The 115,343-nt window shown below is 54.2% G+C and carries 99 protein-coding genes, 2 tRNA genes and 1 pseudogene (2 of these 102 cut by a window edge); 43 read left to right on the top strand and 59 right to left on the bottom strand.

The genetic code is table 11. The annotated features are described in order from the left end of the window. Positions 1-1,364: the 3' portion of a putative transporter gene (locus tag DTL42_RS06170; protein WP_158545254.1), read on the top strand. 313 nt of this gene lie to the left of the window's left edge; 1,364 of the gene's 1,677 nt are visible here — the last part of the coding sequence; its start codon lies off the left edge, out of view; it ends in the stop codon at positions 1,362-1,364. A 66-nt stretch (positions 1,365-1,430) separates the two neighbouring features. Here the strand turns inward: DTL42_RS06170 and DTL42_RS06165 are convergent. Continuing rightward, positions 1,431-1,503: transfer RNA gene (locus tag DTL42_RS06165), tRNA-Ala, on the bottom strand. Between the two features lie 235 nt (positions 1,504-1,738). On the opposite strand from DTL42_RS06165, the gene DTL42_RS06160 reads away from it, so the two are divergent. Then, positions 1,739-2,821: a lysylphosphatidylglycerol synthase transmembrane domain-containing protein gene (locus DTL42_RS06160; RefSeq protein ID WP_158545253.1), complete on the top strand. Its 1,083-nt coding sequence runs from the start codon at positions 1,739-1,741 to the stop codon at positions 2,819-2,821. Here DTL42_RS06160 and DTL42_RS06155 read toward each other — a convergent pair. Further along, positions 2,736-3,707: a right-handed parallel beta-helix repeat-containing protein gene (locus DTL42_RS06155; protein ID WP_114367769.1), complete on the bottom strand. Its 972-nt coding sequence runs from the start codon at positions 3,705-3,707 to the stop codon at positions 2,736-2,738. The two genes, DTL42_RS06160 and DTL42_RS06155, sit on opposite strands and share 86 nt — an antisense overlap. A 104-nt stretch (positions 3,708-3,811) precedes the next feature. After that, the gene (locus tag DTL42_RS06150; protein WP_114367768.1) at positions 3,812-4,711 is read right to left on the bottom strand and encodes a hypothetical protein; all 900 of its coding nucleotides are present in this window, start codon (positions 4,709-4,711) and stop codon (positions 3,812-3,814) included. Between the two features lie 215 nt (positions 4,712-4,926). Here DTL42_RS06150 and DTL42_RS06145 point away from each other — a divergent pair, with 215 nt between their 5' ends. Next, complete coding sequence (locus DTL42_RS06145; protein WP_114368027.1) at positions 4,927-5,556, top strand: phosphopantothenoylcysteine decarboxylase; 630 nt, start codon at positions 4,927-4,929, stop codon at positions 5,554-5,556. On the opposite strand, the gene DTL42_RS06140 is transcribed toward DTL42_RS06145, so the two are convergent. Next, complete coding sequence (locus tag DTL42_RS06140; protein WP_114367767.1) at positions 5,542-5,928, bottom strand: acyl-CoA thioesterase; 387 nt, start codon at positions 5,926-5,928, stop codon at positions 5,542-5,544. The genes DTL42_RS06145 and DTL42_RS06140 overlap by 15 nt on opposite strands. A gap of 139 nt (positions 5,929-6,067) precedes the next feature. Here DTL42_RS06140 and DTL42_RS06135 point away from each other — a divergent pair, with 139 nt between their 5' ends. The 3 genes from DTL42_RS06135 to DTL42_RS06125 all read left to right on the top strand — a co-directional run bounded on the left by DTL42_RS06135 (position 6,068) and on the right by DTL42_RS06125 (position 9,831). Next, positions 6,068-6,559: an acetolactate synthase gene (locus tag DTL42_RS06135; RefSeq protein WP_114367766.1), complete on the top strand. Its 492-nt coding sequence runs from the start codon at positions 6,068-6,070 to the stop codon at positions 6,557-6,559. A 173-nt stretch (positions 6,560-6,732) separates the two neighbouring features. Further along, complete coding sequence (locus tag DTL42_RS06130) at positions 6,733-7,482, top strand: ABC transporter ATP-binding protein (RefSeq protein ID WP_114367765.1); 750 nt, start codon at positions 6,733-6,735, stop codon at positions 7,480-7,482. 27 nt (positions 7,483-7,509) lie between these two features. Beyond that, on the top strand, positions 7,510-9,831 hold the full coding sequence (locus DTL42_RS06125) for an ABC transporter permease subunit/CPBP intramembrane protease (protein ID WP_114367764.1): 2,322 nt from the start codon (positions 7,510-7,512) through the stop codon (positions 9,829-9,831). Between the two features lie 166 nt (positions 9,832-9,997). On the opposite strand, the gene DTL42_RS06120 is transcribed toward DTL42_RS06125, so the two are convergent. The 4 genes from DTL42_RS06120 to DTL42_RS06105 form a co-directional block, all read right to left on the bottom strand. Further along, on the bottom strand, positions 9,998-11,848 hold the full coding sequence (locus DTL42_RS06120; RefSeq protein ID WP_114367763.1) for a pseudouridine synthase: 1,851 nt from the start codon (positions 11,846-11,848) through the stop codon (positions 9,998-10,000). A gap of 49 nt (positions 11,849-11,897) precedes the next feature. Continuing rightward, the gene (locus tag DTL42_RS06115; protein ID WP_114367762.1) at positions 11,898-12,212 is read right to left on the bottom strand and encodes an ATP-dependent Clp protease adaptor ClpS; all 315 of its coding nucleotides are present in this window, start codon (positions 12,210-12,212) and stop codon (positions 11,898-11,900) included. 371 nt (positions 12,213-12,583) lie between these two features. Further along, on the bottom strand, positions 12,584-13,213 hold the full coding sequence (locus tag DTL42_RS06110) for a toxin-antitoxin system HicB family antitoxin (protein WP_114367761.1): 630 nt from the start codon (positions 13,211-13,213) through the stop codon (positions 12,584-12,586). Between the two features lie 389 nt (positions 13,214-13,602). Continuing rightward, positions 13,603-14,526 (bottom strand): sugar phosphate isomerase/epimerase family protein, encoded by a 924-nt coding sequence (locus tag DTL42_RS06105; protein ID WP_199590031.1) that lies wholly within the window; start codon positions 14,524-14,526, stop codon positions 13,603-13,605. A gap of 307 nt (positions 14,527-14,833) precedes the next feature. On the opposite strand from DTL42_RS06105, the gene hflX reads away from it, so the two are divergent. From hflX to DTL42_RS06080, 5 genes are all read left to right on the top strand, one after another. After that, entirely contained in the window at positions 14,834-16,159 is a 1,326-nt protein-coding gene (hflX, locus tag DTL42_RS06100) for a GTPase HflX (protein WP_114367759.1), read from the top strand. Then, positions 16,159-16,941 carry an SDR family NAD(P)-dependent oxidoreductase gene (locus tag DTL42_RS06095; protein WP_114367758.1) on the top strand — a complete coding sequence of 261 codons (783 nt, stop codon included), beginning with the start codon at positions 16,159-16,161 and terminating at the stop codon, positions 16,939-16,941. The genes hflX and DTL42_RS06095 overlap by 1 nt, the downstream gene beginning before the upstream one ends. A 348-nt stretch (positions 16,942-17,289) precedes the next feature. Further along, the gene (locus tag DTL42_RS06090; protein ID WP_114367757.1) at positions 17,290-18,783 is read left to right on the top strand and encodes a Gfo/Idh/MocA family protein; all 1,494 of its coding nucleotides are present in this window, start codon (positions 17,290-17,292) and stop codon (positions 18,781-18,783) included. Positions 18,784-18,909: 126 nt separating this feature from the next. Further along, positions 18,910-19,659 carry an RluA family pseudouridine synthase gene (locus DTL42_RS06085; RefSeq protein ID WP_158545252.1) on the top strand — a complete coding sequence of 250 codons (750 nt, stop codon included), beginning with the start codon at positions 18,910-18,912 and terminating at the stop codon, positions 19,657-19,659. Further along, positions 19,656-20,891 (top strand): amidohydrolase family protein, encoded by a 1,236-nt coding sequence (locus tag DTL42_RS06080; protein WP_114367755.1) that lies wholly within the window; start codon positions 19,656-19,658, stop codon positions 20,889-20,891. Before DTL42_RS06085 ends, DTL42_RS06080 begins: the two co-directional genes overlap by 4 nt. Here the strand turns inward: DTL42_RS06080 and purM are convergent. Continuing rightward, complete coding sequence (gene purM, locus DTL42_RS06075) at positions 20,862-21,923, bottom strand: phosphoribosylformylglycinamidine cyclo-ligase (RefSeq protein WP_114367754.1); 1,062 nt, start codon at positions 21,921-21,923, stop codon at positions 20,862-20,864. The two genes, DTL42_RS06080 and purM, sit on opposite strands and share 30 nt — an antisense overlap. Before the next feature lie 668 nt (positions 21,924-22,591). Between purM and glgX the strand changes: the two genes are divergently transcribed. The 3 genes from glgX (at position 22,592) to DTL42_RS06060 (ending at position 26,535) form a co-directional block, all read left to right on the top strand. Further along, positions 22,592-24,679 carry a glycogen debranching protein GlgX gene (glgX, locus tag DTL42_RS06070; protein WP_114367753.1) on the top strand — a complete coding sequence of 696 codons (2,088 nt, stop codon included), beginning with the start codon at positions 22,592-22,594 and terminating at the stop codon, positions 24,677-24,679. Between the two features lie 80 nt (positions 24,680-24,759). Next, entirely contained in the window at positions 24,760-25,383 is a 624-nt protein-coding gene (locus DTL42_RS06065) for a hypothetical protein (RefSeq protein ID WP_114367752.1), read from the top strand. Positions 25,384-25,425: 42 nt separating this feature from the next. Further along, positions 25,426-26,535, top strand: a complete 1,110-nt coding sequence (locus tag DTL42_RS06060; RefSeq protein WP_234824087.1) for a cellulase family glycosylhydrolase — start codon at positions 25,426-25,428, stop codon at positions 26,533-26,535. On the opposite strand, the gene DTL42_RS06055 is transcribed toward DTL42_RS06060, so the two are convergent. After that, positions 26,532-27,314, bottom strand: a complete 783-nt coding sequence (locus DTL42_RS06055) for a dienelactone hydrolase family protein (RefSeq protein WP_114367751.1) — start codon at positions 27,312-27,314, stop codon at positions 26,532-26,534. The two genes, DTL42_RS06060 and DTL42_RS06055, sit on opposite strands and share 4 nt — an antisense overlap. Before the next feature lie 149 nt (positions 27,315-27,463). Beyond that, complete coding sequence (gene aspS / locus DTL42_RS06050) at positions 27,464-29,248, bottom strand: aspartate--tRNA ligase (RefSeq protein ID WP_114367750.1); 1,785 nt, start codon at positions 29,246-29,248, stop codon at positions 27,464-27,466. Positions 29,249-29,561: 313 nt separating this feature from the next. Here aspS and DTL42_RS06045 point away from each other — a divergent pair, with 313 nt between their 5' ends. Beyond that, the gene (locus DTL42_RS06045) at positions 29,562-30,905 is read left to right on the top strand and encodes an HD domain-containing protein (RefSeq protein WP_114368025.1); all 1,344 of its coding nucleotides are present in this window, start codon (positions 29,562-29,564) and stop codon (positions 30,903-30,905) included. A 15-nt stretch (positions 30,906-30,920) separates the two neighbouring features. On the opposite strand, the gene DTL42_RS06040 is transcribed toward DTL42_RS06045, so the two are convergent. The 5 genes from DTL42_RS06040 to DTL42_RS06020 all read right to left on the bottom strand — a co-directional run bounded on the left by DTL42_RS06040 (position 30,921) and on the right by DTL42_RS06020 (position 37,885). Then, the gene (locus tag DTL42_RS06040) at positions 30,921-31,340 is read right to left on the bottom strand and encodes a hypothetical protein (RefSeq protein ID WP_114367749.1); all 420 of its coding nucleotides are present in this window, start codon (positions 31,338-31,340) and stop codon (positions 30,921-30,923) included. An 89-nt stretch (positions 31,341-31,429) separates the two neighbouring features. Then, positions 31,430-32,365 (bottom strand): DUF1559 domain-containing protein, encoded by a 936-nt coding sequence (locus DTL42_RS06035; RefSeq protein ID WP_114367748.1) that lies wholly within the window; start codon positions 32,363-32,365, stop codon positions 31,430-31,432. Positions 32,366-32,598: 233 nt separating this feature from the next. After that, positions 32,599-33,456, bottom strand: coding sequence for a hypothetical protein (locus tag DTL42_RS06030; RefSeq protein WP_147274174.1), 858 nt, complete (start codon positions 33,454-33,456; stop codon positions 32,599-32,601). A 66-nt stretch (positions 33,457-33,522) separates the two neighbouring features. Continuing rightward, positions 33,523-34,620, bottom strand: a complete 1,098-nt coding sequence (locus DTL42_RS06025) for a prenyltransferase/squalene oxidase repeat-containing protein (RefSeq protein WP_199590064.1) — start codon at positions 34,618-34,620, stop codon at positions 33,523-33,525. 256 nt (positions 34,621-34,876) lie between these two features. Further along, the gene (locus DTL42_RS06020) at positions 34,877-37,885 is read right to left on the bottom strand and encodes a VWA domain-containing protein (RefSeq protein ID WP_158545251.1); all 3,009 of its coding nucleotides are present in this window, start codon (positions 37,883-37,885) and stop codon (positions 34,877-34,879) included. A 201-nt stretch (positions 37,886-38,086) separates the two neighbouring features. Here DTL42_RS06020 and DTL42_RS06015 point away from each other — a divergent pair, with 201 nt between their 5' ends. After that, positions 38,087-38,518 carry a VOC family protein gene (locus DTL42_RS06015; protein ID WP_114367745.1) on the top strand — a complete coding sequence of 144 codons (432 nt, stop codon included), beginning with the start codon at positions 38,087-38,089 and terminating at the stop codon, positions 38,516-38,518. Positions 38,519-38,556: 38 nt separating this feature from the next. Here the strand turns inward: DTL42_RS06015 and DTL42_RS06010 are convergent, their stop codons facing one another. Beyond that, entirely contained in the window at positions 38,557-40,491 is a 1,935-nt protein-coding gene (locus tag DTL42_RS06010) for an SLC13 family permease (RefSeq protein ID WP_114367744.1), read from the bottom strand. Positions 40,492-40,823: 332 nt separating this feature from the next. Here DTL42_RS06010 and DTL42_RS06005 point away from each other — a divergent pair, with 332 nt between their 5' ends. Together DTL42_RS06005 and DTL42_RS26520 are read left to right on the top strand one after the other, a co-directional pair. After that, a complete protein-coding gene (locus DTL42_RS06005; protein WP_114367743.1) occupies positions 40,824-41,729 on the top strand; it encodes a hypothetical protein in 906 nt (301 codons plus the stop codon). A gap of 373 nt (positions 41,730-42,102) precedes the next feature. Next, positions 42,103-46,086, top strand: coding sequence for a hypothetical protein (locus tag DTL42_RS26520; protein ID WP_114367741.1), 3,984 nt, complete (start codon positions 42,103-42,105; stop codon positions 46,084-46,086). 100 nt (positions 46,087-46,186) lie between these two features. Here DTL42_RS26520 and tsaD read toward each other — a convergent pair whose 3' ends face one another. The 3 genes from tsaD to DTL42_RS05980 form a co-directional block, all read right to left on the bottom strand. After that, a complete protein-coding gene (tsaD, locus tag DTL42_RS05990) occupies positions 46,187-47,209 on the bottom strand; it encodes a tRNA (adenosine(37)-N6)-threonylcarbamoyltransferase complex transferase subunit TsaD (RefSeq protein ID WP_114367740.1) in 1,023 nt (340 codons plus the stop codon). Positions 47,210-47,228: 19 nt separating this feature from the next. Next, entirely contained in the window at positions 47,229-48,569 is a 1,341-nt protein-coding gene (locus DTL42_RS05985) for a S41 family peptidase (RefSeq protein ID WP_114367739.1), read from the bottom strand. Between the two features lie 154 nt (positions 48,570-48,723). After that, positions 48,724-49,845: a DUF1207 domain-containing protein gene (locus DTL42_RS05980; protein WP_234824085.1), complete on the bottom strand. Its 1,122-nt coding sequence runs from the start codon at positions 49,843-49,845 to the stop codon at positions 48,724-48,726. A 200-nt stretch (positions 49,846-50,045) separates the two neighbouring features. Between DTL42_RS05980 and DTL42_RS05975 the strand changes: the two genes are divergently transcribed. From DTL42_RS05975 to DTL42_RS05960, 4 genes are all read left to right on the top strand, one after another. Continuing rightward, entirely contained in the window at positions 50,046-50,390 is a 345-nt protein-coding gene (locus tag DTL42_RS05975; RefSeq protein WP_114367738.1) for an MTH1187 family thiamine-binding protein, read from the top strand. Positions 50,391-50,405: 15 nt separating this feature from the next. After that, positions 50,406-51,614, top strand: coding sequence for an L-2-hydroxyglutarate oxidase (gene lhgO, locus DTL42_RS05970; RefSeq protein WP_114367737.1), 1,209 nt, complete (start codon positions 50,406-50,408; stop codon positions 51,612-51,614). 73 nt (positions 51,615-51,687) lie between these two features. After that, a complete protein-coding gene (locus tag DTL42_RS05965) occupies positions 51,688-53,088 on the top strand; it encodes an RtcB family protein (protein WP_114367736.1) in 1,401 nt (466 codons plus the stop codon). A 304-nt stretch (positions 53,089-53,392) separates the two neighbouring features. Beyond that, positions 53,393-54,520 carry a hypothetical protein gene (locus DTL42_RS05960; RefSeq protein ID WP_114367735.1) on the top strand — a complete coding sequence of 376 codons (1,128 nt, stop codon included), beginning with the start codon at positions 53,393-53,395 and terminating at the stop codon, positions 54,518-54,520. A gap of 32 nt (positions 54,521-54,552) precedes the next feature. On the opposite strand, the gene DTL42_RS05955 is transcribed toward DTL42_RS05960, so the two are convergent. Next, positions 54,553-56,028: a sulfatase gene (locus DTL42_RS05955; RefSeq protein WP_114367734.1), complete on the bottom strand. Its 1,476-nt coding sequence runs from the start codon at positions 56,026-56,028 to the stop codon at positions 54,553-54,555. Between the two features lie 249 nt (positions 56,029-56,277). Between DTL42_RS05955 and DTL42_RS05950 the strand changes: the two genes are divergently transcribed. From DTL42_RS05950 to DTL42_RS05915, 8 genes are all read left to right on the top strand, one after another. Then, complete coding sequence (locus DTL42_RS05950; protein WP_114367733.1) at positions 56,278-58,176, top strand: M20/M25/M40 family metallo-hydrolase; 1,899 nt, start codon at positions 56,278-56,280, stop codon at positions 58,174-58,176. 107 nt (positions 58,177-58,283) lie between these two features. Further along, the gene (locus tag DTL42_RS05945; RefSeq protein ID WP_114367732.1) at positions 58,284-59,165 is read left to right on the top strand and encodes an alpha/beta hydrolase; all 882 of its coding nucleotides are present in this window, start codon (positions 58,284-58,286) and stop codon (positions 59,163-59,165) included. 55 nt (positions 59,166-59,220) lie between these two features. Next, complete coding sequence (locus tag DTL42_RS05940) at positions 59,221-60,108, top strand: SMP-30/gluconolactonase/LRE family protein (protein ID WP_114367731.1); 888 nt, start codon at positions 59,221-59,223, stop codon at positions 60,106-60,108. Positions 60,109-60,146: 38 nt separating this feature from the next. Then, entirely contained in the window at positions 60,147-61,757 is a 1,611-nt protein-coding gene (locus DTL42_RS05935) for a DUF6798 domain-containing protein (RefSeq protein WP_114367730.1), read from the top strand. Then, the gene (locus DTL42_RS05930; protein WP_158545250.1) at positions 61,741-62,391 is read left to right on the top strand and encodes an NUDIX hydrolase; all 651 of its coding nucleotides are present in this window, start codon (positions 61,741-61,743) and stop codon (positions 62,389-62,391) included. The genes DTL42_RS05935 and DTL42_RS05930 overlap by 17 nt, the downstream gene beginning before the upstream one ends. A 192-nt stretch (positions 62,392-62,583) precedes the next feature. Beyond that, positions 62,584-63,597 (top strand): N-acetyl-gamma-glutamyl-phosphate reductase, encoded by a 1,014-nt coding sequence (argC, locus tag DTL42_RS05925; protein ID WP_114367728.1) that lies wholly within the window; start codon positions 62,584-62,586, stop codon positions 63,595-63,597. A gap of 25 nt (positions 63,598-63,622) precedes the next feature. Then, positions 63,623-64,816 (top strand): bifunctional glutamate N-acetyltransferase/amino-acid acetyltransferase ArgJ, encoded by a 1,194-nt coding sequence (gene argJ / locus DTL42_RS05920; protein WP_114367727.1) that lies wholly within the window; start codon positions 63,623-63,625, stop codon positions 64,814-64,816. Between the two features lie 414 nt (positions 64,817-65,230). Continuing rightward, the gene (locus DTL42_RS05915; protein WP_158545249.1) at positions 65,231-66,688 is read left to right on the top strand and encodes a tetratricopeptide repeat-containing glycosyltransferase; all 1,458 of its coding nucleotides are present in this window, start codon (positions 65,231-65,233) and stop codon (positions 66,686-66,688) included. An 82-nt stretch (positions 66,689-66,770) separates the two neighbouring features. Here DTL42_RS05915 and DTL42_RS05910 read toward each other — a convergent pair whose 3' ends face one another. From DTL42_RS05910 to DTL42_RS26210, 15 genes are all read right to left on the bottom strand, one after another. Beyond that, complete coding sequence (locus DTL42_RS05910) at positions 66,771-67,712, bottom strand: lactate/malate dehydrogenase family protein (protein ID WP_105353549.1); 942 nt, start codon at positions 67,710-67,712, stop codon at positions 66,771-66,773. Between the two features lie 78 nt (positions 67,713-67,790). After that, positions 67,791-68,663, bottom strand: a complete 873-nt coding sequence (locus DTL42_RS05905) for a class II aldolase/adducin family protein (RefSeq protein ID WP_114367725.1) — start codon at positions 68,661-68,663, stop codon at positions 67,791-67,793. A gap of 85 nt (positions 68,664-68,748) precedes the next feature. Then, positions 68,749-69,045 carry a EutN/CcmL family microcompartment protein gene (locus DTL42_RS05900; protein WP_114367724.1) on the bottom strand — a complete coding sequence of 99 codons (297 nt, stop codon included), beginning with the start codon at positions 69,043-69,045 and terminating at the stop codon, positions 68,749-68,751. Between the two features lie 12 nt (positions 69,046-69,057). Further along, a complete protein-coding gene (locus tag DTL42_RS05895; protein ID WP_114367723.1) occupies positions 69,058-69,723 on the bottom strand; it encodes a hypothetical protein in 666 nt (221 codons plus the stop codon). 3 nt (positions 69,724-69,726) lie between these two features. Then, complete coding sequence (locus DTL42_RS05890; protein ID WP_114367722.1) at positions 69,727-69,987, bottom strand: EutN/CcmL family microcompartment protein; 261 nt, start codon at positions 69,985-69,987, stop codon at positions 69,727-69,729. 7 nt (positions 69,988-69,994) lie between these two features. Beyond that, a complete protein-coding gene (locus DTL42_RS05885; RefSeq protein ID WP_114367721.1) occupies positions 69,995-71,434 on the bottom strand; it encodes an aldehyde dehydrogenase family protein in 1,440 nt (479 codons plus the stop codon). Between the two features lie 42 nt (positions 71,435-71,476). Beyond that, the gene (locus DTL42_RS27000) at positions 71,477-71,917 is read right to left on the bottom strand and encodes a EutN/CcmL family microcompartment protein (RefSeq protein WP_114367720.1); all 441 of its coding nucleotides are present in this window, start codon (positions 71,915-71,917) and stop codon (positions 71,477-71,479) included. 1 nt (position 71,918) lies between these two features. Beyond that, complete coding sequence (locus DTL42_RS05875) at positions 71,919-73,109, bottom strand: acetate/propionate family kinase (protein WP_114367719.1); 1,191 nt, start codon at positions 73,107-73,109, stop codon at positions 71,919-71,921. Between the two features lie 60 nt (positions 73,110-73,169). Beyond that, positions 73,170-73,439: a BMC domain-containing protein gene (locus tag DTL42_RS05870; protein ID WP_114367718.1), complete on the bottom strand. Its 270-nt coding sequence runs from the start codon at positions 73,437-73,439 to the stop codon at positions 73,170-73,172. 42 nt (positions 73,440-73,481) lie between these two features. Next, positions 73,482-73,790 (bottom strand): BMC domain-containing protein, encoded by a 309-nt coding sequence (locus DTL42_RS05865; RefSeq protein WP_114367717.1) that lies wholly within the window; start codon positions 73,788-73,790, stop codon positions 73,482-73,484. Between the two features lie 229 nt (positions 73,791-74,019). Further along, entirely contained in the window at positions 74,020-74,739 is a 720-nt protein-coding gene (gene pduL / locus DTL42_RS05860; RefSeq protein ID WP_114367716.1) for a phosphate propanoyltransferase, read from the bottom strand. Positions 74,740-74,763: 24 nt separating this feature from the next. Next, a complete protein-coding gene (locus DTL42_RS05855; RefSeq protein WP_114367715.1) occupies positions 74,764-75,567 on the bottom strand; it encodes a DeoR/GlpR family DNA-binding transcription regulator in 804 nt (267 codons plus the stop codon). 381 nt (positions 75,568-75,948) lie between these two features. Continuing rightward, entirely contained in the window at positions 75,949-76,611 is a 663-nt protein-coding gene (gene purN, locus DTL42_RS05850) for a phosphoribosylglycinamide formyltransferase (protein ID WP_114367714.1), read from the bottom strand. After that, entirely contained in the window at positions 76,608-79,967 is a 3,360-nt protein-coding gene (gene ileS, locus DTL42_RS05845) for an isoleucine--tRNA ligase (RefSeq protein WP_114367713.1), read from the bottom strand. The genes purN and ileS overlap by 4 nt, the downstream gene beginning before the upstream one ends. A gap of 148 nt (positions 79,968-80,115) precedes the next feature. Next, positions 80,116-80,430: a hypothetical protein gene (locus DTL42_RS26210; RefSeq protein ID WP_158545248.1), complete on the bottom strand. Its 315-nt coding sequence runs from the start codon at positions 80,428-80,430 to the stop codon at positions 80,116-80,118. 161 nt (positions 80,431-80,591) lie between these two features. On the opposite strand from DTL42_RS26210, the gene DTL42_RS05835 reads away from it, so the two are divergent. Continuing rightward, positions 80,592-81,056: an MOSC domain-containing protein gene (locus DTL42_RS05835; protein WP_114367712.1), complete on the top strand. Its 465-nt coding sequence runs from the start codon at positions 80,592-80,594 to the stop codon at positions 81,054-81,056. 98 nt (positions 81,057-81,154) lie between these two features. On the opposite strand, the gene DTL42_RS05830 is transcribed toward DTL42_RS05835, so the two are convergent. Both DTL42_RS05830 and DTL42_RS26205 read right to left on the bottom strand, forming a co-directional pair. Then, complete coding sequence (locus DTL42_RS05830; protein WP_114367711.1) at positions 81,155-81,748, bottom strand: HNH endonuclease; 594 nt, start codon at positions 81,746-81,748, stop codon at positions 81,155-81,157. A 27-nt stretch (positions 81,749-81,775) separates the two neighbouring features. Next, a tRNA-OTHER gene (locus DTL42_RS26205) sits at positions 81,776-81,850 on the bottom strand. 518 nt (positions 81,851-82,368) lie between these two features. On the opposite strand from DTL42_RS26205, the gene DTL42_RS05825 reads away from it, so the two are divergent. The 3 genes from DTL42_RS05825 (at position 82,369) to DTL42_RS05815 (ending at position 84,401) form a co-directional block, all read left to right on the top strand. After that, positions 82,369-83,607 (top strand): acetylxylan esterase, encoded by a 1,239-nt coding sequence (locus tag DTL42_RS05825; RefSeq protein ID WP_114368022.1) that lies wholly within the window; start codon positions 82,369-82,371, stop codon positions 83,605-83,607. Positions 83,608-83,685: 78 nt separating this feature from the next. Further along, entirely contained in the window at positions 83,686-84,033 is a 348-nt protein-coding gene (locus tag DTL42_RS05820; RefSeq protein ID WP_114367710.1) for a P-II family nitrogen regulator, read from the top strand. Between the two features lie 20 nt (positions 84,034-84,053). Next, positions 84,054-84,401, top strand: coding sequence for a hypothetical protein (locus DTL42_RS05815; protein ID WP_114367709.1), 348 nt, complete (start codon positions 84,054-84,056; stop codon positions 84,399-84,401). Positions 84,402-84,442: 41 nt separating this feature from the next. Here DTL42_RS05815 and DTL42_RS05810 read toward each other — a convergent pair whose 3' ends face one another. The 9 genes from DTL42_RS05810 to DTL42_RS05770 all read right to left on the bottom strand — a co-directional run bounded on the left by DTL42_RS05810 (position 84,443) and on the right by DTL42_RS05770 (position 93,439). Continuing rightward, positions 84,443-85,612, bottom strand: coding sequence for a hypothetical protein (locus DTL42_RS05810; RefSeq protein WP_114367708.1), 1,170 nt, complete (start codon positions 85,610-85,612; stop codon positions 84,443-84,445). A 74-nt stretch (positions 85,613-85,686) separates the two neighbouring features. Then, positions 85,687-85,899 carry a DNA gyrase inhibitor YacG gene (locus DTL42_RS05805; RefSeq protein WP_234824084.1) on the bottom strand — a complete coding sequence of 71 codons (213 nt, stop codon included), beginning with the start codon at positions 85,897-85,899 and terminating at the stop codon, positions 85,687-85,689. A 16-nt stretch (positions 85,900-85,915) separates the two neighbouring features. After that, positions 85,916-86,206, bottom strand: a complete 291-nt coding sequence (locus DTL42_RS05800; RefSeq protein WP_114367707.1) for an FmdB family zinc ribbon protein — start codon at positions 86,204-86,206, stop codon at positions 85,916-85,918. A gap of 125 nt (positions 86,207-86,331) precedes the next feature. Then, the gene (grpE, locus tag DTL42_RS05795; RefSeq protein WP_114367706.1) at positions 86,332-86,901 is read right to left on the bottom strand and encodes a nucleotide exchange factor GrpE; all 570 of its coding nucleotides are present in this window, start codon (positions 86,899-86,901) and stop codon (positions 86,332-86,334) included. 16 nt (positions 86,902-86,917) lie between these two features. Next, complete coding sequence (gene dnaJ, locus DTL42_RS05790; protein WP_114367705.1) at positions 86,918-88,081, bottom strand: molecular chaperone DnaJ; 1,164 nt, start codon at positions 88,079-88,081, stop codon at positions 86,918-86,920. A gap of 131 nt (positions 88,082-88,212) precedes the next feature. Further along, a complete protein-coding gene (gene groL, locus DTL42_RS05785) occupies positions 88,213-89,829 on the bottom strand; it encodes a chaperonin GroEL (protein ID WP_114367704.1) in 1,617 nt (538 codons plus the stop codon). 67 nt (positions 89,830-89,896) lie between these two features. Continuing rightward, positions 89,897-90,202, bottom strand: coding sequence for a co-chaperone GroES (locus tag DTL42_RS05780; protein ID WP_114367703.1), 306 nt, complete (start codon positions 90,200-90,202; stop codon positions 89,897-89,899). Between the two features lie 88 nt (positions 90,203-90,290). Further along, positions 90,291-91,982 (bottom strand): chaperonin GroEL, encoded by a 1,692-nt coding sequence (gene groL, locus DTL42_RS05775; RefSeq protein ID WP_114367702.1) that lies wholly within the window; start codon positions 91,980-91,982, stop codon positions 90,291-90,293. A 389-nt stretch (positions 91,983-92,371) separates the two neighbouring features. After that, the gene (locus DTL42_RS05770; RefSeq protein WP_114367701.1) at positions 92,372-93,439 is read right to left on the bottom strand and encodes a M42 family metallopeptidase; all 1,068 of its coding nucleotides are present in this window, start codon (positions 93,437-93,439) and stop codon (positions 92,372-92,374) included. Between the two features lie 142 nt (positions 93,440-93,581). Between DTL42_RS05770 and DTL42_RS05765 the strand changes: the two genes are divergently transcribed. Next, a complete protein-coding gene (locus tag DTL42_RS05765; protein ID WP_114367700.1) occupies positions 93,582-95,141 on the top strand; it encodes a bifunctional GNAT family N-acetyltransferase/carbon-nitrogen hydrolase family protein in 1,560 nt (519 codons plus the stop codon). A gap of 18 nt (positions 95,142-95,159) precedes the next feature. Here DTL42_RS05765 and DTL42_RS05760 read toward each other — a convergent pair whose 3' ends face one another. Both DTL42_RS05760 and DTL42_RS05755 read right to left on the bottom strand, forming a co-directional pair. Beyond that, positions 95,160-97,139 (bottom strand): prolyl oligopeptidase family serine peptidase, encoded by a 1,980-nt coding sequence (locus DTL42_RS05760; protein WP_114367699.1) that lies wholly within the window; start codon positions 97,137-97,139, stop codon positions 95,160-95,162. A 154-nt stretch (positions 97,140-97,293) separates the two neighbouring features. After that, positions 97,294-98,025, bottom strand: a complete 732-nt coding sequence (locus DTL42_RS05755) for a platelet-activating factor acetylhydrolase IB subunit (protein WP_114367698.1) — start codon at positions 98,023-98,025, stop codon at positions 97,294-97,296. A gap of 301 nt (positions 98,026-98,326) precedes the next feature. On the opposite strand from DTL42_RS05755, the gene DTL42_RS05750 reads away from it, so the two are divergent. Next, positions 98,327-98,515 (top strand): DUF6800 family protein, encoded by a 189-nt coding sequence (locus DTL42_RS05750; protein WP_105332795.1) that lies wholly within the window; start codon positions 98,327-98,329, stop codon positions 98,513-98,515. Between the two features lie 100 nt (positions 98,516-98,615). Here DTL42_RS05750 and DTL42_RS05745 read toward each other — a convergent pair whose 3' ends face one another. Next, on the bottom strand, positions 98,616-99,344 hold the full coding sequence (locus DTL42_RS05745; protein ID WP_199590030.1) for a DJ-1/PfpI family protein: 729 nt from the start codon (positions 99,342-99,344) through the stop codon (positions 98,616-98,618). On the opposite strand from DTL42_RS05745, the gene DTL42_RS05740 reads away from it, so the two are divergent. Next, positions 99,343-99,561, top strand: coding sequence for a hypothetical protein (locus tag DTL42_RS05740; RefSeq protein ID WP_114367697.1), 219 nt, complete (start codon positions 99,343-99,345; stop codon positions 99,559-99,561). The genes DTL42_RS05745 and DTL42_RS05740 overlap by 2 nt on opposite strands. 117 nt (positions 99,562-99,678) lie before the next feature. Here the strand turns inward: DTL42_RS05740 and DTL42_RS05735 are convergent, their stop codons facing one another. The 7 genes from DTL42_RS05735 to pheA form a co-directional block, all read right to left on the bottom strand. Further along, the gene (locus tag DTL42_RS05735; RefSeq protein WP_114367696.1) at positions 99,679-100,221 is read right to left on the bottom strand and encodes a flavoprotein; all 543 of its coding nucleotides are present in this window, start codon (positions 100,219-100,221) and stop codon (positions 99,679-99,681) included. Continuing rightward, positions 100,218-100,484, bottom strand: coding sequence for a DNA-directed RNA polymerase subunit omega (locus DTL42_RS05730; protein WP_114367695.1), 267 nt, complete (start codon positions 100,482-100,484; stop codon positions 100,218-100,220). Before DTL42_RS05730 ends, DTL42_RS05735 begins: the two co-directional genes overlap by 4 nt. Beyond that, complete coding sequence (gmk, locus tag DTL42_RS05725) at positions 100,469-101,071, bottom strand: guanylate kinase (RefSeq protein ID WP_114367694.1); 603 nt, start codon at positions 101,069-101,071, stop codon at positions 100,469-100,471. The genes DTL42_RS05730 and gmk overlap by 16 nt, the downstream gene beginning before the upstream one ends. A 40-nt stretch (positions 101,072-101,111) precedes the next feature. After that, positions 101,112-101,996, bottom strand: a complete 885-nt coding sequence (locus DTL42_RS05720; RefSeq protein ID WP_234824083.1) for a YicC/YloC family endoribonuclease — start codon at positions 101,994-101,996, stop codon at positions 101,112-101,114. Between the two features lie 119 nt (positions 101,997-102,115). After that, positions 102,116-102,652, bottom strand: a complete 537-nt coding sequence (gene secG / locus DTL42_RS05715; protein ID WP_114367693.1) for a preprotein translocase subunit SecG — start codon at positions 102,650-102,652, stop codon at positions 102,116-102,118. A gap of 84 nt (positions 102,653-102,736) precedes the next feature. Then, on the bottom strand, positions 102,737-103,492 hold the full coding sequence (gene tpiA / locus DTL42_RS05710) for a triose-phosphate isomerase (protein WP_114367692.1): 756 nt from the start codon (positions 103,490-103,492) through the stop codon (positions 102,737-102,739). A gap of 277 nt (positions 103,493-103,769) precedes the next feature. Then, positions 103,770-104,858 carry a prephenate dehydratase gene (gene pheA / locus DTL42_RS05705; protein ID WP_114367691.1) on the bottom strand — a complete coding sequence of 363 codons (1,089 nt, stop codon included), beginning with the start codon at positions 104,856-104,858 and terminating at the stop codon, positions 103,770-103,772. 448 nt (positions 104,859-105,306) lie between these two features. Here pheA and dnaK point away from each other — a divergent pair, with 448 nt between their 5' ends. The 6 genes and pseudogenes from dnaK to DTL42_RS26200 all read left to right on the top strand — a co-directional run bounded on the left by dnaK (position 105,307) and on the right by DTL42_RS26200 (position 112,608). Next, on the top strand, positions 105,307-107,259 hold the full coding sequence (gene dnaK, locus DTL42_RS05700) for a molecular chaperone DnaK (RefSeq protein WP_114367690.1): 1,953 nt from the start codon (positions 105,307-105,309) through the stop codon (positions 107,257-107,259). A gap of 368 nt (positions 107,260-107,627) precedes the next feature. Continuing rightward, a pseudogene (tnpA, locus tag DTL42_RS26695) lies at positions 107,628-108,098 on the top strand (IS200/IS605 family transposase). Between the two features lie 281 nt (positions 108,099-108,379). Further along, positions 108,380-111,058, top strand: coding sequence for an ATP-dependent chaperone ClpB (gene clpB, locus DTL42_RS05690; protein WP_114367689.1), 2,679 nt, complete (start codon positions 108,380-108,382; stop codon positions 111,056-111,058). Between the two features lie 138 nt (positions 111,059-111,196). Continuing rightward, a complete protein-coding gene (locus tag DTL42_RS05685) occupies positions 111,197-111,661 on the top strand; it encodes a DsrE family protein (protein ID WP_114367688.1) in 465 nt (154 codons plus the stop codon). Positions 111,662-112,186: 525 nt separating this feature from the next. Further along, positions 112,187-112,402, top strand: a complete 216-nt coding sequence (locus tag DTL42_RS05675) for a hypothetical protein (protein WP_114367687.1) — start codon at positions 112,187-112,189, stop codon at positions 112,400-112,402. 32 nt (positions 112,403-112,434) lie between these two features. Beyond that, positions 112,435-112,608 carry a hypothetical protein gene (locus DTL42_RS26200; protein ID WP_158545247.1) on the top strand — a complete coding sequence of 58 codons (174 nt, stop codon included), beginning with the start codon at positions 112,435-112,437 and terminating at the stop codon, positions 112,606-112,608. Positions 112,609-112,690: 82 nt separating this feature from the next. On the opposite strand, the gene DTL42_RS05670 is transcribed toward DTL42_RS26200, so the two are convergent. Together DTL42_RS05670 and DTL42_RS05665 are read right to left on the bottom strand one after the other, a co-directional pair. Beyond that, complete coding sequence (locus tag DTL42_RS05670; RefSeq protein ID WP_158545246.1) at positions 112,691-113,599, bottom strand: serine/threonine-protein kinase; 909 nt, start codon at positions 113,597-113,599, stop codon at positions 112,691-112,693. A gap of 495 nt (positions 113,600-114,094) precedes the next feature. After that, positions 114,095-115,343, bottom strand: partial view of an arylsulfatase gene (locus DTL42_RS05665; protein WP_199590027.1) — the end only. The gene runs 1,271 nt beyond the window's last position; the window shows 1,249 of its 2,520 coding nt (coding positions 1,272-2,520); its start codon lies off the right edge, out of view; the stop codon is at positions 114,095-114,097.

The raw sequence follows: 115,343 nt of genomic DNA, 5'->3' as shown, positions 1-115,343 counted from the left end.
TTGTCAGCCTCGGGGCTCTCGTGGCGGTGGGCATGGGGTGGATCATGGGCTTGGATGAAGCTGCCGTGCTGGGTTTGTTCTCAGGAGCAACGACCAATACCCCATCCCTCGGTGCCGCACAGCAGACCTTGTCAGGCATGGAGAATGTCCCGCCAGAACAGATGGTGCTTCCTGCGATGGCGTATGCCGTGGCTTATCCATTCGCGGTCGTCGGAATCATTGGTACGTTGCTAGTGCTAAAAAGCATGTTCCGAATCGATCCTCAGGCAGAGGCGAAAGAGTTTGAGACCGCCAACGCGAATAAAGTGGAGCCACTCTCGCGGCGGACGTTTATCATCGATAACCCAAACTTGGAAGGCGTAGCAATCGGATCGGTACCGGGGCGAATCGAAAGCCCGGTAACGGTCTCGCGCATCCGTCGCTCTCAGCAATCGGAAGTCGAGATCGCCACCAGCAGTACCACGCTTAGCCAAGGAGATACGATCTTGGCGGTGGGAACGCAAGAACACCTAGATCAATACCAACGAGTGGTCGGCCATGCGATTAACGAAGACCTAACCAGACTGCCCGGGAAGGTTGAATATCGTAAGGTTATCGTTACCAATTCCGAAGTACTCGGTAGAACGATCGAACAACTGGGGCTCGAGCAAAAGCATGGTGTTGTCGTTACGCGAATCGTGCGTGGTGATCTTGAGCTAATCCCGGTGCATGACTTGCGTTTGAAGTTTGGTGATGTTGTACGTCTGGTGGGACGCAAGGAAGACATCAAGCGGGCCAGTGCGTTGTTGGGCAACTCGGTGAATGCCCTGAATGCGACTCACTTCGTGCCGTTTTTTGCGGGGATCGCCGCCGGGATCGCGTTGGGAACGATGCCGATCAGCGTTCCCGGGTTGCCTGAACCACTTCGGCTAGGCTTGGCTGGCGGCCCACTTCTGGTGGCCATCCTGGTCGGTCGCCTAGGGCAAATTGGGCCCCTGGTTTGGCACATGCCACGCAACGCAAATTTGGCGATCCGTGAGTTCGGTATTGCTTTATTTTTCGCCAGCGTTGGGCTTATGGCAGGGCCGAAGTTCTTTGGCGTCGTCTTCAGTTCAATCGGCCTTCAATGGTTGTTGGCAGGGGCCTTGGTGACGCTGATTCCGTTGTTTGCGGTTGGCTTGTTTGCTCGTTGTGTGCTGAGAATGAACTTCGTCGCGATCTCTGGTTTGTTTGCCGGAAGCATGACGGACCCGCCAGCTTTGACCTTCGCGACCAATATTTGCCAGGCAGAATCCCCGGCAGTGACTTATGCGGCCGTCTATCCATTGACCATGGTCCTGCGAATCATGGCCGTCCAAATCTTGGCCGTGCTGTTCTTTGGATAGCCCCAGAGCAAATCAATCCGCGCATTAAAAAAGCCTGAGGCAATCACCTCAGGCTTTTTTCGTAAGTGGAGGATAACGGGATCGAACCGATGACCTCTTGCATGCCATGCAAGCGCTCTCCCAGCTGAGCTAATCCCCCGTATTTGGGTCACTAATCGTTTAGCACAAAGGCCCTACGATCAATGCATTCTACCTTATCGGCAATAAGTGCCGTCAAGTGAAGGGTTAAAATTACCAATCCAGGCGAGAGGTGTCAATAACCGGTAACGTCAGATTGGTGGTAAGTTACACTAACGATACGATTTCCATCAATTTCTTAGCGGGTAAGTGCCCTTCGTTGGGGGATCGTAATCGTTGGAATGGAACTTCTCTGCGTGAAAAAATACCTTCTCACAATACTTCGTTTTCTGGTCCCTGGCGGCATTCTCGCATATTTGTTGTGGACGATCGCCAGCAACCCAGAGAACCTTGATGCGGTTCGTCAGATCTTCAGTAGTAAGACCGACTGGGCCAGCATTGGGTTCGCGTTTGGTAGTGCCTTAACAGCACTTTCTCTGACGTTTATTCGTTGGTACTTGCTGGTGATTTCGGTCGGCATTCCCTTTCAATTGAAAGACGCGTTCCGGCTTGGTTTTCTGGGGTACATGTTGAATTTCGTCGGTCTCGGCGGAGTGGGTGGCGACTTGTTTAAAGGGTTTATGCTGGCCAAGGCCAACCCAGAGAAACGCCCGGAGGCGGTTTCGACCATCTTCATGGATCGCTTGATTGGGCTTTATGCGTTGTTCGTCGTGACTTCGTTGGCAGCGCTTAGTTTGGACTTGGAAACAGCCAAGCCGGCGGTGCGAACGGTGGTTTACTTTGTCCACGGAGCATCGTTTGCCGGGCTGATCGGGATTACTGTCGCGCTGATGCCGGGGTTTTGGCGCGGCCCTTTGCGCACGTTCCTGGAATCGATTCCTAGGCTCGGCCGCTTATTCAAACGGCTTTTTTCGGCGATTGGCATGTATCGCCAGCACCCCAAGTATCTAGCGATTATTGCGGTTTTAAGTTTAGGAGTTCATTCCTTCTTTTCGCTGGCAGCCTATTTCCTGGCGGCGGGGTTATTTGAGGTGCATCCCAGCTTGTTGGAAATGTTGATCATCACACCTTTGGCGATGGTGTTTGCTGCGATTCCGATTTCGCCTGGTGGGATGGGAACGCTCGAGTTGGCGATCACGGAACTTTATACCAGCGTGCCGGCAGAGCAGATGACTCGGGCTAGCGCAATCACAGTGGCCCTAGGCTTCCGTGTATTGACCATTGGGTTGGCGTTTATCGGGGCGATCTTCTATTGGATGAACCGAGCCACAGTCGACGAGACAATGGCCGAGGTTAGCGCTGAAGAGCAGACGCTGGAGCATCTGGCCGAGGAATCCGACGAAGAGTTTGAGCAGTCTGCGCGGCTTGAGCATCGGTAACTTCTTGGCGATCAATTTCGATACGGGCATCTTGGTGGAAAGTTGCCGGTGCCGTGTTCTCTAGCAGCGTACAATCGAGCACGGTAGTCTTGGAAAAACCTTCCCCTCGCAGTTGAACCGTGGCGTTGTCGCCCAGCAGCGAGCGAGCGATCGTTACTTTCGAGGCCCCTCCCACTGAGACGCCACTGCGCCCGTTGCCGCGTGAGGTGATCGAAACAAGTTGCGTGTTGTAGCAGTTGCTATGGGCGTTGATGCCGTCTAGTTGAAAGCCTTGCACGGTCAGATCGAGAATCTGGACATGCCGCACTTCGTACAGCGTGATGCCGGTACGCTGGGCCGTATAGCTCAGGCGATAGTTGCCTGGATCGACGTCCTGTTCCGAGCGAAAGAAGATGATGCCATCGACCAAGTCCCAGGTCATTGGCTCCAGCTTGTCGAGCTCGTCGCGACTTTCTAACACGACCCGTTTAGCTGGTTTGCCATTCAGGTATAGCTGTTGATACTGTTTATAGGTTGGCGCAAAACAATAAATATCATTTCGCACAAACTTCCAGGCTTCAATGGGAATGACTGCAGTTCCGTCTAACACAGCACCGTTGCCTTGCAGCACGAAGGGAGCAAAGTCCCAGCCGCTGTTGTCGCCACCTTGAAGCGAGATCGATTCTTTGTAGGGGACGCCTGTGTTGGCCAGAATAATTCGATCCCCCTTCCGCGCGATTCGCAAAGCTTTGGCAATGGTGGAGGTGGGCCCGTCCGATCCCTTGGCAGCGGAGTCACTCAGGCCAGTATTGCGGTCATCGCCACTCACATTGTTTACGAAGATATCACCGCCACGCGCTGACGAAGCAGAGAAGACCAGCAATAAGACAAGAGCGAAGCGTCGCATGGAATTCCACTTAATTGATGTAATCGTCAAAGTCGATATAAAATTCACCACCATCATGGCGTGCTAGCAACTGCTTTACCAGGGTGTTGGGCAACATAAATTGGTTAAAACCAAACTCGGAGGCCTGAAACAAAGCCGTTGAGCTCGGCCCCCTCGATATTGGTGTACTGGAACCCCGTGTAGGCTTCGATGTGTTTCCAGTTCACACCAACGGTGGTACGAAAGCGAAACAAGCCGGCAGAGCCCACTTTTCCTACGTCGAATTCCGACGACCAGATCCAGGGCTTGCCGAGATACGCGTCGTAGCCACCGGTGAAGTTGATCCCTGCTTCGGTGCCTTGCTCGTCGGCCAGGATGTTGGCACCCAAGCCGAAGCGTAGCTGGCCGTGATAGGCCTGGAAGTAACGCAGCGTCACGTTGATATCGCCCAGCGTTAGTTGGTCAGTGCCTCCGCCAGGAACGTTCTCGAAGTATTCGTCCCACTGGGTATCGAGCCCCCAGCGACGATTGCCTTCAACGAGCACCTTCGTGCCAATCCGTGATAGACCGGAGAAGTCGCTCCCATATTCGACCGAGGCACGAACCGAATTGAATTTGCCGATCCCGTACCATTCGTCCCCCACCAGCATGTAACCAAAGTCGTGTTGGTAGGGGTAATCCGAAAAATACTCAGAATGGCCAAGCAGACTAATCGTCTCTTCTTCCCCATTGTTGTGGGTGTAAATGATCGTTCGTCGCTGGGGAATCACCGAGTTTGCCGTCGCATACAGACTAAGAAGCATAGCGCCGCTAACCGCTTCTATGCCAAGCGATCCTAGGCTGTCGCTGCCGTTGTCGTGGTAGGATTCTTTCTTCGAGCTACTGGGCGTGTAAGTCGAAGGGGGATCGGTCGTGCGGCTTTCTTTGGCGGCAGAAGAAAGGAGCCAGCCGGACATGGCAGGTTCTTCACAAGCCGTGACGCACACAATCGTTGCGATCAAGCTGGTTAATAGCTTCCTTGCCATTGGTGGGTTTCCTTGTGCTTCGGGCGCGTACACGCAGCCATCTTGTACGGATTTACAAGCGCGGCAACGGTACGGCGATGCGAAACCTGGGTCAAGATGTCTTCGGTGGAACGCTAGTGGGGAAGGGGGGCGACCGTAGCCCGGTAGCGTTGGCAGGCGTTCTCAGTACGATTAAGGAGCGATCATTTTCCTTCGATACCCCTCCACAGCAGATCATGGCACGCATCCTTATTACCTCGGGCCCGACTCGGCAATACATCGATCCTGTTCGCTACCTTACTAACGCATCGAGTGGGCGAATGGGATGCAGTTTGGCGGAAGCGGCGTTGGCGGCCGGGCATGATGTCGTTCTAGTTTCTGGCCCGGTGACGGTAACCTATCCGGCCAAAGCCGCCGTGAAATGGGTAACCACTACGGAAGAGATGCTCGAAGCCGCGCGCGAAGAGTTTGCGAGTTGCGATGGGCTGATTGGCGTTGCGGCCCCGTGTGACTATCGACCAGAGTTTGTCCAAGGCCAGAAAATCAGCAAGACCGGGCAGCCACTAGTCTTGGAATTGATCGAAACACCCGACATCGTGGCGACACTCGGGGCCGAGAAGGGGGACCGCTGGGTGGTTGGCTTCGCCTTGGAAACCGAGGACCGCCGATTCCGGGCTTTGGTGAAGCTGGAAAAGAAAAGCTGCAACTTGATGGTGCTAAACGGGCCTGAGGCCATGAACAGCGACGATAACCAAGTCGAGGTTCTGGCCAAAGATGGCTCCGTCGTGGCGAGTATCTCGGGCAGTAAACCGGAAGTCGCCACCCAAATTGTGGGGATCATCGACCAGCAGCTAATCCATGCGTAGCACTGCTGGAATCCGTGTTGGCTTGCCTTCGCGGGTTATACAAGCCAGTAAGGTACTGCCTTCCACGATCATTTCGTCATCGCGGCGGATTTCGTAGTTGAGCTCGATCCGGGCTCCTTTTGCTTTTACCGCTTTCACCGTAACAAGCAGCAAATCGTCGAATTCGGCGGGCAAGTGATAGCGGCACTGGACATCGCGGACAACCAGCAGAAGTCCTTCTTCTTCCATCCGTTTGTAGTTGAATCCGCCAGCTCGCAACATTTCTGTCCGGGCGAGCTCGAAATAGGTGATATAGTTCGCGTGATGGACGCGTCCTTGGGCGTCCGTTTCCTGATAACGGACACGGACTTCGATGGTATGTTCTGTCAGCATCAGACGCTTCTAATTCTCCGTTCTGGTCGCTGGTATTGGCGGCCCCGACCGGTGGGGGCAACGATTGACCGAAATCTAAGCCTTTTTTATAGTTGCGAGTAATTACCCACCAATTTGGTTTTAGCATGATTGGGGCGACATGAGTACGGGAGCCGGCTCCGGTACCAACTACAGCACGATGCGAGGTCGCGATTACCCCTCGCTCCGCCAGTTCACCGTATTCCTCGAGAACCGTGTCGGGCAGTTGTTGGAAATTGTACGTAGGTTCGAGGGAAGCAACGTTCGGATTGTGGCGCTTTCTATTAACGACGCCACCGAGTGTTGTTTTGTTCGCTTTTTGCTGAGCGATCCCGAAGGGGGAAGAGAGATCTTAGAGCGAGCCGGGCTTGCTCTGATTGAATCCGACCTGATCGGAGTCGAGCTGCCTAATGAAAAGCAGCCCTTGTTGCGGGTTTGCACGGCCCTCTTGCAGTCGGAAGTGAACATCGTTCAGGCCTATCCGCTGCTTTATACACCTAGCAATCGGGCAGCGGTTGCGTTGATGGTCGACAACGCTGAGATAGCGATGGATACCTTACTTTCGCGTAATTTCCATGTGTTGACCGAAGATGATCTGAAATTCGACGAATAGCCGTTGGCCGCGAAAAATCGCTAAAACCGCGCTATGCCGATCGAAAGGCAATCTTCTGGGCCACGTTCCGCTGATCGCTGGCCTTTAGTGAGGGTGTCGTCAGATAGAATTCAGAGCACGATGAATGGTCACGGACCGTTCCCTTTTCCTCGCCATTGGACACTGGCAGCCGCATGATTCACGTTCGTGATCTCGTCAAGTCGTACGACGATTTGCAACTCGGTAAATTCACCGCCGTGGATCAAATTAGTTTCTATGCGATGCCGGGCGAGATCTTTGGGCTGTTGGGCCCCAATGGGGCAGGCAAGACAACCGCTTTGCGGATTCTCAGTACGGTTCTCGAGCCAACCTCAGGGACCGTCAAAATTGCCGGTTACGACGTTACCACTGAACCATCAATGGTCCGGCATCAAATCGGGTTCATGTCGGCCAACACGGCCGTTTACGATCGGATGACTGCCTGGGAGATGGTGGAATACTTCGGCCAGCTTTACGGCATGCCCAAAGATCAGCTGCGCGAGCGGATGGAAGATTTGTTTCATCGGCTCGGAATGCGCGAGATTCGTGATGTGCTAGGGGCGAAGATGTCGACCGGCATGAAGCAAAAGGTTTCGATTGCCAGGGCGTTAGTTCATGATCCGCCGGTGCTCATCTTCGACGAACCGACGCTGGGGCTTGATGTTTTCGTTGCGCGGGCTTTGGTGCAACTGATCGCCGAGCTGCGAGACCAGGGGAAGTGCATCATCTTCTCGTCGCACATCATGCGCGAAGTCGAGAAGTTGTGCGACAAGGTCGCGATTATGAACCGTGGCAAGATCTTGGCCGAGGGGACAATCGAAGAGCTGCGCACGCAGTACGACCAGCCAGACTTGGAGGAGTTGTTCTTCCATTTGATCGGCGAACCAGAAGGTATCGAGAACTAAGTCAGGCTCGTACGGCGAGATAATGGAATGAATTGGAACAACGTCCAACTGATCCTCAAGCGAGAATTGCGTGACCAGGCACGCGATCGCCGGACGCTTTTTTCGGTGATCGGTTTGCCGGTACTGCTCTACCCGCTGATGGGCTTGATGGTGTTGCAAGTCATGCAATTTCGTCAGGCCAATCCTGCGAGAATTCAAGTAATCGGCTTGGCGGAATTGCCTGATGCCCCGGAGTTGATTGTGCCCATCGAGCCGGCCAAGGAGGGCGAAACCTCGCAGGGGACTCGCTACGAGTTCTCGTCAAAGCTCTTGGATGATGCCGGTATTAACGGCAAGTTCACCATTGAAGCAACCGAAGCGTCGATCGATTCTCAGGTTGTTGAGAAGACAGCCAAAGAATCGCTGCACTCGGAAGGCTTCGATGCGATCATCTACTTTCCGCCTGGTTTTAAAGAGAGGATGGAGAGCTTCCAAGATCAAATGGCCAACGGGGCAGGGGATGTCGAGAGCAAGTTTCCTTCGCCACAGTTGATCACTAATTCGTCCGAGGAACGATCGACGTTGGCCAATAACCGGCTGCGTCAGATTTTGCATGCCTGGCGAGAAAGGGTTATTCAGAAGAATCTGGAAGCCAACAACGTACCGACGGTTATTACCGACCCATTTCGGATTGATCCGCTTGATCTTTCCGAGAAGCCACGCGATCAGGCCACGTACATGTGGGCCAAGATCTTTCCGTTCATTGTTGTCATCTGGGCGTTGACCGGTGCGTTCTACCCGGCCATCGATTTGTGTGCGGGTGAAAAGGAACGGGGAACGCTTGAAACGTTGCTTTCTAGCCCGGCCCTTCGTTCCGAGATTGTCGCCGGCAAGCTGTTGGCCATTATGACCTTCAGCATGGCCACAAGTGTATTGAATTTATTGAGCATGGGTTTCACGGCCAGCTTTGTAATGGGACAGTTCGGCAACGGACAGTTGAACTTTGGCCCACCGCCGATCTGGTCGCTAGGGTGGTTGTTTCTCGCTTTGATTCCAATGGCTGCTTTGTTTAGCGCCTTGGCCTTGGCAATCGCCACGATGGCTCGCAGCAGTAAAGAGGGGCAGTATTATTTGCTTCCCTTGTTGATGTTGAACTTGCCGCTGGTCGTTCTGCCGGTGCTGCCGGACACGCAGCTGACTTTCGGGACGTCGTTGATACCGGTGAGCGGGATGTCTTTCCTGTTAAAGTCGCTGATGGAAGGAGACTACCGCACCGCCGCGTTGTATGCCTTGCCGGTACTTGGTGTGACGGCTTTTTGTATTTGGGTTGCCATTCGCTGGGCGATCGATCAGTTCAATAACGAGTCGGTCCTGTTCAGCGAGAGCGAACGGTTCAATCTGCAAGCTTGGTTGAAGAAAGTGTGGCGCGATCGTCAAGCCACGCCGACGGCGGCTGGGGCATTTGTGATGGGCATCGTGCTTCTCGCACTGCCGCACATGCTGGGCAAGTACATCGCCCCAGAGGTTGGCCCCGACGGGAAGCTGGGAACTTCGGCGCTGATTCAACAAATGCTGACGATCCAAATTGGTTTGATTTTGTTGCCGGTGCTGATCGCGGCGGCCATTTTCACACGAAGTATGGCCAAAACATTTTTGCTGCGGATGCCTGATCGCCAGATGATGCTGGGGGTGCTATTGGCACCTCTGCTGGCCATATGTTTACACCCGTTTGCCCTTTACTTGCGGGGGATTATTCAAAGTACGATCCCTATGTCGCAAGATCTGCAAGATCGATTGCAGGACACATTAGGCGGTATCGAGAACTTGCCGATCTGGGCCATCTTTGTGATGTTTGGAGTCTTACCGGCTATTTGCGAAGAGTTCGCTTGCCGTGGTTTTATTCTTTCAGGCATGCGGCACATTGGCCATAAATGGGCGGCAATCAGCATCTCGGCAATTTTCTTCGGCCTGTTGCACGGCATTTTGCAGCAATCGATTCCCGCCACGATTTTTGGGTTGCTGATCGGTTTTGTGGCGGTGCAAACGCGGAGCCTATTGCCGGCGATCTTATTCCATGCGACGCATAATTGTTTGGTGTTTGCTCAGGGGATGATCGTTAACGACACCCTGAAAGACTTCTGGCCTCTGCGTTTCCTCGTGGCCAGCGTGACAGACACCCCCGGCGATGCTGAGTATCATCCGATCTTGGTCGGTCTGTGTGCGTTGGGCGCGTTTTTGATTGTTGGTGTCTTTGCTCGCATGCCAGCCGAACTGTCCGTGGAAGAACGGCGGCAAGCGGCCCTCGACCATCAAGGACGTTTCCCGAACTCTGCTTCGAAGTCGAAAGACGCAGGTTCCACGGTTTCGTGATTCACGCTCGGTTGGGCTTTGCTTGTTTGTCTGGTGGACGGACAATCGATCTGAGCTACGCGCAAGAAAAAGCAGCAGACAAATTGCCTGCTGCGGAAAATTGCGTTACTGCGAAGGTGACAACCTGGGCAAGGAATCGTAAATAAGGTGATCTGCCGAGCAGGCCTTAATCGCCCAAGTTTTCAGCCCAAGCGGGCGGCGGGGCTTGGAAGGTGACCATCTCAGCGGTTTGTGGATGTCGGAAAGTGACTTCCCAGGCATGCAGACACATGGGCGGTTCGTCGATGCCAAGTGTTTGCTTTTCTTGCATCACGCCTCCTTGCTGATACATCGGATCGCCCACAATTGGGAAACCGAGATGCCAGAGGTGAAGACGAATCTGGTTGGTACGACCGGTTTTGGGAGAGACTTCCAAGAGAGCCGTGCCATCGGCAAGCCGCTTGCGAACGACAAAATCGGTTCGCGCCGCCTGGCCTCCTTCTTCCACGCGACGACCGCCACCTTTTACCCGTGATGTGCCGATCGGTTCTTCGCAAACAAAGGTGTCTTCGCTAGGGTGACCATAGACACGAGCCAAGTAACGTTTCTCGACGCGGCCTTGCTCGAACTGGGGCTGAACCTGACGAGCGACGGCGCTGGTGCGTGAAAGAACGGCGACCCCGGTTGTGTTGGCATCTAAACGGTGGGCAATACGCAGCTTTTGAGGATGGTAAACTTGCTCCAGAAAGCTGATCAACGAATTCTTGTTGAATCGCCCACACGGGTGCATCGGGAGCGGAGCTGGTTTGCTCACGACAATCAGAGCATTGTCTTCGTACAAAACTTGTAGGTCCGCACTGACGTCGGGTTCGGTCGTGCCGGGATAGCGTTGTTCGAAGTGTTGTCCTGGCTTTAGCGGGACATGGGGATCGACCGCGCGGTACTCGACCAGGCGTTCGTCTTGATGCTCGATAATTTCGACCATCAATCGCTGAGCAACCATTTGTTCCCAGAAACCTTGGGAAGCAGCCGGTACTTTATCGGCGAGTACTTCGTAAAGTGTTTTCCCTTTTTGTTCCGACGAGATGTAAAGCCGGCGCGTATTGGTATAGGGAATACTGCCTGGCAGCGGAGAGGTAACCTTTTTGAGTTTCTCTTGACGCCGAGCAAGCACAGCGGCCATCGCTTCCTGAGTCGACTTGAAGCAGTGCGGACACGACTGCCCGGGGACGTAGAGCGGCGAATTCTGTTCCTCGGTGGTCAGGGGAGCTTGGCAGGCAAAGCACTGGGCAATGGGCGACTCTTGCAGGCTAGGGTCGACGGCCACACGTTGGTCGAAGACGAAGCAATCCCCCTGGTAGTGATCGCCACCAACCAGTTCAAAGTATTTCAGGATGCCCCCTTCCAACTGGTAGACCTCTTGGAAGCCAGCTTGCTGCATGAAGGGGCCAGCTTTCTCGCAACGAATTCCGCCGGTGCAAAACATCACGACCGGGGTCGACTTCGCATCTTCGGGCAGGTTCGACACGGCCTGGGGAAAATCGCGAAAGGTGTCAATGCCGGCAGGGACCGCGCCGGCGAAGGTGCCGACTTTCACTTCGTAGTCGTTGCGCACGTCGTACAGCATCAGCGGCTTCCCCTCGTCTAGCCACTGCTTGAGTTGTTGTGGTGGAAGCTTAGGGGCGGTGCGCTGGGCGGGTTCGATCCCGTCGATGCCGAATGCGATGATCTCTTTCTTGATCTTTACGAGCATCCGCCGAAACGGCTGGTAGCTGGTAAAGCTCTCTTTGGCTTCCAATTTTTCCAAGCCGGGGATTTGGCGGAGCTTGTCGAGTAGCTTGTGGACGTTTTCATCTGGGCCGGCGACAAACAGGTTGATCCCTTCCGTGCTGAGCAAAATCGTTCCGCGCAGGTCGAGTCGCCGGCAAATGCGACGAAGCGAATCGCGCATCGGCTTGAGGTCTCGCAAGGGTGCGAAAAGGTAGGAAGAGATATTCAGCACAGGCCCAGTGTCGGGCAAGACAGTCGTCGTGTTCATGCCACAAATTATCGGAGGTCACTCCGTTTTCGCAAACGGGGGGATCCGCTTATTGAGGTAATTCTTCTAACGTGACGCTTAGGGGAAGCGCCCCCTTCCTTCGCATGACCGGATCTGGGCCGCACGAGAGGAGAAGTTCCTGTTTCAGTTCTGCTCCTTCTAGGGGGCCGGACCAAAGTAAGCTCCGGCCAGTCTCGTGCGCTTCGAGTGTCAGCTGATAGCATTTTTCCAGTTCGTAATGAAAGACATTCCGAATGGAATCGATGACGTAATCAAAGGAATTCAGATCGTCATTGTGCAAGATAACGCCATAGGGAGGTTGACGTTTGGGCCTCGATTGGAGGCTAAGCTCTTCGCTGTTCATGGTGATGGATTCATAGCGACCAAAAAGTGTTTAATTAGTTTCTCCCCCTATTAATTGTTTTACTTTGGAGTTGATTCGCTGCCAAAGGATTTTTTTCGCGGGTCTCCGTGAAATGCAATGAAAAAAAGGGCCGGCAAGATCGCTTAGCGAATATACCAGGCCCTTTTCGTCCTCAGCCGCAATCGAATTCAATACCGCAGTCTTTCATTGCGTCGACAAGGCGACGTTGAAAAGACGCGTTGGAAGCGCAAGTTGTGCCGAAAGCGAGTGGCGGTTGTGGGAAACCGTGAACGCCGGCTGGTTGTCTTGGTAAAGCTTCCGGGGCGTGTTCGGTGAATGGCCGGCACGACCCTTGGGCGGCATCCGGAGCCTTAGTCGTTGGGGATCATCGAGTCGTCGATGACTTGCAACAATTTCGAGATGCACAGCTTGTTCATGCTGGTACGACGCGAATGGGCTTCGACACGCAGCGATTCGTGCAGGCTCTTGGGCAGACGCACGGTGATCACGCGGGTTGGCTCTTTCGATTCGTTTTGAACGTTGGTGCGTTCACGCAGCTTAACGATCATGAGCTGGATTTCACCGTACTCGTCCGATTGCTCGAACTTGGTGAATTCTTCCGGCTGGGTGAACAGACGTTGGATCACGCCTTCGACGCCGAGGATCTCGCGGAAGAAAGTAACCCAGTCTGGCACGCCACGGAAAAACTCGCGAGCGATGCGGACGACTTCGGCCTTCTTCTCGTCAAAGGTGGCGGTTGGGGCGACGTTCATCGCGGGGCCAGCTGGGGCGGCCGGTTGAACCGGGGCCTGAGGCGAGCCGGTGAACGTAGGCCGAGGCGAAGCATAGCTGCTTTCGGTCGTATGTTGCTGCGGCTGCGGCGTGTGGTATGGCTGCTGATTGGTTTGCTGTGGGGGAAACGTGGTGCTTGGAAAAACGGGCCGAGCCGCGGGCTGAGACGTCTGCGGATACGGGTTCGTGCCTTGGTTGAACTGCGACATGGGGGAGGCTCCTTCCTGGAAACGACTGAGGACAAAGTCACCGTCACGGCTTGATTGGCCATGCGATGTGTAACGGTATGCCAGAATCTTGGGAGTCGCGTCAAGAGCAGCGTAGAAGTGACTGCAGTGCAAGCACTTAGAGCTACTAGCAATGCCTGCGTGTTTTGCATGCAGTGACGCGACTTTTTTGGGCACCGGGGTCTCTGCTTAAAAGTTGAGCAGCCCCGAAAGTCGCACGGGCCTAGTTGTCCTCTCGGCGACGCCGGATTTTTCCCGAAATAGTTCCAAAAACTTCCCCGATGTTGGTTTGGGTAAGGTGTGCTAGCGAAAAAAAAGCCCCCGGCGGAATTTTCCGCCGGGGGCTCGTTGGTTGATGTTTGTTGGCTCGATTAGGCCGAGAGCTTTTCGGCACAGCGTTCTAGGAGTTTGCGGGTTGCGATGATTCCTTCGATTTCACCGATTCCGCCTCCTTCCCACTCGATGCCAACAAAGCCGTGGTAGTTATGTTTGTTGACGACGATATCCATCATCTTGAAGTAGTCGGTGTTGGTTTCGTTACCTTCTACGTCGAATGCGTGCGTCTTGGCGCTAACAGCTTTGGCGTACGGCATTAGTTCGTCGACCCCTTTGTAGCGGTCGTACATTTCGTTGCTGCTAACACGGAAGTTGCCGAAATCGGGCAGGGTGCCGCAGTTTTCCATGTTGACGGTCTTCATGACGCCAGCCAGCCAGGCCCCGTCCGAGGAAAGGCCACCGTGGTTTTCGACGATCACGTTCATGTCGTAACCCTTGGCGAATTCGCTAAGCTGAGCCAAACCGTCGGCGGCGAGCTTCATTTGTTCGGCGTAGCTCAGCTTGTGATCGCTGGCAGCATTGACGCGAATCGAATGACAGCCCAGTGTTTTGGCGGCTTCCACCCACTTGTGGTGGTTTTCAACGGCTTGCTTGCGGGCCGCTTCGTCGGGGGCGCCTAGTGCACCCTCGCCGTCGCACATGATCAGCACTTGAGTCACGCCATTGTCAGCGGCACGCTTGTTTAGTTCGGCCAAGTACTTTTCGTCTTTGGCTTTGTCTTTGAAGAACTGATTGACGTATTCAATGGCCTCAACGCCGCAGGTTTCTTTCGCGGTCTTAGCGAAATCGAGGTTGTCGAGCTTTCCTTCGCGTATGGTCCGGTGCAGCGACCATTCAGCTAGCGAGATTTTGAATGGGGCAGCCTTTTCTGCGGCTACTAGTTGTGAGCTAAGAGCTAGTCCGGCACCGGTGGCAGCCATGGATTGCAGGAATAGACGTCGACCGAGATGCATAGGCATGGATGTTGTCCTCGGATGGGATGATTGGTGTTTCGTGAACATTTAGCGGTGATTTACCTCTAGTCTAGTTTAGAAGACGGATTATCTCGCCGCTATTCCCGAGTGTCGGTCAGGGCGAAAATAGCCGATCTGCTCCCTAAAATCTTGCTGACAGGGGGTGTGAATGCACCTTCGCTGCCGTGGCCAGGGTAGTTAGAATGGAAATAGATGCCGCCCAATTACTTTTCGGTGGCGATAATGGTTCCCGTGTCCCAGCGAATAACCTATCGGGGCATTGGTCTAAAGAAAGGAAAAGCAGGCACCGCTTGTGACAGAACGAGATCGTAAACAAAGCGTCGCGCAGGAAAACGCCATTCTTGTGAAGCTGTTAGATCCCCAGGTGGAATACTCGGCCGAACCATTGGACGAACTGGAAGGCCTGGCCACCACTGCCGGGACAACGGTCGTCGGAAAGTTGACGCAACGACGCGAAAAACCGGATCCGGGAACCTATCTGGGTAAAGGGAAGATCGAGGAATTGAAGCTGTGCGCGGATGCTTCGGAAGCAGACGTTATCATCTTCGACAACGAACTGTCCCCTGGGCAAACGCGAAATCTGGAGCGAGAAACCGAACGCAAGGTGATCGACCGGACCGAGCTGATTCTCGATATCTTTGCGACGCATGCCCAGACGCTGGAATCGCGCCTGGCGGTCGAGCTTGCTCAGCTAGAGTACTCGCTACCGCGGCTCAAACGGATGTGGTCTCACTTGGACCGTATCAAGATGGGCGTCGGCATGCGTGGCCCGGGTGAAAAACAGTTGGAAGTCGACCGTCGTTTGGTCGAGAAACGGATTAAAGATCTGAAGGATGATCTGGAGAAAGTGTCGAAGCGGCGCGAGCGGCAAGTTGCGGCTCGGCGCGAGTCGATGACGATCAGCTTGGTTGGCTATACGAATGCCGGCAAAAGCACGCTGATGAACCAGCTGACCGATGCCCAGGTGCTATCTGCGGACATGCTATTTGCCACGCTAGATACGCGAACTCGGCGGTGGCGTTTGCCACACTGGGGGCCGGTCCTTTTGAGTGATACGGTCGGTTTTATTCGCGATCTGCCTCACCGGTTGATTGCCAGCTTTAAGGCCACGCTGGAAGAGGCCAATCAAGCGGATCTTTTGTTGCACGTGGCCGACGCCAGTAACCCGGAAGCGGAGCAGCAAATTGCGGCCGTGTACGATGTGCTGTCCGAAATTGGCATCGAGCAGAAAGATACGCTGTTGGTGCTTAATAAGATCGATCGGATCCAGGATTCTCGGCGTTTAGAGCAATTGCAGAGTCGGTATCCCGGGGCGGTTCCGGTAAGTGCTTTTACGGGCGAAGGAAGCGATCGGTTGGCGATCGCGGTAAGCGATGCACTGAGCAAATCGTTCTCGGATGTCGAGATTGAAGCCTCGGTAGGGAACGGCAAATTGGTGGCTTATTTGGCGACCAACGGTGAGATTGTTTCGAAGCGATATGGCGATGAGCGGCTCTTTGTTCATTGCCGAATTCCGACGGCCCATCTGGGGCGAATTCAGAACCAGAATCCGGACGTTATTATTCGTCCCTACGGCGAGTCCAGTTCGACTTCGGATGCCGTGGGGGATGTGGCCTAATGCGTCGGAAATTGAATGGTTTAAGGATGCTCATCACCGGAGCGTCCTCGGGGATCGGCCGCGCGATGGCTATTCTCGCCGCAGAGCAGGGGGCTCGTCTGCTGCTGACGGCACGGCGGGAAGATCGGTTGGAGGAACTGCTGGGCGTGGTTCATGCCAAGGGGGGAGATGCCGCTTATTTGGTCGGAGACATTGCCGATCCCGATCATCGTCAGAAGCTATTTCAGCGGGCTCAGCATGACCTAAAGGGGCTCGATGTGCTGGTCAATAATGCCGGCATAGGGGCCATTGGCAACTTCCAGGAGGCGACGCCTGAGAGGTTGCGGCAGTTGATGGAAGTGAACTTTTTTGCCCCCGTTGAATTGACGCGGCTCTTTCTGCCGATGCTGGAAAAGGGGAATACACCAGCGATCTGTAACATCTCGTCGATCTTGGGGCATCGAGCTGTGCCGGGCAAGAGCGAGTACTGTGCGAGCAAGTTCGCTTTGCATGGATTTAGCGATGCCCTGCGGGCTGAATTGGTTGGCAAAGGGATCGATGTGATTTTGGTTAGCCCCAGCACCACCAGTAGTGAGTTTGGCGCATCGGTAATCGATAAGAAGGGGAAGCTGCCTGCTGAAGGAAAGTTCGTGCTTACGCCCCATGATGTGGCCTTGGCGGCGCTGCGGGCAATTCGCTCTGGCAAGCACGAGATCATCCCGAGCAAGCCGGGTTACATGATGGTTCTCTTAGATCGCTTGTGTCCTTCTTGGGCGGACTGGGCTGTGGCGAAATTTGGGTGATTTTTGACCGGTCAAAAAGATGGCCTGTTTTTGGTTGCCCAAAAAGTCGTTCTGGGCCTGTAATTCTCGGTCAATTCGCAAAGTCTCGGCCTTTCGACAATGAGTCCATTGGGATGCCATAAGCAGGCTCTCGTGTCCCATGTGGCGATAGGTGAATAGATAGGGATGGAGTTCACCGAAATAGTTGTCAGGATGACTAAGAACAGTTATCCTTAGTTCAGCTCAAGTACACCCTAAAAGGGGCTCTTATGTCGGTCATCTTTTGATCGCATCGTTACTTTTGGTTGAACATGAGCGGTCCCGCCTGCTATTCCGCCTGACACCTCAAATATTCAAGAAGGCATTTCTATGACGAATCGCAAGTCTCGACGCGAGTTCTTGGAAAGCTCGATGTTCGCCACCGCAGCGGCTGCGGCCTTTGTCGCACCGACTTCTTTGCTGGCTGCTGAAGAGAAGCAAAGCAAAAGCCCCAACGAAAAGCTGCATGTGGCCGTGGTCGGTTTGAATGGCCGTGGTAACGCTCATATCGGTGGCTTCACGCATCGAGACGATGTGCTGATCACGCACTTGTGCGATTGCGACTCGAAGTTTGGTGAGAGCAAGGCCGAAGGGGTCGCTAAGCGACAAGATGGCCACAAGCCGAAGTTCATTCAAGACGTCCGCAAATTGCTGGAAGAACCGGGTATCGATATTGTCAGTATCGCGACCCCGAATCATACGCACTCGTTGTTGGCCATCTGGGCTCTGCAAGCTGGCAAGGACGTTTACGTCGAAAAACCGGTTAGCCACAACGTAAGCGAAGGGGCCCGCGTCGTTGAAGCCGCTGAGAAGTACAATCGTATTTGCCAGGCCGGTACGCAAAGCCGCTCGAACCCAGGCATGCGTGAAGCGATGGAATTCGTCCATAGTGGCAAGCTGGGTGATATCAAAGTCGCTCGTGGTCTGTGCTATAAGCCTCGTAAGAGCATCGGCCCGAAGGGTGTCTACCAGCCGCCCAAGACGGTTGATTACAGCTTGTGGCTCGGCCCAGCCCAGATGCAGGACGTTACCCGTCCTCAGTTCCATTACGATTGGCACTGGCAAATGCCGTTCGGCAACGGTGACCTTGGCAACCAGGGCATCCACCAAATGGACCTGGCACGCTGGGGGCTGGGTGTCAACGAGCTGAGCAATAACGTGATCAGCTACGGCGGACGTTTCGGTTATGAAGACGCCGGCACGACCCCCAACACACAAGTGGTGGTACACGACTACGGCGACAAGTCACTTGTCTTCGAAGTGCGTGGTTTGGTGTACGACAAGAAGCTAAAGGAAAGCAGCGTCAGCTACAAAGGTTCGCGCATCGGCGTGATCTTTGAAGGTACCGATGGCTATCTTGTGATGACGAGCTATCACTCGGGTTCGGCCTTCGATAAGGAAGGAAACAAGATCCGTGATTTCAGTGGTGGCAACGATCAGTATCACTACGACAACTTCATTTCCGCTGTCCGTAGCCGCAAGCCGGAAGACCTGAATGGTCACATTCAAGAAGGTCACCTTTCTAGCGTCTTGTGCCACACCGGTCTTATTTCGTACCAACTGGGCGAAAAGGTCTCGAAGCAAGAGTGCCTGGATCGGATGAAGGACATCAAGACAACCGAGGACGTCAGCGCGACGATGGCTCGTGTTCAGGACCACTTGATGGACAACGGCGTCAACCTAGACAAGGAAGGCGTCCAACTCGGCCCAATGCTGTCGTTCAATCCGAAGACCGAAACGTTCATCGACAACGAAGCGGCCAATGCTTTGCTGACTCGCGATTATCGTAAGGGCTTCGAGGTTCCAGCCAAAGGCCAGGTCTAATTGGCCATTGGCTGCTTTTGATTAAACATGAAAAAGGCCGAGTGAGAATTGCTCGGCCTTTTCTCTTTCTTGCGATCGGCCTTGCTTGCCCACAGCACTTGGTTAGCGGTCGCTATAATGGGCCGCATGAATGAAAGCTCAATCACGCCCCCGTTTGACATCTTGTACGAAAAAGGCCCTTGCATCTGCGTGCAGAAAAAGGCAGGTTTGTTGACTCAGGCACCCCCAGGGATCGATAACCTGGAAACTCAGCTGCGCGAGTTCTACAAGCAGCGGGAAGGGAAAACCGGCAACATCTATCTGGCGATCATTCACCGGCTTGATCGTCCTGTTTCTGGAGCAATCGTGTTTTGTCGCAATGTCCGCGCCGCCCAGCGGCTGGCGGCACAGTTTCGCGAGCGAACCGTTCGCAAGAAATATTGGGCGATCGTCGAAGGAAGCCCAGCCGAGGATCAGGGTGAGTGGCACGATTTTGTTCGCAAGATCCCCGATGTCGCTCAAGGGGAAGTGGTGGACGAATCGGCGCAAGGTGCTAAGCGGGCCGAACTGGCCTACCGAGTGCTTGCCCGATTCGAGCGGTACACGCTGCTTGAGGTGGAACTGCTGACCGGGCGATATCACCAAATTCGTTTGCAATGCGCGGCTCGTGGTTGCCCGGTTTGGGGGGATCAGCTGTACGGGGCAACCGAGTCGTTTGGACCAGCGGTGGAAGATCTGCGTCATCAGCACATTGCGTTGCATGCCCGGCAGTTGCAATTTCGGCATCCGATGGTCGATGAAATGGTGGATATCACCGCTCCGTTGACCGATGCTTGGAACGATTCCCCTGTTTGGCAGCAACTACGGACGCAACTCAATCGCGAGGTCGCATCATGATCTGGAAATATCGCCTGGGCTGGGTGTACACGATCTCAGGCCTGCCGCTGCAAGATGCCACGCTGTTCGTGGAAGATGGTCAAATTGTGGCGATCGAAGAGGGAGGGCAGTCTTCGGAGGCGATCGACCTGCGCGAATGGGCGGTCATGCCAGCGTTGGTTAATGCCCACACCCACCTCGAGTTCAGCAATCTCGAGGGACCGCTAGGAACCCAGGGAATTTCATTTCCGAAGTGGATTACCGAGGTCATCCGCTACCGGCAAGGTTTTGGTGAAAACATCGCGGTCGAAAAAGCGGAAGCAGTTCGCAGCGGCTTACGGCAATCGGCCCAACATGGGGTAGGCGTGGTCGGAGAGATCGCAACGTTACCACTCATCGAAACTGCGTACGAGAACCCGCAGGTTTATGTTGTCTCTCTGCTGGAGGTGTTGGGGCTCGATCCGAAAATTTCTGTCGAGCGTTTGGCCCAGGCCGAAGAGCATGCCATTTATCCTTGGTCGCTGAAGAATATTTCGCCAGGGATTAGTCCACATGCCCCATATTCTATAAGGATGGATATGGTCGAGCATTGCGTTTCTCTGTCGGCTGCCCAGCAGTTGCCGCTGGCGATGCACTTGGCTGAAACCTTAGAGGAACTGCAATTATTAGAGGAGGGGGCCGGACCGTTTCGGACCATGCTCGAGAACATGGGCTTATTCAACCAGACAGATTTTCCGGGGGGAAAGCGGGTATTGGCTTACCTCAAGCAGCTTTCCCAAGCTTATCGAGCCATGGTGGTGCATGGGAACTACCTGCACGAAACCGAAATCGCGTTTTTGGCCGAGCATGCTGAGACGATGTCGGTTTGTTATTGCCCACGGACACATGCCTATTTTCATCACGATCGACACCTCATTGAAGATCTGCTGGCCCAAGGCGTTTCTGTCGTGCTGGGGACTGATTCGCGGGCTTCCAATCCCGATTTGAATTTATGGCGGGAAGTTCAATTCGTGCAGCGAGAATTTCCAGACATTCCCGAGGAGCAGTTACTGGGTATGGTGACTAAGGATGCCGCGTTTGCGCTGGGCGTAGAGGATTCGTTCGGGACGATCGAGCCAGGGCGAAGTGCGATGGTTGCCGCTTTTCCGATTCCGAAAGGGTGTCCGGACGTGCTGACCGAGATGCTTGCCGGTCAGCCACGGCTTTGGAACTTAGCAGGTGGGCTATCGGAGGTGGACTTGGCCACTGCCTGAGGTGACCTTGCCAATCTCGAAGACATCGCAGCCACCTTCGGCCAGCATCTTTTGTACACTGGCGGCATAGTAGCTACTGACGATCACGACCAAGCCAATCCCCATGTTGAAGACGCGGCCCATTTCCTCGTCTTCGATTTCGCCTAGTTCCTGCAGCCAAGGGAAGACGGGGAGGTCGGGCCAACTCCCTTTCTTGATCTCGACATCAACATCTTTCGGCAAGATGCGTTCCAGGTTTTCTTGCAGGCCACCACCAGTGATGTGAGCGATACCATGGACGACGTTCTTGATCTTGTAGTGTGAAAGAACATGACGGACTGGTTGGACGTAAATCTTGGTGGGGGTTAGGAGCGTTTCGCCGACGGTACCTCCGAGGGCCTCGATATGATCATCCAGCGAAAGGCCAGCGATCTCGAAGACAACTTTCCGCACTAGGCTGAAGCCATTGGAATGGACCCCGCTAGAAGATAGGCCGAGCACAACATCTCCTTCGGCAATCGCCTTGCCGTCGATCAGATGCTTGCGATCCGCCACGCCAACGCAGAAGCCGGCCATGTCGTAATCGCCAATCTTGTACAGATCGGGCATGATGGCCGTTTCGCCACCAATCAGGGCGCAATCGCTGTCGACGCAGCCGTTGGTGATACCGGTGACCAATTGTTCCAGCAATTCCGGATCGTCTTTCCCCATGGCGATGTAGTCGAGAAAGAAGAGCGGTTCGGCGCCGCAACAAATTGCGTCATTCACGCACATCGCGACCAAGTCGATGCCAACGGTGTTGTGCTTGCCGCTGTCGATCGCCAGCTTAATTTTGGTGCCAACCCCGTCGGTGCAAGAGATAAGGACAGGATCCTCGTACTTGCGAGCGAAGAGAGCGTTGTCGAAGTCGAGCTTGAATAGCCCGGCAAACCCGCCATCGAGCTGCATCACGCGGGGGGAAAAGGTCCGCTTGACCAGTCGAGGAAGACGGGACATCGATTCTGCGTAAACGTCTAGATCGACGCCGGCATCTTTATAGGTGGCTTTTGCCATTACGGTCTTGCTGAATGGGGCGAAGGAAAAACAGCTAGCTTCGATGCCAGATTTTCGAGGGGATGAGCGAAGTTGTCAACGCACCATCGCAAGCAATCGTGGGTCTACTTCGGTGGTGAATTCGTTTTCCTAGACAAGGTGGGCGTTAGAGTCTGCTTTTTAAAGGGAAAAACGGTCCAATATGGCAACCGGCGAAAAAAAAGTCGTTTTAGAAGCGGTAATGTCCCACGAATTGGGGAAAAACAGCTTGCTTGTTAGCTACCTAAGAGGGGTTGGGGCTCAATTTCGCAGGAGGACGTGGTTAAAATGTATCGGAAAAATTGGATAAATAGGAAATCTGCACCACGGTGGATAGGGCAAGCTATTCTATTTGGTCCGATGATTGCAAAGGAAGAAAGCCATGGGAAGGGCTGAAGTAGCTGATGCGGTTTTAACGCGCTTAGGAAGGCCAAGCGGTAGGTCGCATTCCTTCGAATCGGTAAACTCAACGCAAGGCTTACTCTTTCGCCCTAAGCTATTATTTCGCTAGATGATGCATCACGTGTTTTGAAGTAAAAAATTTGGTTTTAGGAGGGGTGTCTTCTCCGTGCTTTCAGCATTTTGGTGGTAGTGTTTTATCACGTCCCACGAGAATTGATTCGTTGAAGGTTAGATCGGAACAGTCACCTATGCTTATGGTTCATCCGCATCCGGAGCTGCAATTTTCCCATGTGCTTCCCTATGGAGCCATCTTGCACGAACGCGGCGTTCGGTTTGTTGTCTTTAGCCGATCCGCCACGGCGATGCGTCTGTTGTTGTACAACAACGTCGACGATCGCGAGCCGTCGGAAATCATTGATTTCGACCGCGAGACGGACCGCTGGGGAGATATCTGGAGTATTTTCATTCCCGGGCTTTCCGCCGGGCAGCTATATCATTTTCAAGCGGAAGGCCCTTACAACCCTGATCAGGGGATGTTGTTTGATGGCCGCGCTCGCTTGATCGACCCTTATGCCAAAGCGCTGGCCGGCACGTTTCAGGCTTCGACCGACGGAATCATTCGTCCGCCGAAGTGTGTTGTCGTTGACGAGAGTTTTAACTGGGAAGGGGATCGCCACCTGAAACGAGACCTGAGTGAAACGATCATCTACGAGATGCACGTTAAAGGTTTCACGGCAGACGATTCAAGCACGGTAAAGCATCCCGGCACCTACTTGGGGGTGATCGAGAAGATCCCATACTTAAAGTCGCTCGGAGTGACGGCAGTCGAACTGATGCCGATCCACGAGTTCCCCATTATGGACATGGTTACCGGCAAAACGCCGACGCGCGGTAACTATTGGGGCTACGACTCGATGGCCTTCTTCGCCCCGCACCGTGGCTATGCGGCAAGCAAAACGCCAGGTGGTCAGGTTCGCGAATTTAAGGAAATGGTCAAAGCCCTGCACCAGGCCGGCATCGAGGTGATCCTTGATGTGGTTTACAACCATACCTGTGAAGGGAATGAGAAAGGGCCGATCCTTAGCTTTAAGGGGCTCGAGAATCATGTCTATTACATGCTGGCCAACGGCGGCCGCGAGTACAAGAATTACTCTGGTTGCGGTAATACGGTCAACGGTAACCATCCAATCGTTCGCGAGATGATCTTTAACAGCTTGCGGCACTGGGTGCACAACTACCACGTCGACGGCTTCCGTTTCGACCTGGCCTCGATTCTCAGCCGTGATCGCAGCGGTAACCTGGTGGCCAATCCGCCGCTGGTCGAAGCGATTGCCGAAGACCCGATGCTGGCCGATACCAAGATCATTGCCGAAGCATGGGATGCCGCTGGAGCGTACCAGGTCGGTTCGTTCGCCAATTTACGTTGGGCGGAATGGAATGGTCGGTACCGAGACGACATCCGCAGCTTCTGGAAAGGCGAGCCACACAAGCTTGGTGCCTTGGCCACTCGCTTGGCTGGTTCCAGCGACCTTTACCAGGCCGGCGGTCGTCAGCCGTATCACAGCATTAACTTCATCACCTCGCACGATGGCTTCCCGATGAACGACCTGGTGTCGTACAACCACAAGCACAACGAGGCGAACGGGGAAGGGAACCGCGACGGCGACAACCACAACCTGAGTTACAACTATGGTGTGGAAGGGCCGACCAAGCGAGCCAGTATCGAGAAGATCCGTAACCAACAGATCAAGAATATGTTCTGTACGCTGCTGTTGTCGCAGGGTGTGCCGATGATTCTGATGGGTGACGAAATTCGTCGTACGCAGCACGGTAACAACAATGCCTACTGCCAAGACAACGAAATCTCGTGGCTCGATTGGAAGCTGGTCAAGAAGAACGACGAGATGCGGCGTTTCGTGCGAGCATTGATCGCCTTCCGTCGCGATCAGCCGACCGTCCGTCAGAAGCACTTCCTGGGTGGCTACCCAACCGGTCGCCGCGGCTTGTACGACGTGAACTGGTACAACAACCTCGGTACCGCCGTCGATTGGGACAGTGGTGATTCGATGCTGACGTGCCTTTTCGCGGCTCCGAGCAAGGAAACCGACCCTGAACAAATTGGCCGCGACGTGCTATTGCTGATGAACGGCAGTGCCTCACCACAGCAGTTCATCCTGCCCCCGGTGGCCAAGGGAACAAGCTGGCGAATGTTTGTCGACACGGCAGCGACTTCGCCCAGCGATGTCTACCCAGACCTTAACGGTCCTCGCCCGCCTGCAGCCGGCAAGTTTGTCATGCCGGAACGTAGCGTGCGAATCTACGTCGCTTCGCGGTAAGCTCGCTTCGCCTAAGAAAACAACTTAATATGGCGGCTCGGAAACGGGCCGCCTTTTTTTGTTGTAGAAGGAATTAAGAGTTGGGGAAACAAAAGCCGCTGTTGCAATGGACCATCCGCGAATTCCTCTTTGTGATGACCGTGGGAATTGTGGTACTTGGTTCGATGTGGGCAACCAAGCTGGTTTGGCAGTTGGCGATGTTGTTGGCCATGCTGATCCTTATCGCGATGTTGGTGCTTGCGTTCACAGGACGTAAAGAGTGGCGAACTTTTGCGATCGGGTTTGCCCTGGCCGCAGCTTTCTATGGCGTTGTCTCAAAGATAAATCCTACCGAGATACCAACCCAATGGATCTGGGATCAACTGAGGGACCCTGTGTCGCGAAGAGTCTTTGTGCTTGATGGCGACACCATGGTAGATTCCCAAACACTTTCTGTTACACCCGACGGATTGGTTCGCGATAAAGAAGGGCAGCCAGTCGGCGGCCTGGTAGGTTTCGGCCCCAACAAGGACTATTTCAGTGGTCCAGACCAAAGTTTGAATTTGCCTAGGATCTATTTTGATTACGCGCCCACGACGACCACATTTCAGCGTACCGGCGAGACGTTTTGGTTCTTGTTATTAGGTTATCTCGGAGGAAAGTTCGCGGTTGGCTTTCGCCGGTATCAGGACAATATGGAAGCAACCACGATGCAAAACGAGTAAGCTGAAGGAACTTCTCTTCCTTACTCACCAAGGAGACGTTTCGTGAAAGCCGTTTCAATTCTAGCTTTGGTGCTGGGGAGTGTTCCTGCGGCTCTGTTCGCTCAGGATACCGTACGTAACGCTTTACCTCGCGTGGTGCTTTCCGAAGATGGCAAAGGCTTTCAGTTGGAGGACACAGAGCAGCCGTTCTATGTGTGGGGAGTGAACTACGACCACGATCGAGACGGGCGATTGATCGAGGACTATTGGCAAGACGAGTGGCCGACGGTCGAAGAAGACTTTGCCGAGATGAAGTCGCTGGGCCTGAATGTGGTTCGCATTCATCTGCAACTCGCCAAGTTCATGACGTCGGCCAGCGAGCCGAACCAGCAAAATCTGCAGAAGCTCGCCGACTTGGTGAATCTGGCCGAACGAACGAAGCTTTATCTCAACGTGACTGGCCTGGGATGTTATCACAAACAGGATGTGCCAGCGTGGTACGACGAGTTGTCGGAAGCAGATCGCTGGCAGGTCCAGGCCAATTTCTGGCAGGCAGTCGCCGCGACGTGCAAAGATAGCCCGGCCATTTTTTGCTACGACTTGATGAACGAACCGGTGCTGGGGGGCGGCAAAGAGCCAAAGCAGTGGCTGGTCGGGCCGCCGCTGGGAGACAAGTACTTTGTACAGCGGCTTACGACCGACATGGCCGGACGCGATAACAAGGAAGTCGCCGCAGCGTGGGTGAAGAAACTAACTGACGCGATCCGGGAAGTCGATTCGCACACGCTGATCACCGTTGGCGTCATTCCTTGGGCCCATGTTTGGCCTAATGCAAAGCCTGTGTTTTATAGTCCAGAAGCTTCGGCCCCGCTGAGCTTTGTCAGCGTTCATTTCTACCCAGAGAGCGGCAAACTCGATAAAGCGGTTGAGGCTTTAAAGATCTACGACATTGGCAAGCCGCTGGTGATCGAAGAGTTTTTCCCGCTCAAGTGTTCGCTGGAAGAAGCGGATACGTTTTTAATTGAGGTCAGGCCAATCACCGCTGGCCTGACCAGTTTTTATTGGGGCACAACGCCAAAGGAGTATCGCCAGCAGAAGAGCATTCAGGGAGCGATCTTGGCCGATTGGCTCGATTACTTCCAGCAGCACGCTCCGGCGAAACCAACTCGTTAGCTGCCCAAATTCTTTTTCAGCAGTTCAAGCAGCAACGCCCACGATTTTTCGTCGGCAGATTTGTTGTACTGCATGCCAGGGTTGTTGTGCTTGCCAGCATCTTCCACGGTAAAGCTATGCACAGCACCTGGGAAAGAAACAAAGTTCAAATCAACCTTGGCGTCGGCCAGCTTTTCTTTGAAAGCATTGATGGCCGTCTGGGGAATGAAGCTGTCGTCCGCACCATTGCACACGAGCACTTTCGCTTTGATGGCTTCGGCTTGTTCTTCGGTAGGCGTTGGCAACGCGGCATGGAAGGTCGCGACGGCAGCCAGATCGGCGCCGGTGTAGGCTAGTTCCAAAGCGGTTGAGCCACCAAAGCAGTAGCCAATCGCAGCGAGCTTATCGGGATCGCACTGCGGCTGTTTCTTGAGAATATCGAGTGCGGCGGTGGCTCGCTTTTGCCACTCGGCGACGTTCGCTTTGACTTGGCCCGCCATTCCAGCGGCGTCTTTCGGATGATCGACGAACTTACCGTCGCCATACATATCGGCGGCGAAGGCAACGTAGCCGAGTTCGGCCAGCATCTCGGTTCGTTTTTTGGCGTAGTCATTCAGGCCCCACCACTCGTGGAAAACCACCACGCCAGGACGCGGGCCTTTAATCGCGTCGTCGTAGGCAAGGAACCCATCGAACGTCTTATCGCCGACCTGGTACTGAATGACTTTCGTCTTAACTTCGGCTTGGGCGGAAGAGACTGCCACGAAAAGCAAGGCAAGGGAAACGGCAAAGCTGCGCATGAAAATTCTCCTGGTCCGAACTGGTAAAAAACAGACCGCGAATCCCTGCGGCATGGGAGAAGCATTCTCCTCTCAATCATTGACTCCGGCGAGTAAAATCATACCATTCGCCGAAGTAAGTTGAATAAGTAGAAGTTTGCGCCTTGGCGTTACTTCTTAACTTCGTCCAGCCGCAAAACCTTGATCGCCAGTTCTTCTAACTGTTTGCGATCGACCGTGCTGGGGGCGTCGGTCATTAGGTCGGCGGCGCGTTGGGTTTTGGGGAACGCGATGCAGTCGCGGATATTGTCCAAGTGACCAAACAGCATCACCCAGCGATCGATCCCCAGAGCAATCCCACCGTGCGGCGGGGCACCGTATTGTAAAGCGTCGAGCAGGAATCCGAAGCGATTCTTGGCGTCTTCTACAGACATCCCCAATAAGCCGAAGACTTTTTGCTGGGTCGCGTTATCGTGGATACGAATCGTACCGCCGCCAGCTTCACTGCCGTTAATTACCAGGTCGTAGGCCAACGCGCGGCATTTTCCGGGATCGCTGTCCAGCAGTTCGATGTCTTGCGGACGTGGGGCCGTGAATGGGTGATGCATCGCAACCCAGCGGCCTTCTTCTTCGTCGTAGTCGAACATCGGGAACTCGACGATCCAGCTGAAGTGCATCGCTTCAGGATCGTACAGTTTGAGTTCCACACCCAGCTTCTTCCGCAAACCGTAAAGGGCTTTGCAGGTGACCTCGAACTTGTCGGCGACAATCAAAATCAAGTCGCCTGGTTCGGCGGCGAAGCGTTCCTTGAACTTCGCCAGCAGTTCGGGCGTGAAGTTTTTCGCGATTGGCGAGTTGAGTGTGCCATCGGCTTCGACCTTGAACCAAGCCAAACCCTTAGCGCCGAAGTCGTCTTGGACCATCGAGGTCATGTCGTCGATCAAGCGGCGCGAGTACTTATCGGCAGCACCCTTCGCGCAGATACCACGTACCCGGTTACCAGCGTCGGCGACGGCTTTGAAAACGCGGAACTCCGCTTCAGCCGCCAGATCGGTGGCGTCGACGATCTCTAAGCCAAAACGCAGGTCAGGTGCGTCGTGGCCGAAACGTTCCATCGCTTCGTCATAGGTCATGCGGGGCAGGGGACCGCTTAACTCGACGCCCAGGACTTCTTGGGCGACTTTGGCAACCAGGCCGTCGATGATGTCGATGACATCGTCCATCTCGCAGAAGGCCATTTCGAGGTCCAACTGGGTGAACTCTGGCTGGCGGTCGGCTCGGAGGTCTTCGTCGCGGAAACAACGGGCAACCTGAACGTAGCGGTCGTAGCCAGCCATCATCAAGATTTGCTTGTAAAGCTGGGGCGACTGCGGCAAGGCGTAAAATTCGCCATGGTGGACGCGGCTAGGCACGAGATAGTCGCGTGCCCCTTCCGGCGTGCTGCGGCCGAGGATCGGCGTTTCAACGTCGATAAAGTCATGCTGGTCGAAGTAATCCCGCATTAACTTGATGATCCGGCTTCGCAGTAGCAGCGTTTGTTGCATCTGCTGACGACGCAAATCGAGATAGCGGTGCTTCAGACGGAGGTCTTCGCCTGGCATGTCCATTTGGCTAGGGAAGAACGGAGGCGTCTTGCACTTGTTGAGGATGACAAGCTTTTCGACCTTGATTTCGACCTCGCCGGTAACCAGCTTCGGGTTAACCGTGCCATCGGGGCGCGGTTCGACCTTGCCGACGACTTGGATCACGTCTTCGTTGCGCAGACCGCGGGAAAGCTGTTGGACTTCGCTACCGCTATCACTGCTGAATACCAATTGCGTCTTGCCGTACCGATCGCGAAGATCGACGAACAATCCTCCCCCATGGTCGCGGTAGGTGTCGACCCAGCCCGCCAGGGTGACGGTTTGGCCAACTTCGGATTTTCGTAATTCGCCGCAAGTGTGTGTGCGATACAAGGTTCTGTTCCTCGCGGATGGGTCAGTAAACGCCAAAGTTCAAGGGGGAAATCGAGTATTTTAGACCGATCAGGCCCAAGTGCCTAGATTGGGCTTTTGGGGCCCGCTTTTTGGGGGAAGAAGGCTAGGCGGGATTGCTGCGAGCGTTGGACTCGCCCAAGTCGAATAAAATTTCTAGCCGCGAAATCGCTGAAATCGGTGGTTACGCTCCTCTTGTTATGTGTGTCCCGCTGTAAAAAAAACGCCTCCGTTCATTCCTAACGATTGTGACGACCGCTTTTCTATTGCCCTCGGTTCGGGTATACCGGCGCTCATGAGTAATCTGCTTGATATTCCGGAAGTGGTCGGGCTGCAATCGCGGGCCGACGTTATTCGTATCCCTCCCGAGTTGGACGTTCCCATGACTCGGCGGGTTCGCCATTTAGTTGATACGGCCGAGTTTCGTCGTTTGGTCCAAATCAGCCAGTTGGGGCTGGTCTCGCTCGTCTTCCCGGCCGCCCATCACACGCGGTTCGAGCATAGCTTGGGCGTTTACCGGACGATGCTGCTTTATCTGCAGCGGTTAGCGCATGTTCCGGCATTTGCGGAGGTGATTGAAACCAAAGACGCCGAACTGATGATCGTGGCGTCGCTGCTGCACGACTTGGGGCATTGGCCGTTTTGTCATCCGATTGAAGACATGCGTTTAAGCGGCGTGCCGCAGCACGAATTGTTTGCCAATAGCTTCCTGCTAGAAGGGGAAGTTGCCGACTGCTTGCGCGACGACTGGGGAATTACGCCTCGGGATGTTGTCAGCTTTCTTTCCGAAAAGGGGAGAAGCAGCAAGGTTAAGCTGATGCAAAGTGTGATTTCAGGGCCAATCGATGTCGATAAGCTCGATTATTTGCAACGCGATAGTTTGCACGCCGGGGTACCGTATGGCCGGAACTTCGATCAGCAGCGTCTGATTGCTAGTTTGTGCGTCAGCGAAGCAGGGGACAAGCTGGCTCTGACCAACAAAGGGCGAACCGCTGCCGAGATGATGGTGTTTGCACGCTATGTCATGTTTAGCGAAGTCTACTGGCATCATGCTGTGCGTAGTGCGACGGCGATGTTACAGCGAGCCTTCTTTATGCTGCGTCCCCAGTTAGAGCTCGACACGCTCTTTCGCCTGACGGAACGGCCGATGGTGGAATCCATGCGCGATGCTGCTGGCAATGGGCCAGCTTGCGACCTGTTGGACGGGCTGTTTGGGCCTACGCGTCGGCTTTACAAGCAGCTATTCGAGTATTCGTTTTTCGAGCACGCCGAGTTATTTCATTTGATTGCGCGGCGGCCGTATGATTGGTTAGTGGAACTGAGTGATCAGTTCGCCACAACCCTTTCCCGACACTTGTCGCGGCGTGTCGCTCCGCACGAGATATTGATTGATGCTCCCCCGGTAAAGTTGGAAGTGCAATTTAATATCGATGTGCTTGACCTCAAGGCGGGCAAGTATCGCGCGTTGGGAGATGTTTCGCCCATGGTCGAGACCTTGGCTAAACGGCAGTTCGACGACTACGTCAAGAAGGTGCGGGTTTTTGTGCATCCGCGTCTACAAGACTCGATCGCCAACGATAGGTCGATCGAGTCATTGTTCGTTGATACGGTCCGGGGAATGTTTCCAGAGACCGGTTAGTCGTTTCGCGAAAGATTACTTCTTCGACTCCAAAGTAAAATCGTGCGAAGCTGCGTCTGCGGTGACGGTTACTTTGATATCGGAGCGAGTATTGTACTTAGGCGGAATGATCTCTTTAACGACGTCTTCAGTAGGGCTATCAGGCGTGTTGTAGGTTTTCTTTTGGCCTACTACTTTTGTGGCGTTGATCTTTATCAACTTATCGCCGGGCGTGGTCAGCACTTTGTATTCGCCGTCAGTAATCATACCGCCATCAACGCCACCTTTATCGTCGGTTGCTTCGATGGTAATCGCACCCTCTTGCAGAGGTTGACCATCAAGGGTCACTTTGCCGGTCATTTCCAGCTTGTCCGATTTTGGACCGCCACAACCGACCGTCAGTAGTGTTAAGGTGCCTAACGCCAAGACGAAAACACCATATTTTCTAGCCAGCATCGTAGTTCCTAGCATCATGGTTGAAACGTGGGACACCTGTAAAACGTGTCCCACGTGAGGAAAAGATTCAGTCAACGGTAATCAGCGGTTTACCAGCTGAATGTCTCCGAGCCTTCGGTGCTACCGGCTGCTCGCCAAACGTTAAGCGCAATCGTTTCAGTAACGAAACGACACGACCCGTCACCGAGCAGAACCTGCACGCCACCAGGGTGATTACTGCGAGCCGCATGATGTTCGTTGGTACCACCAGTACATGGCATACCGATTTCTGGCTTATTGTCGCACCATGCAGAAGAAGTTGTATCTGGAGCGGACGAGTTTGGTGTTAGAACGGTCATGAAACCGCCGCCAGCAGCATCGTCGTTAAAGGCATCCCCACGGTGATCTTTGGCCGCGTCGTTGGAATGAGTACGCATTTCGGACATGAGCATCGTGTTGCTCAAGCCATCTCGGAAGGCTGAGAAATCAGAACTACGTGGTTTTTCATTCAGGGCACCGGTTGAACCGTCGAAACCGAATGGAGCGCTGGTAGGGCCTTCGTTGGTGGGGCTGCCGTTAGGAATTGTTACGTTCCCATAGTTCACCGCGTAATGAACTCGGGCTCGCCAGTAGGCATCCGAAGTGTTGTAGCGGCCACCACCTTGGCTCGGACAATGATAGAACTCGATCATCTGGGCTGTGACACCATTAAAGGTGTTTTGAACGATATTGGGTGCTTCATAGAAGTGCTTGTTGTAGTCGTAGGCGTCGGCAATGTTGGTCTGTTCCATGTAGGGCCACAAGCTGACAACCCAGGTATGGCGTTTGTTATTGGTCGCTCCGAAAGGAAGCGATTTGAGAACGTCGTGGTAGTTATGAAATGACAGCCCCCACTGTTTCATGTGGTTGGTGCATTGCATACGACGAGCTGCTTCACGGGCTTGTTGCACCGCCGGCAGCAAAAGAGCAATTAAGACGCCAATAATGGCAATCACGACAAGTAATTCTACCAAGGTAAAACCTTGGTTCCGAGAAGCGCGCGACATGCTTAGGATTCCTTAGATACCCGATGAGTTTGGAAAATGAAATCTGACGCGAACGCGTCATAAATGGGCAGGTTAAAAAGAAAGATAAGTATTGTTTTTTTCTGGTCCTGGCCTGGAGGGTAGATGATATCAATTATTAATAGATTAAGCAAAGGTTATTTGCCATAATCATCCAAGACTAAATCCCGTGGGGGGAAAGGTTTGGCAGTTTTTCCGTCAGCCAAATCTTTAAACTACGAGGCCATTCCCGATTGATCGTATCGCACCAGAAACCACCCATCCCCCAAGGGAATCGATTTTTTAAGAAAGTGAGGCTCTAGAAGACCACCAACAAATGAAGCAGGCGTTTGCCCTGTAGGATGCCATTCGAGCCATACGCCCCGCTCTTGACCCGATAGTTGGAACCGAATTCCCCCTTGGTCCGATTTTTCAACACTGCTGAACGTCAGCCCGTGCTGGGCGATCTCAGGCGTAGTTAACAAGATAAGTGTTTTCGGCTTGCCAGCTGGGTAGGCCATGAAAGGGCCAAGCTCAGGGCGATCGCCATCGGCAGTTGGCCAGTCGGTACCGAGCGACTGGGCGATTGGTTGAAAAGCGGCAATCTGGGAATCGATTCGCAAGCGTTTGCCCACCCAGATCATTTCGTCCCAACCGCTTGCTAAGCCAAGCCAACAGCAAGCCAGCGAGAGAGCGACCATCCAGGAAGAAAGGGCGCGATGGCCACGGGCACCCATCGTTAGGCCAACGGTCATCAGCCCCAGGCTAATTGCAGCAACAGTGAGAACGCCTCCAAGAAGATAAATCTTCCACTGCAAAAAAAACGTCGTGGCGAATTCGTCGAGTTTGGAAGTATCGGGCGAAAGGCCGAGTTCGTATTCCAACTGGTCCCAAGTAGACGTGAAGCGAGCATCCCAGATTACCCAGCTGGCAAGTAGCAATAACACGCTCGCATTCACGACCCACAGCACCACTGGATGCCGCCCGAGCAGCAGATCGCGGAACCAGAGAATACCAGCTAAGAATCTTCCCCGGCGAGTTTTCGGAGGGGAGAGATTCGTTTCAGGGGTGAGGTCGTCTGCTGAGCCTTGCATCGTGGGATTCAAGCTCACACGGTTCATGCACGTGTGAGCAATAATGCTGAACTAGCTGCACACAACTTACTTCGCAGGCTGCGTTTGGGTTGGTTTCGTGTCAGCGTCACAATAGGAAAGTGCCATCAACGCGAACGCAGTGGCTAGGTTTTTATCGTTCTCGAACCAACGGCCATTCTCGTTGGCCCACGAGCCGTCCTCGTGCTGGCGTTTGGCGAGTTCGTTGATTAGGTCTTCACGCCAGTTGTGTTTGTTGCCAGCGGCATCCGTCAGTTCGTCAATGCCAGCGGTTCCCAAGCCTGCCGCGAAGGTGTGATAGTAGTAGTACAGCCCGGCGTTGCCCATGCCTGGGTTGGTATCCACGCTGTAGTTTTCGGTCACCCACTGGGTGGCTGCTTTCACACGCGGATCGTCTTTGGTCAAACCGGCATAAATCATGCTTTTCAGACCGGCATAAGTCATCGAACCGTAGCTGCGGATTCCGCCGTTCTCTGTATAACGATCAGGCGAAGTCGAAGGATCGATTTTTTCTCGTGGGATCTCGTAGAAGAAGCCACCGTCGTTTACTTTGTCGGCGAACTGTGTGGTGTTGTATTTGCTGGAAAGGTTCTGACATCGAGAAATAAAGACCAACGCGTTTTGAATTGCTTCGTTATCGGCTTCGCTTCCTGTGTCAAACAACGCCTCGACTAGGTAGGCCGTATTGGAAAGGTCTGGGCGGCCAGCTCCGCTGTAACCAACCCCGCCAAACCAGACGTCGCCTTGCTTCATATTGCCGTCGCCGTATTGCAGCCCTGTGACAAAAGCTCGGGCTTTTTTCAGTAAATCGTTGTAGCGGCCATCGTTGTTGGCCTCTTCAAAGCACAGCATCGCCACGCATGTTTCGTAGTTGCGGAGGCGGCCGTTGCCATAGATTCCGCCGTCTGGCTTAACGAAACCTTCTAAAGCTTTGAGCCCTTTGGCCACCACCGGATCGTCTACCGTTTTGCCGTTGCGTAAGGCGCTTGTTAGTGCCAACGCGGTTAAGCCTGGACCGGCTTGGGCCGTGAACGAACCATCTTCTGCTTGGCCTTTCGTTTCCAGATACTTCAGGCCTTTGCTGACGATCTGGTCGAGCTTCTTCTGAGACTCGTTAGAAATCGGCGACTCCGCAGCAATGCCCAGCGAGCCGAACGTTAGCAACAAACAAGGAGTAAGACCAACAAATAGGCGGCGGGAAATAATCACAACGACCTCTTTTCTCACTAACGAACACATGATCGGAGACGGAGTAGCTTTTGGGTACGCAAAAAACATACCATGGGCTTACAGCGTCGATGGTCAGAAAACAGGCGAGTTTCTACCCGATCTCAAAGGGGCTGGGCCTATCATGTCGCATTGCCTAACAGGTGTGTCAGGCAATGCGACAAGTCATAGCCGGTTAATTGCTGTGATCGTTCTTATCCGACTTCTCGTCGTTTCTGGCTTGACGCTTCGCATGTAAGAGGCGATTGAGGTAGCCTTTGTCTTCCGGCGTGTCGAGTCCTGGTTGCTCGCGTGGAGGGTTGGTTGGGGTTTCCGTGGTCATAATGATTGCTTCATGCACCGGCTCGGTCGAAGTATCGACCGAGCTATTGGCGAACTCATCGTGCCATTGTCGATTCAATGACTGTTTCTGAGCCTTGAGGCGTTCCAGAGCTTGATCTTGGGCTGGCTGTTGGGAAGGTCTTCTTCGTAAGCGATCCCACAAGGTGTGTGCCCAAACAAAGCTCCACAAGACGCGACGATTGGCGATATCCACCAAAAATAAACAGGCCGATCCAACGAGAATCAAGTACCAAATCGGCCGCTGGGTGCTGGCCTTGGCCAGGTCGTGGCGGAACGGTGTTGTGTCGATTGAAGCGAGTTGTTCTGGCGTCATGTCAAGGTTGAAGACCTGACCAGGCTGACCGCCAGGGGGAACCAACGCGGCCATCCGTTGGAGCATCGGTAGATGGTCGCGATGCTCTCGAAACTCTTGCGAGTTCTGCACGTTAATTCCAATGCGTAGTGGTGACTGGCCGGGGTTCGGCGCGATCGCGATAAAGTGAGGGCCTGTCTTTGCCGCTTCGAATTCTCCTTCATACCTACCAGGAGCGACTTGCTTTAGTGATTCGCTGATGATGGCCGATTGCGGTCCCACGCCGTGAAGTTGAGGGGACGAAAAGTTCACGAAATTGCCTTCGTCGTCCAGGGCATTCAACGTCACTTTAACTTTTTGCCCTTGAACCTCGGTGGCGACCAGATAGTTCGTGTTGTTGTCGGTACTTCGCATGCTCCAACGAACCATCTGCAGAAACTGCTTTTCGAAACCATCCCAGCCAGTCCAATCATGGGTCCAGCGTTGACCTGCGTCGCTCGTCCAGCAGACACTTCGTCCGATGCCATATTGCCATGTCGCCAGCAAAGCGTTCGACTGGCCAACTGGTTCTGGTAGCATCAAGGGAATGTCGACCAAGGGGCTGTCTTTGGGGGTCGTCATGACGTACCCCTTAACCGGAAGAAAAGCAGACGGTAGTCCCTTTAAGATCTCGTGATCGCCTGCTAAATAAGGTTGGATGCCGGTTTCCTTTTCAAATATCAATGGGCGGGCGACACGCCGGGCCTCTTGCATAAAGATACGCGGAATCGCTTTCGGAGAGGTCACTTGGTAGTACTTGCCTCGCCCCATCGCGGCAATTTGGTTCAGCAGCCGGACGTCGGCGTCTTGTCCCACGGCGACCGTGCTGACGGTAATCCCGCGAGCGGAAATTTGTTGGGTCAAACGAGCGAAATCAGCCGGCGAGGTTTGCCCATCGGTAAGCACAATCATATGTTTCACCGCTGCCTCGTTGGCTTCCAACTGGCGGAAACCATCTTCCATAGCGGGAAACATATTGGTTCCCCCATCGGCTCCTAAGCGAGAGATCATTTGCAGTACAAATTGGCGGTTCTCGGCTCGTTGTAACGGAACGGCTCGTTGCATTGCCGAATCGAAAGTGGTAACTCCGATGTAGTCACGCGGCCCGAGTGCTCGTAAGGCTTCACGTGCTGCGGCTTTGCTCCAATGGATCTTCTCGCCCGACATCGATCCTGACTTGTCGATAACCAGCATCAACGCACCAACCGGGACAACTTTCGCATCTTTGATCTGGAAATCGAGCGGCATGGCTTCTTCGATCGGGGTATTTGCCCAACCGCCAGCGCCAAAGCTATCGGGCCCGCCTAGCATCATCAGCCCAGCCCCGAGATTGCGCGTGTTATCGGCCAACATCTGCATTTGGGCATCGCTAAACGCGGTGATGCCGTTGGTGTCGCCGGTGCTGCGAGCCACATTGCCCAGAATCACCAAATCGTACGGCTGCAGATCCGATAAACGGGTGAACAACTGATTGCTCGGCTGAACGGTAACTTTCAGGTGATTCCTCTCCAGCATCGCCACTAACTCGGCGAACTCGTTCGGACGGTTCGCGTCCACGATTAAGAGAACCTGACCGCTAGACTCGACATGGGTAAAGCTGCTCGCCTGGTTGTTTTGTGTAAAGCCATCGAGTCCGCGCTTGTCTGGCGTGAAGGCCGCATCATAGGTGTAGAAGCCACCATCGGGCAGTTCGTCTTGAAAGGTGAAGACCCTTGTGCCTGGTTCCAGTTCAATCTGCTGATCGACGACAACCGTTTCGTGACCACCACCGCTGCGGATCACACGGATATTGCCTGGCACCGGCTTCTGGGCAGCTTCTTGGTCCCAATGTTCACCAGGCTTATTCTTTAAGACAACTTGGACATGAAACGGTGTCTTCTCACGGGCCTTAGATGGGGTGGAGATCTTCTCGATCGAGATTTCTCCTTGGGAATACGAGGTTACGGGAACCACGTCGATGCCAATCCCTGACTGGGTGATCGCCGTGGCGGTTTGCATTGCGTTGCCGAGCGTTTCCTGGCCGTCGGTTACGATCACAATGCGTTTGGCGGCATCCATGGGAAAGGCTGCTTGGGCTAGATTCAGGGCAGCTTCCAAGTTGGTTTGTTGCCGGTCAATGTTGGTTTCAAACCGGGAGTGCAGGAAGAGGTCGCCAGGCCAAGGGGGAATCTCGATGGCCGCATCACCACCAAACGTGACCACGCCCACGCGATCATCTGGCGACGGTCTACGAAACGTGTTGGCCGTGGAGCGAACGTAATCGACGACTTCATCAAGACGGTCTGGCGGAATACTCAAAGAGCGATCGATCAGATAGATCACCGTCAAGCGATCGTTCTTCCGCACGAGTTGGACCTCGGCCAGGGCCAGAATAACCAGCAGGCAAAGCAGCGTGCGGAGACCATTGGCGAGTAGCCACCGCCAACGTCCGTTAACGGTTAAGCTTTTCCACGACACGGTCCATAAGATCGGCACGAAAAGCAGTAAGACTAGGAACCAGGGACGTTCCATGGAAAACTCGTAGTCGAACATGCGCGCCTTTCTGTCGATCGCTGGAGAAGGTGGACCTTCGTATTGTAGGCAGTTTTAGGGGAAAAAGAGAATGCTTTGTGTACCGAAAGATTAGCCAACAGGGGTTCGCTGACCCAACTCGCTAAGCTATCGTTAACGGGCTTGCTGCATTTTTCGCACTGAGAATAGGAGTCTTACGTAATGGAGCCTCGAATTAGCCTTGTCACTTTGGGCGTAGAAGACTTGCCCCGCGCGCTCGAATTTTATCGCGATGGACTTGGTTTGCCGACAACATGGACCGGGGACCGTGGTGTTGTTTTCTTTCAAACCAGCGGTACATGCTTGGCGTTATACCCCTTCGATAAACTTGCCGAAGATGTGGGGGAAGCTTGGATTGGACAGCAAAAATCAAAATTTCCTGGAATCACGCTTGCCCACAACGTGCGTGAAAAAGAGGAAGTCGATCAGGTATTAAACCGCGCCCAAGCCGCCGGTGGCGCAATAGAAAAGCCGGGGCAAGACACCTTTTGGGGTGGCTACTCCGGCTATTTTTCAGATCTCGATGGCTACCTCTGGGAAGTCGCCTACGGCGCGTTTGACTTCAACGAAGATGGTAGCCTGAAGATTACTTGACCCTCGAAAACATCTATCCGTTTAGCTATAAAAAAGCGCTAAAACGCCCAGATGCGTGGAATGAGCGTGAGCGCGGTGACAGCGATGAGAACTGCCAGAGGAATGCCTGAGCGGAGATAGTCGCGGGGTGTGTAGCCGCCTGGGCCCATGACCATCAAGTTTGTTTGATAGCCAATCGGCGTGAGAAACGCCATGGAAGCCCCGATGGCGATGGCCATGATAAAAGGACGTGGATTGGTCGCACTTTGTTGGGCAACGGCGACCGCCACCGGTAGCAAGATGGCGGCGACTGCCGTGTTGGTGATGGTCTCAGTAAACAATACCGTCATGATGTAAATCACCACGAGAAGCAGATATGGATTGGTGCCAACCGCCGACACAAGAGCCTCGGCAATCATCTGCGCGGCACCACTTTCCCACAGGGCATTCCCCAGTCCCAGGGCTGCCGCGATGGTAACAATCACTTGAATATCAAGCGAAGCACGGGCTTCGGCGGCAGACAAGCACTGCAGCAAAATCATCAGACTGGCTACCGTCGTGGCGGCAATCGCCGGACTCGCCCAGCCGTTGGTAATCCCAAAGGATGAGAGCAGCGAAGTCAGGCAAAGCCAGATGATCAGGCCGATCATCAATCCACCGGAGAGGAGGGCTCGATCGTGGCGTCGTGGCTCAGAGTTATCGACACTGCTGACCAAGTAGAAGTCGCGATTGTTACGATGCTGAGCGATGAAATCACTTCGAGTTTGCAGCAACAGTGTGTCGCCAACTTCGAGAATGATATTGCCAATCTTGTTTGGTAAGCGTTCGCCATTGCGATGGACAGCCACGACCGCTGCGTTGTAAAGCTGGCGGAAGTTTGCTTTACGCACTGTTGTGCCCACCAGCGGTGACGAGGGGGAGAGAACCACTTCAGTTAAGTGACGCTGGACACGCGATTGAGGATGGAATTCGTAGGTGCGATCGGCCGCTGGAATCAACCCTGGCGTCTTTTCTAGGTCGACAATGGTACTCACCAAACCGGTAAACACCAGGCGATCGCCTGAGCGGATAAAGTCACGTGGGGTCACTGGGGTGATAATATCGCCATCACGATCAATTTCGATCAAGAACAAGCCATGCAAGTTACGCAGGCCAGCGTCTTCGACGGTTCGATCAATCATGGGGCACTCAGGCAAAACTTGCATTTCGACGAGGTATTCGCGCTGTTGATCGCCGAGTTGCACAATAATGTCACGTCGACCAGGCAGAAAACGCTGTCCTAAGAGCAGCATGTAAATACTTCCCACCAAAGCACACGGAACGCCGATATAGCTGATCTCGAAAAAGCCCATCGGTTGCACTTTGGTGAGCAGCGTTTGCCGCTCGGCCAGTTGGCTTTCTAACGCAGGTTTCTCGTCTGCCACGGCACGAGAAATTTGGCCTTCAAGTTGTTGAATCTCTTGTTCGATTTCTGCCACGCTATCGCGTAGCTTTTCGTTAACCACCAAAGTTGTGCTCGTCCCAATCAAGGTGCATACACCACCTAAAATCGTGAGGTAGCTCAAGGGGAGCAAAAGCTTGGAAGGCGATAGGTTGCGTTGGCGGCACCAGTCGATGATTACCGGCATCATCATCGCCACGAGGGCCGTATTAAGAACGAAGGCCGCAGACAGAACGATTGGCCCAGTCAGACGTAACAAAGCGGAACGTTCGTTGGTCGATCGACCTAAGATCTTCGAGCCGACCCAATCGAGTACGCCTGTTTTACGTAAGCCAGCAGAGACAACCAAAAGGGCACTGATCGCAATGACCGCCCGGCTAGAAAAGCCGGCGACTGCCGTGCGTGGGTCAATAATGCCTGTGAGCGTGACGAAACAAAGGGCCAACAGAAAGAGCAGATCAACCGGGACACGGCGAACAAATTGAATGGCCAGGAAAACGCCAATGGTCGTTCCAATGGCGATCCAAGGATGGGCGGCTTGAAGTAAGTCCATAGATTAACGCAATGCAAAAGGGAATCGCTTCGTCGCGATCCTGCGAGAAAAGCTTACCCATTCTCTATCTAGGCCAGTTTTCTGGAAGTAGGGCAGTCGCCTGCTAAGGGTGATTTCGGCTGATAGTTGAGACACACATTGTGAAAAAAGGTGCGGAATGTGACGGCATCTCTTTGGCACAATTTGCCTGTCTTATTCAATGCTACTAATGGGTTCAATTTGAAGTCACCGATAACCTATTCTATCTAAATTGCCCACCAAATACGCGGTACCTGGACTTTCTAGCTTTCCTGGCCGCGTTCTATTGAAAAAACTCTGGGAGGATACAGAGGATGACCGTTCGCAAGACTCTATTGTTGCTACTGGCCTGTACGATTGGCCCTGCCTTCTTTAGTTCTGCTTCCAAAGCTGGCGAGATTCCCTCACGCGATTCCTTGGTTAGCGTGCGAATGAATGCCGACTTCCGTCCGGAGTTGGAGTTCCGAATTGCCGAAGCATTGCAGCGTCCGCCGCTTGAGTGGAGCATTGCCCAGGATCATCGTTTCGCCGAGATCGCTCAGCCAGTTGAAAACGTCGATATAGCCGACGAAATGGTCGCCCGTTGGGACATCCTCTTTGCGAATAACCCTACGCATACCCCAGAAAAGAGGGAGATTCTAGGTTCTCAAATCCAAGCTCTGCGGAAGGCCGGCAGGCAGTTACAAGTCGTTTCCGATGAATTTGTCGCGGCCTGGTTTCAGAGTGCGGCCTACTTTGCCGCACAGGCGCATCCGGCAGACGAAATTTCTTTCGATGATTTGCCACAAGTGCATACAGGGGAAGAGATTGCGATGGAATTGAAGGCGGAACAGGCCCAGTTTCCTCTCGATCCTTATGGCTATGAAGAATACAACGGATACTTCGAGCCTGAAGTTTACGACTGGTTTGTGTTTGTAACCGACGATTTGACTGTGGTTTACGTTCACGAAAACAGCGATATTATGCCTTTGGAAGTCGCTCCCCAGGTCGTTGCTTCGGAAACAAGAGACGAACAAGAAGTGCCAGAATCAGTCAAACGGGCGATTCGCGAGTCGGTTCGGTCGGTTTTTTCTGGAGAAATTGACGTCTTCGGTTTGGCCAAACAAGCCCAAGAGACGAGCCGTTCCGTCACTTTACCGATTTGGAATCGGTACGTGAAGGAAAATCACCTGCTGCGAATCGAGCAAGTTGCCCAACTGAAAGAAATCTTTCGATTCTAGCAAGTCACTCTCTGATAATGACTTATGATTCTGTATTCGAGGGAGCAACTAGCTCCCTCGACCTGTTTATGGCCTGTAGCGTCTACCCTAAAGTGGGTGTATCCGCAGGAAGCACCTGTTTCATCTATTTTCACAAAATGTTAATCCAGCTAAACTTAGCGGGATTCATGGTTTTTTGGTGGCAGCATTTGCAGCCGGGAAATAGAATTAGGGTTCAGACTGGGCCGCAATCCCTGCGCGGTTGCGAGTATTTTGGCTATGGGATCGTTTTTTAAAGCGATCCAGGCAGACAGAATCAGTCTTTTGCGGCCGTTTTGGAACAGAGTCGCAACAAACAACACTTCTCACGATTTCTAATTTTGGAGTTTCGACTATGCCTAAGCGTGAGCACTTCGAGCAGTGTCTCTCGGCATTCTTGGCAATCGGGCTGACCTTTGCGTTGATGGCACCGGCAATGGCGGCGGATGCCACTAAAGTTGCCACCTATCAACAAGCAGCAGGTCCCCGTTACTTCGCGATGAGCGTATCACTGGATGAAAAGCCAGTACCAACGCCTTCGGAAGTCGTGGTGTTGATTGATACCTCCGCGAGCCAAGCAGCTGCGTACCGTCAAGATTCGATCGCCACGGCGAAAGCAATCTTAAAGGCCTTGCCCAGCGATAGCCGTGTTCAGGTTCTTGCTGGCGACCTTTATGCTGTTCACCTGACCAAATCGTTTGTTGCTCCGCAAAGTGAAGAAGCGGAAGCTGCGATTACCGAATTGGCCAAGCGAACACCGCTAGGAGCGACGGACTTGATCGCTTTGGTTGACGAAACGGTTGGCACGTTCTCGAAGAACAGCAAGCTGAATCGTTCAATCATTTACATTGGCGACGGTTGCAGCCGAGCTAACTATCTATCGACCGAGGAATTCTCGGCGTTGGTCGACGAACTTTGCCAAGATAAAGTCGTCTTCAATTCGCTGGCGATTGGGCCAGATCGCGATATTGAAGTCCTGGCCACGCTTGCCAACCACACCGGCGGCATGGTTCAGATCGACAACAACGAAGTAACACCGGAAGAAGCTGGCGTTCGCTTGGCTGCCTTAGCGACCACGCCGGTTGTTTGGCCCGTTTCGGCCAAGTATTCGGCTAACGTCGTCGAAGCATACCCGAAGCATTTCCCGCCACTTCGTGCCGATCGCGATTCGATTGTGATTGGTGTGCTAGAAGCAAATGCCCCAACCGGAACTCCCGTTAGCGTCGAAGTTAAGGGAAGTGGAGACTTCGCTAAGAGCTGGGTTGCTAAACCAGATGAAACTTCGGACGACCACGCCTATCTGCCGCAGCTATTAGAAATTGCCCGGAAGAACGACGGCTTGAATTTGCCGACCGTTGGCTCGGCTGGATTGCGTGAAACGGCCAGCGTTTTGATGGCTTCCGCCGAAGAGTACACCCGTCTTGGGGCTCAGGCGTTAGCGATTGGTGACAAGGAAGGAGCTGCTCGTTTGGCCAAAGCTGCTTTAGAGTTCGATCCGAACCATCCTCGTGCTCAAGCTATCTTGGAAGCATCGAAGAAGCCAGAAGCCGAGGAACCCAAGAAAGAAGAGAAGCCACCGGTTAGACGCGGAGCGGCAGTTCGTCAGATTCCTGTCCACTTTGTTGCTTATCAGGCGGAAGAGAATTCGGACGACGCTAGTGCCCCGTTGAATCTGGGTAGCGATGACGGTGCTTTTCTCCGAGAAACCGACATCAACAAAGTGCGTAACGAACAGGTGATCGTGGCCGAAATCACGGATCGTCTGCGACAAGCTCGCGACGATATGGCGACCGATCCGGCAGGGGTCAGTAACGCCTTGAAGTTGCTTTTAAAGCAACTGGAACGTGTTCCGGATATGAGTGGCGACGTCCGTGGACGTTTACGAAACCAAATCGTGGCTGCTTTGCGTGAATCGCAAGGTTTGACCCGCTTTGTGGAAAGCCGTCGAAACGAGGCCGCCGAACGCGAAGCAATCGCCCGCGAACGCCAGGCACTTACCGAGAAGCTGGTTCGCGACGAAGACCGTGCCCGTGTGATCATGGAGATGTTCGACGCGTTGATGGACGAAGGAAAGTACGTCGAAGCTCGCGAAGCGGCGCTTGACGTTCGCTCGATGGATCCTACGAATCAGGCCGCCGTGGCTGGATATGACAACTCGGAAATCGTGGGGACGTATCGCGAAACGATGGCCCTTCGCGAACAGCGTTATAACCGCTATATCGCGACCATGATGCAAGCCGAAATCTCCAGCGTTCCATTCCCAGATGAACCCCCAATCGTTTATCCGGATGCCGATTTCTGGGAAGAAATTTACTATCGAAAAGAGAAGTACGGTTCGGTGGACTTGGCTTCAACCGGAACGGCCGAACAGAAGATCTTCCAGCAGTTGGATGCGGAAACCAAGATTCAGTTCATCGATACTCCACTGGAAGACGTGGTTAATTATCTGAAGACTTTGCATGGCATTGAAATTCAGATCGACAATCGTGCCTTGGAAGATCTGTCGCTAACCTCTGATATGCCGGTGACCCGTAACATCGAAGGTATTTCGCTTCGCTCGGCGTTGCGTCTGATGCTCAAAGAATTAGATCTGACGTACATCGTTGCTAACGAAGTGCTGATGATTACCACGCAAGAAGAAGCTGACTCTGAATTGATCACCAAGGTGTACCCAGTGGCTGACCTTGTGCTTCCTGTTTCCGCTCGCGTCGGCACCATGGGTGGTGGCGGTATGGGTGGCGGCATGGGCGGCATGGGTGGCGGCGGCATGGGCGGCGGCATGGGTGGTATGGGCGGCGGCATGGGCGGCGGCGGTATGGGCGGCGGTATGTTCGCCGTGGCCGACGAAAAGTCTGTCGCCAAGATCGACGAAGTCGAAGCTGCCCAGCAACCGGCCGCAGAGGAAGCCTCTGCTGCTGATGAAGCAGAGAAGAAGTCGTCGTTTGTTCTGAAGGTCAAAGAGGGGGAAACTCGCCCTGAAGCTTGGGAGCGAGCCTTCGAAACCGAAGAAATGATTCCTCCCGCAGCTGTCCGTTCAGAAGTGCGACGTTGCATGGCAACCAAACGCTACAGCGATGCAGTGAACCTAATTCAGGTCGCGCTTCGCCATGGCCAGATTCAGCCTTGGATGTACGAAGCGATGGGTTTGGCTTTGGAGTTGCAACATGCTCCGAAACCAGAGATTGAGCGAGCTTTAATGAGCGCGATCGACTTTACCAGCGGCCCGAATCACATGTTGATGATCGCTGAGTTGATGTCGCGCATGAGCCTTGATGCTCGGGCCCTGAAAATTTATCAGGACGTTGCTCAGATGGAACCACTGCGACCGGAGCCTTATGCGATGGGCTTGAAGGTTGCTCAGCGATTGGACGATGAAGACGCGATCCGTTGGGCTTGTGTTGGTATTCTCTCGCAGGAATGGCCGAAAGATAGCTCAGGCATCCGTGACGAGGCTTATCGTACAGCGGTTGCTCAGTTGCGGAAAATGGCAGATGAAAAGAAGGTCAACGAAGCCAAGGCTTTCGATGCGAAGATTCGTGAAGCCATGGTCCGTGATGCTATCGTCAAGGTGACTTGGTCTGGGGAATCGGATCTCGATTTGATTGTTGAAGAACCAAGTGGCAGTGTTTGTTCGCAGCATAATCCTCGTACGATTTCTGGGGGCGTATTCCTGGGGGATGCGGCTTCCACTTTAGGAGATGCTGGTACCGAGGGCGCTTACGAGCTTTATGTCGTGCCTAAGGGATTCAAGGGTGACTACAAGATGCTCGTCCGGAAAGTTTGGGGCGACGTTACCGCTGGAAAGATCACAGTAGACGTTTTCACAAACTACGGTACGTCGAACCAGCATCACGAGCGTCAACAACTTGATTTGGGCAAAGATGGCGCCTTCATCACGTTTAATGTGCCTGAAGGACGTCGGACCGAAAGCCTATCTGAACAGCAAGTTAAAGTTGCCGTTGAAACTCAAGTGGCTGTAACCCGGCAGATCGTTGCTCGGAAACTGGCCGATGCGGCTCAGAATTCCTACGCTGCTGAAGAGTATATTACCGCCGTCAACAACAACACGAATGATTTTGTGCGTCGTATGCGTAGTGCGGTGGGGTATCGTCCGCAGATTACATCGTTACCTGAAGGTGCGAACTTCTCGGCATTTGCGGTTGTTTCCGCCGATCGACGATACGTTCGCTTCAATGGTACGCCCTTGTTCTCTGGGATTGGTGATGTGACTTCGTATACCTTTAGCGGGGCCAACACCGGAAACAACGGTACCACCAATAATAACACCGGCGGGCTCGGTGGTTTGGGCGGTGGTGGCAACACCGGCGGTTTATTTTAGAAACTGCTCTGCGACTGTTTGCTGAGTTCGACTATTACGAACTCAGCAAAAGAAAGGCAGCGTTGTTGTATTTCAGCGGCTGCCTGGCAAAGTGAGAAAATTAAGAGCGAATCAAGCCGGGCACGGCGTCGAGCGAAAGATCGTCGACCTGCCCGGCTTTTATTTTTTCTATGGCGATCGCGCCTAGCACGGCATTGTCGGTGCATAGGTGCATGGGAGCAATCATCAGTTCTCCCCCTTCTGCCGCAACGCGTTGCTCCAGGGCTTCTCGGAAGCGTCGATTCGCAGCCACACCCCCACCCACACAAACACGGGAAATGCCCGTCTTCTGCATCGCCAGCATGGTTTTACCAACCAAGCAGTCAACAACCGCCTGTTCAAAACTGGCGGCGATATCCGCCTTGCGTTGGTCGTCAATCACGAGCGACTTAAAATCAACCGCGCCAGGGCCGGCGATTTCGTATCGAACGGCTGTTTTTAGACCACTGAAACTAAAGTCGAGCCGCGACGAGTCGTTCAGAAACGGACGCGGGAAAGCGTATGCCTTCGGATCGCCGTTGAGGGCGCACTTCGACAACGAAGGCCCGCCAGGATAGGGCAAGCCTAGCATCGAGGCCACTTTGTCGAAGGACTCACCGGCGGCGTCGTCGATGGTTCCGCCGAGGGGCTCAAAGTCGAACGGGCTACGGCAATGGTAAATCGTTGAATGGCCACCACTTATGATCAACCCAATGCAGGGAAAGATTGGCTTTTTGAACGCTACTTGGCAGGCATAGATGTGCCCTTGTAAGTGGTTAATGCCAATCAAGGGACGATCCAACAGCCAAGCCAAAGTCTTTGCTGCTGTCACGCCAACCAGAAGCGAGCCCGCCAGGCCAGGCATGTGAGCGACGGCTACGGCATCGATATCCGATAATTCAAGATTGGCTTTGTGGACAGCTTCGTGAATGACCGGCAGACAGCGTTCGAGATGAGCCCGGGCAGCAATCTCTGGAACCACCCCGGCAAACTTCTGATGAAGTTCATCTTGCGATGCAACCACCGACGAGAGAACGTTGAGTTCGTCCGTAATCACGGCTGCGGCGGTTTCGTCGCACGTGGTTTCGAGCGTCAGGATTTTCATGAATGGCCAGAAAGCGAGTTTAGGACGATGAAGTCTCAGACTTCAGGGTTTCCAGAGCCTTGCTGAGAACCGGATCGATTTCGGGCAGTTCTGGTTCTGGAGCAGGGGGGTGTGGAATGATCGTATCCATATCTCGCAAACGACGGTAGGTATGGTAGGTTGCCTTTTGGTCTCGATCCATTTTCAAGGCATAACCTTCGTCTGGCGAGACGCCCCACTTGTCATCTTCGGTGTCCCCCTCGAAGCGATGGATTTTTTCGCCGCTAGGACGCTGATAGCCTGCCGTGGTCAGTTTCAAGGCACTTTTGCCTTCTTCCAGTTCAATGATGTTTTGGACGCTGCCTTTGCCCCAGCTGCGTTCGCCCATGATGGTGGCTCGTTTGTGATCTTGCAAACAGGCGGAAACAATCTCGCTGGCACTGGCGCTATAGTGGTCAATCAGAACGATTAGCGGAAAGTCCGGCAGCGTTCCTTCTTCTTCCGCTGTCCAAACCCTTTTCGGAGAATTACGCCCCTCGGTGCTGACAATCTTCCCTTCTTCGACAAACATATCGCAAATCTCAACGGCTGAAGTCAGCATACCGCCAGGATTCGAGCGTAAATCAAGGATCAGTCCCTTCATGCCCTCATCCAGCAAGTGGGCAACGGCTCGTCGAAGATCTTCCGCCGTGTGGCGGCTGAAAGAGGAAATACGGATGTAGCCGATCTTGTTTTCGTGATCGAGCATGAAATCCCAGTCGCCGTTCTCGTTCCGCTGATCTCCCAAGACGGTTTCGATTTGAACCATTTCGCGACGGACTGTGACGTCGTTGCTTTCGAAGGTACTTGGGTGGTAAATCGTCATCGTGACACTCGATCCCACCGGGCCTTTTAGCTTTTTGACGGCATCGTCTATCGAAATACCGGCTGTCTTTTCCCCCTCGATATGGGTAATCCGGTCGCCAGCGATGATTCCTGCCTCGTAGGCTGGTGTGCCGATCAGCGGACTCGTCACGACCAAGTGCCCGTCGCGGGTAGAGACTTGAATGCCGATTCCGCCAAATTCATTTTCAACACCGGTGCGGAAGCCTTCTAAGTCTTTTGGCGCAATGTAGTTAGAGTATGGGTCGAGCTTCGAGATTACACCGCGAATGGCCGCCTCCATTAGTTCGCGACGGTCGACATCTTTCACATAATTCCGATCGACCTGATCGAGCGTATCGGCAAAGAGTTGGATCAGTTCGACATACTCTTCGTCGACATTGGCGTAAACGTTATCTGGATCGGTGGGGTCTTCGCTTTTGGCGACCTCGGCAGCGGTAAGAGGAGGGGTGATCAAGAGCAGGGACAGAGCGATCAGGCCAGAGAGTTTCCACAGCATGGAGATCGATCCTCACCAATGCGGGTCTACGAAGCTCGCGCTAAAAAATTGATAGCGAGAGAAGAAGGAATGAGGAAATTATAGATTTCCCCAGAAGGTGCGGCAATTAAAAGGTTTTTGATTCCCGCCTGGATCTGGCGTTTCCTACCAAAGCTTAGAAATCGTACCAAATACCAAAACCGATTTGTTGTTCGAAGTTGTCGAAGAAGGAGTTTTGCGTGCTGTCGCCGTTATGGTAGTGCATGCCCATGCGGAAAGTACGTCCCGGGATTTCACCCACCCAGGCCCAGCCGGTTTGAACGACGAAGCTGCCTCCAAAGTTGACTTCTTCTCGCAAGTGGCAGCCAACGGCCAGGAAGGGTTCGCCCCAGAAGCTAGTTTTCCGCGTCGGTGACCACTCAACGCCGAATTGAAATTCCCAGGGATCTGACTCCAAGTGATAGAACGCCCAGCCAACTTCGCCATAAACACGCAGCTTCGGTGTGAAATAGTACGAGTGACCGAAGATCAACAAGTCGTGTGCATAGTTCAAACGAGGATAGGTCGGGTTCTTCAGGAGGAACTCGTCCCCTAAATGCGAACTTAAATGGTAATACCCAAAACGTGAACGGTGGGCTGGGTTGTCGGCATAGCTCCATGTAAGCTGCGTACCAGCGCGGAAATCGACACAGCGGACGTCGACTTCTTCAGGAATATCGAGTCGCACTTGGGCAGAACCTTCGATATCCCACTGCACACCTTCTGCGAGAAAGCCGGTTGCTGACTCACGTCCCCAACGCATCACCCCAAAGCGACCGCCTAACGTTCCGTCAAGCATCCAGTTGTCGTCGGTGATCTTCATAAGGTGAGCTGAAAGTCGCGACTCTTTTACGCCGGCCATATATGATTTGTAAACAGGCCCGGCTGGCAAGAGCGTCCATTCGTAAGGCGTTGTATCAAGAGGATCTGCGATGGGAAGATCATTCGCACGACCGGGGAAGACTCGATGCGAGTATTGCGGTTCAATCCAAGCGGCATCACCGTTGGCATCGATCAACGAAAGCTCGTCACTCATTGCCATTGGTCGCTCTAAAGGACTTTGATAGGCGACGGTGGCGAGTTGTGGTGCTTGCCCCTCCGTGGGAAAATCAAGAATCGGTTGTAATTGTTGCGAGCGATGGGTTGGAAACATGTTCTCCGGATCGGGCCAGCCCGTCTGTACCTGCGCTTGTGCCATCATGGGCAATGCCAGAGACAGTAAAAGGGCGTTCAGAATATTCCGGAGAGTATGTTTCATCGCAAAATTTGTTGTCTTTCGCATAGTCGCTACACGTGTTGTAATCGCGATGCTTTTGGTTATCGGCAATTTCATCACTGATGATGATGGCGAAGTGTAGCGATGTGGTACTCTGCACCCAAGGTCAGTTTCCATCGAAATAGTGTATTAGTAAAGTAAGTTCTCCTCGAACGCCCTTTCAGCGCTGGGCAGAGGTCTTCATGGTTCTGTTAGAATTCAGCATATCTCCTTTAAACAAAGGAGATTCCGTCAGTCAGTACGTTGCTCGCAGTTTGAAAATCATTGCCGCTAGCGGACTCGATTATCGCTTGCACGCTATGGGCACGATTGTCGAAGGTGAAATCAGTGAAGTGCTAGCCGTGCTACAGAAATGCCTGGAAGCGATGGCTGCGGATTGCGACCGCATCACCTGTACGGCCAAGCTGGACTACCGCAAGGGTTACCAAGGGCGTCTCGATTCCAAAGTGAAGAGCGTGCTTGAGAAGGTAGATATACCTTTGAAAACGCTCGTCGAAGGTGGCCCCACTTCCAGCGAAGATCAATAGGAAGGCAGACCTTATATGGATTCGCCGGAGTGCGACGTGGTCGTTGTAGGAGGTGGAATCGTCGGCTTGGCGACTGCTTATCAGATTTCTCGCCGATACCCAGAGCGAGATATTGTCGTTCTCGAAAAAGAAAAAGTGCTCGCTCAGCATCAATCGGGACGTAACTCTGGCGTTTTGCACTCTGGAATTTACTATCGGCCTGGCTCCCTTAAGTCAATCAATTGCCGCGAGGGGCGCCAAGAGATGCTCGACTTCTGTCGAACGCATGACATCCCCCACGAAGTCTGTGGCAAAGTGATCGTCGCTACGGAAGAAAAAGAGTTATCTCGCTTGAACGAATTGTTCGAGCGAGGAGTTCGCAACGGCGTTGCATGCGAGAAACTGGACGCTGATCGGCTCCGCGACTTCGAGCCAAACTGCCACGGTCTCGCCGCTTTGCATGTGCAAGACGCCGGAATCGTTGACTATCGACGCGTGTGCTTTCGCCTCTGCGAATTGCTGCAAGAACGGGGCGGGGTTGTGCAAACTGCTTCGCAGGTCATCCAGGTTGTCGCCAGGGAAGCCGAAATTGTGGTCGAGGCGACTACCGGTTCTTGGCGGACGCAGTTGTTGATCAACTGCGCCGGCTTGCAAAGCGATCGTGTGGCACGGCTGTGTGGTCAGCAACCCGAGGTGAAGATCGTCCCGTTTCGCGGAGAATATTTCGAGCTTGGGGAAGATGCCCAGCATTTGTGCCGCAATTTGATTTACCCGGTGCCTGATCCTGGCTTCCCTTTTCTCGGCGTACACATCACGCGGACGATCCATGGCACCGTTGAATGTGGCCCCAATGCGGTCTTGGCGTTGGCTCGCGAAGGTTATGACAAGTGGCAGATCAATTGGTCCGACGTGTGGGAAACGCTACGTTATCGGGGCGTCCATCGTTTGCTTGCCAAGCACTGGAGTGCAGGACTAGAGGAAGTGCGACGATCGTTTTTTCAGTCTGTATTTCTCAAATCGCTGCAACAGCTGGTGCCCGCAGTGCGTTCTCAAGATCTCGTTCCGGCACCGGCTGGAGTTCGTGCCCAAGCATTGCGGCCTGATGGTACTTTAGCTGATGATTTTGTGATTCAACGCGAAGGGCGGTTCATTCATGTCCTGAATGCTCCTAGTCCTGCAGCGACGTCATCGCTGAATATCGGAGGCACAATCGCGAATCAGCTTAACGATGTTTTGGGAAGTTGACGCGAACCTTTGCACCCGCTGCCGGGACTATGTCGTTCATAGAATGAATGAACGTAAGTGGTAGGAAGAAAGAATGAATCGTCGTCAGTTAACGCAGTTGGGTGTTCCCGCATACGCTTTGAACGAAGCGGTTAAGGCCGTATCGACTTCGGCCACTACGAATAAGCTGCGCGGTGCCGACTTGAAGCGACAAGTCAAGCAGGTCCTGGCGGCTCCAGAACAGTATGTAAAGGATTCGTGCTACGGCGAATTCGCGACTTTATTAGTGGAAGATCCCACGGTCGAACCGCTGCACGAGAACGTCGAGTATCGTACTTGGGGCGAGGATATCGACGCGATGGCCCATGCGCAGATGCGCGAAGCTTGTAAGTTGCCGCACGCTGCCGGCGCAGCAATGATGCCGGACGCACACGTCGGATATGGGCTGCCGATTGGCGGAGTGCTGGGCTTGGAAGGTGCTGTTGTACCGTACGCGGTGGGTGTGGACATTGCTTGTCGGATGAAGTTGAGCGTGTTGGATTTGAAACTCGATTCGTTCGTGTCACGCTTCGACGATTACTGCCGCGCATTGGAAAAAGGAACCCGTTTCGGTGTTGGTTCCGAGCATCAGAAGCCGCAAGCACACGAGGTGATGGACGAGAATTGGAACGTCACCAAAGTTACCCGGCAGTCGAAGGACAAGGCTTGGCGGCAGTTGGGAACTTCCGGTTCAGGAAATCACTTTGTGGAATTCGGTGTGCTGACCATATCCGCCGAGCAAGCAGCCGCTGAAGATTTCGACCTGGCCCCCGGCGAGTACGTGGCCCTTTTAAGCCATAGCGGAAGCCGTGGACCAGGGGCGGCGGTGTGCAATATGTACAGCAACATCGCGCGGACCAAACTGCCCAAGAAGTACGAAGCCCTCAAAAACTTGGCTTGGTTAACGCTCGATAGCGAAGAAGGGCAAGAGTATTGGGAAGCAATGAACTTGATGGGGCGTTTTGCCGCAGCCAACCACGAGGTCATCCATCGCCTGGTGAGCGAACTGATGGGAGCCGAGATTGTGGCTGGGGTTGAAAACCACCATAACTTTGCCTGGAAAGAGACGCATGGTGGACGCGAGATGATCGTACATCGCAAGGGAGCAACGCCCGCTGGGAAGGGGGTGTTGGGAGTGATTCCTGGCTCGATGGGGACGCCTGGTTTCGTGGTGCGGGGCAAGGGAGAAGCGGCCAGCTTCGATTCCGCTTCCCACGGTGCTGGCCGTTGTATGTCGCGGAAAAAGGCGAACGATACATTCCGCATCCAAAACACCCGCCAAGAGTTGAAGGAAAAAGGAGTCCATATCTTGTCGGCCGGTTCGGATGAAGTGCCAGGCGTATATAAGGACATCCACCAGGTGATGCGTGCGCAAAGCGATTTGGTGGAAATTATCGGACAGTTCGACCCAAAGATCGTCAAAATGTGTGGAGACGGAAGCCGAGCAGAGGACTAGCAGGCTACCAATTTTTCTGATCAAAAAGCGACGTAGTCGAGATAGAGGAGGGGGCAACGCGGTCATCTCCTCTGTCTTTCTTCTTGCCCTCTATGCAGCGAAGCGAATCTACGGCAGGGAATGCCCTGGGGATTCGTAGGTGAAATGTCGCTTCAATTTTTCGCTGGGCACGAAGGAATCGAGCGTGTAGCCGAGCGGAGAAATTCCTCAGGCTGCTAGGCTCCTCCCTGCTTTTGCGATAAAAGTAGACTATAGCTACCGTAATTCACGCACGGTTCTGATTAGTCGAAAAAAGAAAGTCTTTGTGGACGAACTCCAAAGTATTCCCGATCTCCTGCATGACGCTTCCTTGCAAGGCCTGCAATGGCAATCGCAAGATCGTACGCTGCGCGTCTTTTTTGATTGCATGCGCAGTGCGGTAGATGATTCGGATGCCGCTGATACTCCGGTTGAACTTAGGCTGGTCAACGTTACCCAGTTCGCGTTTTATTATTCGCCAGCTAGCGATTCCGTACGTCCTTCGGAGATTGATTTTGAGGCACGTTTTGCGAGTCCTGATTTGGCTCCCTGGGATGGCCGTTCGTCCGAAGCTTACTTGTCTCTGAATTCGCAGTTCGCAGAAATCGAGTGGGAAACGGCCGCACATCGTTTGTGGATTTATCGAGCGGAGGAAGAAGCCTCGTCGCTGCTGCAAGTGGCCATTTCTTTGGCTCCGGTGAACTACGGCGACGATGCGATCAAAGAGAGCATCTTTGTCACGTGCGATGCCATCGAGCCGTTATCTGGCGGGAAACCTCTTTCTTTGGAAAAGTGGAACGCCCAGTTCGAGGCTTGGTGGGAAGGTTGGTCTGAGCATTGGGAAGAAAAGTCGGAAGGTGACTTTGATGACGAAAGCGAAGACGACGAGGACGAAGATGACAACCAGTTCAGCTACGAAGATTCCAGCGAAGAGGAACCGAGTGTTTTGGATCCGCTCGACTACGTTCCGCCTGATAAGCCGGCGTTTCAGTTAGCTGAGACGGATGCTCCGGCGGAACTGCTCAAGCCGATTGAAGACTACCATACCGGCATGGTCGTGCGCGATTGGCGGCTAGTTCGCGATGCTTGCCCGCGGCTCGATGACGAAGATGAGCTTTCCGAGGAAGAACTTGCGGAAAGCTATCTTGATGATGGGCGAGGCAGTTGGAGCTACATTCGCCGGGTCGACTCTTGGTGGCAGGAAGGACGCCGGGCCTGCGTGGTGGTTCGGGGGATGGAACACTCCATGCCTGACGAAGATGAGCCGCCTGAGAATCGTGAGACGGTCATCACGTATGGTCTTCGCCAATTTGAGGGACGCTGGATCATTTGGTCTTCCACCCAAGGCTGGCCCGATTTTGGCTCAGCCCCGGAGATTTACGAAGAACCAGAGTGGAAGAAAGAGTGGGAATAACCGTTCGTTGGATGATTTAAGGCAACAAATGGCTAGTCGATTTCGGGGATTGGATCCCCTTCTTTGATTTCCTCTCCTTCCCAAATCGCGATTCCATCGGTGTAGGTTAGAATCCGATGTTGGCTGTTCGGGGCTGGCATCTTGCTTTTTGGGGGAAGGAATTGTGCGAGCTCTTGGATCGTTTCGGCGTAGTTGGGATCTCCTGCCAGGTTTTTCCATTCGTGAGGATCAGCTTGCATATCGTACAACTCTTGCGATCCGTCGGCGTATTGAATGAATCGCCAACGCTCGGTGCGGATGCCGTGGTTGTCATGATTGTGGGTGGTAATCGCGGGCCACTTGCGCTCGGTTTGGGCATCGATAAGTTGCGGCACTAGCGAGTGCCCTTCCAGGTCTTGCGGAGGAGTAATACCGGCCAACTCGCTGAGAGTTGGGTAAATGTCAAGCAGTTCTGCCGGCTGGGTACAACGCTGACCGGCCGTGATCCCAGGTCCAGCGAAGATTAGTGGCACACGTGTCCCGTCGTCCCATAGAGTGTTCTTGCCGGTGATTTCCTTTTCGCCAATATGCCAGCCGTGATCCGACCAAATGACGATCACCGTGTTGTCGGCATAGCCGTTCTCTTTCAGGGCGGCCATAATGCGCCCGATCTGGGCATCGACAAAGCTGGTACATGCCAAATAACTACGTGTTAGGTTCTTCCATTGCTTGGCATCTTGCAGAAACTTCAAGCGAGGTTCGGGCAGTTTCCAGTGCAGATACCAACTAAAGCGAGGTGTATCGGCGCGATCGTTGGGGATGATCTCTGGGACTTGGAGTTCATCTTCCGGGTAAAGATCAAACCATTTTTGCGTGGCGTAGCAAGGTACATGGGGCAGGAAGAAACCGACCGACAAGCAGAAGGGTTCCTGCGGTTTGTTGTTCAACGTATTCACTGCCCAAGAGGCAACTTGGTAGTCTCCTTTGTCTTCATCTTTATGCGGAAAGGTTCCCCAGTCGACCAGCGGATGGGCAGAAGGCGTGTTGACTAGCTTCTGTTTAGGACGCACGCCAACCCCGGCAGGTGGCCCCAGGACTTGGAATTCCTGATCGGTCTTTTTGCGGCCGTAAGGGCCATGATAAATCTTGCCGGTCGAATAGTTCGTGTAGCCGTGCGCATGCAAATGTTGCGGCAAGGTAACGATATCGGACAGTTCCGGCACATCGCGAAACCACGGAGACAGGCCGTAAATGCCGGTCGAGGAAGGTCGTCGTCCGGTCATCAAGCTCGTGCGGGAAGGATTGCACAGCGGCGATTGGCAGTGGGCATTCAAGAAGACCGTGCCGCGGGCCGCAATCTGATCGATATTGGGGGTGATGGCCTGAGGATGCCCCCCCAGGCAGCCGATCCAATCGTTTTGATCGTCGATGGATATGAACAAGATGTTCGGTTTTTGAGCTTCTTCGGCTTGGATCCAAGTTGGCAAACCTAGGAGCAATCCGAAGATCACAAGGAAAGAGCGTTGCATGAGGGCTATCTTTGACGGTGGGAAAATATCGTGAGACAGAAAAGGGGTACCACGATTCTAACCGATTCCAGTCGCGCGATCGAGCTTTCTCTGGTTGAGCAGGGCTGATTCAGGCCATTTATGGAATTCCACGCAGGCCCTGGGTGTCTGGGGGGGATCAACCGCGTATTATGGAAGAACGGCGATTGATCTTATCCTCTGTGCCTCGCTGCCGTCTTGTTGCGGCCTCTTTCTTAAAGGAGAGAATCCTTGAAGTCGTTCTCCTCGTTTCTGTCGTTCTTCGTCTTTCTCTTTTTGTCCAGCCATGCAACTTGGCCTCTTCCGCTACTGGCTGACGAGCCAATGGACGCCGCCCAAGAGGAAGAAGATGCCGCGAGTAACACGCAAATCGAATCTCGCCTGGCAGAGGATCTCAATTATTTAGCCGCAGATGAACGGGAAGGACGTGGCCCTTACACGCAAGGGCAGAAGGAAGCGGCCGATTTCATTGCGCAACAATTTGCTGAGGCAGGACTCAAGACGAAGCTGATCGAGAGAGGCCCTTTTCAGGTGTTCGCCAAACGCGAGTTCTTAGAACTAGGAGAGCAAAATCAGCTTACCTTCGCTGAGACAGATAACAATGTCAACGAAGTTCCGGCCAGCGACTATCAGCCGCTTTCGCCTAGCACTGGGGGCAAGTTCGATTTGCCGCTGGCGATGGCTGGCTACGGAATCACTTCCTCGCGGGACGACTACGACGACTACGCCAACTTCGATGCTACCGGCAAGGCTGTCATTGTTTTAAGGCACGAGCCTGATCAGTCTGGTAAGACGGGGAAGTTTGCCGGCGATAAGAACTCTAACCACGCCGCCCTGGCCACCAAAATCGAAAACGCTGTTCAGCATGGTGCCGCGGCCGTTTTTATCGTGACCGATGACGTGACGTTGAGCAAAGAGCGTGGCCGAGATGAATTGTTTGATTTTCAAATTCGCATGCCGAAGAATTTCAAGCCGAAGGTCCCGGTCATTCACGTTAAACGTGCCGTGATCGACGCGTTGCTGAAACAAGCCGGCCAAAGCTCGCTGGCGGAATGGGAGGCGAACGTCGATGAAACTTGGAAACCGAACTCGTTTGACCTGGAAGGGGTTCGCGCACAAGGGGAAGTCGAGATCGTGGCTTCGGAACGCGTCCAAAAGAACGTGTTGGGCCTGCTGCCAGGTAAGGGAGAACTCGCCTCAGAAGTCGTCGTCGTTGGGGCTCACTACGATCATATCGGACGTGGTGGTTCGGGTTCGCTGGCGCCATGGACGCGAGATATTCATAACGGCGCGGACGATAACGCTTCGGGAACGGTTGCCTTGTTAGAAACGGCCCGACGCTGTGCTGCTTGGAATATCGCCAATCGCCGTACCTTCCTGTTTATTGCGTTCGGCGGGGAAGAGCAGGGGCTTATCGGCAGCGAGTACTACGTTCGACATCCGCTGTACGATATGGAGAAGACCGTGGCCATGCTCAATTACGACATGGTCGGCCGCCTACGAAAAGAACGCCTGACGGTGTACGGGTACAACACCGCGAAGGAGTTCGAGGCTTGGTTGGACGAAGCTGCCAAGGAGCAAGGACTAGAGCTTAATAAAATCAGCGGGGGCTACGGACCAAGCGACCACGCTTCGTTCTATGGTCGCGGTGTTCCGGTGATGCATGACTTCACTGGGTTCCATTCGCAGTATCATCGTCCGAGTGATGATATCGAGTACATCAATGTGCCTGGAATTCGTAAAGTCGTGGATATGAATATGGCCATCCTCAAGCACTTGGCGACCGAAAAGATAACCCCGGTGCCGGAAGCGGGAGGGTCGCTGCTCGATCTTTATTTTGGCGATGGCTCGGCGGATGAAGAAGATTTACCGAAGCGGCGTCTGTTGGGCGTTGCTCTGGGGGATTTCAACGAGAGCGGCATCCCCATTCAAGCGGTTGGCCAGGAAACCGTCGCCCAGAAAGCGGGCCTGCAGCCAGGCGATCTCTTGCTGAGTTGGAAAGGAAAGCCGATTCAATCGCTGCAAGATCTCCGTCAAGCGGTCGACGCTGCCCAGCCTGGCGAGAAAATCCCGGTGCGGATCTTGCGAGACGAGAAAGAACTGGAATTGGATGTCGAGTTCGCCCAATAATTCCATGCTTGAGCGAGACCCCGGAACCGATTAGGCTGAGCGAATCACACCTACTTTTGCTTTTCTGCCAATAGCCTTCCCCCCAGCCTGCGAAAGTGAGCCATTTTATGCTCCGAGTTTTTGCTGCCCTGACGCTCTGCTGTTGTCTGCTTTCTTCTGTTGCCGTGGCCCAAGACGAGCAATACGCGCCTGGCCCGGATGCGGCACGGAAAGATGGCGTTCCGCAAGGTACCGTTACCAAGCATGTGTGGGATCAAAGCGAAATCTACCCTGGCACGGTGCGAGATTATTGGGTTTACGTACCGCAGCAGTACAAGAAAGGTGAGCCTGCTTGCTTGATGGTGTTTCAAGATGGTGCCGGGTTTGTGAACGAAAAGGGGCACACCCGTGTTCCGATCGTCTTCGACAACTTGATTCACGCCGGCGAAATGCCCGTGACCATTGGGGTGTTCATTCAGCCAGGCGAAGTTCCCGCAACGAAACCAGGACAAAACCCGCGCAAGAATCGCAGCTACGAATACGATACCCTGAGTGATCAGTACGTTCGTTTTCTGCTGGATGAAATCTTGGCTGACGTCGGCAAGCAGTACGATATCAGCAGCGATCCGCAGCATCGTGCCATTTGCGGTAATAGCTCAGGCGGCATCTGTGCTTTCACGGCAGCTTGGGAACGTCCCGATTCTTTTGGCAAAGTGGTGAGCCACATCGGCAGCTTTACGAACATTCGCGGCGGGAATGTCTACCCGGCGTTGATTCGCAAAACCGAACGCAAGCCGATCAAAGTGTTTTTGCAAGACGGCAAGAACGACCTCGACAATCTGCACGGCAACTGGCCCCTGGCCAATCAGCAGATGGCCGCCGCGCTTAAATTCTCGGACTATGATTACAAGTTCGTTTACGGCGAAGGAAAGCATAGCGGACGCCACGGAGGAGCAATCTTCCCCGATACGATGCGTTGGCTGTGGAGCGACGTAGTGAGCCAGAACTAGCCTCGCTTTAGCTGGACTGCTTTCCTCTTTTTCGCTTTTTATCGGATGTGGTTGTATGCGTTTGCTTATCGCTGCTGTGTTGTGTTGTTTGCCCTGCGTTGCGTTTGCCCAAGATATGCCGCTTAGCGATGTTCTGATCGACGGGCAAGGTTGGGAATTGGTTGCCGATGGGTACAAGTTTACGGACGGACCTGCTGTCGATGCCGAGGGTAACATCTATTTCACCGATGTCCCCGGGCAACTCGTGCTGAAGATTGACCATGCCACCAAGCAGCTTTCTACCTTTTCGGAAGGGCAGGGAGGAACCAGCGGGTTGATGTTTGGCCCCGATGGTCGTTTGTATGGCAGTCAATACTTCAATCGCCGAATCGTGGCCTTCGATGCTAAGGGAAACGTGGAAGTCATTGCCGATGATCTCGGGGCGAATGATCTGGTTGTTGCCAGCAACGGCAATATCTATTGCACCGACACACCAGGGCATCAGGTTTGGCTCGTACGCCCCAATGGGGAGAAACAGGTGGTTGCCCAAGATATCGCAGCTCCGAACGGAATCATCTTATGGCCCAAAGAAGGAACGCTGGTGGTCTCGGACTCGGCAGGGAAGAATTTGATTGCCTACCGCGTGGAAGAAGACGGAACGCTTAGCTACGGTGCCCCTGTTTACGCTTGTCGTGTGCGACACAAGGACGCCCCTAGCAAGGGCGACGGCATGACGGTCGACTCGGCAGGACGCTTGTATGTTGCCACTGATTTAGGACTGCAAATGTTTGATTCCACGGCACGGATTAGTGGCGTGTTCAGCAAGCCCAGTGGTGACTTCGTGGCCAATGTTGTCTTTGCTGGGCCGAAGCTCGATACGTTGTACGTGACAAGTGGTGGGGGAATTTATCGCCGACTGACCCAAGCGACCGGGCTGCGGTATGGTAAAGTAGACGATCAGTAACGTTTCCTTCGCTCCTTGCCAGCCGTTTTAAGCCGTCCATGAACGATACGACCACTTTCCCTCCGCCCACTGCGGCCGAGCTCCGTGCAGACTTCTGGCGGAAGTGGATCGAAATCGGAGCGATTGTGCTGCTGTTCTTTCTGTTTGTCGGCCCGTTGACCCCAGAGGTAAACGAGGCTCACTACTTGGCCAAAGCGCGGCACTATTGGAATCCCGCTTGGTGCCCGGATGATCACTTCTTGAACTCTGGCGACGCCCATGGCGTGTTTTATTGGAGTTTCGGTTGGATCACGACTTTGGTTTCGTTTCCGGTAGCGGCTTGGATCGGTCGTTGGCTCTGCTGGATTGCAATTGCGGTGGCTTGGCGGCGGATGATTGCACAGGTAACCGATTTGCCCTGGGCTGGCTTGTACGGCATGGCCATGGGGCTGGCCGGTGTCTATTACTTGCACATGGCCGGCGAGTGGTTGATTGGGGGCGTCGAGGCAAAGTGTTTTGCTTATGCGTTCGCCTTCTGGGGGATCGGCGATGCGTTATCAGGTCGCTGGAACCGAGCTTGGATTCTGCTGGGCATCGCGAGTGCGTTTCATGTGCTGGTAGGGGGCTGGATGGTCGTTTGCTTGATGTTCTGCTGGCTAGTCTGCCCCCGGCAACGAGCGACGATCCGGTCTTTTTGGCCAGGCCTGTTTGCCGGTGGGGCAATCGCGTTGGTGGGCGTTGTTCCGCTGCTGCTGTTGGACCGTGGGGTGGCTCCGGAAGATAGTGCTTTGGCGAGTTACTACTATGTTTACGAACGCTTGAATCACCACTTGGTGGTGCATTCGTTTTCCCTCAGTTTTAAGCTGCGATTTACCTTAGCCACATTCGCCTGGGCTGGGACGGCGTGGTTGCTGCGTAATCACGACAAGGCCCGCCTGGTCAATGGGGTTGTCGCGGGCAGCGTCGTACTGGTGTTGATTGGCGTGTTTATCGATCAGTACTTTGTCTTTGTGCTCAACGATTACCTCTCGGCGGCCAAGCTGCTGCGGCTGTATTGGTACCGCATTGCCGACGTGATGGTGCCGATCGGGCTCAGCATTAACCTTTTGGCTTTATATCAACTGCACCGAGCTAAATTGCCCACGGTGGCACGCGGTGTCTTGGTGGCGGTTTGCTTGCTCGTTGCCGTAGGGTTATTGGTTCGCATCGCCGACCGCTGGACGGCCACGGCCGGCCCCGCTGATCAAAGTACGTTGGTGAGTGATCCGACTGCTTGGCAAGAAGTGGGGGCATGGATTCGTGAGAACACGCCGCCAGAGGCAATCTTTCTGACGCCCCGGATGCAATCGACTTTCAAGTGGTACGCTCAGCGGGCTGAAGTCGTGACGACGAAAGATGTCCCACAGGATGACATGAACTTGCTGGAGTGGCGGTGGCGGCGAGGAGCCGTGCAGTGGCGTTCGATCAATAATCGAAACACCTTGAGTCTGGCAGGGCTAACGGAAGAGAACGTCCGCGACTTGGTTGAAAAATATGGCCTGAAGTATGTGGTGGTCGATCAAGTAATCGCCCGTCGCGATCATGTTCCGATCGAGTGGAGCTTTCAGCGGATATATCCGGTCGATCCTGCTGAGAATGCGAGCTACGAAGTTTATGAAGTCACCCCTTAGCGACAATTCGTCTGGCCGTTGGGCGGCTAAGTTGCGGCAGACGTTGGGATTATCTCAGACGCACTTCCCACACCTTCGGCATACATCGCCTAACCTTTCGTACGGCCGACACATTGGGCCTGCGTATCCGAGAACTCGGCAAGCCGCAAACCTGATTTTGATTTATCCCGATACGTCAGGTCGCTGGATGATTCCCCTGATGGTGCGGGCCGAAACCGAAGGAATTCATGCCGGTGAGATCGCCCTGCCAGGGGGCCGCCGCGAGCCAGGCGAGACCGCTCTTACGACTGCACTGCGAGAATTTAATGAGGAAACGGGGCATTTAGTCGCGGCCAAGGCAGTCGTAGGGGAGTTGCCTCCTACAAATGTTTGGGCCAGTAATCACAAAGTGCGAACCTTTGTCGCCTTAGAAACCTCTATGCCGGTGTGGAAGCCAGACCCAAGAGAGGTCGCGGCCCTTCTTTATTTACCCGTTACCCAGCTAATGGACCCCAGGAACTTCGGCATGCACCAGGTCACTCGCCGCCGCGTTCAATTTTCCGCCCCTCATTTGAGTGTCGACGGACAACGCGTGTGGGGTGCGACTTTGCGTATGTTGGTCGAATTGGGGCAAGCTCTCACTTCGGCCAAATAACCGCCCTGGGTGTTGGTGCCTACCAGTCAAGGTAGACACCCTACTTCTTGCGTCCAAATCGCTTTCGATTCGTATCGATACCTGCTTGCATCAGCGTGTCCGCGTTCCCTACCTATGGTCGCCGACGCGTGGTCCCTTATACTAAGCAGTCGGTACGCAATACGTGGGCGACAATAATTAGGTTAGCTAGGCATGACGGTACGTGTCGGAATTATGGGAGCGACGGGTTACACCGCGCTCGAACTGCTAAAAATCTTGGTTCGCCATCCGGAAGTCGAAGTTACGGCACTTACGACCCGGAGCGAAGATCGTCCGCACCTAAGTTCGATCCATCCGCAGTTTCACAAGGTGCTTGATTTGCACCTCGAAAATTGGGGCACAGCTGAATTGGCCCAACGTTGCGATTGTGTGTTCGGCTGCTTGCCTCATGCCGCTTCGGCTTCGGTCATCCCCGAGCTTTTGGATGCCGGCATGAAGGTTGTCGATTTGAGTGCCGACTACCGCCTGAACGACCCCGCCGTCTACAGCCAGTGGTACGGTGCCGAACATCCCGATGCGGAACGGATGAAGACCACCGTTTACGGCCTACCGGAACTGTTTCGAGAAGGAATCGCCGAGGCGCAATTGGTGGCCAACCCAGGCTGCTATCCGACCGGTGTTTCCCTGGCGTTAGCACCACTGCTGAAGAACGGTTTGATCCGTCCTGACGGCATTATCGCGGACTGCAAGAGTGGTGTCAGCGGAGCAGGACGGACCCCAAAGCTGGGAACGTTGTATCCGGAATGCAACGAAAGCTTTGCGGCATACGGCGTGGGCACCCATCGGCACATGCCAGAGATCGAACAGAATTTGACCGTCTACTCTGGCAAAGACGCCACGGTGATCTTCACCCCGCATTTGGTGCCGATGGATCGCGGGATTTTATGTACTTGTTACGCGCTGCCTGAGAAGGATGTGTCGGAAAAGGAACTGCTCGCCCTGCTGGAAGAGACTTATCAAAATGAACCGTTTGTTCGCGTTCGTAGTGATTTGCCTGCGACCAAGCATGTTGCCGGTACTAACTTCTGCGACATCACGGTCCGCCGTGTGAAAGACCGAGTCGTTACTATTTCGTGTATCGATAATCTCATTAAAGGTGCCTCAGGCGCAGCGGTTCAGAACTTCAATTTGATGTACGGGTTCGCTGAAACGACTGCTTTGCTTTGATCGGAAGATGAAGGAAGAATAGAGGATGAGTTCGTCAATTCCCGCTGGATTTCAAATGGGTGGCTTTCACTGTGGTGTGAAGCGAAACCCGAACAAAGAAGACCTCTCGTTGATTGTCTGCGACGAGGATACGGTTGCCGCTGGCGTCTACACGACGAACCTGGTTGTGGCCGCGCCGGTGGTTTGGGATCGGGCACGCACCCCTTCCGATAAGATCCGCGCCGTCATCACCAACTCGGGCAATGCCAACGCTTGCACAGGCGAGCAAGGCGATAAGGACAACGCTGAGTTAGCCGGAATCGTCGCTGGCAAGGTCGGCGTCTCTGCCGATCAAGTCTTGACGATGTCGACCGGTATCATCGGGCATCATCTGCCGATGGAAAAAATTCGCACCGGCCTGGACGAAGTCTTCCAGCGACTTGGCACAGACGAAAGCCACTTTGATGCCGCTGCTCGGGGAATCATGACCACCGACAAAGGCAAAAAAGTCGCGGCACGCCAGTGCGAGATCAACGGCAAGCCGGTCAAGTTAGTCGGCATGTGCAAAGGTGCGGGGATGATCGCCCCGAACATGGCCACGATGCTGTCCGTGGTGCTAACCGATGCCGAGCTAAGCCCAGCCCAGGCGAAACAACTGTTGACCGATGTCACTAACGACACGTTCAACTGTATCACCGTGGACGGCCACCGCAGCACGAACGACACCTTGCTGCTGTTGGCAAGCGGTAAGGCCGAAACGGGGGAACTTGCCGGCGAATCGCTCGATACATTCCGAGCCGAACTGCATCAGTTGTGCGAAGATCTCGCCAAGCAAATTCCGGCAGACGGGGAAGGCTCGACGCACCTGATTGAGATCAACATCGAAGGTTGCAAAAACCGGGACGACGCTCTTCGAATCGCCAAAACGGTGGCCGATAGTGCCCTGGTCAAAACGGCGATTACCGGCGGCGACCCCAATTGGGGACGAATCGTCTCGGCGGCTGGTTACTCAGGGGTTAAGTTCGATCCGATGGGAATGGAGCTTGTTGTCAACGGGCATCTTCTGTACCGAGAAGGTACCCCGGTCAAGTTCGACGAAAAGACGGTCAGCCAGTCGATCAAAGATAACTTCGAGACCAACGTGACCCTCAAGTTCACCGAAGGGGACACCAAGGTCCGCTATTGGTCGAGCGATTTAACCGTGGAATACGTCCGGTTTAACTCGGAATACCGCACGTAATCACTTCAAGCAAACTACTTCCCGCAGATCATGCTGAGCATGACAGGAAGCGGACAGGCGTTTGCTGATGGTAGGGTAAAATGACTTTGAACAGGGGCGAGTTAATAACTCGCCCCTGTTTTTTGTGATGCCGAATAGTAACCACTTCATCGCCTTGTTGGTTGTGCCTCTACTTTAAAAATAGCGGTTGGTGCGTGCTGGTATCTAGTTTGTCCGTGCCATGCTGAAAGCAACGGCTATCCGCTGCTAGCACAAATTCGTCTTTGCGTAGTTGGCTACTATCGATACACTCTCGCGACGGCATGAAATAGAGAGCCGTTGATGATGGGCTTGGTTTACCCCACCGAGCCTATAGAACCCCATCATGCACGCCAAATCTACGCCACTGTTATGTCCCTGAGGTATTCGTCTGCAATGACCAAGGAAGCCCGGAACCGCAAACTGACCGCCGTCCTTGTCGTCAACGAGGAAACGGACCTGATTCGCGAAACACTTACCAGCGTTCAGCCGATTGTTGATGAAATCGTGCTGCTGAACCTGGGAGAACCTGCCGCGATCGCGTCGGTTATCGACGAGTTCTCCGTAAGCGTTGTGCCTCACCAGTGGCAAGATTCTTTCGGCGAAGCACGCAATGCAGCCTTAGCCCATGTGACGGGCGAATGGATTTTGTGGCTTGATGTGGGGGAAACGATCGGCGAAGAAGATGCCGCCCGCTTGCGTGAGTTTGTGAATACACAAGTCGACATCATGACCGCTTACGTCTTGCTGGTGCGGGCTCCGCAAGCCCCCGGCACGATCGGCAGCGAACAGATTGGCCAAGTCCGTCTCCATCCGAATCATCCTGGTATTCGCTACGAAGGTCGCGTCCGCGAATCGTTGGTGCCAGCACTGGCGGAATGTGGCATGGGAATCGAAGCGGTTCCTTTTCTGATTCAACGAAACGCTATCGAGAACGATACGAATTGGAAAAAGCAGCGAGCCCAACGTGACGCGAAGCTGGTTGAATTAGAGATCAAAGAAACCGGTCCGAATGCCCGTCTGATGATTTGCATGGCGGATGCCGTACAAGCATTGAACGATCAACAAAACGCACTCATGTTTTTCGAGCAAGCATGTCGCTTGGCAGAGCATGGTTCGGCAGAAATGCTCGAGGCGTTCTACGGCATTTTAACGGCGCTCGATTCTCAGGCGGATTCGCTTGATCTGCAGATTCAAACTTGCATGACCGCGTTAGAGATATTTCCGCTCGATGCCCAACTGCTTTGTGCCGTAGGAGGCTATTTGCAGACCAAGGGGCACTTAGAACTAGCGCGTCGTTCGTTCGAGACCGCCTACAAATACGGTCAGATCAATCTCGAATCGTGGCACATTGACGATATCGACGAAATTGCGGCATCTTGTCTGGCGATCACGACCCATGCCAGTGGGAAGCAAGAACAAGCAGAAGAAATTTTGGTGCAAGCGTTAAAGGATTGTCCTCATTCCGTCCGGTTGCGTCGTCAAGTGATCGAAATGTATGTGAAGCATGGGCGACGTCAAGAGGCCATTGCCGAACTAGAGCGTCTTCCGGCCGATTATCCCAAGTTGGAAGCCATGCGAAGTGCGGTTCGTGGGGCGGCGCTGGCAGCTCAGCAGAACTGGACTTCCGCTCGACCCTACTTGGAAGCTGCTTATCAGCAGGGCTCGCGCGAAACGCTTTGCCTGCGTTGGTACGCCACGACGCTCGTTGCGTTAGAGGAACAAGATGCGGCACGAGAAGTGTTGCAGGCTTGGAAACAACGCGAGCCTAGCAACACCGAGCCAGACGACTTAGCCCAAGCCCTACTGCGAGGCCCTAATTATCTGAAGAAGACTTCGGTCAAAGCGGGCTAACAACCAGTGGAACATAAAAAAACGGCGGATTGCCAATCAAAGGTAATCCGCCGTTTTCTGTTTCTTGATTGCAAGTAGCGAGCTACGAGCGGCCAACTCGGTTGAGAACCGTGGTTAGTGTCTCGCGAAGGACGCCACCGCTGCGTCGCAGGGCCTGGATTTCTTTCGGCCATAGATCAAGTTGATAGGTTGCTTCGACACCATTTTTGCCGACAACCGTTGGCACACTGAGGGCCACATCGCGGATATCATAGCAGCCGTTTTGAATGCTGGAGATCGGCAGAATCTGGTGACTGTCTAAAGCAATCGCGTCAATCACATCGCGAATAGCGATACCAACGGCGAAACCAGCGCCACCTTTCTTCTTGATCACTTCTGCGCCAGAGCCCTTGGTGCGGGTGAACAGTTCGTTGGCGGCATTCGGATTCCAACCGGGGAACTTTTCAAGCGGTAGCCCGTTGACCGAAGCGGAAGACCAGATCGGCACCATACTATCGCCATGTTCGCCGAGGATCAAAGCTTTGACCTGAGTTGGTGGAAGCTGACAGTGCTGGGCGATCAAGGCCCGGAAACGGATGGTATCGAGCTGCGTGCCCAGACCAATCACCTTGTTGGTGGGAAGGTCGAGCCGTGTCGAGGCCAGGTACGTGAGGATGTCGACCGGGTTCGAGACGACAAAGACAATCGCGTCCTTCTTGTAACCGACCTTCTTGATTGAATCGAGAATGGTGAGGAACAGGTCAACGTTGCGGTTGATCAGGTCCAAGCGGCTTTCGTCGGGCTTACGGCGTAGGCCGGCGGTGATGCAAATGATGTCGGAGTCGGGGATGTGCTCGTAGCTACCGCTGGAAATGATTTGGTCGGCCGTACTGGGGGCACCATGCAATAGGTCGAGTGCTTGGCCGCCAGCTAGGTCGGCGTTAACGTCGAGCAAGGCGATTTCACGAACGATGCCGCTGCACTGCAACGCGAACGCCGCACACGAACCGACCAGGCCACCGCCGCCAATGATGCTAACTTTCATCTGTCTTTTCTCTAGCTATGGGATGTTTGTCGGGTTAGCTGGAACGCTCTCTGGATTGAGGAGCGAAAGGGCAGGAGGTTACGAGTGCTTCGACAGTTCGGCCATCACGCGCTGGGTGATCATCTGGATCAGCGCTTCCTGGTCTGAGCTACCACCGCTAGTTGCCGCGGGCTTCGCGGCGGCCTTGGCTCCCATTGGTTCTGGGGCACCAAAGGCACGACGTTGCACGTTGGAATCTTGCCAGCTATCGCGGAAGACATCGTTCGCACAGATATCGCAATCTTTGTACTGTTCGGTGTTGCGTGGATCGCTCCAGCCCCACTTGTCCTTCAGGTCGAGCAGTTCACGCGATTTCTTCTCGTTCAGGAATTCGACGTGACCCAACTGCTTAGCCAGGATCAGCATACGACAGTAGGCATCCAGAATTTCGGTCCACCAGTAGGCACGCTCGACGTTTTCGCCGTAGCTAACCGTACCATGGTTGGCCAGCAGAATTAGGTTGGTACGATCGACGAACGGAATGATCGTATCGGCGAACGACTGACCGCCAGGGGTTTCGTACTTGGTAATTGGCACGTCGCCCAGGAAGACTTCCACTTCCGGGAGCACACATTGCGGGATCGGCTCGCGAGCGATCGCAAATGCGGTGGCGTGCGGCGGGTGGCAGTGAACGACGCTCTTGACGTCTTCACGCTGCTTGTAAATTTCCAAGTGCAGCAAAGCTTCGCTAGAACGGGGCTTGCGTCCCGCGATTTGCTTGCCGGTCATATCGATTGTGGAAATATCGTCCGGCTTGAGGAAGCCTTTGCAGTGCATCGTCGGCGTGCAAAGAACTTCGTTCTCGCTGACGCGAACGGTGATGTTGCCATCGTTAGCGGCGGCGAAGCCCTTGGCATAAATTCGCCGGCCGATATCGCACATATCTTGTTTGATTTTGTGAACGTTCGTCATGCCGATTCGTTGCTCGCAATCAAGGGTAACGTGTTATTGTGATTTGAAATTTCAGTTTCCTCTCTCTGGGGAAGAGGGAGGGAACTTATTGGTTTAGCCGGTAACGGATATCCACGGTGTCTAAAATGGCCGCGTTGTAAGCGTCGACCGGCTTCATTTCGGGGTAGAACGGTTGGGCCGCTTCTCCCCCTTCGCTCAAGGCGATGTAATTCTCGTTGCCAGCGCCCAGTTCGTCGTACACGACAAGTAGGTCGTCCAGCGGAGTATTTTCGTTTTCGATATCGCTCAGCATCATGGGTACGGCCAGCTTCAGTACGGCACCCTGGAATTCAGTAACCGTGCGGCTGAGCGTGACTTTGCCGATGATTTTGGCGATACGCATAGTGTGTCTCGTTTACTTCAACCAATCGGGCGCGGCGGTTCCACGCAGGTTCCACAAGGTGTTCAGCAAGCGGGGAACTACGTTGTCGTTCCAGTGGCCTGGGTGGCAAGCGATGACGTTCGCACCGAGGCTTTCCGCAGCGGATTTCCAATCGTGACTCTCGCAGGCAACCATAGCTCGGATACCGTTTTGGCGGTTCGCCGCGACGGCAATGACTTCGGGTTGTTCCGAAAGGATCACGACCATCTTGTCGCTGCCAGCTAAAGCGGTTGCTCGCTGGACGGCCAGTTTCAGGTTGCCAATCGTTTCGCTTCGTCCCCCGTTGTTCCAGGCTGGCGAAGTCGTTTGCTTCGCCGCGTTGACGACAACCGGGGTTTGTACCTCGAAGCCGCAATCAGCCTGATCGGCACGACGCAAGCGGATACCACGATCTTTTAGTTCGTCTTTCACCGCCGGCGTAACCACCGCTTTGGTCGGAACGCACAGTACTGTGGTTGCTTCGTTCAGTTTCCCTTTCAGCGACGAAATCGTGATCAGCTTGGAATCGAGCCGCAACTCGCCAGCCGGCAAAGCCGGTTGCGCCGTGGCTTTTCCAACGTTGGCCCCTTCCTGGACTAGACGTTCGACGACTAGCCGGACAAGGCGTTCGATTTCTTGGCTATTGAATGGGGACTGCACGTTTTATTCGTCAATAATTCCGATTACCGTCCAGCGGACCGGTGTACGGGGGTAGTTCAAAAGTTCGGAGGTTGATTTGCCATCGCTGGTGATCATTACCAACTCGCCTGGCCCTGCGTTGACGGCATCGACCGCGACCAGTGGGTAGCCATCGGGCGTAATGCCGTCGACCTGCAGCGGTTGCACCACCAGCAGCTTCCAGCCTCGCATCGAGACGTGCCTGACCGTGCTGGTGGCGGTACCGACCACGCGTGCCGTATTCATCTAGGGTCTAACCTTTCGCCGGATGGCCCAGGATGCACAAATCGTCAATCAACGAGCAGCGTCGTTCCCGCGTGAAAGTCAGCGGAGTGGTGACGCCTTCGCCGGTGGGGGTGGCGATGGAGAACGAAATATAACCTTCCCCTCCGACACCAAGGGCCGCAGGACTTGGTCCGTTCTTAACGAACAAAGTTGTGTCCATCACACGGCCCATCTTGCTCATGTTGCGAACGTTGTTGCTGTGGATGATGGCCGTGTGGCGGAAGCCATGTTCGTAGTACTTCGCCTTCTGGATCGCTTCGTCGACATCGTGGCAACGAACAAAGGGAATAAAGGGCATCATCTGTTCGACGGGGACGAATGGGTTTTGCTCGTCCGTTTCGCCGAAGACCAACTCGACATCTGACGAAATGTTCTTGCCAGCGGCACGAGCCAGGACGGCGGCGTCTTGGCCGATGAACTCTTTAGCGGCGACTTGCTTGGTCTTGCCAGGTTCGCCGACTTCGGTAATCGCGACGGAAGTCAGACGATCGATTTCGCTGGAATTCAAGCGAACGGCACCGGCACGTTCCATCGCTCGCATCAGTTCATCAAAAACCGAGTTGACGACGAACACTTCTTTCTCGGCAATGCACAGCAGGTTGTTATCGTAGCCACCACCTTGAATGATGCTACGAGCCGCCCGATCGAGGTCGGCCGTTTCGTCAACCACTACCGGTGGGTTACCAGGACCGGCGACGACTGCCTTCTTGCCACTATTCAGGGCCGCCCGAGCAACCGCCGGACCACCGGTGACGCAGATCATGGCCACGTCGCGGTGATGGAAAATGAGGTCGGCTGATTCGAGGGTCGGTTCGGCGATCACACAGATCAGGTTGTCGATGCCCAGGTCGTCGTAAATCGCTTTGTTGAAGCGACGAACACCTTCAGCGGCCACTTTCTTGCCGCCAGGGTGGGGATTGACGACCAGCGTGTTACCGCCAGCGATCATGTTGACGGCGTTGCCGGTGATTGTCGGCAGCGAGTGCGTCACCGGGGTGATACAGCCGATCACGCCAAACGGAGCATGTTCGATCACAGCCAGACCATGGTCGCCGCTATAGACTTCGCTTCGCAGAAACTCGACACCAGGTGTCTTGCGACCCAGCAGTTCCAGCTTCTCGATCTTGTGCGCGAGTTTGCCGATCTTGGTTTCGTTCATTTCCATCGTGCCTAGCTCGACCTTTTGGTCGATCGAGATACGACGGATGTGATCGATGATTCGCTTGCGATCTTCGATGGTGCGTTCCGAGAGTTTCTCGAATGCTTCACGAGCGGCACGAACCGCTTCGTCGGCACAATCAAAGATGCCATAGCGTCCTTTGAAACCGGAAGTTACCGGAGGGGCCTTGCCGACTTCGGCGAGCACCTGGGCTACGACATTGCGAATAATGGATTCGTCAAATTGCATGATGATGATATCCTCACGTCAGCACGTGAATATGGTTGCCGACTAACTCTCTGAGTCGTTCTCGGATGGCTGTTGCTGCGATTCAGGCTGCTGGGCAGTCGCTTTTTTCTTCACCGGAGCCGGTTTGGCTTTCGGCTTCGCTGGTTGTTTCGGCGGCTCGTCGGACGACTCATCTTTGGCCCGGTCATAAATGCACAGGCTATCGACGTGAGCTCGATCGACGATTCCGATCACGACGCAATCGATCGGCAGGCTTTTGGTTTCAGGCGTCAATCGAGCGCTTGAACCTTGCGTGATCAGCACGAAGTCTCCCACGCCGCTACCGAGCATATCGACGGCGACGAAGGTACGACCGGTGGTGACCAACGACTGACGATCTTTCGCTTCCAATCGATACGGCTCGACCACCAATAAGCGGTGGCCGACCATCGTGTCGACTTTCTGTGTGGCAATGACCGAACCGGTTACCTTGGCGATAAACATCTTAGGTCGACTCCAGCAACTGCTTGGTCTGCCGGGCAACGATGATTTCCTCGTTGGTCGGAATAACCCACAGCTGCGTTTTGCTGTTTGCCGAATGGATGGAAGCCTCTCCCTTGGCGGAATCGTTCTTTGCTTCGTCCAGTTCGATTCCCAACTCTTGCAAGTTGGCACATACGTCTTTTCGCAATTGCTTTCCGTTCTCGCCGATACCGCCGGTAAAGACGATCGCGTCGGCTCCGCCTAGTTCCACCAACATGCCGCCCAAGTAGCGACGAACTTCGCTGGTGAACATGTCCAAAGCCAATTGCGCGTCGGCGTTGCCTGCGGCGGCGGCTTGTTCCAGGTCTCGCATGTCACCACTGAGCCCGTTACTCACGCCGAGCAGACCACCATGGCTACCCAGGTGGGCAAGCACTTCGTTCAGGCTCATGCCGGTCTTGTCCATTAACATGGGCAAAACATACGGATCGAAATCGCCGACACGGTTGTTCTGCGGCAAGCCGGTTTGCGGGCTCATACCCATGGAACTGCCAGCACTTTGGCGATTGCGAATCGCACAAATACTGCTACTTCCACCTAGGTGGCACGAGATGACTCGCAAATCGTCGCGTCCCAACAGTTCGGCACTTCGCGTGGCGATAAAACGATGGCTGGCACCATGGAAGCCCCACTTCTTGATCTGGAATTCGTCTGACCACGATTTGGGAATCCCGTAGTAACGCATCCGATCGGGAATCGTCGCGTGAAAACCGGTTTCAAAGGCGGCAACTAGCGGAATCTCCGGCAGTTGCTCGGAAAGTAATCGCATGGCGGCGATATAAGGCGGGTTGTGGGCCGGGGCAACTGGGTTCATCTCGGCCATCGCCGAGAGAACGTCGTTGGTGACCCGCTGTACGCCGGATACTCGTCCACCGTGGACCGCTTTAAAGCCGATGGCCGAAACCTCTGCGGCATCTTTCAGGCAGCCGTGCTCTGCATCGGTCAGTTGCGAGAGGCATTTGCGAACGGCCACGGCATGGTCGGGGACATGCGCCGTGACTTCTTCTTGCCAATCGCCAATCTGCACGCTGCAGGAACTTTCAGAAGATCCAATTCGATCGATCCCACCTCGGGCTAATTGCGTTTCGCTGTCCATATCGAACAAGCGATACTTAAAACTAGTCGAGCCGAGATTTGCTACGAGAACCTTCATCGCGTTTGGACTCCTTTCGCCTGGGGATGCTCCGTGGGGTTACGGCTGGGATGGTACGGTTTAGCTAAAGTAAACGTCGACCAAACCTTCAGCCGGACGAGGCAGAACGTGGCTACCGGCCAGTTCGCCAACTTGCTGAGCGGCATGCGCACCAGCTTCGACGGCAGCACGAACGCTACCAACGTCGCCACTGACGACCGTCGAAACCAAGCCACCGCCGATGTTGACGCGCTTTACGATTTTCACGTTCGCGGCCTTCACCATGGCGTCGGTCGCTTCGACCAAACCAACCAAACCCTTGGTTTCAATCAAACCAATTGCGTTTTGCATGGAAAATGTTCCTTCGCGGATGTTTCTTAAGTGGGGAGGAGACTATTCAGCCGAGGTGTAGACCGTCTTGACTGGCGGGGGCAGAACAATACCGATGTCTTCGTGCGGACGAGCAATAACTTGCACGCTGACGACTTCGCCCAAACGACCGGCAGCAGCAGCACCAGCATCGGTGGCAGCCTTCACAGCGGCGACGTCGCCGGTGATGAAAGCGGAAACCAGGCCGCTGCCAACTTTGTCCCAACCAACGAACGTCACGTTGGCTGCTTTCAACATTGCGTCGGTGGCTTCCACCAAGGTCACAAAACCTTTGGTTTCAATCATGCCCAACGCTTCCATTACTTTCGCCATGGGGTTTAATCTCCCGAACAAAAAAGGAAACCGTTACTTCAATTCGCATCGAAAACCGATGCGATATCTTCAAAAAAACAGGGATCGATTTAAAACGCTCTCGCTGGTCTCGGGCGAGGTCTCAAAGTGGCAAAATCATGGAGACCAACGAAAGCGTAAATATTTTCAAGTGTGTCCGTCTTCCGTGTTCAGCAGCAAAGGCGAACCACAGAAGATGGACGCGAGGGTTTTAATGTTTTGTTTTGCAGCCGCAGGGTTCTTGCTTGAGCAGTTGGATCTCGGTGGCGGCGTCTAGGTTGCACGCGTTGCCTTCATCGGTGTCGATGTGAACCTCCAACTTGCTGACACCGTCGGCTCTGACCAGGAGGTCTTCAAACGTAGTGGTGCAGCCGAGTGAAGTGATTCGGAGGTTCATGCGGTCGCCGTTCTTCACGCCGTAGAACTCCGCATCACGGTTATTCATGTGAACGTGGCGTTCGGCGCGAATGACACCTTGATCGAGTTGCACGGCACCTTTCGGCCCAACCAGCACGCAGCCGGGGGTGCCTTCGATTTTGCCGCTGGCACGAACCGGGGCCTCGATGCCGAGCGAAATCGCATCGGTGAAGGCCAGTTCCACTTGGCTATAGTCGCGGGTCGGGCCAAGCACGCGGACTTTTTCGAGCATGCGGCGACGTGGCCCGACGACCATGACGGTCTCTTCGGCGGCGTAAAAGCCGTCTTGGTAGAGATCTTTCATGGGGGTCAGCACGTGGCCAGGACCAAACAGCGTTTCGACGTGGGCGTCGGTCAAATGGATATGACGAGCCGAAATGCTGACGACCAATTTCGGGGCAGCAGGGGTCTGAACCGAAACCGGATGAATCGGATCGCCACCGCTCTGCGAAAGAACGATTTGGCGTACGATCTGTTCGATGGTGGCTTGATCGAGGTTGAGCGAGGAACTCATCGTTATTTGGAACCCAATTCGGGGTTAACTGGCTTTGTGGGAAACCGGACGTTCGATGATGGCCAATTCGGCAGGAGCGACAATCAACTCTACGTTGGCGTCGCGGACTTGTTGTTGCCAACTTTCCGAGATCTCGTGATCCACCACGAGCTTGTCGACCTCGGATAGTTCGCACATTTGAGCCAAGCTTTGTCGGCCAAACTTGGTGCTGTCGGCAACGATAATTACCTCGCCGCCAGCTTTCATCATGGCCCGCTCGGTTTCAACGAGCAGGAGGTTGCTGTTGTACAGGCCTTGTTGGGTAATGCCGGCCACGCTCAAAACAGCTCGCCGGGCACTTAGACGCGAGATCATTTCGTTCGCGTAAGGCCCCAGCGAAACGCCGGTGGCGCTGTGAACGTAACCACCCAACAAGATCAATTCGGTTGTGCTGCTGGCCATAAATAGGTTGGCCACCGGCAACGAATTGGTCACGACCTGCAAGGTGCGTCCAACCAGCATCTGAGCTAGTTCGTAAGTTGTGCTGCCACCGTCGAGGATGACCGTGTCACCTTCTTCGATCAGCTGCGCCGCAGCCCGAGCAATTTGCCGTTTCTTGCTCCACTGCATTTCGTGGCGAAGCTCGAAGTGGGGCAAGTTGGGGGAAGGGCCGGTATAAAAAACTCCCCCGTGCGTCCTGCGAGCCGACCCAGCTTCTTCCAACTGTTCCACATCGCGCCGGACGGTCGATTCGGAAACCTCCAACTCTTGCGCGAGCTCTGGCAACGAGGCGAACCCACGGGCTCGCACCAATTCCAAAAGTCGTGTTCGTCGGACGTCCACTTGCATGTGGGGAAGCTTGGGGGCTTGAGAGAGGTGGTTAACTCAACCGAGTTAAAACACCTAGATTATGCATTCCTAATTGCCAACAATCAATCAGATGATGCCATAATTCTTTCAGATTTCACATCTTTGTGGCCTGACGCCGTCCTATTTCTTCGCTAAAACGCAAAAATGCCCCACTTAACGTACGATTAGGATAAATGGAACCGGTTCTGGAGGCAGAAAAAGGCTTGAGAGATCTTTGAGTGAAAGAATTACGTCATCCAGTGAAAGAGTTCTTTCAATAAGCTGTCATCGATGTTTAGGAGCTTTGGGGTAATTGTAGTGCGCAGCAAGGCGCGTATGCGAAAGCGCAAGTCTTGTGGCTGCTAGCAATTGCGAGGCCGTTTAGCGAGGTGAGACGGTGACTTTGCGGCCAGCGATCGCGACACGACCTTCCGCGAGGGCGGTAATGGCGGCCGGGTAGGCTTGGCACTCGGTTTCGAAAACACGCTCGGCCAAGGTTTGAGGAGAATCGTCAGGCAGAACGTCAACGACCGCCTGGCTGATGATGGGGCCGTGATCGTAGTGATCGTCGACAAAATGAACCGTGCAACCGCTGACCTTCGCGCCATATTCGAGGACGGCCATATGGACGCGGCTGCCGTAGAAACCAGCGCCGCAGAACGAAGGGATCAGCGACGGGTGGATGTTGACCACTCGGTTCTCGAAGTCGGCGGGGATGGCAACCTGTTTCAGGAAGCCTCCCATGACGACCAACTCGGCCCCTGCTTTACGGCAGGCATGGAAGATGTCGGCCGAGAAGTCAGCGATCTCTGGGTGGTCTTGCACCGTGACGATCTTGCAAGGGATGTTCGCGTCTTCGGCGTAAACCATTCCTTTTGCCGCACGGCTGCTAGAAACAACTAACACCACCTCCAAAGGGAGCTTGTCCTGTTCGATACGCTCTAGCAGGTTGCGCAAGGTCGTCCCGCCACCTGAAATCAGCACGGCAATTTTCAGCGGGTTGTCCGCAGTGTGCTTCGTGAATATCGGCGCTGGTTGCGTCATGCTTGTTTCACGTAAATGCGAACTTCGCTGTCAGCGATAGTCGTGGTGATCGGTTCGATATCAGCAATGGCTTGGCTGCGAACGCTGGTGGCCAGTGTTTCACTTTGAATGTAGTCGGTGAATTTCTCAACCGCAGAACTCACATCGGCAGATTCCGTGACGACTCCGACCTCGATTTCGGCCGTGTATTCCAGGTCCAGCTCTTTTCGCTTGTCTTGGATCAGCCGCACAAGGTCTTTGATGTACCCTTCTTGGATCAGCTCTGGCGTTAGTTCGGTATTGAGCACCACCACGCACAATTTTCCTTGTGCGGCGGCCCAGCCTTCTTTGGCGGTCAAGCGAACTTGAATGTCTTCGTTATCGAAGGTGAGGGCTTCTCCTTCGATGGTCAGCGTAAAGGCACCAGCCGTCTGCAGGGTATTTAAAAGGGCAGTGGCGTCGGTCTGGCCAAGTATCTTTTTCACGGTTGGCAAGAGTTTACCAACGCGTGGGCCAAGCCGTTTGAAGTTGGGCTGGATTTGGTAGTTGATGTACTCGTCGGCATCTTGCGTGAACGCGACTTCTTTGACGTTCAGTTCTTCGCAGAGCAGGGCACTGTGCGATTCGAGCCAGTCGCAGTGCGTGTTGTCGGCCAGGACGACTTCCACTTTTGACAGCGGTTGGCGAACTTTGAGCTTCTCGTTCATGCGTGCCTGACGACCGAGCGAGGCGATCTCGCGCAGCAGGGCCATGCGTTGGGAAAGCTGCGTGTCGATGGCCTTGGTATCGACTGCGGGGAAGTCGCATAAGTGAACACTCAAAGCGGCTTTTTCACCGAATACACCCGCCAGGTTTTGCCACAGCGTGTCGGAAAGGAACGGGACGAACGGGGCGATCACCTGACAGGTAGTCAGCAGGCATTCGTACAGCGTCCAATAGGCATCCAGCTTGTCAGCCGACTGCTTGTCTTTCGCCCAGAAACGATCGCGACTGCGGCGAACGTACCAATTGGAAAGCCCGTCGACGAACTCGTTGATCGCAGCACATGCGTTGTAGTTGTCGTAGGCGTCCATGCGGTGAGTAACCGTTTCGATCATGCGATTGAGTTCGCTGAGAATCCAGCGATCAAGTTCGCTCCGCTCGGCGACCGGGCGTGCTCCTTGAGCTCCGTCGAAGTGATTGGCCAGGCCGGCAGCAAGATCGGTCACCGATTTTTCCGGCTCGAAGCCGTCGATGTTGGCGTAGATCACGAAGAAGCTGTAGACGTTCCAAAGGCGAAGGAGGAACTCCGGAATGCTGTCTTTGATCGACTGTTCGTTGTAGCGGATGGAGGTCCACGGTGGCTGGTTGGCATACAGGTACCACCGCAGCGCATCGGCCCCGTAACGATCGAAGATCTCCGTCGGCTCGCGGTAGTTCCGCTTGCTTTTGGACATCTTCTGCCCGTCTTCGCCCAGCATCAAGCCAAGCACGATGCAGTTCTTGAACGGATGCGGATAGGCGTGCGGTTTTGTTTTGCCTTCTTCGTCGTTGCCGAACAGCAGCGTGCTGATCGCAAGTTGGCTGTAGAACCAACCTCGCGTCTGATCGATGGCTTCGCTGATGAAGTCGGCAGGGAACTGGGCGTCGAAGTTTTTCTCCCCCTTATGCGGATAGCCCCACTGGGCGAACGGCATTGCCCCGGAGTCGTACCAGCAGTCGATCACCTCCGGCACACGCTTCATTCGTGCCCCTGCAGCAAACGGCGAGTCGTAGGTGATCTCGTCGATGTACGGCTTGTGGATCATCAAGTCGTCGACTAAGTCGGGGTTTTCTGCTTTGGCCTTTTCCCAGACCTCGAAACCGGTGGCACCAGGCTTCTCTTGCAGTTCGGCATAGCTGGCGACCGCTTCTCCCTTGCCGGTTTCCTGGCAAACCCAGATCGGCAGTGGTGTGCCCCAGTAACGTTCGCGCGAGAGGGCCCAGTCGACGTTGCTATCTAGGAAGTTGCCGAAACGTCCGTCGCGGATATGTTCTGGTAGCCAGTTGATTTGCTGGTTGTTAGCCAACATCTGGTCTTTGAATTTGGTCGTGCGGATGAACCAGCTTTCGCGCGGATACTGGATGAGCGGATCGTCTTCTGCCCGCCAGCAGAAGGGATAATCGTGCAGGTATTGATCGAGCAGGAATAGGATGCCACGCTCTTTCAGTTCGCGCGAGATGTCTTTGTCGGCTTCTTTGACCCAGCGTCCTTGGTAGTCGGGGGCTTCGTCGGTGAACTTACCATCGGGACCGACGCTACAAATCAGCGATGGCCCTTCTCCTTGTTCAAAGCGATCTTGCTCGTTGGCCAGGACTTCGTAGTCGACTTCACCAAAGGCTGGGGCTTGATGGACGAGGCCAGTTCCGCTGTCGATGGTGACAAAGTCAGCGGCAACAACTCGCCAGGCGATATGCTGCTTCTCGCCGGTTTTGAGTGTACCTAGCGTGTTGCCGAGGTCTTTGTAGTAGTAATCGAATGGTGGGCGATACCGCTTGCCCAGCAGGGCTTCCCCTTTTTGGGTTTCGATCACCTTCCAGTTGTGCTTGGCCTTGGCGGCGATCGTTTCAACCAAAGCTTCGGCGACAATCAGCTTCTCGCCAGATTCTTCGTCTTGGACGGTCGCATAAGTCAACTCGGGGTGAACGGCCGCGAACTGATTGCTCGGCAGCGTCCAAGGCGTGGTTGTCCAAACGAGCAGGGAGGTATCTTCTTCATCCACAAGTGGGAATCGGACATACACGCTGGGGTCGGCCACTTTGCGGTAACCTTGCCCCACTTCGCCACTGCTCAGCGCCGTGCCACCCTGAGCCCACCACCAGACGATCTTATGGCCTTGATACAGCAACCCGCGATCGTACAGATTCTTTAGCGACCACCAGACACTTTCGACATAGCTTTTGTGGTAGGTAACGTAGGCTTCTTCCAGGTTGACCCAGAAGCCGAGGCGTTGGGTTAAACGTTCCCACTCTTGCATGTAACGCCAGACGCTGGCCTGGCATTTGTGGATGAACGGTTCGACGCCGTAGTTTTCGATTTCTTCCTTCGAGTGGATGCCGAGTTCTTTGCAGACTTCCACTTCCACTGGTAGGCCGTGCGTATCCCAGCCCGCTTTGCGTTCGCAGTAATAACCCCGCATGGTGCGATAACGGGGGAAGACATCTTTGATCGCGCGAGTTAAGCAGTGCCCTGGATGTGGCATCCCATTGGCAGTGGGGGGGCCTTCGTAGAAGACGAACGGCTTGCTGCCGGCGCGAGCTGCCAGGGACTTCTCGTAAATCTGGTTCTCTTGCCAATAGTCGAGGATTTGGGTTTCCAGGGCGGGAAACGAAACATGCTGCGGGATGCTTTCAAACATCGAATCTCATCTTCCTCGGAGGCATTAAACCAAGCAAGGAGCGTCGTTGCTCCTTGCACGGAATCCTAAAGTAGTCGAAGGCCCGCCCTGAGACGTGGCCTCCGTATTAGACCTATGGAGATAACACTAGGTTCAGCTGCAAGGCCCTCTAGTCGTCATCTTCCTTTTCTTCCTCTTCTTTTTCGTCGGAATCGGAGTCTTCCGATTCTTCCTCATCATCGAAGAACTCTTCTTCGAAGCCTTCATCGTCGTCATCTTCTTCGATTAGGTCGTCTTCGAAATTATCTTCATCGGAAGTGGTTTCGTCTTCGAATTCCTCGAAGTCTTCGTCGAAATCGTCGTCGAAGTCATCCTCATCGAAATCCTCTTCGACATCTTCGTCGTATTCGTCATCGGTCGCTACAATCGAATCAGACGGAAAGCTGCCATACGGAAGTGGCCACTGGAGGGTGTCTTCAGACATTACAAACCTTCGGTCGAATAAAACGGAAGCGCTATATGCGCGGGTACGGGGAGCTCGCAGAATGGAAACCGAATCCTGAGATTAGAAAAGCCAGACCCCTGTCTCGTCAACCACCGCGCTGGCGAAAACTCCGGCCTCGGAAGCATTTACGGTGATAACCCATGAATTTACCACGCGGTCAGGTCGTAGCCGTTTGTCTCTCTAATGGTGGAATTCCCCGCACTGCGGTTGCTGCCGCAGTGTTGACGCCGCAAGGATTTCAAGGGGATGGCCATCGCTACGAGCAGCACTATGCCCGTGAGCGTGCCGTTACCCTGTTTAATCTGGAGCTTCTTCAGCGATTCGCGGACGATGTCCCATCGTTTCCCCCTGGCAGTGTGGGAGAGAACATCACGCTCGCAGGCATCGACCTGCAACAACTTTCTCCCGGCGACTGTTTACGTATCGGAGAAGCAGAGGTTTGTCTCGAAAAACGGTGGCAGCCGTGCCATGCAATCGATGCCGCCACAGAAGCGACCTCGCTGAATTCGGCAGGCTGGTGGGGATACTTCGCCAGTGTCGTTACGCCTGGGATGGTGTGCTGTGAGGCTGAAGCGGAAGTCATCTGCCAAGCAAGCAGTCCATAAAAAAATCCCCACGAGCCTAAAATCTCGGCGGGGATCTTTTCTTTTTATCTCAGAACATTAAGAAACAGGCCTCGATAACGGTTTGTCATCCAGGCCTGTTAGGTGTCGAGTTCGGTGTCCCAGTAAGCTTCGCTAACGAACTTACTCCAAGACTCGATCCTGACCCTTCTGGCCGCGTAAACGGGCGTCCATTTCGGACGGATCGGATCCTTGCGAAGCGGCATGTGGGCTTCGACCGGGGTACGATTCGCCTTGCGATGATTGCAGTCGACACAAGCGAGCACGCAGTTTTCCCAGGAAGATTCGCCTCCCTTGCTGCGTGGCGTCACGTGATCGATCGTAAGGTATTCGCTGCCAGGCCGCGAACCGCAGTACTGACACATGTACTGGTCGCGCTTAAACACGTTCCGGCGGCTGAATGTCACTGTGTTCCGCGGGATGCGGTCGTAATTGACTAGCGAGACAACTTCCGGAATGCGGATCTTGAGCAACTGCGAAGAGATGAACGGCTCATCCTTGCCTGGGGCCAATCTCGACCAGTCCTCCCACGTATACAACTGGTAGCTATGTGGGTCGACAACCCGGGCCGTACCGCTGAAGACTTGCGTCAGCGAACGAGCCACCGAAGCCACACCGACAGGTTGCCAGTTGCGGTTGAGGACAAGCGTGGGCCTCTCCAATAACACCGACATGAATCTGGTTTCTCCCTCGTTTCGGAAGGCAGCCGATCGGATTCGAACCGAACACACTTTCAGGCATGTCAGAAAGCACTCGTGCCACCGAGCCACGGCTGCCAATACAACGAAAAATAAGTAGGCGTTGGGGCTAGGAAGGGGATGCAACGTATGGACCCCGACCGCTCGCGTTCGGTAGTCCGACGTGTAAGACCTTCAACATAACATAGTTCCGACCAAAAACACCATTTTTTCAGGGGAACCTGCGAAAGGTGTCTCAGGCCGAATTAGCGGGACTGTAGGCCAATTGTGTTAAGGGGGTGCGAAGGGTACGGCAAAACGTGGAAAAATTGTCGATAACATGTCGATGGCTACCTGCTCTCTCCACTTTTCTCGCCCTTAATCCTTGTTGCAATAACGGCTTCTCTGCCTGCTGCCTAAAAGGACCGAAATCCCCCGGCAGGGTTCACAAACAAGGGAAAAACTGCTGGGGCTGCTTGGCACGAAGCGTTAGAATGAAGCGACTTCGCTGAACTCCCGCCTTTGATTTTCCTACTCGCTTGAGATCTGTCATGAGATATCGAAAACGCTGCTCGTTTGTTTTTTCCTGCCTTACCCTTGTCCTGTCGGCCACCCCTATGCTTCACGCGCAGCAAGAAAAAGTCATTTACGACGAAGCCGATGTGCCTAAGTTCACCCTGCCAGATCCGCTCGTGGCGGCCGATGGAACGAAGATTGAATCGGCCCAGACCTGGAACGAGATCCGGCGGCCTGAACTGTTGAAGCTGTTCGAGAAAGATGTCTATGGCAAGTCGCCGGCAGCCCCTGATAAGCTTTCGTTCGAGGTGATCGAGACGTCCGACGATGCACTTGCGGGCAAAGCTCGTCGGCGGCAGGTGGCCATTCGTTTGACGGACGATCCAGAGGGGCCGGTTCTGAATCTATTAGTGTATCTGCCGAAAACCGATCAGCCGGTTCCGACGTTCATGACGCTGAATTTCTTTGGTAATGCCTCGATTCAAGACGATCCTGCGATTCAATTGCCGAAAAGCTGGTTACGAAATAGTACTGAAAAAGGTGTCGACGATCACAAGCCGACAGAAAAACTGCGTGGCGCGAGCACTTCACGTTGGCCGGTCGAGATGATCGTGGAAAATGGCTACGGGTTGGCAACCGCCTATTACGGAGACATCGATCCTGATTTCGACGACAAATTTCAAAATGGCATCCACCCTTACTTTTACGAAGATGGTCAGACTCAGCCGAAACCAGATCAATGGGGTAGCATTGCCGCTTGGGCCTGGGGAATGAGCCGGGCTTTGGATTACTTGCAACAAGATAAAGAGATTGACGGCTCGAAAGTGATTGCCATGGGGCACTCGCGTTTGGGGAAAACGGCGCTTTGGGCCGGGGCAACCGATCCTCGTTTTGCGGCGGTTATCTCGAATAACTCGGGCTGCGGTGGGGCGGCTTTGTCGCGACGTCGTTTTGGTGAATCGGTTAAGCGGATTAACACGTCGTTCCCGCATTGGTTCTGCGATAACTTCACAAAGTACAACCACAACGAAGATGCTTGTCCGGTCGATCAGCACGAGTTGATCGCATTGGTCGCGCCTCGTCCCTGCTTGGTTTGCAGTGCCGAGGAAGATCGTTGGGCCGATCCGCATGGCGAGTTTCTCTCGGCCCACTATGCCAGTCCCGTTTATGAATTGCTGGGGGTAGAAGGCCTGGCGATTGACGAGATGCCCAAGGTTGACCAGCCGGTCTTGAGCCGCCTGGGGTATGTTGTTCGCCCCGGCAAGCACGATGTTCTAGCTTCTGATTGGCAACGCTACATGCAGTTTGCCGATGCCCACGTTATGAAGAAGGCAGAGTAACCGCCATCTGGCGGGCTGCCGGGGTCTTTTGGTAGAACAGCGAGTATCTATATCTCGATTCCCGCCGGAGTTCCTAGCGTGAAACTAATTGTCGCCGTAATTCAACCGACGAAGTTGGACAGCGTACGGACTGCCCTGGCGGAAGTTGCTGTCGAACGCCTCACGGTTTTCGATGCCGAAGGTTACGGACGGCAACGCGGCCAAACGGCTACATTTCGCGGGATTGAATATCAGACGAATCTGTTACGGAAAGTGATTGTTGAAGTCGCAGTGAACGACGATTTCCTCGAACGGACGCTGGCCATCATCGAGAATGTGGCTCGTACCGGAGTGGAAGGGAACATTGGCGACGGCAAGATTCTCGTTATTCCGATCGAACAAGTTGTGCAAATCGGGGGCAAGGAACGCGGACCTTCCGCAGTTTAAGCCTCGAGCTAGGATATCCAGTGATTCTCTATTTTACCGCCGACTTGATGTCGACCTCCCGTGTCCAAGGCCCTGCCAATGCTCAAGGGATTGCTTTGAAGGTGATTGGCTCGAAGAAAGGGCTCTTGGAATCGATCAACGACGAAACAATCGCGTTGATTGTCGACTTGAACCCGCCAGCACGGGATGCAATCAGTACGATTCAAGAAGCCAAAGCGCAACATCCAGAGCTACGTGTCTTGGTTCACGGCCCGCACGTGCAAGTCGATCTGCTGGCCCAAGCAAAAGAGGCCGGAGCCGATGTGCTGACCAACGGGCAGTTTCACCAGAAAGTTGGCACCATTCTGACACAACTAGCTGCCGGTTAGTTTCTGCCCGCAGCAAAACAGATCGGAAGCCATGAAGCGGTTTACTTAGCTTCTGGCTTTTCTGCTTCTTCGTCGCTACCGTCGAGGCTCTTATTTAAGGCCGGCATAGCGAAGCGGGGTTGGTTGTCGTCGAGGACGATTTCATCCATCTCTGCCTGATCGACATCACGCCGCAACAGCAAATAAATGCCGGAGAACACCGCGAAGAAGTAGCCGAATGAGTAAGCAGGCACCAGGCGAACAATCGCTTCTCCCCAGAATCGCCAGATCGGACCTGCCATTGAGTGTGTCGCAATGGCCAGCGTTTGCTCGTTTCCTTGGCCCCATGCTAGTCCGGTGCTTAGTGCCAGGGACATGACGGTGGCTAACAAGGTAATTGCAAATAAGCCCACCGAGCCTGCCAGGCACGCGACACTCAGGTACCACAAATAGTGAAACGGGCGTTGGGTGATGTAGGCATAGCTGCGGCTAAGGGCGTCGAAGTGATCGGAGTTCTCAGTGCTAATCGCTCCCCACATCAGCGGCCAGCCGACCAAAAGTGGGACCAGAAGCATGCCGATGACAAACGCCACAAAGACGGCGATAAATCCGAAAATCCCAGTTAAAATGGCCATCCAAGTGCCTAGCCAATTGAGCAAGCCAATCGCCAGCAAGATGGTCATCAATAAGGCCACACCGATAAGCGGGAAAATGGGCGCCAAAAAATAACCCATGAACTTCCGTCGCGAGTGCCCCATAGCACCTTTTAGGCCGCAGCGATCATTGATCGAAAACTCCATCGCTGCGATTCGGGAAATGGCGCCTCCAAAGATCGCTAAGGTGGCCGTATACCAAACGATGAGAAAAATACGTTTTAGGCCACCTAAGAACGTAAATTTACGCTCAAAGACTAATTCGTAGAGGGGGTGAAGCGGGGTCGTTAGAAAGGAAGTGAGCTGCTGAGCGGGGCCAGACATTTCCAAGGCCATCTCGGCGGAAGCTTGTTTGGCCAGCGAGGCGGCTTCTACCTCGGCCACCGGTAGGTCTGGTGTTCCATGCCAAGTGAAGACTGAATCGCCGATCCAGAGGCCAATACTCAGCACGCATACGCCCACGTAAGCGAGGAACATGACCCGCAGGTAAAAACCAATAAGGGCTGCCCGAAAGAGAATCAGCCAAGGGAAACATTCATGCCACGATATGGCTCGTAGTAGACCGCGCTCCTCCGACATGCAGCTAGCTCCTCTGACCTGCGGTTTGTTTTGAGCCAGAATTATAGGCAGAGAAACAAACCATTAAAACGTCACTACCACGAAACTTCGTCGTCTGGATCGTCGTTTTCCGGTGGCTGGGTGGCCTGTTCTTCGAGGTGCTTTTCGATGTCCAGGGGTAATGCGTGCTCTTCGTCGAGCCATTGTCCCAGGTCAATCTGGCGGCAACGCTCGCTGCAAAAAGGCATCGCGACGGTATAGGTACTTTCAAATACGTGACGGCAAGTCGGACAACGCAGGGGTGCCAAAATGGCCTCCTTCTGATTAGCTGGACGACGAACTGGAGCCGGAACTCCCCTTCGAATCGCTCTTGGCAGGCTTTGAGGATTCGCTGCTCTTCGTACCTTTTTCAGCGCTCTTCTTGTACGAATCGCTACGGTAGTCAGTGATGTAAAACCCTGATCCCTTGAAAAGTAAACCGCCACCAGTGCTAAAGAGGCGACGCAATTTCTTTTTCTTGCATTCCGGGCACTTTGTGAGCGGATCAGCCGAGATCGATTGGAATTCCTCGAACTTGTGATTGCAAGCGTCGCACTGGTATTCGTAGGTGGGCATTACACGGAAACCTCAATCAGGCCATGGAAATGTTTGGTCGGCTAATTATATCAACCCATACGCAAGCGGTTTTCCGCACTTCGGTCACCTGCCGCCCAATTGTGGGGAAGGTGAAGCCACTGGGGTTATTCAGGGGCTTTGGAGACAATCACTTGGCTCGGGCGAATTACGCGGTCATACAGCTTATAGCCAACCTGAGCAACGTGCAGCACGGTGCCCGGGTCTACGTCGGCACTGGGCTGCTGTAGGATTGCATCGTGCAGATTCGGATCGAACGGTTGACCTTGGGCTTCGATCGGTTCGCAGCCTCTTTTCGTCATGGCTTCGATCAATTGCTTTTCGACAAGCTTGATGCCATCCAGCAGGGCGCTGGTCTGCTCGCTTTTCTCGGCCGATTCGATCCCACGTTGTAGGTTGTCGACAACCGGCAGCAGGTCGGTCAGTAGAGGGACGTTGGCGTACTTTAGCTCGTCTTCCCGCTCGCGTCGCATGCGTTTGCGGAAGTTCTCGAGGTCGGCTTGTGCTAACAGGACACGCTTCTCGGCGTCGATCAGTTCTTGTTTCAAGTGATCCATTTCCGCATCCGATGCGGCGAAGAAAGCATCTGCTGTCTCGCCTGTTGTCCCTGGTTGGGGATCGTTTGCTGGTTGAGTTGGATTTTCGGGGGGATCGGTATTGGGATGTTCTGCAGGCACGGCTTAGGCTCCTTGTTCAGCTTTTCTTCTTGGTTTCTTTTTCGTCATGCGACGAGAACAAGTAGTCGCGTATCGATTCCAAGAAAGATTTGCGGTGCGGGCTGACGTTGGTATGTTCGTACTCGGCCAGTTCCCGCAAGATTTCTTCTTGCTTGGGATCGAGTTTCTTGGGGACTTCGATATAGGTTTGCACGTATAAGTCGCCATGACCGCGACCATGGGGATCGGGCATCCCTTTGCCACGCATCTTAAAGACTTCCGACGATCCCGAACCGGGCGGAACCGTTAGGGTTGCCGGGCCATTGAGGGTCGGAACTTCGATTTCGCTTCCCAGGACTGCCTGGGTGTAGGTAATCGGCATTTTGAGGATCAGGTGATCCCCTTCTCGTTCGAAGATGCGATGCTTACGAATCGAAATATGACAGTAGCAATCACCTGGAGGACCACCATCGGGGCTAGGTTGCCCTTCGCCTGCCAGACGAACTCGCATTCCGTCGTCGACCCCGGCTGGAATCGAGACGTCCATGTTCACGCGGCGAGTTGTGAAACCGTTGCCTCGGCATTCGGGGCAAGGATCGCTGATGATGGTTCCTTGACCACCGCAGGAAGGACAGGTCGTTTGAACCCGCAGAATGCCAGCTTGCTGGACGACTTGCCCTAGGCCGCCACAACGATTACATGGTTCCGGCTGCGAGCCAGGTTTCGCCCCAGAGCCACCGCAGGGACCACAGGCGACGCGGCGATCGACTTGAATCTCGCGTTGGACGCCGGTGGCAGCTTCTTCGAGATCAAGCGTGACCCGGACCTGGATATCGGCCCCTTTACGCACGCGTCGACGGCCTCCGCGGCCACCGCCACGTCCGAAGATATCGCTGAAGACACCACCACCAAAGATGTCTCCGAAGGCTTCCATAATGTCTTCGACGTCGTGGAAGCTGGAACGCTGGTTGCCATCGACCCCGGCGTGGCCGTATTGATCGTAACGAGCCCGCTTATCGGAATCGCTAAGAACCTCATAGGCTTCCGCAGCGGCTTTAAAGCGAATAACAGCATCCTCGTCCCCAGGATTTGAATCAGGGTGATACTTGATCGCTAGTTTTCGATAGGCCTTCGAGATTTCGCCCTGCGAGGCAGAGCGTTCCACTCCCAGGACTTCGTAATAGTCGATTTTCGTCGCCATCGTGTTCTCACCTAGGCAGAGCTAGAAATAAAACGGGCTGGTCCCTGGAAGAGATTCAGCCCGTTGTTTATTTCGTCGATGGTAGCCGCTTTTAATAAGCGGATACCCAATTCGTTCGGCAAAACCTCGGTTTAGCGAACAACACCTTCCGGGGCATGCTTGGAATCTTCCTTTTCCAGGTTGGTAACCAACGCTTCGGTGGTCAACAGCAAACCAGCAATGCTGGCCGCGTTGCTCAGCGCGGTACGCACAACCTTGGCAGGATCGATAACGCCAGCTTTGACCATGTCGACGTATTCGCCTTTATAGGCGTCGTAGCCAAAGTTGGTCGACTTCTGCAGAACTTCGTCGACAACCACGTTGCCGTCGATGCCGCAGTTGTCGGCGATCTGACGCATCGGAGCAGGCAATGCTCTGAGAATGATGTCCACGCCGATCTTTTCGTCGCCACGGGCTGACGAGCGGGCTTTTTCGACCGCTTCGATCGCACGAACCAAAGCAACACCACCGCCTGGTAGAACGCCTTCTTCCACCGCAGCACGCGTGGCGTGCAGGGCGTCTTCGACGCGGGCTTTGGTTTGCTTCATTTCGGCTTCGGTTTCCGCACCGACCGAGATCACCGCAACACCACCGGAAAGCTTGGCCAGACGTTCCTGGTACTTTTCGCGATCGTACTCGCTATCGGTTTCTTCGATCTGACGCTTCAACTGAGCGATTCGAGTTTCGAGAGCCTTCTTGTCGCCACCACCTTCGACGATGGTCGTCTTATCTTTGGTGATGTTGATCTTCTTGGCTGTACCAAGTTGGCTCAGTTGGACCTTGTCGAGCGTGACGCCCAGGTCTTCACTGATGACGGTACCGCCAGTCAGGACGGCCATGTCAGCGAGCATGGCCTTACGGCGATCGCCGAAGCCAGGAGCCTTAACGGCGGCGATGTTCAGCACGCCACGCAAACGGTTGACGACCAACGCGGTCAGGGCTTCCCCTTCGATGTCTTCCGACACGATCAATAGCGGCTTGCCGGTGTTGCCGACCTGTTCCAGCAGCGGAATCAGCTCACGCAGATTGCTGATCTTCTTTTCGTGGTACAGGATGTAGGCGTCTTCCATCTCCACATCCATTTCGGCAGGACGGTTGATGAAGTAAGGGGAGATGTACCCCTTGTCGAACTGCATCCCTTCGACGTAATCGACGGTCGTTTCGCGGCTCTTGCCTTCTTCGACGGTGATAACGCCATCTTGGCCAACGCGGTGCAGGGCTTCGGCCAATAGGTCGCCAATAGCGCGATCGTTGTTGGCACTGATGGTACCGATGTTGGCGACGTCTTCCTTGCTGTTGACTGGCTTGGCCAGGTTAAGCAGGAAGTCTTCGGCAGCGGCTACGGCCTTTTCAATACCACGACGAATCGCAGTTGGATTGCTACCGGCAACAATGTTGCGGATGCCTTCCTTGAAGATGGCTCGGGCCAAGACGGTGGCGGTGGTGGTACCGTCACCGGCGACGTCCGAAGTCTTGCTGGCGACTTCGTTGACGAGCTTGGCGCCCATGTTTTCGAACCGGTCTTCCAGTTCGATTTCTTTGGCTACGGTGACACCGTCTTTGGTGACCGTGGGGCCACCGAACGACTTGTTGATGATCACGTTACGACCGGTTGGACCCATCGTAACGGCGACAGCGTCGGCCAGCTTGTCGATGCCCTTGAGCATTTTGGCTCGGGCATGATCCTCGAAAAGCAGTTGTTTTGCCACGCTAAGAATCCTTATGTGATAAAAACTGAATGCGGTTTAGGACAAGACAAAAATCGAGGACACAAGGTTAGTCGTTGACAACCTTGGCCAGGATTTCGGTCTCGCGAAGGATCTTGTACTCGTCGCCATCGATTTCGATGTCGCTACCGCTGTACTTGCCATAGATGACTTCGTCGCCAATGGCAACCGAAAGTTCCGCGCGGCTACCGCTGTCTAACAACTTGCCAGGGCCAACTGCCAACACGGTACCGCGTTGGGGCTTTTCCTGGGCCGAATCAGGCAGAACGATACCACCAGCGGTGGTTTCTTCCGCTTCCAGCGGTTGTACGACAACGCGGTCATCCAAAGTGCGAATCTTCAGACTCTTCGCCATGGGTGTTTATCCTTAAAACTTATTCAGGGGTATGTTGAGTATTTGTAACTTGTTTATGTGAAATAAGAGAAACGGGGTCTGGCGTGAATTACATCATGCCGGGCATGCCCATGCCACCCATTCCCCCCATGCCCATGCCGCCCATACCACCCATGCCGCCGTGGTCATGGTGGTCGTGATGATCGCCGCCTTCGTCTTCCGACGGGATTTCGGTGATCAGCGAATCAGTTGTCAGCAGCAGGGCAGCCACACTAGCAGCGTTTTGTAGAGCGGTACGAACGACCTTGGCTGGATCGATGACGCCAGCTTCGATCAGGTCTTCATAGTTGCCGGTGTCGGCATTGAAACCTTCGGAGGCCTTCTTTTGCTGGCGAACGCGATTGACGACGACGCCACCGTCCAGACCAGCATTTTGAGCGATCGTGCGGAGTGGATATTCCAGCACCTTGGCAACGATCTCGGCACCGTGCTTTTCATCTCCTTCGAGATCAAGCTTCTTCAGGACCTTACCGGCTCGCAGCAACGCGATACCACCACCAGGAACGATCCCTTCTTGCAGGGCGGCCTGGGTAGCGCTCTTGGCGTCGACCAGTAAGTCCTTGCGTTCCTTCATTTCGGTTTCGGTAACGGCACCGCAGTTGATCTGGGCGACACCACCGGCCAGCTTGGCCAGACGTTCTTGCAGCTTTTCGCGATCGTATTCGCTGTCGGTCGCTTCGATCTCGTTGCGGATCTGAGCGGCACGACCTTCGATGTCGGCTTTCTTGCCCGCACCACCGACGATCACGGTATCGCTGGCGGTCAGCTTGACCTTCTTGGCGCGACCCAAGTTCGAGGTCTTGACGCTTTCCAGATCGATTCCCAGATCCTTGAAGATGGCGGTGCCACCGGTCAAGGTCGCGATGTCACCCAGCATGGCCTTGCGGCGATCGCCGTAGCCAGGAGCTTTGACGGCGGCGACATTCAAGATGCCACGCATCTTGTTGACAACCAAGGTTGCCAGAGCTTCGCCGTCGACGTCTTCTGCGATGATCAGCAGCGGCTTGTTGGCCTTGCTAATTGCTTCCAGCAGCGGGACGAGCTTCTTGGCGGCCGAGATTTTTTCTTCGAACAAGAGGACGTAGCAGTCATCCAGTTCAACCGTTTGGCTGTCTTCGTCGGTGACGAAGTGAGGGGAGAGGAAGCCGCGATCGAACTGCATCCCTTCGACAAAGTCGACGGTCGTTTCGCTACCACGGCCTTCTTCGACGGTGATAACGCCGTCTTTGCCGACCTTCAAGAAGGCTTCGGCCAGAACCTTACCGATCGTCGAATCGTTGTTGCCAGCGATCGCGGCGATTTGTTCGATTTGTTTCTTGCTCTTTTCGTCGATCTTGGTGGCCGATTTCTGAACGGCTGCGCCAACGGCGTCGGCTGCTTTCAGAATGCCACGCTGCAAAGCCATGCCGTCGGCACCGGCGGCCAGCATTTTAAGACCTTCACGGAAAATGCCTTCCGCCAGAACGGTCGCGGTGGTGGTACCATCGCCTGCGACGTCGTTCGTCTTGCTGGCAGCTTCCTTGACCAACTGACAGGCCAAGTTTTCGTAGACATCATCCAGTTCGATGTCTTCGGCAACTGTGACGCCGTCCTTTGTGATCTTGGGCGAGCCCCAACCTTTGTCCAGAACGGCATTCCGACCACGAGGCCCCAACGTGCTCTTCACGGCACGTGCCAGCTTCGTTACACCGGCCAATAGCGGCCCGCGTGCGTCATCTCCAAAGACCATCTGTTTTGCCACGTCTGGAATCCTCCTCTAGTGGGATGAACTGGTTTCACTCGGTCGGGCTCCTGAAAGGGAATTCCCCTCAGCAGGGCAAAGCTCGTCGACCGGTTTATTCCATACTTGGTGAGTAACCGTTGTTTCGTTGTGTTACAGAGACAACCGCCAGATGCACCCTGGGTGCAGATTTTGGCAGACTCTCTCTGAGATAGGCCAAGATATGCAACTACTGTGCCGTTTGGTGAGAAATGTGTTGCAAGTTGCTATTGGCAAAGGGGTTATCGCTCTGGGAGAATGTGACGGCATTGGGCCAATTAAGGTGGTTGCCAATTTGGCAGGAGGTGCCAGAGCGTGTTGTGCTGGTCACCTCCAAGCGGTTTGGCTAGCAGAGAGAGGGCCCTGCTTAACTACATCCCCGGTCGGAAATCGTCGTCGTCTTCGATGCTGTGTAGGAATTCGGCCAGCAGGGTCGCCGCGTGGTCGATATCTTCCAGCGAGATCGTTTCCACCGCGCTGTGCATATATCGGTTGGGTATTGCCACCAGGCCTGCCGCAACACCACCTCGGGTGGTTTGGATGGCGTTCGAGTCGTTCGGCGCTGCTTTGCCCAAAGCTGCGATTTGATAAGGAATCTTATGTTTCTCGGCGACTTCGATCAGGCGGCTGACTACTTTGGGGTTCATATTCGGGCCGCGGTAGATCACCGGTCCGCGTCCTAGGTAAACTTCTCCCCGTTCACCCCGGTCGATCGTGGGGCAATCGGTGGCATGGGTCACATCGACTGCGATGCCGATATGAGGATCGATGCCGAAAGCGCTGGTTTTGGCTCCTCGTAGGCCAATTTCTTCCTGCACCGTCGAGGCAGCAAAAGCGGCACAGTTTTTCTTGGCAAACTTGCCATAGCGGCGTGCGGCTTCAACCACCACCCACAAGCCGGTCGTGTCGTCCATTTTCGGGCCGAATACCAGCCCGTTCTGCATCTTTTGCATGCCCAACTGCAGGGTCACCGGATCACCTACTTTGACCAGTGATTTCGCTTGAGCCTGATCTTGGGCACCGATGTCGAGCCATAAGTCTTTCAGTTGGATGGGGGCTTTTCGTTCGGAATCGGTCAAAAGGTGGATTGGCTTGCGCGAGATGACCGCCGGGATTTCGCCTTGGTCGGTCCAAATGGCCATCTTTTGGCCGACCAGTTGAACGGGATCCCAGCCACCGATGGTTTGACAGCGAATGAAACCCATTTCGTCGATTTGGGTGACCAACAGTCCAATTTGATCGCAGTGTCCGGCCATCATGACACGTACTTTGCCGCCGGAATTGACCGCAGCAATAACGTTGCCATGAAAGTCAGTATCGACTTTGTCGGCAAATTTTCCGGCGTATTCCCGAACCAAGTCTTGTACAGGTGCTTCGTAGCCAGAGGGGCTGGGGGTATTCAACATTTGTTCGAAAAACTGTAGCGACTCGGACTCCATGCGAATGAATTCTCCTGGCATTGCGGTAAGGTGAAATCGAATCGGTCGGCAAGGGGGTTGTCATTGCCGAATTGGGACTCTGCGCTGATAATGCCCTGCGCGTTGGCATACTTTAAGGCAGTCTAAGAGATAGGCACGTTTGATGGAACCGATCGACCTGAAGGAATACGAGTGGAAAACCGTTCTGCGGCAAATGCGGATCGAAGACTACGAGGCCCTGGTCGAAATGCAACTAGCTTGCTTTCCCGGGATGGAGCCTTGGGGCCGGGATCATATCGAAAGCCAGATTCAGATGTTTCCGAAGGGGCAAATGGTTATCGAGATCGATGGCCATATTGCCGCCTCGTCTGGTAGCTTGATTGTCCAGTACGAGCCCAACATGGCTTGGCACAACTGGAAGGCGATCTCCGGCAATGGTTATATTCGCAACCACAATCCCAAAGGGGATACGCTCTACGGGATCGAACTGATGGTTCACCCAGAGTACCGTGGCTTGAAATTGGCTCGGCGATTGTACGATGCTCGTAAAGAATTGTGCCGGGAGATGAACTTGGCTCGGATGATCATCGGTGGTCGTATTCCGGGCTATCACAAATGTGCCGAAAAGATGTCGGCTCGCGAATATGTCGAACGGGTTGTCGCCAAAGCAGAGTACGATCCGGTGCTTACGGCCCAGACCTCGAACGGTTTCGCTCTGCAAGGCTTGATTTCAAACTATTTGCCCAGCGACAAGGCTTCGTGCGGTTACGCAACGTTCCTGGAATGGCGCAATCTCGACTATCGCCCCGGGGCCAAGCGGCGTTTTCATCACTTGGTCGAGCCCATCCGCATTACGACCGTTCAATACGAAATGCGTTCGATTCGTTCGTTTGAAGAGTTCGCCCAGCAATGCGACTTCTTCTTGGATGTCGCTTCCGACTACAAGTCGGACTTTATTCTCTTTCCCGAACTGTTTACGACGCAGCTTCTTTCGTGTGTCGAGCCGACCCGCCCAGGTTTGGCCGCCCGGCGTTTGGCGGAATTCACAACCGATTACCTAGAGTTCTTCTCAGAGAGGGCGATCAAATTTAATGTGAATGTGATCGGCGGAAGTCACTTCGTACTCGAGAACGACACGCTTTATAACATTGCGTACTTGTTTGGCCGCGATGGTTCGATCGGCAAGCAGTACAAAATTCATATCACGCCCAGCGAGCGCAAATGGTGGGGGATCGAGCCAGGGCACAAGGTCGAAGTTTTCGATACCGATTGCGGCCGCGTGGCGATTCAGATTTGCTACGACATCGAGTTCCCTGAACTGACCCGCATTGCGGCAGACAAAGGGGCGGAGATGATCTTCGTGCCGTATAACACCGACACGCGGCACGGTTATCAGCGCGTGAGAACTTGCGCGCAAGCTCGCTGCGTCGAGAATCAGGTTTACGTCGCGATCTCAGGTTGCACAGGGAACTTGCCCTTTGTCGAGAACGCTGATATTCACTATGCCCAGTCGGGTATTTTTACTCCCTGCGACGCTGAGTTCGCCCGGGATGGGGTCGCGGCTGAGTGCAATCCTAACGTCGAGACCATCGTGATTCACGACGTTGACTTAGAACTGCTGCGGCGTCACCGCATGGAAGGATCGGTCCAGAATTGGAACGATCGCCGCAGGGATTTGTATCAGGTGCGTTACCTGGAAGATGGCGAAGAAAAGCTTGTTTAGTCAGGCGAAAATTGACGTCTACTTCTTGATCGCCATGAGTACCTCTTGCCGGTAAGTACCAACCTCGGTATCGCCGGTTAGCTTGACGCTGCGGCCCTGGCCAGCAATGGCCAGGGCTTCCGGCATGCTCATAAAGCGGCTGACGTTAAGGAAGTAGGGGCCGTTGCGATGGTTGGCGGGTAAGTCGGTTAAGTCTAAAGCTCCGATCGTTGGTTCGAAGATTGCCGCATAGACAGCCAGCCCTGCCAGGTTGCCGGTGGCGACAACATCAATGGTCTCAGAAGATTCCGTGCCGATTTGAGTAGCGGCTTGGGCGGCGCGGCGAATGTCCCAGACTCGCATGCCATCGAGCGATTGCCCCAGCAACAGAAAACGACGGCGGATGTGGGTATCTTTACGTGGATGCTGATTCCACTGCGTCGGGCCGATACCACGTACCGGCAGCACGGCAACGGCCTGGTCGGCATTCGGCTTGCCAAGCGGGCAGGGGGCTTGGTTGGGGGCCTTGAGGAACGCGGCATAGGCTTGCCATTGCTGTTGATCGACAACGATCAGACGCGTAGGAGTCCGTTTCTTGGCAGCTGACGACTGAAAAATAAACAGGGGCAAAGAAGCATGCTCTTGAGAGTTGAACTCGTACTGATCGACTTCCCAATCTCCTTTATGGGATTCGCCGGTCAGCTTTAAGTCGAGCGGGACGGGTGCTTCCGGCCAAGCCCTGAACGATTTTGTTGTCAGACGATTCTTCAGCTCGCTACAGATTTGCTCCCATTGCTCCGACGATTGTGGCACCACAGCCGGAGGTGCGACTGCTACGAAGGTTTCGTCGATGGTGGTATTGATTTCGTCGACTGGCAACTTGGTGAATACCTGCAATTCTTGCGGTGTGAACAGGGGCAACGCGACATCGGTGATCGGAGGAGATTCGCCTTGCAGGTGTTCTCGGAGCCAGTGAAACGCAGGGATGCGAAGCTGCTGCGTGTCTTTGTGAGGCCCTGGCGTAATGGTGAGGGCCAAGTTAGGAGCTTTGCCGTAAAGTTCATAAATGTCACGAGCTGCAAAGTAGCAACGATTCACGCCGTCGAGCGGGAAGATGCCATCGCGATCGGTGTTGCCAATCATGAGTGGACGAGGGGCTACCAAGGCCGGTAGCAGCGTATAGTCGTGCTGATAGGTGTTGACCCAGTACATGCAATCGCAGTGCCCTTCGACACAGTTGTCAACTACATGGTTCTTCAGATCGGTAACGCCTGCGACGGGAACGGCGGCCTTGATACGATCGTCTAACGCGGCCACCCACCAGCTATAAGCACCGCCTCCACTCCGACCGGTAACACCCAGGCGGTCACCGTCGACTTCGTCACGTGATTGAAGGTAGTCGAGTGAACGAATGCAATTCCAGGCTTCGACACCAGCCGAGGTATAACCTCGATTCGTCCACCAGCGACGTTGATCGCTGTAAAGTCCTTTGTGGGTCCCTTCGATCTCGCCAAGTTCCAGCGAATCGACAACCAAGCAGACGAAGCCGTGCCGGGCGAACCAGGCACCATGATGCTGATAGTGGGACTTGTTGCCATAACTAACCCCATCGATCTTCACCTTGCCGTGGCCACACACATACAGAATCGCAGGCAGCTTGCCTTCCACTTTTGCCGGGCGGTAAAGATTGGCGGTGACATAGAGGTGGGGGCTCGATTGGAAATGGAGGTTCTCCACAACGATTCCATCCCGCTCGATTTGCCCAGTGATGGTGGCTTGTAGGTCACCACGCTCGGGCAGGGGATCGAGCCCGAGCATCTCTTGAACCTGACGACGATACTCGGCTTTATTGGCTTCCCACTGATCGAGCGACTTGATCTGTTTCAGCGGATCATTCGTTACCCGGGCTGTTTCGGCAGTCAAATATTTCTTCACCCATTTATCACCTGGCAGGGGCTCTTGAGCAGAGGCGAAAGAGGCAAGCAGCAGCAAAATCAGGGGGGAAGCGAGAAGTCGCATGGCGGTTTCCTTCGGGCCGAAGTGAGGCAGGGGAGGACGTTCATCATGCCTCGTTTTATGGGCATCGTCAAAAGGATTTTCGTGAATCAAAACGAAAAAAGGCCAAAGCAGCTGGTGCCACTTTGGCCTTTTTGATGTCACGTGTTATTTTGGGCTATTGATTCAGCAATTCTTCCAGTTTGCCCGAGATGGCATCGGCCCAAAGTTTATAGCCCTTTTCTTTGGGGTGCAGCAGGTCAGGCATGATCGCTTTCGGCAACGTGCCGTCGTCGGTCAGAAAGACATCGTTGATGTTGAGGAAGGTAACGTAGTCTTTATCCTTCATTTCTTTCTCGATGATTGCGTTGGCACCATCGTTCAGCTTTCGCAAAGGATCGTCGGTCGTGGCACCGCGAGGAAAGATGGCCAGCAGCAGGACCTTGGTTTCGGGGTGCTTTTCGTGCAGCTTCTCGACAATCGCCTTCACGCCGGCAGCCGTGTCTTCCGATTTCTCTTGGCGATGCCCGGTGTTGTTGGTGCCGATCATGATGACGGCGACTTTGGGGCTATAGCCATCCAGTTCGCCATTCTCGAATCGCCACAGAACATGCTCGGTGCGATCTCCGCTGTAGCCGATATTCAGCGGATGAAGTGGGGCGAAGGTTTCTTCCCAGGTGGCTTTGCCGGCGTTTTCCCAGCCGTGCGTAATGGAATCGCCAATGAAGACGACATCGATTTCATCTGCGTTTTTAATGGCGTCCAATTTTTGCTGGTGACGTTGCATCCACCAGTCGTTGGGGCGAGAAGCTGGCTTCAGGGCTTCAATCGGTTCCGACTTTTTGGCGTCTTGGGCCCAAGTAGGGGCGGCCAAGACCAGGGCTGCCAGCAGGCAGACAAAACAACGCATGCGTTATCTCCTCAGGTGTGCGATCGTGGGATTCGTGAAAAGGTGGGTTCGGTTACCCGAAGCATTAGTTTCAGCCACCTATCCCCGCGAGTCAATTCCTCGATTGCAGATATCAGAACGTCCCTGGGGGCCCAATTAGGGGAGAGGATAGGGATCGATGGGTTGTTTGGTACGAGAAAAGCGGCCCCAATTGACGAAATCGGCCTGATTCCCTACACTGTGGGGTTTCCAGAACTAACAAGCCGATGCCATGCCAGCATCGTTTCACCTTTCACTTATGTCCCATTAAAGGAACTGTCGCGTGCCGGTTATCAGCGAGCGCCATCAGGAATTGAAGCGTCGACGTCATCGCAAGAAGGTTTATGCCAAGTTCAAGGCCATCATCGCCAAGAACCCATCGAACGACGAAAAGCGACGTATCGCCGGCAAGCTCCGTAAGCTGACCCCGGCTGCGGAAGAATTGATCCAACGATGGGGCCTAGAGTCGTAAAAGACTCAAGGCTTCTCGAAGCGGAAGATAGAAAAAAGCGGAGTTAACAAGGCTCCGCTTTTTTGCTGCGCCGAGAGGGGGCGAAAACGAGGCTTTCAGGTTACTTGAGACTGATCCCCAGGCGTTCGGCGACCCGTTTCGCTGTCTTCTCGCGAAGTTCAGTCAGCGGAGCGACGTTCGACTTCACCTTGGCCAAGATTTCTGGCGGGGCAATATCGGGGCTGCCACATTCGAACGGTGGTTCCGGTGCATATTGAATTGCCAGTTGAATGGCTTGGGCGACCTCGTCGCCGCGCAGTAGTGCTGCGACGGTCAATGCTCCGTCAATTCCTGCGGTGAGACCTGCCGCACTAACGAAGTTGCCATCAATGGCAACGCGTTTCTCTGATGGTTTCGCCCCGAAATATTTCAGCAAGGGCAAAGCCGTCCAGTGTGTGGTGGCTACTTTGTCTTTTAATAGGCCCGCCGCGCCGCAAATCAACGAGCCGGTACAAACCGAGAATACACACTTCGCGGTGCTCGCTCGCTGCCGGATAAACGAAAGCACCGTTTCGTCTTCCATGAGGGCTTCCTGCCCGGGGCCACCAGGGACAAGCAAGAGGTCGATCGGCCGGGCATCCTCTAAAGCGACATCCGGGACTAAGCTCAGGCCAAGGTGATCGCGAATCTGTTCTTTTTTCTGCCCGATCAGCTGAATCGAAGAGCCGGGAAGTCGTGAAAGAACCGCGTAAGGGCCAGTCAGGTCGATCTGATCCATCTCAGGAAAGATGATCGCTCCGATGTTAATTTGCCGGTCGGCTGGGATCATTTTTAGTGTGGAGTGGTTCATGGAAATCGCTTTGGTGAGCAGTGTGCCTTTGGTCGTTAGTGATCGCCCAGAAGATGCCCGTGATTGTGAGGATAGCCGCTCCGATAGCGACGATGGGGCCACCAATGATCAGCAGGTAAACCAGTCGCATATTCGCACCGAATCCGCCTACTGGTTGAGGATTATGCTGGGCGCCTTCCATCATCAGGATGGCCAAGAATGGTATCAGGGGAAGTAGCAACAGTGAGCCGAAAGCGAAGCCAAATCGAATCAGTAGCTTTGACATGCTGTGAAAACCCGAAGATACTTGATGGCAAAATAGGTCGCCGTTGGGCTACTTCGGTGGGGATGACGCTTATTTGTCTTGGAAGTAGCTTTCTATCTTCGCGTAAATTTCGTCTGGTTCGGTCATTCGTCCGGTTCCTTCCACACGGCAACTTTGCCAGCCAGAGTCGGGCCCGATCATCGTGACGCCATCTTCAATCAGCGTTTTCACGTTCCGCTGAACGGCGGGGTGAGCCCACATTTCTTTGTTCATCGCGGGGCACATGAAGACTTTGCCGGTGAATGCCAGGTAGAGGGTACTCAGCAGGTCGTCGGCCAAGCCAAGTGCAGCTTTGGCCATGAAGTCGGCTGAAGTGGGGACAATGCACAGCAGGCTCGCTCGGCGCGCAAGCTCGATGTGCGCGCCCAGTGGCATGTTCTCGTCGAAAAGCTCGGTGTGAACACGCTTCCCGGAAAGCGCGGTGAGTGTGGCCGCGCCGGCAAAGTGGTGGGAAGCGGCGGTCATCACCACGGTGACGTCAACGTCTGCTTTGACCAGTTGGCTGACCAACGCAGGCGTTTTGTAGGCGGCAATCCCGCCGGTGACGCCGATGATGACCTTGCGATCGCTCACAGTTCGTCGCTCATGATGGCATCGAACGACTTGATCATTACGTCCGAGTCGGCCGTGGTGCGTAGTTCGTTGGTTGTATCAAGGAAGATCTTGTCTTGCTTAATTTCTTCCAACACGATTTCCATCTTGTTGTCGGATTTTATTTCGACCAGTGGGCGGCTGCCGGCGTTCAACGCAACCAAGCGTTTTTGAATCAGGGTCGACAGTTTAAAACGACCGCCAACCTTCTTGATGATGAATTCTTCTTTCAATTCTTCGAACATCGTTTTTCCTTTTCCTGACGGATAATGTCAGCAAGTTGGGTGACTGTCTGGTCGGCGGCGTCGGCCATGTTTAACACGTGGTACGAATACCACGAGGACGCTCCCATTTCGCTCTTGGCTGTTTCCAGCCGTCGCTCAATGGCTTCTTCCGTTTCGGTGCCTCGGTCGCGAAGACGGCGTTCTAGTTCTTCCGTCGATTCGGGGCTGAGGAAAATGGTGATCGCTTCTGGGTATTGCTGGGCGACCTTCACGGCCCCCTCCACGTCAATCTCTAGCAGCACGGAAATGCCCTCAGCCAAGCGGGCTTCGACTTCGCTGCGGAGCGTTCCGTAGTAGTGGCCGGTGCGAAACACTTCGACGAACTCAAGGAACTCACCAGCGGCTTGACGGCGTTCAAACTCTTCCTTGGTGAGGAAGTGGTAGTCGATCCCGTCTTGTTCGCCTTGGCGTGGTGCACGCGTGGTCGCGGATATGCTCAGCTCAATCTGCGGAACTCCCAGGGCCAGCAGCTTGCGCACGATGGTTGTCTTGCCGGCACCGGAAGGACCGGAAAGGATTACCAAAATGCCTGGGGCTTCTGTGTTCATGCTGGCCAGTTGGAAGGGGCTTTCGTCGATTGGGTTTGTTTTATTCGATGTTCTGAACTTGTTCGCGAATCTTCTCGATGGCAGTCTTCATTTCGACAACCGCTTTGGCTATCTCGGCATCGTTTGCTTTCGAGCCGATCGTGTTGGTTTCGCGAAAAAGTTCCTGGGTGAGGAAGTCGAGCTTGCGCCCGGTCGATTCCTTTTGAGTGAGGAACGTTTCGAATTGTTGCAGGTGACTCTTCAGCCGCACCACCTCTTCCGAGATGTTCACACGGTCGGTGAAGATGGCCACTTCTCGCAGCAGGGTCGAAGGGTCGACGGTGACGTCGAATTCTTCCAGCACTTTGTTGACCCGTTCGGTCATGCGGTCGCGATACCCGGCCACCACGTTGGGTGTTTTGGCCTCGATTTGCTCTAGGTATTTAGCAATCGTGGCGAGATTTTCACGCAGATCGACGGTGGTCGTTTCTCCCTCGTGCTGCCGCATGGTGTCGAATTTTTCGAGAGCCGTTTGAACCGTCTTCTCGATCACCGGCCAAGCGTTGAATTGCTCGTCGTCGTTGTCAGTGTTCTCTTGGACCACGCCTGGCAGTTGCAAGACGGAATCCCAATGAGGTGTTTCGGAAATGCCAATCTGGCTGCCAAGTTGGTGGATCTGCTGGACGTAGCTTTGCAGGACGTCGGTATCGATTCGGTACTTGTCGGCAGTGGCGTCTGTCTTTACTCGCAGGTTAATCGTGATCGTGCCACGATTGATGTGCTTGCGAGCAAGGGCTTCGATCTGGGATTCGATCCCGCTAAAAAGTTCGTTGCCGCGAACTGTAAGCTTGAAATAGCGGTTGTTGACCGAGCGAATTTCGACCGAAACCGAGACGCCGTCCGCATGCAGATGGGCATCGCCATAGCCGGTCATGCTCAACAGCATGGATGGTTTCTCCGCGTTTGTGCGATGCAGTCAGAGGTGTGGAAATTCAAAACGCTAAACGACTTCCACAGAAACTAAGCCATGGAAGTCGCGTTGATGATTGGCCGAATTGACTAAGCCTAGTCTTTGGGCTTTTCGTCTGCCGCAGGCTTGTCGGTAGCTTCAACCGTGTCGACGGACGGAGGTGGCGTGCTCGCGGCTTCGCCGGTTGCAGGTTCCAGGTCGGCGGCAGGCTTGCTGTCGGAAGCCGGAGTTTCTGAGGTCGGCTTTGCGGCTTCCTCGGTTGCCGGGGCGGTAATTGATGAAGTCCCGTCTTTGGCTTCGCCCGTTGCAGCTTCACCAGCTGGGGGTGTGGCGATGTTGCTGCCGCTGCTGGTCACCTTGGTCGAGCCTAGGTCTTGAAGGCTCATCGTGGCCAAGATGCAAAGCAGAATCCAGAAGGCGGCGACGACAACAGTGATCTTGGTGAACACGTCGCCTGCTTTAGCGCCGAAAGCGCTTTGGCCACCAGCACCACCCAGGGCACCCGTTAATCCGCCACCGCGACCACGCTGTACCAAGACAACGAGGATCAGAAACACGGACGTAAGGAAGATCAGCGGGCCAAATAGGTACTGAAGTGGAGAGACCGCGGCGAAAAGGATGGGAATAGTCATGTTTCGCTACTTCTGAAAACGTCCTTGTAGGATGCAAAAATGGGAACGCCTGCTAAACGATTCCCGACGGGGGATCTTCCGAGACTACTTGGTGGCGCCAGCAATAATGCCCAGGAAGCTATCTGCTTTGAGCGAGGCACCACCCACCAACGCGCCGTCAATGTTCGGTTGCGAAAGTAGTTCAGCGGCGTTGTCTGGCTTAACGCTGCCACCGTATTGAATGCGGACCGATTCCGAGATTGCTTCGCCATATTTGGCGGTCATCAAAGCCCGGATGCCGGCATGCACTTCTTCAGCTTGAGCTGGCGTAGCAACTTTGCCGGTGCCGATAGCCCAGACCGGTTCGTAAGCGATAACGACCGACTTCATCTGTTCAGCGGTAACGCCAGCCAGGCTGCCATACATTTGTTCGGCGACAACATCAGTTGTTTTGCCTGCTTCTCGTTCTTCTAGCAGTTCGCCCACGCAAACGATCGGGGTTAGGCCAGCAGCGAGGACCGAATGCACTTTCTTGCAGACGTCGCTGTTGGATTCGCCGAAGATGTGGCGGCGTTCGCTGTGTCCCAAGATGACATACTGGCAGCCAATGTCCTTGGCCATCTCGGCAGAGATCTCGCCGGTGAATGCACCGGAAGCTTCGTGGTAGCAGTTCTGGGCACCAACGCCCACCTTGCCAGCGGCTGCCGTGGCAACGGCATCCAAGTAAACGCTGGGGGCACACACGGCCACTTCGACTGCGTCGCCGGCAGTGTTGCCTTCGGCAACGCCTTTCACCAAAGCAACGCCTTCGGCCTTGGTGGTGTTCATTTTCCAGTTACCAGCGATGAAAGGACGTCTCACCCGTCGTTCTCCTGCGGACCACAATGGCCGATCAAATTAAAGACTCAATTGATGTCTGCGTAGGGAATCTAGCCGGTTATTCCGGTTGAGGATTGCCTACGCAGCCATCAATAGAATAGATCTAAGTCGTTCTGCCTGTGCAGAATGAAACCCGTAAATATAACAGAGTGCATGCATGTCCGTCGAGGTCACCTCTCACCGGTTGGGGGCATAATTTTCCGCCGTCAACCCACCTGAGAAGGCCGTTCTGAAGATTGGGAGCCCTGGGACGACTACGTTAGTTCACCGGTTCCGTCTTTTGGTACGAGCCGAGAATCTCCAGACGGAGGGTCTTTTTCTCGAGTGAGGCGATCATCCGCCGGATTTTCAATTCCGAGCTATGCCCCTCCATTTCGACGAAAAACAGGTACTCTTCCGGCGAATTGGCAACCGGAAAGGACTCGATCCAGGTCAAATTCAGGCGGTTCTTCTTGAAAATGTTCATGGCATCGGCCAATGCCCCCGGTTTGTGCTCGGTTTGGAACAGCAACGCAGTCTTGTCGTTGCCTGTTTTGGGGGCGGTTGAGTGGGAGATTACCGCGAAGCGGGTGATGTTGTTAGGGTTGTCCTCGATATTCGAGGCAATCGTTTCCAGGTTGTAATTCAACCCAGCCGCGCGGCTGGCAACGGCAGCGGCCCCCTCCTTTTGGGCGGCCAGTTGGGCAGCGGCAGCCGTGCTAGTCATCTCGATTGGACGAGCCGCAGGCAGGTGCTTGGCCAGCCAGTTGCGGCATTGCGACAGGGCTTGCGGCTTGCTGAAGACCTCGCGGATTTCTTCGCGAGGGCATTTCGCCAGAAGCTGATGATGGATATGCAGTTTGACTTCGCCACAGATCTTGGTGGGCACTTTAGCGAACATTTCAAGGGTGTCGGTCACACGCCCATCGTTCGAGTTTTCGACCGGAACGAGTCCAAAATCAGCCTGATTGCGCTGGATTTCTTCAAAAACGGCCGCGATGGTAGCGACGGGCGAGTAGTCGGCATTCGCCCCAAATTTTTCTACCGCCGCTTGATGCGAATAGCTGTACTGCGGCCCAAGATACGCCACACGTAACCGGCGCGAGGCGCTGCGGCAGAGGCTTAATATCTCTTGCATCACTGGGGAAAGCGATTCCTTGGCCAGCGGCGTCTTATTGCTGGAAAGCCATTTGGCAAGTTCACTTTCTTCCGAGCTCAGCTGCTGCTCGATGGTCAAACTGGGGGCGTTCTGGACAATTTTTTGGCAGGCATTTACACGTTTCGCCAGTAAGTCGAGGATCTGGCTGTCAATCTTGGCAACGGTCTTCTTGAGATCGGTTGCCGATGTCTTACGCGGAGTCTTGGCCATCGCAGCTTGGGGGCTTAAAGAAAGGTTTTCAAGGCAATTTGGGAAGGCGAGCCGCAAAGGTCTAGCCGATGACAGCGATCTTCCAAGGATCGTCAAATGAATCATAACTCATCTCGGACTGGCATAAACCTAGGTGCGTAGAAGGTTTGTGGCAATCTGCTGCCATTTTGGCAGAGTCAAGCTGCCGTGCGAGGGGCTAGAAAAGGAAATGAAAAAAGAATTGTGTCGTAAGCTACTGTATTAAAGAGACTTGCGGAAAAAGTTGTGTTGTAGGGGACAGTTTTGGCATACCTCTTGCAATTCCCTTTTCCAACCGTGTGATTCTGCAGATTTGCCGATCACATCAACGTGTTACTTAAAACCAATCCCATGCGAAAAGCTGGGTAATTACATACGAAAACTCTGACGCCCTCGGGCGCAGTTCTAGCGAAAGAAAGAGGTAGTCATCATGGCACAAGGTGAAGTGATTATTGGGATCGACCTCGGTACCACGAACTCCGTGGTCGCGGTCATGGAAGGTTCGGAAGCAAAAGTGATTCCGAACGCCGAAGGTAGCCGGCTTACCCCGAGTGTTGTGGGTTACACCGACAAAGGGGAAGTCCTGGTCGGCGAACCGGCACGTCGTCAGGCGGTGACCAACCCCACCAAGACGGTTTACTCCATCAAACGCTTCATGGGGCGACGTCATAACGAAGTCGACTCGGAAGAGAAGTTGGTGCCGTACAAGGTCGTTGGTAGCTCTGACGAATATGTCAAAGTTCAAATTGGCGACAAAGAATATACGCCGCCAGAAATCTCGGCCAAGATCCTGCAGAAGCTGAAAGCTGCCGCTGAAAGCTACTTGGGACACAAGGTCAGCAAAGCGGTGATCACGGTTCCGGCTTACTTTAATGACGCTCAGCGTCAGGCCACCAAGGATGCCGGTCAGATCGCTGGTTTGGAAGTGGCTCGTATCATCAACGAACCGACCGCAGCCGCTTTGGCTTACGGTTTGGGTAAGAACAAGGCCGAAAAGATTGCCGTGTTCGACTTGGGCGGTGGTACGTTCGATATCTCGATCCTCGAAGTCTCGCCTCCTGAAGATGGGGAAGACGGCGGACGAACCGTGTTTGAGGTGATCAGCACCAGTGGTGATACGCACCTCGGTGGTGACGACTTCGATGAGAAGTTGATCCACTACGTGGCGTCCGAATTCGAGAAGACCAACGGAATCGATCTTCGCAAAGACCAAATGGCACTGCAGCGTTTGCAGGAAGCCTGCGAAAAGGCGAAGAAGGAACTCAGCGGTCAGGCTTCGACCGACATCAACCTGCCGTTCATTACGGCGGATGCCTCGGGGCCGAAGCACTTGCAGATGACCATTAGCCGTAGCCAGTTCGAGCAGATGACCGACGACTTGATCGAACGCTGCCGAATTCCGGTTGAGAAGGCTTTGAAGGATGCCAACCTAACTGCCAACGATATCGACGAAGTCGTGTTGGTTGGTGGTTCGACCCGTATCCCGAAGGTTCAGGAGATGGTCAAAAAGATCTTCGGCAAAGATCCTCACAAGGGTGTGAACCCAGATGAAGTCGTTGCCGCAGGTGCCGCTATCCAAGGTAGCGTGTTGGCCGAAGGTGGTCGTAAAGACGTGCTGCTGCTGGACGTTACTCCGCTTTCGCTCGGTATCGAAACGCTCGGTGGTGTGTTCACCAAGTTGGTCGAACGCAACACGACGATTCCAACCGAAAAGAAGCAGACCTTCAGCACGGCAGAAGACAACCAGGGTGCGGTGACTGTGCGTGTGTTCCAAGGGGAACGCCCGATGGCTGCCGACAACCGCTTGCTCGACGAGTTCAACCTGGACGGAATCGCTCCGGCTCCACGAGGCATGCCGCAAATCGAAGTCAAGTTCGACATCGACCAAAACGGTATCCTCAATGTGTCCGCCAAGGATTTGGGCACTGGTAAGGAGATGAAGGTCGAGATCAAGCAAAGTTCTGGCCTGTCGAAGGATGAGATCGATCGGATGCAGAAGGACGCCGAAGAGCACGCCGCCGAAGATAAGCGGAAGCGTGAACTGGCCGAATCTCGCAACGAAGCCGAATCGCGTTGCTTCCAGCTTGAAAAGCTGATTAAAGAAGCGGGCGAAAAGATCTCGGACAACGACAAGGCTCCGCTGGAAGCCGCGATCGAGAAGACGCGCGAAGCCGCCAAAGGCGAAGACGTCGAAAAGATCAAATCGGCCATCAGCGAGTTGGAAGCTGCCTCGCACGCGGTCAGTAAGATCCTGTACGAAGCTGCCGCCGCCAACAACCCGGAAGCGGCTGCCGCAGCGGCAGGGGAAGCTCCGCAAGGCGAAACCAAAGACGGAGGCGACGATGACGCCATCGACGCTGAGTTCGAGGTCAAGAAGGACTAATTAACCTTCTGCCCACAAAGCCGGATACAACAAGTCCGTGCTATGTGACTTGAAGTCTGTTATAGAGAAGGGCTGGGGCCGCAAGGTACCCGGCCCTTTTTATGGACCGAAGGCATTGAGGAGCTTACGAGATATTGGATGTTATTGAAGTAGTCATCCCATAGCCGGTCAATCTGGCTGCGTTCAATTTTGCTTGTGTTTGCTTAAACGGTCCGCACAGCGGTCCCTACCGAGATTGGAATATCCTTGCAATAAAAGTAAATACAATGCGTTGGTTCTGAGGCCCAGAGGGCCGACCTAATGTAGCCAGGGGCGTTAGCCCCTGGAATCGGGATGATAAAGTAGTAAGCCCTGGCAGGGCGACCGAAGTGGAAAGGTGCGAAGACGTGCCCCAATCGTATGCTCGCCTTTACGTTCACATCATCTTCGGTACCAAACAGCGCAGTCGTTCGATTAAGCGAGAATGGGCACCGAGGTTGTACGAATACATCGCCGGGGTCCTAAGAAAACGAGGCTGCCATTTGATCCTGGGTGGCGGCGTTGAGGATCATGTTCATCTTCTCGTTTCATTATCGCGGGAGGAAAGTTTGTTGAACGTTGTCCGTGATGTGAAATCAGCATCCAGCGGATGAATCCACGAGAAAATATACGGCGAAAAAATGTTTGCCTGGCAAGCTGGATATGCCGCGTTTTCGGTGAGCCAATCGTCGTTGGAAGACGTAAAGAATTATATTGCGAATCAAGAGGAACATCATCGAACGCGAGCGTTTCATGATGAGTTAAAAATGTTCCTCATGAAGCACGGAATTGAATTTAAGGAAGAGTACTTAACGGACTGATTGTTGATTCAAGATTTCGGTCGCCCTTCCAGGGCTATTGTGATTTTAGATCAACCATCCAGGGGCTCACGCCCCTGGCTACATTCGACCGGCCCTCTGGGCCTTGGGAGAATAAGCGAGTGTGGGAGTGAATTGAGTTTGACTGATTTAATTGCCCATTTATCGGTCCGCACAGCGGACCCTACGGGCCCCAAACGCTCTTCGCTGAACACGATGAACTTCAAACGAAACAGGGAGTGATTACTTAACACTACGCCTGATTACATATAAGGAATTTGATGATGCCTCCACAATTTGATAAATACACGATCAAGGCTCAAGAAGCCGTTCAGGCTGCGCAGCAAATGGCGGCCGAGGCGCGGAATACTTCGCTCACGCCGCTTCACCTGCTGGCGGCCTTGCTAGTCGAGACCGGCGGCGTTGTGCGCCCACTGCTTGAAAAAATCGGAACGCAGCGTGGTCAGATCGAATCGATGGTGAAAGCGGAACTGGAACGTCTTTCGACCATGACTGGCGGATCACAGTTGCGGTTGTCGAGCGAGCTTGATCAGGTCTTTCAAGCGGCCCAGAAGCAAGCCGACGCGATGAAGGACGAATTTGTTTCGACCGAACATCTTATGTTTGCCCTCTCGCAGGTGCCGTCGAAGGCGAAAGACATCCTGCAAGTGAACGCCGTGACCGAGAAAGATATTCTCGATGCGCTGCGCGAAGTGCGGGGTAGTTCACGGGTTACTTCCCAGAGCCCGGAAGATACTTTTCAGGCTTTGCAGAAGTACGGCATCGACCTAGTCGACCGAGCGCAGAAGGGAAAGCTCGACCCGGTGATCGGTCGCGATGACGAGATTCGCCGCACGATCCAGGTGCTCTCGCGTCGCACTAAGAACAATCCTGTGCTGATTGGTGAACCAGGCGTCGGTAAAACGGCAATCGCCGAAGGGCTCGCCTTGCGGATTATCCAAGGAGATGTGCCGCAAAGTTTGAAGAACAAGCGTGTCATCGCGCTCGATATGGGGGCGTTGGTCGCCGGGGCGAAATTTCGCGGCGAGTTTGAAGAACGCTTGAAAGCGGTGTTGAAGGAAGTGCAAGACTCGCAGGGAAGTGTCGTCCTGTTCATTGACGAACTGCACACCGTGGTCGGGGCTGGCAAGGCAGAAGGGGGCGCGGATGCGGCCAACCTGTTGAAGCCTGCGTTGGCTCGTGGCGAATTGCGTTGCATTGGGGCGACCACTTTGGATGAGTATCGTCAGTACATCGAAAAAGACGCGGCGCTCGAACGTCGTTTCCAACCGGTGTACATCGGCGAACCTTCGATTGAAGACACGATCGCGATCTTGCGTGGTTTGAAGCCTCGTTACGAAGCGCATCATGGTGTCAAGATCAAGGACTCGGCGTTGGTCGCTGCAGCGAAGCTTTCCGATCGTTACATCACCGATCGATTCCTGCCAGATAAGGCAATTGACCTCGTTGACGAAGCATCAAGCCGTTTGGCTATCGAGCAGGAAAGCGTCCCCGCTGAGATCGATCAAGTGCAGCGCCGTTTAACACAGCTGCAACTGGCCGACCGGCAACTGGCGGAAGAAACCGAAGAGACTGCTATCCAGCGTCGCGAAGAAATTCAAGACGAGATGGAACAGGTTAAACGTCAATTGGCCAGCTTGCGAGAGCAGTGGGAAGCGGAAAAGCTGGGTATGGGGGACGTTGCGGAAACGCGCGAAGCCTTGGCGGCTGCCGATCTCGAATACTCGCGTCTGCATGCGTCGATTCAAGAAGTGCAATCGGCCGGCCAGCCAGTTTCCGAAAGCGACTATCAGCAGTTGTACGAACTGCAGAAGAAGCGAGAAGCGTTGGTTCAGCGAATGGAGTCAGAATCGGAGTACGAAAAGGAAGACAAGGACGAAGCCAAGTCGCAGCGTCGTTTGCTTCGCGAGCAAGTTACCGAAGACGAGATCGCAGAAGTCGTCAGTCAATGGACCGGCGTGCCGATTGCCAAAATGCTAGAGACCGAACGGGCCAAATTGTTGGTTCTAGAGGAACGTTTGCATCAACGCGTCGTCGGCCAAGACGAAGCGGTGGTCGCGGTGTCCAACGCGGTTCGACGTAGCCGTAGTGGTCTGCAGGCAAGCAATCGTCCGGTTGGCTCGTTCATCTTCCTGGGCCCCACCGGCGTTGGAAAGACCGAATTGTGCAAGGCATTGGCGGAAGCACTGTTCGATGACGAAAACGCGATGGTCCGCATCGACATGAGCGAGTACATGGAGCGTCACGCCGTCAGTCGACTGATCGGGGCACCTCCCGGGTATGTCGGCTACGAAGAAGGAGGCAAGCTGACCGAAGCCGTGCGGCGGCGCCCTTACAGTGTGATCTTGCTCGACGAAATCGAGAAGGCGCATCACGATGTTTTCAACATCTTGCTGCAAGTGTTGGATGATGGCCGCTTGACTGACAACCATGGTCACACGGTCGACTTCACCAACACAATTGTGGTCATGACGAGTAACATCGGCAGTCAGGCCATTCAGCAGATTGCCCAAGAAGGGGGCAGCGACGAAGAGATTCGCGAAGCCGCCCAGGCCAATCTGCGAACGAAGTTCCTGCCTGAGTTCTTGAACCGGATTGATGACATCATCGTCTTCAAGCCGCTGATCAAAGAACAAATTCGTTCGATCGTCGACTATCAAACACGTGGACTCGCCCAGATGCTGGAAGAGCAGGGGATCGAGTTGTTTGTTACCGACGAGGCGAAGGATGCGTTGGCGGAGGAAGGTTTCGATCCGCTGTACGGAGCTCGTCCCCTGAAGCGAGTGATTCAGAACCGCCTGCAAAATCAGTTGGCCACGTTGCTACTGAAGGGCGAGTTCAAAGATGGTGATCGGATTTCGGTTGGTTTCGATGGAACGAGCTATACATTCACGAAATCGGCCGCCGGTAGCAGCACGGTGGAATCGACGACGGTTAGTTGATCTTCTCGGCTGAAAATTAGTTTTCGACAAGGGACGCGAATAGGCTTTTTGCCCATCGCGTCCTTTGGTTTGCGCGGTAAGATAAAAGTAGTTGTAAGGACCACGAGATTTTTCGACCGCGAAGAAAAGGAGCAAGAAATGAAAACGCGATTTGTCATTCCGCTCGTACTTTGCCTTGGTTGTCTTGGGATCTTACTGACGCAACCTGAAGTCGCGCCGGCGAAGCAAGATTCCGCAACGTCCCAGGCAGCCGTAGTGCATCTGTCGCACTTCACCGATGATTTACATCGGGCATCAATGGGGTTAAAAATTGCCAATCTGATGCAAGAGAACGGGGTTGCGACAACGCTTTTCCTCGACATCGAGGGAGCCAGGATTGGCGATACTCGGCAGTCGCTAGATGTCGTGTGGGGAGCCTCCGACACAACATTGGCCAAACTGTACAACGACTTCGTCGCCAATGGTGGTGTTGTGGTTGTTTGCCCGCACTGTGCTAAAGCTGCGGGGCTCGATGCCCAGCACCTTCGTAAAGGGGCTATCATCGCAACCCAAGGAGATATTGTCGACCTGTTTGTGACTGCCGATAAGGTGGTTGATTACTAACAGCCGGTTGGTTTTCTGCTTCCGTAGCGAGCTATTGAGATTGGCAGTGCAGAAGGCAATCGTCGCAAGAGATGGTTGCGGTCTCTTGGGTACTGATCTTAGCAAGGGGACGCTGTAGAAAGTTTTTTCTTCGCGTCCCCAATCTTTTTCTTGGCACAACGAATACCCTATCGAGCCCGGGCAGATAGTTAATCAACCTGAAACCAGGAGATGCTGCCGATGAACGTGCTAGTGATATTGCTTTCTCTGATCGGGGGTTTGGCCATTGTCAACGCCGTGGTGTCTTGGAGCCAGCAAAGAACGCAGGAACCACATCATGGTGGTCAGCCCACTCGACGTCGCCGTTGCTCGCATTTAGATGCAGCGAGCAGTGGGATCGATTATGATTACGGTCACACCCATCATGGTTTCTTCGATGTCAGTGATTTCGGAGGAGGGGACCATGGTGGTGGAGGTTTTGATGGGGGGTGCGACGGTGGCGGATGCGATTAGCTTGCCATCCGAGAATAGCTGGACAGGACACTTATGATACTGCTGATCTATCTTGGGTTCGCTGTGGTGGCTTTGCTGGCGATGGGCGGGGCCTTGGCGGTCGTGGAGTTTAGCCATCGCCGTCGTGCCGATGGAACGCGTTACGGAGATCCCGTGCTGCTGGGCAAGGCGAAATCAAGTCGCGATTGGTTGGATGCGGACGAATCGGATGTGAGTGATTCCATCGATATCGATATCGACGTTGACTAATACGCGACAAATCTATCTAGGAGGTAACAACGATGATCGAAGGAATCGGTGTGCTGGCCGTGATTGTCGTCGCTTGGATGGCGATCTATTACATTCCCCAATTTTTCCGGCTGAGTGTTCGCCGGACTCACTTCCGCGGTCAGAAAGGACGCCCCAGACGTGCGTCGTTTGGGCGGAGAAGAGATTCTGCTGATGGCGACGATTAGTTCAATGCCACAGGCGACTTGGTAGATTTGGCCGGTCTTTTTGAGAGCTGCGGATTCGATTTTCTTGATTTAAGCTGATCTGTTAGGCCGCATCTCGCATCTTTGGATCGGGCGAGAGCAGTTCGATTTCGACCGCGGCCAGCGCCTTCACCAGGGCGTCATCTGGTGAAGGGCGGCGCAGCGGGTCTTTGGCCAGCATCTTCGCGACCAGCGTATCGAGCGAGCCCGGAACGTGCGCAACCAGGCAGCGTACGTTAGGGGCTCGCTGCGATAGTTGGGCTCTTACGATTTCCTCGGTGGTCGATTGATTGAAAAGCTGACGACCGGTGATCAGTTCAAACAGAATCACGCCCAAACTATAGGTATCGGCTTGAGGAAGCACCGGGGCCGAGCGAGAAAGCATCTCGGGCGGCAAATAGCGGAGTGTGCCTTGGCGATCACACTTGCGGCTGCTGCAAGGAAGGTTCAGTTGTACGCGCTGAGCGAAACCGAGATCGATCAACGTGGCGTGACCGGTCTGCGAGAGGATAATGTTATCCGGCTTCACATCGCCATGAATCCAACCTAGCTCGTGCGTGGTGGAAAGCCCCTGAGCTAATTGCCTTGCAGCCCAAACGGCGGTTCCTAAGGGAATGGAACGACCAGAGGCTAAGATCTCGGAGAGGGTTTGCCCCCACACACGTGGCATGACAACAAACGAACCGGGACGGGCATCGATTACCGGCACAACATGAGCCGACGTGATTTCGGCGCCGGCCTCGGCTTCGCGAATGAGGCGTTCGCTGAGGAGCCGGTCTCCTTTGAACTCGGGACGGATTGTCTTCAAGGCAAAGTCCCAACCGCTGAAGCCACCTTGGCTTGGTCGGGCTCGGAAAACGCGAAAGTAGGTGCCTTCGCCTAGTTGCGGACCAACCTCCCAGGCTCCATGTAAGCAGCGTGGCGATCTTCTTCGCGAAGATGAGATCGGTGGTTTGAGTTCGACCGAAGACAAAGGTATCGTCCTTAGCGTATCCGTACAAAAAGACTCCTCAATTACCTCCAATATTCGACCGTCGATGGCGAAAACTCTGATAGTGATACGAGTTATCTCGTTATCGCGGCCAGTAGGGTTATTCCGACTAGGCAGCTTAGAGCGTTTCTAGGCGGTCTGGCCGGTCTTCCACCGCCCCCTTTGGAGATTTCGCCGAAATCAAGTAAGATGGGTAGGTAGTTAAATAAACTCGAACATTTCACAGAGGTAGATTGCGCAATGAAGAAGCTCGGATCCTTGTTGGTTCTGGTAGCCCTGACGACCTTGATCTTGGGTTGTGCCCCTAAGGGCGACCCGTCGGTTAAGAATCCCAACTCAAACAGCACCGAATCAAACACGACCAACTAGTTGGGTCCAGAACTGGTAACCCCATACGCAACTTGCCAAACAATAAGAAAGACCGCTAGCCAATTGGCTGGCGGTCTTTTTTTGTTCGAACCTGGAAGATGGGAAGCCCTATTCGCTAGAGCGATTGTTCCGCTGGGCTTCTTCCAGGCGTTTGATGTCTTGTGCCGAAAGCTGAGGGCGATCGACTTTGATGGTCAACTTATTCAGCTTGGCGGTCAAAGGGAACGGAGGTTGATAGTCCGCATCGTTGACGCCGGTTAGCGTATCAGAGCCGATGTCGAACGATTCATCCCATTGCAGAATCAGCGGAATCGTCTTTTCCATCTTGATGGTTTGCACTTCTTTTCCGTCCACCTTCAGGACACCGGTACCCGGCCTGCCGAGACCGCTGAAGTTGTTGTACATGAGTGTGCCAACGCCGATTCCATCGTAAGTGAATGCGAATTCCAGCGTATGCTTGCCTGGTTTCAGAGGCTCTTGGCCTTCCCACTTAATGCGTTGCAGGTCGATCAGATTCCATAGAAAGACAGGCTTGCCTTTCAACAGATAGAACCCGTACCCTGCGAAGCGGCCACCCGAGGTAAGGATCATCCCTTCCGCGCCCCCTTCCGGCACTTCAATCTCGGCAGTGATCGAGTAGGAAGAGTTCAGCAGCATGGGCGAATCCCCTTGCGGCAGACCGATCATCGGAACCTTGTAAACGAATTCGGTTCGACCTGCCGTAATGTTGGGACGTGGGGCGATAATGCGGGCCGCAACGGAAGCATCCAGCGGAAAGACCTGATACTTGTTAGCTTCTTCAATGAAGAGTTGCTTCATCGCTTTGAGCTTTTCCGGGTGCTGATCGGCGATGTCTTGCGACTGACTAAAGTCTTTCGTCAAGTCGTATAGTTCCAGCACTTGATTGTTGAGTGGATCGGGATTGGCGACCCCAAATGCTTGCCAAGGGGCACGGTTGACTTTGGTGCTGAGTAGCCAGCCATCGTGATACAGCGCCCACTGGCCCATCATCTCAAAGTACTGCGTCTTGTGGCGAGAAGGTGCATCGGCGTTGGCTTGATCGAATGTGTAAGCCAAACTGGTCCCTTCAATTGGCGCTTGTTTAATGCCATCGACGACTTCAGGAGCAGGGATGCCAGAGACTTCCAGGATGGTCGGTACGATATCGATCACATGGCAGAATTGGTCACGCATGCCTCCGTGGTCTTTAATGACCGCTGGCCACGAAACGACCATGTTCTGGCGGATCCCACCCAGTTTCGAGGCGTTTTGCTTGAACCAGGTAAACGGAGTATCGAAGGCCCAAGACCAGCCAGCCGACATGTGATTGTAGGTTTCTTCAGTGCCCCAAACGTCG

The organism is Bremerella cremea (assembly GCF_003335505.1).
Lineage (GTDB): Bacteria > Planctomycetota > Planctomycetia > Pirellulales > Pirellulaceae > Bremerella > Bremerella cremea_A.
Note: the sequence above shows the minus strand (reverse complement) of the source record. Positions and strands in the feature narration are given on the sequence as shown.

Excerpts from the sequence above, each read along its gene's own strand:
- DTL42_RS06155 (WP_114367769.1), bottom strand. The coding sequence starts at position 3,707 with ATGCGACGCTTCGCTCTTGTCTTATTGCTGGTCTTCTCTGCTTCGTCA.
- DTL42_RS06150 (WP_114367768.1), bottom strand. The coding sequence starts at position 4,711 with ATGGCAAGGAAGCTATTAACCAGCTTGATCGCAACGATTGTGTGCGTC.
- DTL42_RS06145 (WP_114368027.1), top strand. The coding sequence starts at position 4,927 with ATGGCACGCATCCTTATTACCTCGGGCCCGACTCGGCAATACATCGAT.
- DTL42_RS06140 (WP_114367767.1), bottom strand. The coding sequence starts at position 5,928 with ATGCTGACAGAACATACCATCGAAGTCCGTGTCCGTTATCAGGAAACG.
- DTL42_RS06135 (WP_114367766.1), top strand. The coding sequence starts at position 6,068 with ATGAGTACGGGAGCCGGCTCCGGTACCAACTACAGCACGATGCGAGGT.
- DTL42_RS06130 (WP_114367765.1), top strand. The coding sequence starts at position 6,733 with ATGATTCACGTTCGTGATCTCGTCAAGTCGTACGACGATTTGCAACTC.
- DTL42_RS06125 (WP_114367764.1), top strand. The coding sequence starts at position 7,510 with ATGAATTGGAACAACGTCCAACTGATCCTCAAGCGAGAATTGCGTGAC.
- DTL42_RS06120 (WP_114367763.1), bottom strand. The coding sequence starts at position 11,848 with ATGAACACGACGACTGTCTTGCCCGACACTGGGCCTGTGCTGAATATC.
- DTL42_RS06115 (WP_114367762.1), bottom strand. The coding sequence starts at position 12,212 with ATGAACAGCGAAGAGCTTAGCCTCCAATCGAGGCCCAAACGTCAACCT.
- DTL42_RS06110 (WP_114367761.1), bottom strand. The coding sequence starts at position 13,213 with ATGTCGCAGTTCAACCAAGGCACGAACCCGTATCCGCAGACGTCTCAG.
- DTL42_RS06105 (WP_199590031.1), bottom strand. The coding sequence starts at position 14,526 with ATGCCTATGCATCTCGGTCGACGTCTATTCCTGCAATCCATGGCTGCC.
- DTL42_RS06095 (WP_114367758.1), top strand. The coding sequence starts at position 16,159 with ATGCGTCGGAAATTGAATGGTTTAAGGATGCTCATCACCGGAGCGTCC.
- DTL42_RS06090 (WP_114367757.1), top strand. The coding sequence starts at position 17,290 with ATGACGAATCGCAAGTCTCGACGCGAGTTCTTGGAAAGCTCGATGTTC.
- DTL42_RS06085 (WP_158545252.1), top strand. The coding sequence starts at position 18,910 with ATGAATGAAAGCTCAATCACGCCCCCGTTTGACATCTTGTACGAAAAA.
- DTL42_RS06080 (WP_114367755.1), top strand. The coding sequence starts at position 19,656 with ATGATCTGGAAATATCGCCTGGGCTGGGTGTACACGATCTCAGGCCTG.
- purM (WP_114367754.1), bottom strand. The coding sequence starts at position 21,923 with ATGGCAAAAGCCACCTATAAAGATGCCGGCGTCGATCTAGACGTTTAC.
- glgX (WP_114367753.1), top strand. The coding sequence starts at position 22,592 with ATGCTTATGGTTCATCCGCATCCGGAGCTGCAATTTTCCCATGTGCTT.
- DTL42_RS06055 (WP_114367751.1), bottom strand. The coding sequence starts at position 27,314 with ATGCGCAGCTTTGCCGTTTCCCTTGCCTTGCTTTTCGTGGCAGTCTCT.
- DTL42_RS06045 (WP_114368025.1), top strand. The coding sequence starts at position 29,562 with ATGAGTAATCTGCTTGATATTCCGGAAGTGGTCGGGCTGCAATCGCGG.
- DTL42_RS06040 (WP_114367749.1), bottom strand. The coding sequence starts at position 31,340 with ATGCTGGCTAGAAAATATGGTGTTTTCGTCTTGGCGTTAGGCACCTTA.
- DTL42_RS06035 (WP_114367748.1), bottom strand. The coding sequence starts at position 32,365 with ATGTCGCGCGCTTCTCGGAACCAAGGTTTTACCTTGGTAGAATTACTT.
- DTL42_RS06030 (WP_147274174.1), bottom strand. The coding sequence starts at position 33,456 with ATGCAAGGCTCAGCAGACGACCTCACCCCTGAAACGAATCTCTCCCCT.
- DTL42_RS06020 (WP_158545251.1), bottom strand. The coding sequence starts at position 37,885 with ATGGAACGTCCCTGGTTCCTAGTCTTACTGCTTTTCGTGCCGATCTTA.
- DTL42_RS06015 (WP_114367745.1), top strand. The coding sequence starts at position 38,087 with ATGGAGCCTCGAATTAGCCTTGTCACTTTGGGCGTAGAAGACTTGCCC.
- DTL42_RS06010 (WP_114367744.1), bottom strand. The coding sequence starts at position 40,491 with ATGGACTTACTTCAAGCCGCCCATCCTTGGATCGCCATTGGAACGACC.
- DTL42_RS06005 (WP_114367743.1), top strand. The coding sequence starts at position 40,824 with ATGACCGTTCGCAAGACTCTATTGTTGCTACTGGCCTGTACGATTGGC.
- DTL42_RS26520 (WP_114367741.1), top strand. The coding sequence starts at position 42,103 with ATGCCTAAGCGTGAGCACTTCGAGCAGTGTCTCTCGGCATTCTTGGCA.
- tsaD (WP_114367740.1), bottom strand. The coding sequence starts at position 47,209 with ATGAAAATCCTGACGCTCGAAACCACGTGCGACGAAACCGCCGCAGCC.
- DTL42_RS05985 (WP_114367739.1), bottom strand. The coding sequence starts at position 48,569 with ATGCTGTGGAAACTCTCTGGCCTGATCGCTCTGTCCCTGCTCTTGATC.
- DTL42_RS05980 (WP_234824085.1), bottom strand. The coding sequence starts at position 49,845 with ATGAAACATACTCTCCGGAATATTCTGAACGCCCTTTTACTGTCTCTG.
- DTL42_RS05975 (WP_114367738.1), top strand. The coding sequence starts at position 50,046 with ATGGTTCTGTTAGAATTCAGCATATCTCCTTTAAACAAAGGAGATTCC.
- lhgO (WP_114367737.1), top strand. The coding sequence starts at position 50,406 with ATGGATTCGCCGGAGTGCGACGTGGTCGTTGTAGGAGGTGGAATCGTC.
- DTL42_RS05965 (WP_114367736.1), top strand. The coding sequence starts at position 51,688 with ATGAATCGTCGTCAGTTAACGCAGTTGGGTGTTCCCGCATACGCTTTG.
- DTL42_RS05955 (WP_114367734.1), bottom strand. The coding sequence starts at position 56,028 with ATGCAACGCTCTTTCCTTGTGATCTTCGGATTGCTCCTAGGTTTGCCA.
- DTL42_RS05945 (WP_114367732.1), top strand. The coding sequence starts at position 58,284 with ATGCTCCGAGTTTTTGCTGCCCTGACGCTCTGCTGTTGTCTGCTTTCT.
- DTL42_RS05940 (WP_114367731.1), top strand. The coding sequence starts at position 59,221 with ATGCGTTTGCTTATCGCTGCTGTGTTGTGTTGTTTGCCCTGCGTTGCG.
- DTL42_RS05935 (WP_114367730.1), top strand. The coding sequence starts at position 60,147 with ATGAACGATACGACCACTTTCCCTCCGCCCACTGCGGCCGAGCTCCGT.
- DTL42_RS05930 (WP_158545250.1), top strand. The coding sequence starts at position 61,741 with ATGAAGTCACCCCTTAGCGACAATTCGTCTGGCCGTTGGGCGGCTAAG.
- argC (WP_114367728.1), top strand. The coding sequence starts at position 62,584 with ATGACGGTACGTGTCGGAATTATGGGAGCGACGGGTTACACCGCGCTC.
- argJ (WP_114367727.1), top strand. The coding sequence starts at position 63,623 with ATGAGTTCGTCAATTCCCGCTGGATTTCAAATGGGTGGCTTTCACTGT.
- DTL42_RS05915 (WP_158545249.1), top strand. The coding sequence starts at position 65,231 with ATGACCAAGGAAGCCCGGAACCGCAAACTGACCGCCGTCCTTGTCGTC.
- DTL42_RS05910 (WP_105353549.1), bottom strand. The coding sequence starts at position 67,712 with ATGAAAGTTAGCATCATTGGCGGCGGTGGCCTGGTCGGTTCGTGTGCG.
- DTL42_RS05905 (WP_114367725.1), bottom strand. The coding sequence starts at position 68,663 with ATGACGAACGTTCACAAAATCAAACAAGATATGTGCGATATCGGCCGG.
- DTL42_RS05900 (WP_114367724.1), bottom strand. The coding sequence starts at position 69,045 with ATGCGTATCGCCAAAATCATCGGCAAAGTCACGCTCAGCCGCACGGTT.
- DTL42_RS05890 (WP_114367722.1), bottom strand. The coding sequence starts at position 69,987 with ATGAATACGGCACGCGTGGTCGGTACCGCCACCAGCACGGTCAGGCAC.
- DTL42_RS05885 (WP_114367721.1), bottom strand. The coding sequence starts at position 71,434 with ATGCAATTTGACGAATCCATTATTCGCAATGTCGTAGCCCAGGTGCTC.
- DTL42_RS27000 (WP_114367720.1), bottom strand. The coding sequence starts at position 71,917 with ATGTTTATCGCCAAGGTAACCGGTTCGGTCATTGCCACACAGAAAGTC.
- DTL42_RS05875 (WP_114367719.1), bottom strand. The coding sequence starts at position 73,109 with ATGAAGGTTCTCGTAGCAAATCTCGGCTCGACTAGTTTTAAGTATCGC.
- DTL42_RS05870 (WP_114367718.1), bottom strand. The coding sequence starts at position 73,439 with ATGCAAAACGCAATTGGTTTGATTGAAACCAAGGGTTTGGTTGGTTTG.
- DTL42_RS05865 (WP_114367717.1), bottom strand. The coding sequence starts at position 73,790 with ATGGCGAAAGTAATGGAAGCGTTGGGCATGATTGAAACCAAAGGTTTT.
- pduL (WP_114367716.1), bottom strand. The coding sequence starts at position 74,739 with ATGAGTTCCTCGCTCAACCTCGATCAAGCCACCATCGAACAGATCGTA.
- DTL42_RS05855 (WP_114367715.1), bottom strand. The coding sequence starts at position 75,567 with ATGCAAGTGGACGTCCGACGAACACGACTTTTGGAATTGGTGCGAGCC.
- purN (WP_114367714.1), bottom strand. The coding sequence starts at position 76,611 with ATGACGCAACCAGCGCCGATATTCACGAAGCACACTGCGGACAACCCG.
- ileS (WP_114367713.1), bottom strand. The coding sequence starts at position 79,967 with ATGTTTGAAAGCATCCCGCAGCATGTTTCGTTTCCCGCCCTGGAAACC.
- DTL42_RS26210 (WP_158545248.1), bottom strand. The coding sequence starts at position 80,430 with ATGTCTGAAGACACCCTCCAGTGGCCACTTCCGTATGGCAGCTTTCCG.
- DTL42_RS05835 (WP_114367712.1), top strand. The coding sequence starts at position 80,592 with ATGAATTTACCACGCGGTCAGGTCGTAGCCGTTTGTCTCTCTAATGGT.
- DTL42_RS05830 (WP_114367711.1), bottom strand. The coding sequence starts at position 81,748 with ATGTCGGTGTTATTGGAGAGGCCCACGCTTGTCCTCAACCGCAACTGG.
- DTL42_RS05825 (WP_114368022.1), top strand. The coding sequence starts at position 82,369 with ATGCTTCACGCGCAGCAAGAAAAAGTCATTTACGACGAAGCCGATGTG.
- DTL42_RS05810 (WP_114367708.1), bottom strand. The coding sequence starts at position 85,612 with ATGTCGGAGGAGCGCGGTCTACTACGAGCCATATCGTGGCATGAATGT.
- DTL42_RS05800 (WP_114367707.1), bottom strand. The coding sequence starts at position 86,206 with ATGCCCACCTACGAATACCAGTGCGACGCTTGCAATCACAAGTTCGAG.
- dnaJ (WP_114367705.1), bottom strand. The coding sequence starts at position 88,081 with ATGGCGACGAAAATCGACTATTACGAAGTCCTGGGAGTGGAACGCTCT.
- DTL42_RS05780 (WP_114367703.1), bottom strand. The coding sequence starts at position 90,202 with ATGGCGAAGAGTCTGAAGATTCGCACTTTGGATGACCGCGTTGTCGTA.
- DTL42_RS05770 (WP_114367701.1), bottom strand. The coding sequence starts at position 93,439 with ATGGAGTCCGAGTCGCTACAGTTTTTCGAACAAATGTTGAATACCCCC.
- DTL42_RS05765 (WP_114367700.1), top strand. The coding sequence starts at position 93,582 with ATGGAACCGATCGACCTGAAGGAATACGAGTGGAAAACCGTTCTGCGG.
- DTL42_RS05760 (WP_114367699.1), bottom strand. The coding sequence starts at position 97,139 with ATGCGACTTCTCGCTTCCCCCCTGATTTTGCTGCTGCTTGCCTCTTTC.
- DTL42_RS05755 (WP_114367698.1), bottom strand. The coding sequence starts at position 98,025 with ATGCGTTGTTTTGTCTGCCTGCTGGCAGCCCTGGTCTTGGCCGCCCCT.
- DTL42_RS05740 (WP_114367697.1), top strand. The coding sequence starts at position 99,343 with ATGGAAATCGCTTTGGTGAGCAGTGTGCCTTTGGTCGTTAGTGATCGC.
- DTL42_RS05745 (WP_199590030.1), bottom strand. The coding sequence starts at position 99,344 with ATGAACCACTCCACACTAAAAATGATCCCAGCCGACCGGCAAATTAAC.
- DTL42_RS05730 (WP_114367695.1), bottom strand. The coding sequence starts at position 100,484 with ATGTTCGAAGAATTGAAAGAAGAATTCATCATCAAGAAGGTTGGCGGT.
- gmk (WP_114367694.1), bottom strand. The coding sequence starts at position 101,071 with ATGAACACAGAAGCCCCAGGCATTTTGGTAATCCTTTCCGGTCCTTCC.
- DTL42_RS05720 (WP_234824083.1), bottom strand. The coding sequence starts at position 101,996 with ATGCTGTTGAGCATGACCGGCTATGGCGATGCCCATCTGCATGCGGAC.
- secG (WP_114367693.1), bottom strand. The coding sequence starts at position 102,652 with ATGACTATTCCCATCCTTTTCGCCGCGGTCTCTCCACTTCAGTACCTA.
- pheA (WP_114367691.1), bottom strand. The coding sequence starts at position 104,858 with ATGGCCAAGACTCCGCGTAAGACATCGGCAACCGATCTCAAGAAGACC.
- dnaK (WP_114367690.1), top strand. The coding sequence starts at position 105,307 with ATGGCACAAGGTGAAGTGATTATTGGGATCGACCTCGGTACCACGAAC.
- clpB (WP_114367689.1), top strand. The coding sequence starts at position 108,380 with ATGCCTCCACAATTTGATAAATACACGATCAAGGCTCAAGAAGCCGTT.
- DTL42_RS05685 (WP_114367688.1), top strand. The coding sequence starts at position 111,197 with ATGAAAACGCGATTTGTCATTCCGCTCGTACTTTGCCTTGGTTGTCTT.
- DTL42_RS05675 (WP_114367687.1), top strand. The coding sequence starts at position 112,187 with ATGATACTGCTGATCTATCTTGGGTTCGCTGTGGTGGCTTTGCTGGCG.
- DTL42_RS26200 (WP_158545247.1), top strand. The coding sequence starts at position 112,435 with ATGATCGAAGGAATCGGTGTGCTGGCCGTGATTGTCGTCGCTTGGATG.